At 64.9% G+C, this 111,721-nt stretch carries 113 protein-coding genes and 1 riboswitch (2 of these 114 cut by a window edge); of the genes, 53 read left to right on the forward strand and 60 right to left on the reverse strand.

Going from position 1 to position 111,721, the window contains the following annotated elements; genetic code table 11:
- The 5 genes from ACQR1W_RS14035 to ACQR1W_RS14055 all read right to left on the reverse strand — a co-directional run.
- On the reverse strand, nt 1-525 hold the 5' portion of the coding sequence (locus tag ACQR1W_RS14035; protein ID WP_434851333.1) for a ChbG/HpnK family deacetylase. It extends 315 nt beyond the left edge of the window; only the first 525 of its 840 coding nucleotides appear in the window; its start codon is at nt 523-525; its stop codon lies off the left edge, out of view.
- Complete coding sequence (locus ACQR1W_RS14040; protein WP_434851334.1) at nt 522-1,565, reverse strand: glycosyltransferase family 2 protein; 1,044 nt, start codon at nt 1,563-1,565, stop codon at nt 522-524. Before ACQR1W_RS14040 ends, ACQR1W_RS14035 begins: the two co-directional genes overlap by 4 nt.
- Before the next feature lie 79 nt (nt 1,566-1,644).
- Nucleotides 1,645-2,622: an ATP phosphoribosyltransferase gene (gene hisG / locus ACQR1W_RS14045; RefSeq protein WP_434851335.1), complete on the reverse strand. Its 978-nt coding sequence runs from the start codon at nt 2,620-2,622 to the stop codon at nt 1,645-1,647.
- On the reverse strand, nt 2,619-3,767 hold the full coding sequence (locus ACQR1W_RS14050; RefSeq protein WP_434851336.1) for an ATP phosphoribosyltransferase regulatory subunit: 1,149 nt from the start codon (nt 3,765-3,767) through the stop codon (nt 2,619-2,621). The genes hisG and ACQR1W_RS14050 overlap by 4 nt, the downstream gene beginning before the upstream one ends.
- Before the next feature lie 121 nt (nt 3,768-3,888).
- A complete protein-coding gene (locus ACQR1W_RS14055) occupies nt 3,889-4,635 on the reverse strand; it encodes a 16S rRNA (uracil(1498)-N(3))-methyltransferase (RefSeq protein WP_434851337.1) in 747 nt (248 codons plus the stop codon).
- 106 nt (nt 4,636-4,741) lie between these two features.
- Between ACQR1W_RS14055 and ACQR1W_RS14060 the strand changes: the two genes are divergently transcribed.
- The 4 genes from ACQR1W_RS14060 to ubiA all read left to right on the forward strand — a co-directional run bounded on the left by ACQR1W_RS14060 (nt 4,742) and on the right by ubiA (nt 7,798).
- Nucleotides 4,742-5,302, forward strand: coding sequence for a hypothetical protein (locus ACQR1W_RS14060; protein WP_434851338.1), 561 nt, complete (start codon nt 4,742-4,744; stop codon nt 5,300-5,302).
- Between the two features lie 192 nt (nt 5,303-5,494).
- On the forward strand, nt 5,495-6,010 hold the full coding sequence (locus tag ACQR1W_RS14065; RefSeq protein WP_434851339.1) for a hypothetical protein: 516 nt from the start codon (nt 5,495-5,497) through the stop codon (nt 6,008-6,010).
- A gap of 190 nt (nt 6,011-6,200) precedes the next feature.
- Entirely contained in the window at nt 6,201-6,866 is a 666-nt protein-coding gene (locus tag ACQR1W_RS14070; RefSeq protein WP_434851837.1) for a hypothetical protein, read from the forward strand.
- Nucleotides 6,863-7,798 (forward strand): 4-hydroxybenzoate octaprenyltransferase, encoded by a 936-nt coding sequence (gene ubiA / locus ACQR1W_RS14075; protein ID WP_434851340.1) that lies wholly within the window; start codon nt 6,863-6,865, stop codon nt 7,796-7,798. The genes ACQR1W_RS14070 and ubiA overlap by 4 nt, the downstream gene beginning before the upstream one ends.
- Here ubiA and ACQR1W_RS14080 read toward each other — a convergent pair.
- On the reverse strand, nt 7,795-8,316 hold the full coding sequence (locus ACQR1W_RS14080; RefSeq protein ID WP_008966846.1) for a DUF6101 family protein: 522 nt from the start codon (nt 8,314-8,316) through the stop codon (nt 7,795-7,797). The two genes, ubiA and ACQR1W_RS14080, sit on opposite strands and share 4 nt — an antisense overlap.
- A 283-nt stretch (nt 8,317-8,599) precedes the next feature.
- Between ACQR1W_RS14080 and ACQR1W_RS14085 the strand changes: the two genes are divergently transcribed.
- The 6 genes from ACQR1W_RS14085 to lpxK all read left to right on the forward strand — a co-directional run bounded on the left by ACQR1W_RS14085 (nt 8,600) and on the right by lpxK (nt 14,232).
- Complete coding sequence (locus tag ACQR1W_RS14085) at nt 8,600-9,994, forward strand: TldD/PmbA family protein (RefSeq protein WP_434851341.1); 1,395 nt, start codon at nt 8,600-8,602, stop codon at nt 9,992-9,994.
- A complete protein-coding gene (locus ACQR1W_RS14090; RefSeq protein ID WP_434851342.1) occupies nt 9,981-10,799 on the forward strand; it encodes a 3'(2'),5'-bisphosphate nucleotidase CysQ in 819 nt (272 codons plus the stop codon). The genes ACQR1W_RS14085 and ACQR1W_RS14090 overlap by 14 nt, the downstream gene beginning before the upstream one ends.
- 129 nt (nt 10,800-10,928) lie before the next feature.
- Complete coding sequence (locus ACQR1W_RS14095) at nt 10,929-11,189, forward strand: DUF4170 domain-containing protein (RefSeq protein WP_008966843.1); 261 nt, start codon at nt 10,929-10,931, stop codon at nt 11,187-11,189.
- Nucleotides 11,186-11,914: a lysophospholipid acyltransferase family protein gene (locus ACQR1W_RS14100; protein WP_434851343.1), complete on the forward strand. Its 729-nt coding sequence runs from the start codon at nt 11,186-11,188 to the stop codon at nt 11,912-11,914. Before ACQR1W_RS14095 ends, ACQR1W_RS14100 begins: the two co-directional genes overlap by 4 nt.
- Nucleotides 11,862-13,211 carry a 3-deoxy-D-manno-octulosonic acid transferase gene (locus ACQR1W_RS14105; RefSeq protein WP_434851344.1) on the forward strand — a complete coding sequence of 450 codons (1,350 nt, stop codon included), beginning with the start codon at nt 11,862-11,864 and terminating at the stop codon, nt 13,209-13,211. Before ACQR1W_RS14100 ends, ACQR1W_RS14105 begins: the two co-directional genes overlap by 53 nt.
- The gene (lpxK, locus tag ACQR1W_RS14110; RefSeq protein WP_434851345.1) at nt 13,204-14,232 is read left to right on the forward strand and encodes a tetraacyldisaccharide 4'-kinase; all 1,029 of its coding nucleotides are present in this window, start codon (nt 13,204-13,206) and stop codon (nt 14,230-14,232) included. The genes ACQR1W_RS14105 and lpxK overlap by 8 nt, the downstream gene beginning before the upstream one ends.
- 27 nt (nt 14,233-14,259) lie before the next feature.
- Here the strand turns inward: lpxK and ACQR1W_RS14115 are convergent, their stop codons facing one another.
- Nucleotides 14,260-14,487 carry a DUF2093 domain-containing protein gene (locus tag ACQR1W_RS14115; protein ID WP_008966839.1) on the reverse strand — a complete coding sequence of 76 codons (228 nt, stop codon included), beginning with the start codon at nt 14,485-14,487 and terminating at the stop codon, nt 14,260-14,262.
- A 177-nt stretch (nt 14,488-14,664) separates the two neighbouring features.
- On the opposite strand from ACQR1W_RS14115, the gene ACQR1W_RS14120 reads away from it, so the two are divergent.
- Nucleotides 14,665-15,495, forward strand: coding sequence for a dienelactone hydrolase family protein (locus ACQR1W_RS14120; RefSeq protein ID WP_008966838.1), 831 nt, complete (start codon nt 14,665-14,667; stop codon nt 15,493-15,495).
- A gap of 15 nt (nt 15,496-15,510) precedes the next feature.
- Here the strand turns inward: ACQR1W_RS14120 and xseA are convergent, their stop codons facing one another.
- The gene (gene xseA, locus ACQR1W_RS14125) at nt 15,511-17,127 is read right to left on the reverse strand and encodes an exodeoxyribonuclease VII large subunit (protein WP_434851346.1); all 1,617 of its coding nucleotides are present in this window, start codon (nt 17,125-17,127) and stop codon (nt 15,511-15,513) included.
- Between the two features lie 176 nt (nt 17,128-17,303).
- Here xseA and purD point away from each other — a divergent pair, with 176 nt between their 5' ends.
- The 3 genes from purD to ACQR1W_RS14140 all read left to right on the forward strand — a co-directional run bounded on the left by purD (nt 17,304) and on the right by ACQR1W_RS14140 (nt 20,189).
- Complete coding sequence (purD, locus tag ACQR1W_RS14130; RefSeq protein WP_434851347.1) at nt 17,304-18,587, forward strand: phosphoribosylamine--glycine ligase; 1,284 nt, start codon at nt 17,304-17,306, stop codon at nt 18,585-18,587.
- 49 nt (nt 18,588-18,636) lie between these two features.
- A complete protein-coding gene (locus tag ACQR1W_RS14135; protein WP_434851348.1) occupies nt 18,637-19,542 on the forward strand; it encodes an alpha/beta fold hydrolase in 906 nt (301 codons plus the stop codon).
- 263 nt (nt 19,543-19,805) lie between these two features.
- Nucleotides 19,806-20,189, forward strand: a complete 384-nt coding sequence (locus tag ACQR1W_RS14140; RefSeq protein WP_434851349.1) for a RidA family protein — start codon at nt 19,806-19,808, stop codon at nt 20,187-20,189.
- A 14-nt stretch (nt 20,190-20,203) separates the two neighbouring features.
- On the opposite strand, the gene ACQR1W_RS14145 is transcribed toward ACQR1W_RS14140, so the two are convergent.
- Entirely contained in the window at nt 20,204-20,650 is a 447-nt protein-coding gene (locus tag ACQR1W_RS14145) for a nucleoside deaminase (RefSeq protein ID WP_434851350.1), read from the reverse strand.
- Between the two features lie 131 nt (nt 20,651-20,781).
- Between ACQR1W_RS14145 and ACQR1W_RS14150 the strand changes: the two genes are divergently transcribed.
- Both ACQR1W_RS14150 and rsmD read left to right on the forward strand, forming a co-directional pair.
- Entirely contained in the window at nt 20,782-22,938 is a 2,157-nt protein-coding gene (locus ACQR1W_RS14150) for a pseudouridine synthase (RefSeq protein WP_434851351.1), read from the forward strand.
- Between the two features lie 7 nt (nt 22,939-22,945).
- Entirely contained in the window at nt 22,946-23,500 is a 555-nt protein-coding gene (gene rsmD / locus ACQR1W_RS14155) for a 16S rRNA (guanine(966)-N(2))-methyltransferase RsmD (protein ID WP_434851352.1), read from the forward strand.
- 152 nt (nt 23,501-23,652) lie between these two features.
- Here rsmD and mutL read toward each other — a convergent pair whose 3' ends face one another.
- Complete coding sequence (mutL, locus tag ACQR1W_RS14160) at nt 23,653-25,476, reverse strand: DNA mismatch repair endonuclease MutL (protein ID WP_434851353.1); 1,824 nt, start codon at nt 25,474-25,476, stop codon at nt 23,653-23,655.
- Between the two features lie 227 nt (nt 25,477-25,703).
- Between mutL and ACQR1W_RS14165 the strand changes: the two genes are divergently transcribed.
- Nucleotides 25,704-26,021 (forward strand): ribbon-helix-helix domain-containing protein, encoded by a 318-nt coding sequence (locus ACQR1W_RS14165; protein ID WP_008969347.1) that lies wholly within the window; start codon nt 25,704-25,706, stop codon nt 26,019-26,021.
- A gap of 94 nt (nt 26,022-26,115) precedes the next feature.
- On the opposite strand, the gene ACQR1W_RS14170 is transcribed toward ACQR1W_RS14165, so the two are convergent.
- The 11 genes from ACQR1W_RS14170 to ACQR1W_RS14220 form a co-directional block, all read right to left on the reverse strand.
- On the reverse strand, nt 26,116-27,684 hold the full coding sequence (locus ACQR1W_RS14170) for a GMC family oxidoreductase (protein ID WP_434851354.1): 1,569 nt from the start codon (nt 27,682-27,684) through the stop codon (nt 26,116-26,118).
- 37 nt (nt 27,685-27,721) lie between these two features.
- Nucleotides 27,722-28,270 carry a gluconate 2-dehydrogenase subunit 3 family protein gene (locus tag ACQR1W_RS14175; protein WP_434851355.1) on the reverse strand — a complete coding sequence of 183 codons (549 nt, stop codon included), beginning with the start codon at nt 28,268-28,270 and terminating at the stop codon, nt 27,722-27,724.
- A gap of 39 nt (nt 28,271-28,309) precedes the next feature.
- Nucleotides 28,310-28,705, reverse strand: coding sequence for a VOC family protein (locus ACQR1W_RS14180; protein ID WP_434851356.1), 396 nt, complete (start codon nt 28,703-28,705; stop codon nt 28,310-28,312).
- A gap of 1 nt (nt 28,706) precedes the next feature.
- The gene (locus ACQR1W_RS14185) at nt 28,707-29,027 is read right to left on the reverse strand and encodes a c-type cytochrome (RefSeq protein ID WP_434851838.1); all 321 of its coding nucleotides are present in this window, start codon (nt 29,025-29,027) and stop codon (nt 28,707-28,709) included.
- A 223-nt stretch (nt 29,028-29,250) separates the two neighbouring features.
- Nucleotides 29,251-29,670: an alternative ribosome rescue aminoacyl-tRNA hydrolase ArfB gene (arfB, locus tag ACQR1W_RS14190; protein WP_008969352.1), complete on the reverse strand. Its 420-nt coding sequence runs from the start codon at nt 29,668-29,670 to the stop codon at nt 29,251-29,253.
- Nucleotides 29,671-29,974: 304 nt separating this feature from the next.
- A complete protein-coding gene (locus ACQR1W_RS14195) occupies nt 29,975-31,351 on the reverse strand; it encodes a M16 family metallopeptidase (protein WP_434851357.1) in 1,377 nt (458 codons plus the stop codon).
- On the reverse strand, nt 31,348-32,730 hold the full coding sequence (locus tag ACQR1W_RS14200; protein ID WP_434851839.1) for a M16 family metallopeptidase: 1,383 nt from the start codon (nt 32,728-32,730) through the stop codon (nt 31,348-31,350). The genes ACQR1W_RS14195 and ACQR1W_RS14200 overlap by 4 nt, the downstream gene beginning before the upstream one ends.
- A 256-nt stretch (nt 32,731-32,986) precedes the next feature.
- Complete coding sequence (locus ACQR1W_RS14205) at nt 32,987-33,703, reverse strand: hypothetical protein (protein ID WP_434851358.1); 717 nt, start codon at nt 33,701-33,703, stop codon at nt 32,987-32,989.
- A gap of 129 nt (nt 33,704-33,832) precedes the next feature.
- The gene (gene lspA / locus ACQR1W_RS14210) at nt 33,833-34,330 is read right to left on the reverse strand and encodes a signal peptidase II (protein ID WP_434851359.1); all 498 of its coding nucleotides are present in this window, start codon (nt 34,328-34,330) and stop codon (nt 33,833-33,835) included.
- A 198-nt stretch (nt 34,331-34,528) separates the two neighbouring features.
- Nucleotides 34,529-37,528: an isoleucine--tRNA ligase gene (gene ileS / locus ACQR1W_RS14215; RefSeq protein ID WP_434851360.1), complete on the reverse strand. Its 3,000-nt coding sequence runs from the start codon at nt 37,526-37,528 to the stop codon at nt 34,529-34,531.
- A 189-nt stretch (nt 37,529-37,717) separates the two neighbouring features.
- Nucleotides 37,718-38,698, reverse strand: a complete 981-nt coding sequence (locus ACQR1W_RS14220) for a bifunctional riboflavin kinase/FAD synthetase (RefSeq protein ID WP_434851361.1) — start codon at nt 38,696-38,698, stop codon at nt 37,718-37,720.
- 269 nt (nt 38,699-38,967) lie between these two features.
- Between ACQR1W_RS14220 and ACQR1W_RS14225 the strand changes: the two genes are divergently transcribed.
- Nucleotides 38,968-39,363, forward strand: a complete 396-nt coding sequence (locus tag ACQR1W_RS14225) for a response regulator (RefSeq protein ID WP_008971348.1) — start codon at nt 38,968-38,970, stop codon at nt 39,361-39,363.
- 61 nt (nt 39,364-39,424) lie between these two features.
- On the opposite strand, the gene ACQR1W_RS14230 is transcribed toward ACQR1W_RS14225, so the two are convergent.
- The 4 genes from ACQR1W_RS14230 to ACQR1W_RS14245 form a co-directional block, all read right to left on the reverse strand.
- Nucleotides 39,425-40,279, reverse strand: a complete 855-nt coding sequence (locus ACQR1W_RS14230; RefSeq protein ID WP_434851362.1) for a TIGR01459 family HAD-type hydrolase — start codon at nt 40,277-40,279, stop codon at nt 39,425-39,427.
- Between the two features lie 15 nt (nt 40,280-40,294).
- Complete coding sequence (locus ACQR1W_RS14235) at nt 40,295-41,851, reverse strand: EAL domain-containing protein (protein WP_434851363.1); 1,557 nt, start codon at nt 41,849-41,851, stop codon at nt 40,295-40,297.
- A gap of 180 nt (nt 41,852-42,031) precedes the next feature.
- Nucleotides 42,032-42,574: a phage holin family protein gene (locus ACQR1W_RS14240; protein ID WP_434851364.1), complete on the reverse strand. Its 543-nt coding sequence runs from the start codon at nt 42,572-42,574 to the stop codon at nt 42,032-42,034.
- A 203-nt stretch (nt 42,575-42,777) separates the two neighbouring features.
- Complete coding sequence (locus ACQR1W_RS14245) at nt 42,778-44,121, reverse strand: aspartate aminotransferase family protein (RefSeq protein WP_434851365.1); 1,344 nt, start codon at nt 44,119-44,121, stop codon at nt 42,778-42,780.
- A gap of 918 nt (nt 44,122-45,039) precedes the next feature.
- Here ACQR1W_RS14245 and ACQR1W_RS14250 point away from each other — a divergent pair.
- Both ACQR1W_RS14250 and ACQR1W_RS14255 read left to right on the forward strand, forming a co-directional pair.
- Nucleotides 45,040-46,803 (forward strand): YadA family autotransporter adhesin, encoded by a 1,764-nt coding sequence (locus tag ACQR1W_RS14250; RefSeq protein WP_434851366.1) that lies wholly within the window; start codon nt 45,040-45,042, stop codon nt 46,801-46,803.
- A complete protein-coding gene (locus tag ACQR1W_RS14255) occupies nt 46,797-47,243 on the forward strand; it encodes a hypothetical protein (protein ID WP_434851367.1) in 447 nt (148 codons plus the stop codon). The genes ACQR1W_RS14250 and ACQR1W_RS14255 overlap by 7 nt, the downstream gene beginning before the upstream one ends.
- A 63-nt stretch (nt 47,244-47,306) precedes the next feature.
- Here the strand turns inward: ACQR1W_RS14255 and prmB are convergent, their stop codons facing one another.
- The 5 genes from prmB to ACQR1W_RS14280 form a co-directional block, all read right to left on the reverse strand.
- On the reverse strand, nt 47,307-48,275 hold the full coding sequence (gene prmB / locus ACQR1W_RS14260; RefSeq protein WP_434851368.1) for a 50S ribosomal protein L3 N(5)-glutamine methyltransferase: 969 nt from the start codon (nt 48,273-48,275) through the stop codon (nt 47,307-47,309).
- Nucleotides 48,272-48,736 carry a molybdenum cofactor biosynthesis protein MoaE gene (locus ACQR1W_RS14265; RefSeq protein WP_008971339.1) on the reverse strand — a complete coding sequence of 155 codons (465 nt, stop codon included), beginning with the start codon at nt 48,734-48,736 and terminating at the stop codon, nt 48,272-48,274. Before ACQR1W_RS14265 ends, prmB begins: the two co-directional genes overlap by 4 nt.
- Before the next feature lie 22 nt (nt 48,737-48,758).
- A complete protein-coding gene (gene moaD / locus ACQR1W_RS14270; RefSeq protein ID WP_434851369.1) occupies nt 48,759-49,010 on the reverse strand; it encodes a molybdopterin converting factor subunit 1 in 252 nt (83 codons plus the stop codon).
- On the reverse strand, nt 49,007-49,624 hold the full coding sequence (gene pgsA / locus ACQR1W_RS14275) for a CDP-diacylglycerol--glycerol-3-phosphate 3-phosphatidyltransferase (protein ID WP_008971337.1): 618 nt from the start codon (nt 49,622-49,624) through the stop codon (nt 49,007-49,009). The genes moaD and pgsA overlap by 4 nt, the downstream gene beginning before the upstream one ends.
- A gap of 189 nt (nt 49,625-49,813) precedes the next feature.
- Nucleotides 49,814-50,149: a GIY-YIG nuclease family protein gene (locus ACQR1W_RS14280; protein ID WP_434851370.1), complete on the reverse strand. Its 336-nt coding sequence runs from the start codon at nt 50,147-50,149 to the stop codon at nt 49,814-49,816.
- A gap of 165 nt (nt 50,150-50,314) precedes the next feature.
- On the opposite strand from ACQR1W_RS14280, the gene ACQR1W_RS14285 reads away from it, so the two are divergent.
- From ACQR1W_RS14285 to ACQR1W_RS14300, 4 genes are read left to right on the forward strand one after another with little or no spacing between them, the layout of a single operon-like run.
- Nucleotides 50,315-50,659 (forward strand): ArsR/SmtB family transcription factor, encoded by a 345-nt coding sequence (locus ACQR1W_RS14285; RefSeq protein ID WP_434851371.1) that lies wholly within the window; start codon nt 50,315-50,317, stop codon nt 50,657-50,659.
- A complete protein-coding gene (locus ACQR1W_RS14290) occupies nt 50,652-50,915 on the forward strand; it encodes a hypothetical protein (protein ID WP_434851372.1) in 264 nt (87 codons plus the stop codon). The genes ACQR1W_RS14285 and ACQR1W_RS14290 overlap by 8 nt, the downstream gene beginning before the upstream one ends.
- Nucleotides 50,915-51,244 (forward strand): DUF3817 domain-containing protein, encoded by a 330-nt coding sequence (locus ACQR1W_RS14295; protein ID WP_434851373.1) that lies wholly within the window; start codon nt 50,915-50,917, stop codon nt 51,242-51,244. Before ACQR1W_RS14290 ends, ACQR1W_RS14295 begins: the two co-directional genes overlap by 1 nt.
- Complete coding sequence (locus ACQR1W_RS14300) at nt 51,241-51,669, forward strand: CopD family protein (protein WP_434851374.1); 429 nt, start codon at nt 51,241-51,243, stop codon at nt 51,667-51,669. The genes ACQR1W_RS14295 and ACQR1W_RS14300 overlap by 4 nt, the downstream gene beginning before the upstream one ends.
- 9 nt (nt 51,670-51,678) lie before the next feature.
- On the opposite strand, the gene ACQR1W_RS14305 is transcribed toward ACQR1W_RS14300, so the two are convergent.
- The gene (locus ACQR1W_RS14305) at nt 51,679-52,638 is read right to left on the reverse strand and encodes a quinone oxidoreductase family protein (protein ID WP_434851375.1); all 960 of its coding nucleotides are present in this window, start codon (nt 52,636-52,638) and stop codon (nt 51,679-51,681) included.
- Nucleotides 52,639-52,690: 52 nt separating this feature from the next.
- Between ACQR1W_RS14305 and ACQR1W_RS14310 the strand changes: the two genes are divergently transcribed.
- Complete coding sequence (locus ACQR1W_RS14310; RefSeq protein WP_434851376.1) at nt 52,691-53,179, forward strand: MarR family winged helix-turn-helix transcriptional regulator; 489 nt, start codon at nt 52,691-52,693, stop codon at nt 53,177-53,179.
- A 21-nt stretch (nt 53,180-53,200) separates the two neighbouring features.
- Here ACQR1W_RS14310 and ACQR1W_RS14315 read toward each other — a convergent pair whose 3' ends face one another.
- A complete protein-coding gene (locus tag ACQR1W_RS14315) occupies nt 53,201-54,769 on the reverse strand; it encodes a L,D-transpeptidase (protein ID WP_434851377.1) in 1,569 nt (522 codons plus the stop codon).
- 126 nt (nt 54,770-54,895) lie between these two features.
- Complete coding sequence (gene uvrC, locus ACQR1W_RS14320; RefSeq protein ID WP_434851378.1) at nt 54,896-56,959, reverse strand: excinuclease ABC subunit UvrC; 2,064 nt, start codon at nt 56,957-56,959, stop codon at nt 54,896-54,898.
- 245 nt (nt 56,960-57,204) lie between these two features.
- Between uvrC and ACQR1W_RS14325 the strand changes: the two genes are divergently transcribed.
- On the forward strand, nt 57,205-57,822 hold the full coding sequence (locus ACQR1W_RS14325) for an outer membrane protein (protein ID WP_434851379.1): 618 nt from the start codon (nt 57,205-57,207) through the stop codon (nt 57,820-57,822).
- A gap of 228 nt (nt 57,823-58,050) precedes the next feature.
- Here the strand turns inward: ACQR1W_RS14325 and ACQR1W_RS14330 are convergent, their stop codons facing one another.
- From ACQR1W_RS14330 to ACQR1W_RS14345, 4 genes are all read right to left on the reverse strand, one after another.
- Complete coding sequence (locus tag ACQR1W_RS14330; RefSeq protein WP_006612991.1) at nt 58,051-58,266, reverse strand: cold-shock protein; 216 nt, start codon at nt 58,264-58,266, stop codon at nt 58,051-58,053.
- Nucleotides 58,267-58,505: 239 nt separating this feature from the next.
- Nucleotides 58,506-59,378: a 23S rRNA (adenine(2030)-N(6))-methyltransferase RlmJ gene (locus ACQR1W_RS14335; protein WP_434851380.1), complete on the reverse strand. Its 873-nt coding sequence runs from the start codon at nt 59,376-59,378 to the stop codon at nt 58,506-58,508.
- A gap of 214 nt (nt 59,379-59,592) precedes the next feature.
- A complete protein-coding gene (locus tag ACQR1W_RS14340) occupies nt 59,593-60,321 on the reverse strand; it encodes a ribonuclease T2 family protein (protein WP_434851381.1) in 729 nt (242 codons plus the stop codon).
- A gap of 127 nt (nt 60,322-60,448) precedes the next feature.
- Complete coding sequence (locus ACQR1W_RS14345) at nt 60,449-60,913, reverse strand: hypothetical protein (protein ID WP_434851382.1); 465 nt, start codon at nt 60,911-60,913, stop codon at nt 60,449-60,451.
- Between the two features lie 170 nt (nt 60,914-61,083).
- Between ACQR1W_RS14345 and ACQR1W_RS14350 the strand changes: the two genes are divergently transcribed.
- Nucleotides 61,084-61,401, forward strand: coding sequence for a hypothetical protein (locus ACQR1W_RS14350; RefSeq protein ID WP_434851383.1), 318 nt, complete (start codon nt 61,084-61,086; stop codon nt 61,399-61,401).
- 34 nt (nt 61,402-61,435) lie between these two features.
- On the forward strand, nt 61,436-61,987 hold the full coding sequence (locus ACQR1W_RS14355) for a DUF3617 domain-containing protein (protein ID WP_434851384.1): 552 nt from the start codon (nt 61,436-61,438) through the stop codon (nt 61,985-61,987).
- A gap of 255 nt (nt 61,988-62,242) precedes the next feature.
- On the opposite strand, the gene ACQR1W_RS14360 is transcribed toward ACQR1W_RS14355, so the two are convergent.
- The 3 genes from ACQR1W_RS14360 to ACQR1W_RS14370 form a co-directional block, all read right to left on the reverse strand.
- A complete protein-coding gene (locus tag ACQR1W_RS14360) occupies nt 62,243-63,631 on the reverse strand; it encodes an ATP-binding protein (protein WP_008971322.1) in 1,389 nt (462 codons plus the stop codon).
- A gap of 300 nt (nt 63,632-63,931) precedes the next feature.
- Nucleotides 63,932-64,663: a response regulator gene (locus ACQR1W_RS14365; RefSeq protein ID WP_434851385.1), complete on the reverse strand. Its 732-nt coding sequence runs from the start codon at nt 64,661-64,663 to the stop codon at nt 63,932-63,934.
- Entirely contained in the window at nt 64,660-65,214 is a 555-nt protein-coding gene (locus tag ACQR1W_RS14370; RefSeq protein WP_434851386.1) for a MarR family winged helix-turn-helix transcriptional regulator, read from the reverse strand. The genes ACQR1W_RS14365 and ACQR1W_RS14370 overlap by 4 nt, the downstream gene beginning before the upstream one ends.
- Before the next feature lie 335 nt (nt 65,215-65,549).
- Between ACQR1W_RS14370 and ACQR1W_RS14375 the strand changes: the two genes are divergently transcribed.
- The 4 genes from ACQR1W_RS14375 to ACQR1W_RS14390 all read left to right on the forward strand — a co-directional run bounded on the left by ACQR1W_RS14375 (nt 65,550) and on the right by ACQR1W_RS14390 (nt 69,312).
- Nucleotides 65,550-66,629 (forward strand): branched-chain amino acid aminotransferase, encoded by a 1,080-nt coding sequence (locus ACQR1W_RS14375; RefSeq protein ID WP_008971319.1) that lies wholly within the window; start codon nt 65,550-65,552, stop codon nt 66,627-66,629.
- Between the two features lie 365 nt (nt 66,630-66,994).
- On the forward strand, nt 66,995-68,428 hold the full coding sequence (hisS, locus tag ACQR1W_RS14380; RefSeq protein ID WP_434851840.1) for a histidine--tRNA ligase: 1,434 nt from the start codon (nt 66,995-66,997) through the stop codon (nt 68,426-68,428).
- 118 nt (nt 68,429-68,546) lie between these two features.
- Nucleotides 68,547-68,750, forward strand: coding sequence for a tautomerase family protein (locus ACQR1W_RS14385; RefSeq protein WP_434851387.1), 204 nt, complete (start codon nt 68,547-68,549; stop codon nt 68,748-68,750).
- A 166-nt stretch (nt 68,751-68,916) separates the two neighbouring features.
- Nucleotides 68,917-69,312, forward strand: a complete 396-nt coding sequence (locus ACQR1W_RS14390; RefSeq protein WP_434851388.1) for a thioesterase family protein — start codon at nt 68,917-68,919, stop codon at nt 69,310-69,312.
- Nucleotides 69,313-69,478: 166 nt separating this feature from the next.
- On the opposite strand, the gene proC is transcribed toward ACQR1W_RS14390, so the two are convergent.
- Both proC and ACQR1W_RS14400 read right to left on the reverse strand, forming a co-directional pair.
- On the reverse strand, nt 69,479-70,306 hold the full coding sequence (gene proC, locus ACQR1W_RS14395; protein WP_434851389.1) for a pyrroline-5-carboxylate reductase: 828 nt from the start codon (nt 70,304-70,306) through the stop codon (nt 69,479-69,481).
- A 159-nt stretch (nt 70,307-70,465) separates the two neighbouring features.
- Complete coding sequence (locus ACQR1W_RS14400; RefSeq protein ID WP_008970740.1) at nt 70,466-70,966, reverse strand: YbjN domain-containing protein; 501 nt, start codon at nt 70,964-70,966, stop codon at nt 70,466-70,468.
- Between the two features lie 403 nt (nt 70,967-71,369).
- Nucleotides 71,370-71,536: riboswitch (FMN riboswitch) on the forward strand.
- 77 nt (nt 71,537-71,613) lie between these two features.
- Between ACQR1W_RS14400 and ACQR1W_RS14405 the strand changes: the two genes are divergently transcribed.
- The 10 genes from ACQR1W_RS14405 (at nt 71,614) to ACQR1W_RS14450 (ending at nt 83,563) form a co-directional block, all read left to right on the forward strand.
- Nucleotides 71,614-72,225, forward strand: coding sequence for a 6,7-dimethyl-8-ribityllumazine synthase (locus ACQR1W_RS14405; protein ID WP_434851390.1), 612 nt, complete (start codon nt 71,614-71,616; stop codon nt 72,223-72,225).
- A 272-nt stretch (nt 72,226-72,497) separates the two neighbouring features.
- Nucleotides 72,498-73,715: an MHYT domain-containing protein gene (locus tag ACQR1W_RS14410; protein ID WP_434851841.1), complete on the forward strand. Its 1,218-nt coding sequence runs from the start codon at nt 72,498-72,500 to the stop codon at nt 73,713-73,715.
- A gap of 211 nt (nt 73,716-73,926) precedes the next feature.
- Complete coding sequence (locus tag ACQR1W_RS14415; RefSeq protein ID WP_434851391.1) at nt 73,927-74,790, forward strand: FAD binding domain-containing protein; 864 nt, start codon at nt 73,927-73,929, stop codon at nt 74,788-74,790.
- A gap of 267 nt (nt 74,791-75,057) precedes the next feature.
- Nucleotides 75,058-75,558: a (2Fe-2S)-binding protein gene (locus tag ACQR1W_RS14420; protein ID WP_434851392.1), complete on the forward strand. Its 501-nt coding sequence runs from the start codon at nt 75,058-75,060 to the stop codon at nt 75,556-75,558.
- Nucleotides 75,555-77,975 carry an aerobic carbon-monoxide dehydrogenase large subunit gene (locus ACQR1W_RS14425; RefSeq protein ID WP_434851393.1) on the forward strand — a complete coding sequence of 807 codons (2,421 nt, stop codon included), beginning with the start codon at nt 75,555-75,557 and terminating at the stop codon, nt 77,973-77,975. Before ACQR1W_RS14420 ends, ACQR1W_RS14425 begins: the two co-directional genes overlap by 4 nt.
- Before the next feature lie 182 nt (nt 77,976-78,157).
- A complete protein-coding gene (locus ACQR1W_RS14430) occupies nt 78,158-79,027 on the forward strand; it encodes an AAA family ATPase (protein ID WP_434851394.1) in 870 nt (289 codons plus the stop codon).
- The gene (locus tag ACQR1W_RS14435) at nt 79,024-80,232 is read left to right on the forward strand and encodes a vWA domain-containing protein (RefSeq protein WP_434851395.1); all 1,209 of its coding nucleotides are present in this window, start codon (nt 79,024-79,026) and stop codon (nt 80,230-80,232) included. The genes ACQR1W_RS14430 and ACQR1W_RS14435 overlap by 4 nt, the downstream gene beginning before the upstream one ends.
- Before the next feature lie 208 nt (nt 80,233-80,440).
- A complete protein-coding gene (locus ACQR1W_RS14440) occupies nt 80,441-81,295 on the forward strand; it encodes an XdhC family protein (protein WP_434851396.1) in 855 nt (284 codons plus the stop codon).
- A 200-nt stretch (nt 81,296-81,495) separates the two neighbouring features.
- Entirely contained in the window at nt 81,496-83,094 is a 1,599-nt protein-coding gene (locus ACQR1W_RS14445) for an NAD(P)/FAD-dependent oxidoreductase (protein ID WP_434851397.1), read from the forward strand.
- A gap of 13 nt (nt 83,095-83,107) precedes the next feature.
- Nucleotides 83,108-83,563 (forward strand): c-type cytochrome, encoded by a 456-nt coding sequence (locus tag ACQR1W_RS14450; protein WP_434851398.1) that lies wholly within the window; start codon nt 83,108-83,110, stop codon nt 83,561-83,563.
- A 21-nt stretch (nt 83,564-83,584) separates the two neighbouring features.
- On the opposite strand, the gene ACQR1W_RS14455 is transcribed toward ACQR1W_RS14450, so the two are convergent.
- Nucleotides 83,585-85,183, reverse strand: a complete 1,599-nt coding sequence (locus ACQR1W_RS14455) for an FAD-dependent monooxygenase (RefSeq protein ID WP_434851842.1) — start codon at nt 85,181-85,183, stop codon at nt 83,585-83,587.
- Nucleotides 85,184-85,274: 91 nt separating this feature from the next.
- On the reverse strand, nt 85,275-86,132 hold the full coding sequence (locus ACQR1W_RS14460) for an IclR family transcriptional regulator (RefSeq protein ID WP_434851399.1): 858 nt from the start codon (nt 86,130-86,132) through the stop codon (nt 85,275-85,277).
- Between the two features lie 83 nt (nt 86,133-86,215).
- Between ACQR1W_RS14460 and ACQR1W_RS14465 the strand changes: the two genes are divergently transcribed.
- Nucleotides 86,216-87,559: an MFS transporter gene (locus tag ACQR1W_RS14465; RefSeq protein ID WP_434851400.1), complete on the forward strand. Its 1,344-nt coding sequence runs from the start codon at nt 86,216-86,218 to the stop codon at nt 87,557-87,559.
- A gap of 115 nt (nt 87,560-87,674) precedes the next feature.
- Here the strand turns inward: ACQR1W_RS14465 and ACQR1W_RS14470 are convergent, their stop codons facing one another.
- The 9 genes from ACQR1W_RS14470 to lgt form a co-directional block, all read right to left on the reverse strand.
- Complete coding sequence (locus ACQR1W_RS14470) at nt 87,675-88,769, reverse strand: HWE histidine kinase domain-containing protein (protein WP_434851401.1); 1,095 nt, start codon at nt 88,767-88,769, stop codon at nt 87,675-87,677.
- Between the two features lie 281 nt (nt 88,770-89,050).
- Entirely contained in the window at nt 89,051-89,875 is an 825-nt protein-coding gene (locus ACQR1W_RS14475; protein ID WP_434851402.1) for a carbohydrate ABC transporter permease, read from the reverse strand.
- On the reverse strand, nt 89,872-90,810 hold the full coding sequence (locus tag ACQR1W_RS14480; RefSeq protein ID WP_434851403.1) for a carbohydrate ABC transporter permease: 939 nt from the start codon (nt 90,808-90,810) through the stop codon (nt 89,872-89,874). The genes ACQR1W_RS14475 and ACQR1W_RS14480 overlap by 4 nt, the downstream gene beginning before the upstream one ends.
- On the reverse strand, nt 90,807-92,126 hold the full coding sequence (locus ACQR1W_RS14485) for an ABC transporter substrate-binding protein (RefSeq protein WP_008971294.1): 1,320 nt from the start codon (nt 92,124-92,126) through the stop codon (nt 90,807-90,809). Before ACQR1W_RS14485 ends, ACQR1W_RS14480 begins: the two co-directional genes overlap by 4 nt.
- A gap of 361 nt (nt 92,127-92,487) precedes the next feature.
- Nucleotides 92,488-93,441 carry a ribose-phosphate pyrophosphokinase gene (locus ACQR1W_RS14490; RefSeq protein WP_008971295.1) on the reverse strand — a complete coding sequence of 318 codons (954 nt, stop codon included), beginning with the start codon at nt 93,439-93,441 and terminating at the stop codon, nt 92,488-92,490.
- A 165-nt stretch (nt 93,442-93,606) separates the two neighbouring features.
- Nucleotides 93,607-94,251: a hypothetical protein gene (locus ACQR1W_RS14495; RefSeq protein ID WP_434851404.1), complete on the reverse strand. Its 645-nt coding sequence runs from the start codon at nt 94,249-94,251 to the stop codon at nt 93,607-93,609.
- A gap of 126 nt (nt 94,252-94,377) precedes the next feature.
- Nucleotides 94,378-95,145: a peptidoglycan editing factor PgeF gene (gene pgeF, locus ACQR1W_RS14500; protein ID WP_434851405.1), complete on the reverse strand. Its 768-nt coding sequence runs from the start codon at nt 95,143-95,145 to the stop codon at nt 94,378-94,380.
- Entirely contained in the window at nt 95,145-96,266 is a 1,122-nt protein-coding gene (locus tag ACQR1W_RS14505; protein ID WP_434851406.1) for a class I SAM-dependent methyltransferase, read from the reverse strand. Before ACQR1W_RS14505 ends, pgeF begins: the two co-directional genes overlap by 1 nt.
- Nucleotides 96,263-97,117, reverse strand: a complete 855-nt coding sequence (gene lgt / locus ACQR1W_RS14510) for a prolipoprotein diacylglyceryl transferase (protein WP_434851407.1) — start codon at nt 97,115-97,117, stop codon at nt 96,263-96,265. The genes ACQR1W_RS14505 and lgt overlap by 4 nt, the downstream gene beginning before the upstream one ends.
- A gap of 248 nt (nt 97,118-97,365) precedes the next feature.
- Between lgt and ACQR1W_RS14515 the strand changes: the two genes are divergently transcribed.
- The 4 genes from ACQR1W_RS14515 to ychF all read left to right on the forward strand — a co-directional run bounded on the left by ACQR1W_RS14515 (nt 97,366) and on the right by ychF (nt 100,361).
- Complete coding sequence (locus tag ACQR1W_RS14515; protein WP_434851408.1) at nt 97,366-97,629, forward strand: accessory factor UbiK family protein; 264 nt, start codon at nt 97,366-97,368, stop codon at nt 97,627-97,629.
- A 220-nt stretch (nt 97,630-97,849) separates the two neighbouring features.
- On the forward strand, nt 97,850-98,551 hold the full coding sequence (locus tag ACQR1W_RS14520) for a 50S ribosomal protein L25/general stress protein Ctc (RefSeq protein ID WP_434851409.1): 702 nt from the start codon (nt 97,850-97,852) through the stop codon (nt 98,549-98,551).
- 73 nt (nt 98,552-98,624) lie between these two features.
- Nucleotides 98,625-99,230: an aminoacyl-tRNA hydrolase gene (gene pth / locus ACQR1W_RS14525; RefSeq protein WP_434851410.1), complete on the forward strand. Its 606-nt coding sequence runs from the start codon at nt 98,625-98,627 to the stop codon at nt 99,228-99,230.
- Between the two features lie 33 nt (nt 99,231-99,263).
- Entirely contained in the window at nt 99,264-100,361 is a 1,098-nt protein-coding gene (ychF, locus tag ACQR1W_RS14530) for a redox-regulated ATPase YchF (protein ID WP_434851411.1), read from the forward strand.
- Nucleotides 100,362-100,367: 6 nt separating this feature from the next.
- On the opposite strand, the gene ACQR1W_RS14535 is transcribed toward ychF, so the two are convergent.
- Nucleotides 100,368-100,661, reverse strand: a complete 294-nt coding sequence (locus tag ACQR1W_RS14535) for a DUF4282 domain-containing protein (protein ID WP_035982450.1) — start codon at nt 100,659-100,661, stop codon at nt 100,368-100,370.
- A gap of 222 nt (nt 100,662-100,883) precedes the next feature.
- Between ACQR1W_RS14535 and ACQR1W_RS14540 the strand changes: the two genes are divergently transcribed.
- The 3 genes from ACQR1W_RS14540 (at nt 100,884) to ACQR1W_RS14550 (ending at nt 102,077) form a co-directional block, all read left to right on the forward strand.
- A complete protein-coding gene (locus ACQR1W_RS14540) occupies nt 100,884-101,339 on the forward strand; it encodes a MaoC family dehydratase (RefSeq protein ID WP_434851412.1) in 456 nt (151 codons plus the stop codon).
- A complete protein-coding gene (locus ACQR1W_RS14545) occupies nt 101,339-101,818 on the forward strand; it encodes a MaoC family dehydratase (RefSeq protein WP_434851413.1) in 480 nt (159 codons plus the stop codon). The genes ACQR1W_RS14540 and ACQR1W_RS14545 overlap by 1 nt, the downstream gene beginning before the upstream one ends.
- A 115-nt stretch (nt 101,819-101,933) precedes the next feature.
- Nucleotides 101,934-102,077: a hypothetical protein gene (locus ACQR1W_RS14550; RefSeq protein WP_008971307.1), complete on the forward strand. Its 144-nt coding sequence runs from the start codon at nt 101,934-101,936 to the stop codon at nt 102,075-102,077.
- 60 nt (nt 102,078-102,137) lie between these two features.
- Here ACQR1W_RS14550 and ACQR1W_RS14555 read toward each other — a convergent pair whose 3' ends face one another.
- The 5 genes from ACQR1W_RS14555 to ACQR1W_RS14575 form a co-directional block, all read right to left on the reverse strand.
- The gene (locus tag ACQR1W_RS14555; RefSeq protein ID WP_434851414.1) at nt 102,138-102,275 is read right to left on the reverse strand and encodes a hypothetical protein; all 138 of its coding nucleotides are present in this window, start codon (nt 102,273-102,275) and stop codon (nt 102,138-102,140) included.
- A 159-nt stretch (nt 102,276-102,434) separates the two neighbouring features.
- A complete protein-coding gene (locus ACQR1W_RS14560) occupies nt 102,435-102,857 on the reverse strand; it encodes a hypothetical protein (protein WP_008971308.1) in 423 nt (140 codons plus the stop codon).
- 152 nt (nt 102,858-103,009) lie between these two features.
- Nucleotides 103,010-103,954, reverse strand: coding sequence for a hypothetical protein (locus ACQR1W_RS14565; protein ID WP_434851415.1), 945 nt, complete (start codon nt 103,952-103,954; stop codon nt 103,010-103,012).
- Nucleotides 103,955-104,118: 164 nt separating this feature from the next.
- Nucleotides 104,119-104,559 (reverse strand): nuclear transport factor 2 family protein, encoded by a 441-nt coding sequence (locus ACQR1W_RS14570; protein ID WP_035982453.1) that lies wholly within the window; start codon nt 104,557-104,559, stop codon nt 104,119-104,121.
- A gap of 260 nt (nt 104,560-104,819) precedes the next feature.
- The gene (locus ACQR1W_RS14575) at nt 104,820-105,269 is read right to left on the reverse strand and encodes a nuclear transport factor 2 family protein (RefSeq protein WP_008971312.1); all 450 of its coding nucleotides are present in this window, start codon (nt 105,267-105,269) and stop codon (nt 104,820-104,822) included.
- A 289-nt stretch (nt 105,270-105,558) separates the two neighbouring features.
- Here ACQR1W_RS14575 and ACQR1W_RS14580 point away from each other — a divergent pair, with 289 nt between their 5' ends.
- The 3 genes from ACQR1W_RS14580 (at nt 105,559) to ACQR1W_RS14590 (ending at nt 108,441) form a co-directional block, all read left to right on the forward strand.
- Nucleotides 105,559-105,792, forward strand: coding sequence for a hypothetical protein (locus ACQR1W_RS14580; RefSeq protein ID WP_434851843.1), 234 nt, complete (start codon nt 105,559-105,561; stop codon nt 105,790-105,792).
- A 972-nt stretch (nt 105,793-106,764) separates the two neighbouring features.
- Nucleotides 106,765-107,982: an alpha/beta fold hydrolase gene (locus ACQR1W_RS14585; RefSeq protein WP_434851416.1), complete on the forward strand. Its 1,218-nt coding sequence runs from the start codon at nt 106,765-106,767 to the stop codon at nt 107,980-107,982.
- Between the two features lie 21 nt (nt 107,983-108,003).
- Nucleotides 108,004-108,441 (forward strand): GFA family protein, encoded by a 438-nt coding sequence (locus ACQR1W_RS14590; protein WP_434851417.1) that lies wholly within the window; start codon nt 108,004-108,006, stop codon nt 108,439-108,441.
- Nucleotides 108,442-108,977: 536 nt separating this feature from the next.
- Here ACQR1W_RS14590 and uvrB read toward each other — a convergent pair.
- Nucleotides 108,978-111,721: the 3' portion of an excinuclease ABC subunit UvrB gene (gene uvrB, locus ACQR1W_RS14595; RefSeq protein ID WP_434851418.1), read on the reverse strand. The gene runs 628 nt beyond the window's last position; 2,744 of the gene's 3,372 nt are visible here — the last part of the coding sequence; the start codon falls outside the window, past its right edge; the stop codon is at nt 108,978-108,980.

Consider the following 111,721-nt stretch of genomic DNA (forward strand, 5'->3'; position numbering starts at 1 on the left):
CAGCCTTTGTGCCAACGGCGCATTGCGCCCGCCCTGGCGGACCCAGGCCGACGGCGCTGACTGCTTCACCGCAGCCAGGAAGCCGTCAGAAACCTGCGGGTAGAGCTGTGCATGTTGGTGGCCGTCGACGAAATCAGGTACCTGGCCGAACAGCTCGCCAAAGGCAGCCAGCTGCACCGTCACTTCGGCGTGGATGATCTCGGGATCGAGCCGCCGCAGCAGCGCGGCGCGGAGCAGCTTCGGGAACGGCGGAAACATGCCGCCGTTGTTGGGGCGGAAATGCATTGTCAGCGGACGAAACGGCGCCGTCAGCGTCACGTGCAATCCGATCGCGCAACGCGGGCTGTCGGCTGCGACCTTGCGCAGCTCGGCGGCCTCGTCGCGGCTGATCGCAGGACCGACCGTCATGACCGAGGTCGCATTCAGCCGTCCGCGCCCGATCAGGTCACGGATGGCACGGTTCACCCCGGGACTGATGCCGTAGTCATCGGCGCACAGCCAGATGCGCCGGTGCGCCTCGTTCATTCGGCGGCGGTCCTTTCGGCATGACCGGAGGCGGCATCCGCAAGGCGCTTTTCGCTGTGCTCGGCGACGAAATAGATCGGCCGGGCTTTCAGCTCGGAGAGGATCTTGCCGATATACTCACCCAGCACGCCGATCATGATCAGCTGGACGCCGCCGATCGTCATCAAGCCGACCACGATCGACGGATAGCCCGGCACGGATTTGCCGGTCGTGAACGTCTCCCACAGGATCGACAGACCGAACAGGAACGCGGCCGAGGCCAGCAACAGGCCGAGCAGGCTGGCGAAGCGCAGCGGCGCCACCGAAAACGACGTCAGGCCTTCGATCGACAGGCCGAGCAGCCGCATCAGGTTGAACGTCGTCGCGCCGTGTGCGCGCGGCGCCGGCTCATAGTCGACGCGGATCTGGCGGAAACCGATCCAGCTCGCCAGCCCCTTGAAGAAGCGGTTGCGTTCAGGAAGCTGGCGCAGGGCGGCCACTGCGCGCGGCGAGAGCAGGCGGAAGTCGCCGGCGTCTTCCGGAATCTTCTGTCGTGCGCCCCAATTGATCAGCGCGTAGAAGCCGTGCACCGCGATGCGCCGCAGCAACGGCTCGTTATCGCGATGGGCCTTGGCGGTGTAGACGACGTCGTAGCCGTCGTTGATCCAATGCGCGACGAGCTGCTCGACCAGCACCGGCGGATGCTGCCCGTCGCCGTCCATGAACATCACGGCGCCGCGCCGGGCATGATCGAGCCCCGCCATCAGCGCGGCTTCCTTGCCGAAATTGCGCGAGAGCGAGATGACCTGGATGTCGAGCGCGTCGGCGGAAAGATTGCGAGCCACCGCAAGCGTATTGTCGGTGCTGCCATCGTCGACATAGACCACTTCGCAGGCGAGCCCGAAGCGCTGCCGTAGCGTGCGCGACAGGCCGTTCAGGCGCTCATGCAGCGCGATCAGTCCGGCCGCCTCGTTGTAGACGGGGATCACGATCGACAGCCCCTGCGCAGCGGCATCGGCCTTGGTCGTGGACAGGTCCGAAACGTCAGTCCCTAGCATCATCGGTCAGGTTCCCAGGCCCCCGGGCAATACCCGCAACATATGGTAGTCGCGACAACCTGTCGCTACGATGAACGGCGACTTATGACCGCAGGAAGGCGTCCAGCTTCGCAAATAGCGGGTTTTCGCGGTCCAGCACATAGTCCAGCGAGGCGACCGACACCGTATCGGCGCCATGGCTGCGCAGGAAGCTGCCGAGGGCGTAGATCTGCGCCGGCGGGCAGTGCAAGGTCACCATGCCCGAGGAGGTCGGCTCGCCGAACGGGGCGACCACGCCGAACCGGTTATGCGCTTCGGTCAGCATGGCGGCGTCACAGCCTTTGAAGCGGGTGCGCACCTCGCGGTATTTGCTGGCACGGGCGCGCGCGTGGATGTGGTCGAGAATGACCCGGGCGCTCTCGCGCGCGCCGTCCGACCAGTCGGCGTCGCGCGATGCGACCAGATTGGCCTGGCTGCGCAGGATCACGCCGTCGTCGAGCACCTTCAATCCGTTCGCGGCCAGCGTCGTTCCGGTGCTGGTGATGTCGACGATCAGTTCGGCGGCGCCCGCGGCGGGCGCGCCTTCGGTGGCCCCGGCACTCTCGACGATACGGTAATCCACCACCCCATGCGCAGCGAAGTAGTTGCGGGTGAGGTTGATGTATTTGGTCGCCACCCGCATGCGCCGGTTGTGCTGGGCGCGAAAGCCGGTGGTGACGTCATCGAGATCAGCCATGGTGCGGACGTCGATCCAGGCCTGCGGCACGGCGATGACGACATTGGCGTGGCCGAAGCCAAGCGTGTCGATCAGGAGCACCCGCTTGTCGGCATCCGTGATGTTCTCACGCACGAGATCCTCGCCCGTGACACCGAGATGCACCGCGCCGCGCGCGAGCTGCGAGGCGATGTCGCTGGCCGAGAGATAGGCGATCTCGACATTGTCGAGACCGGCGATGGTGCCGCGATAATCACGCGCGCCGCCGAGCTTGGACAGCGTAAGGCCGGCGCGGGCGAAAAACGCTTCCGCGTTTTCCTGCAGCCGCCCCTTGGAGGGGACGGCGACGACGAGGGGCGCGCTCATGACACTCTCCCGCGCGCGGCGATACTCGAACCATTCGCTTGCGCCAGCGCTTCGATCCAGATCGAGAAGCCGACCGCCGGGATCGGCGATGGGGCACCGAGCTGGCTCAACAGGCCGTCATACCGACCTCCAGCCACCAGCGGCTCGGCACCGTTACCCTTGCGGTGCAGTTCGAACTCGAAGCCCGTGTAATAGTCCAGGCCGCGGCCGAATGCGGTGGCGAAGCGGACCTTCTTGATGTCGATGCCGCGCTCGACCATGAAGCCGACCCGGGCCTCCAACTGATCGATCGCGGCGCCGATGTCGAGCTTGGCGTCGCTGCTCAAGCTCCGCAGCTGCGTGATCGCCTCGTTCGGAGCGCCGCTGATGGCAAGAAACCGCTTGAGCACGTTGAGTGCGTCACGGGGCAGGGCGCCGCCCTTCAAGGTCGATTGTTCGAGGAAGCGGTCGGCGATCTCGGCCACCGTGCGGCCGCCGACGGCGGTGGCGCCCGCAATCGACATCATGTCGGTGACCAGTGCCAGCGCAGCCTTCCGGTCACTGCCGGCGAGGGCCGCCAGCACGCCCTCATATTCGTTGCGGGTCGCCAAAGAGGCCTGCGCGAGCCGCTCCAGGTCCTGCTCCAGGGTGATCTTGCGATTGAAATCCTTGATCAGCCGGCGCCGCCAGACCGGGTAGAGACCGAGCGCGTCGATCAAGGCGATGAACAGCGCCACGTCGCCGGTCCGAATCTCAACATCGGCGATGCCGACAGCCGCGATCGCCTCCAGCGCCAGCGCCAGCATCTCCGCATCAGCGGCCGCACGGTCCTGCCGTCCGAAGGATTCGACGCCGGCCTGAAGGAATTCGCTGGGCTTGCCGCTGCGGTAACGGAAAACCGCTCCCAGATAGCTGAAGCCGGCCGACTGGCCGGCCTCGGGCGAACGCAGATAGTCGCGAGCGACCGGGATGGTCAGGTCGGGCCGCAGGCACAGTTCCTCGCCATTGGCGTCGGTCGTGAGGTACAGGCTCTTCCGAATATCCTCGCCCGAGAGGTCCAAAAACGGCTCCGCCGGCTGCAGGATGGGCGGCTCAGCCCTGACGTAGCCGGCCTGGGCGAAGGATTGCAGCAGTCTGTCCGCCCAGGCGGCGGTTCCGGTCATCATCGTCGGGTTCCAATCGGGCTCGCGCTACGTGGGCGCGCGGCCCCCTTAGCATGCCAGAACCGCGGTTTCGACAGGGAACGGGCGCGGGTTAGCCCTGTAACGGAGACGGTCTTAACAGGGATTACCCCTGCCAGTCGCCAAGGACAGCCTGGATCAGCGCCAGCGCAGCAACACCGGCAGTATCCGCCCGCAGGATGCGCGGCCCAAGGGCGAGCCGGGCCAGTCGCGGCTGCCGGAGCAGCAGCGTCCGTTCCTCCTCCGCAAAGCCGCCTTCGGGACCGATCAGCACGTCGATGCCAGTGGCCGGTCCTCCAACGAGCCGAAGCGCCTCGAGCGGGCTCCCCACCTCCGCGGCCTCGTCGCAGAACACGAGTAGGCGCTCAGCCGCGCGCTGGCTGAGGAAGCGCTCGAGCGGCACCGGATCCGTCACCTCGGCGAGGCTGAGAATGCCGCACTGCTCGGCCGCCTCGATCACATTGGCGCGCATGCGCTCGCCATTGACCCGCGCAACCTGGGTGAAACGGGTGATGACCGGCTGCAGGCGGCAGGCGCCCATCTCGACGGCCTTCTGCACCATGTAATCAAGGCGCGCGTGCTTCAGCGGCGCGAACACATACGCGACATCGGGCAGGCGATCCTGCGGTCGGGTCTGCTCCTGCACGGTGAGCTGTTCGGCGCGCTTGCGGCCGGCGATTGCCGCTTGCCATTCGCCGTCGCGGCCGTTGAACACAAGCACGCGATCGCCCGTCGACAGCCGCAGCACGTTGCCGAGATAGTTGCGCTGGTCGCGCTCGAGCGCGACCGTCTGGCCCGTGCTCAAGGCCGCATCGACGAACAGGCGCGGAGCGGAGAAGTCGTAAGCGGGCATGCGATTTGTTCGGGATGGTGGGAGTGAGATTGCGCGGAACCCGCGCTTCTAGGTAGAAGGTGGCGGAAGTCTCGACTCCTGTGAGGAGGTTGTCTTGATCGTCCGCGTGCTGATCCTGGCGCTTGTCGTTGCAGGGATATTTCGGGCACAAGCGGCTCTGGCGCAAGGCACTTTTCCAGCGCCGCTGCCTGGCCAGACAGGTGATTCGGCGCTCCCATCGGGGAATGGCCCCGGGGCAGCGCCTATCGATCATCTCACCAGCCCGTTTTCCGGCGCGACCGGCCCAGTTGGTTCGAGCGAAAGCTGCAGGACGGAGTTCTTTCCGCTGCGCGAGGAGGCAGAGCGGCGTGGCAAGCTGATCAAGGCCGCGAGCGACCGGCATGCGCCGCCTGACGAAGTCTGCCGGCTGATCGGTGCGTTCGAAGACGCCGAGGCCAAGATGATCAAATACCTCGAGGCTCACGCGCAGGCTTGCAGCATTTCCGTGCGGGTGGTCGACCAGCTCAAGGGTGGACACGAGACGACGCAGCATCTGCTTCAGAAGGTCTGCGACGCTGCGAAGCGCATGCGCTCCGCCGGGCCGGACGTGCTGGGTCCGGCACCGACTGCCCCGACTCGCGTTTGGCCTCCCAAAGAGCCGATGGGGGATTTCGAAATTATAAAATAGGACCTCAACGACGCGGCGACGCGATTTGCGCGCAGTTACATACAACTAAGGGGCCGCAATGCGGAACCGAGCTCGCGCCCCGCTCCTGACAGATTTCTCGCGTCTATTTCCGAACCAAAGTCGCGTGCTCCCGGCCGGCGTTCTTGCGAGGACGTCCGGGAGTGACTGATGCGCGGGCGGAGGACCGAGTTGATGATCAAACGTTCGTTGAGACCGCTCGTGGCCCTCGCCGCGATGGTGCTGGCTGGCCAGGCTTTGGCGCAGGGATCATCGCCTGGAGCTGCCCAGCCCGGCTTCAAGCCGCCCGAAAGCTGCCTTAAAGAGTTCACGCCCTTGCGCGACGAAACGCTGCTCCGCGGCAGGCTGATCAAGGCGGCGGGCGAGCGCCATGCCCCAAATGCGGAAGCTTGCCGGCTGGTGCATGATTACGAGCTAGCCCAGAGCAAAATGATCGATTTTGCGATGGCGCATGCTGAGACCTGCGGGATTCCAGCCAAGATCACCGACCAACTCAAGGCGGGCCATGAGAGCACCGTGGCGCTGATGAAGAAGGTCTGCACCTTGACGGAGCGGGCGCCCGCGGGGTCCGGCGACCGCGCTGCGTTGATCGAGCCCGTCGGTTTCAGAACGGCAATCCAGTCCACGGCTATCACGGACAATTCTGGAGCGTCGAACCTAGCTGCGGCGCTTCGGTTGCCCGAACTCTGATCGCGCCTCGCACGGGCCGGTTTTGGTCCGGAACGGCCCTTTTGGGTGGTGGACTGCGTCCCTGCGCCGCGCTGCTCACGAATTCGGCGGTTGTTTACAACTGAGAGGAATCGTAAAAGCCCCTGAATCCGATCGCGCTTTGATCCGGAAGCTTGAAGGACAGCTTGGTCTTGCCGGAGAACCAGCCTTGATCATCCGCAGCTTGATTGTGCCGCTCGCGGTTGCTGCCGTGCCCCTGTTCGCGGGGCAGGCGGCCGCGCAGGGCGGGTTCCCTGCGCCGTTGCCGGGTCAGACACAGACCAGCAGTTCGCCCTTTCCACCGGTCAACGGCAATGGCGGTGCGAGCGTCGCTGCGCCGGTGGCGCCGTTCCCAAGCGGAGGCACGACGCCTTTCGGAGGAGGGGGCGGCTTCGGGGCGGCGCCTCCCATGAGCCGCCCGCAGGGGGGAGCAGCCGACAACTGCATGAAGGAGTTCGTGCCGCTGCGCGAGGAAGCCGAGCGGCGCGGCAAGCTGATCAAGGCGGCGAGCGACCGCCATGCGTCGCCCGATGAAGCCTGTAAGCTGATCGGCAATTTCGGCGCGGCCGAAACCAAGATGATCAAATATGTCGAGCAGCATTCGGCGAGTTGCGGCATTCCGTCCCAGATCGCCGATCAGCTGAAGGCCGGTCATAAGAACACCGAGGCGCTGCAGAAGAAGGTCTGCAATGTTGCCGAGCAGATGAAGCAGCGCGGACCGGCCGCTCCGACCTTGAGCGATGTGCTGGGGTCCTCGGCCTCGCTGCCTGAAGCCAACACTGAGAAGAAGGGCGGATCGGCGTTCGATACGCTGACCGGCAACGTTCTCACGCGATGAGCGACACGGCCGCACGCGTTGCTGACGCGACCGGCAACTGGGTCGATACGACAGCACCGCAACGGGCTCGGCCCTATCTGAGGGTGGCGCGCTACGATCGGCCGATCGGATCATGGCTGCTGCTGATGCCGTGCTGGTGGTCGGCCGCGCTCGCGTCAGGCATCGCGCACGATCTTTCCCGGCTGCCGCTCTGGATCGTCCTGTTTTTCATCGGCGCGTTCGTGATGCGCGGCGCCGGCTGTACCTGGAACGACATCACCGATCGCGATCTCGATGCCATGGTCGAGCGCACGCGCTCCCGGCCGATTCCGGCGGGGCAGATCACCGTCAAGCAGGCGCTGGCCTTTCTGGTCGCCCAGGCCCTGATCGGCCTGGTCGTGCTGCTGCAGTTCAACTGGTTTGCAGTCGCAACTGGTATCGCCTCGCTGCTGATCGTCGCCGTGTACCCGTTCATGAAGCGCATCACCTGGTGGCCGCAGGTCGTGCTGGGCCTCGCCTTTTCCTGGGGCGCGCTCATGGGCTTTGCCGTGGCGTTTGCGCGGATCGACCTGACGGCGCTTCTGCTCTACGCCGGTTCGATCTCGTGGGTGATCGGCTACGACACGATCTACGCGCATCAGGATGCCGAGGACGACGCGCTGATCGGAATCAAGTCGACGGCGCGCCTGTTCGGCGCACGCACGCATCGCGCGCTGGTCGTGTTCTATGGGCTGGCGGTGGCGCTGATCGCGGCTGCGCTGATCTCAGCGGGCGTACATCTGGCGGCCTGGATTGGGCTGGCGGCCTTCGCGGTGCATCTGGCCTGGCAGATCGGCCGGCTCAGAATCGCTGACACGGCGCTATGCCTGCGGGTGTTCAAGTCCAATCGCGACGCTGGCCTCTTGCTGTTTGCCGGCCTCGTTGCTGACGCCGTCCTGCGTTCGCTGAATTAGTTCCGGGCGATGATCTCGCGCTCGCCGTGATGAACGGTCGCGCCATCGAGCAGCTCACCGGTGCGGCGGCGCATCAGGAAGCGCGGGCGGCGCGCGCGAATCGCGTTGCGGCGCCGGCGCCGTGGCGTGGCCTCTTTCGTCTTGTCGTGAAGCTGCGGTAGCGCGAAGGTCTCGCTCCACATCGCCCAAGCGGCCTCGATTTCGTTGTCGTCGATGCTCACGCCGAGCGGGATGCTCAGCGAGGGGTCGCGGTGCACCAGCACCAGCATGTGCGCATCGTCGATCTGGCGCAGCGCGATGCCGCGGAAATCGCTGACGCGAACGTTCACCGCCATCCGCATGCCGCTGACGGCGCGGCGCAGCACCACCCGTTCGCGATGAAGTTCGACCTGCCTGATACCGCCATCGGCACGGATATCGTGCGTCGAAAACGAGACGGGCAGGGAAAGAGGGTCGAGCCGCAGGTTGCGGCCCGACCCAGCGGAATTGCTTCCGCCTGTTGCTGTTTGACGCCTCACGGCTTGGTCTCCCCGCCGGGATTATGTTCCCGGTCGATGCGTGTGACCTTGCCACGGCACCCGCCCGTTTCTGCTTAAAAAGCCTGGTTAATCAGGCGTGACGCGGCCTGCTCTTGTCGGCATGATTGACAAGAGCTTGGCTCGCATGATTGACGAGACCTTGCTGATTTGCCGACAATCTGACGCATGGTCCGCGGCTTACGGCTTGAAGTCCGCAACCCTCGGGCACATCTGGTCCGGATTGGCCACCTTCCACGCCATCGCACCGCTTAGGATCTTGTTCGTGACCGCTTCATCATCAGCTGCTTCGTCGACGAAAACCGTGCAAACCGACCTGTTCGATCAGTCTGCGCTCAGCGCGCTGGCCGAGCGCCTGGTGGAGGCGGCGCGCAAGGCAGGCGCGGATGCCGCCGACGCAATCGCGGTGCGCGGCATTTCGCAGGGCGTCGAGGTGCGGGATGGCCGCGTCGAGGAGTCGGAACGCTCCGAAGGCGACGATGTGGGTCTCCGGGTGATCGTGGGCCAGCGCCAGGCGGTGGTCTCGACCAACGATGTCAGCGGCGACGGCGTGGCGCGCCTTGCCGAGCGCGCGGTGGCGATGGCGCGCGTTGCGCCCGACGACAAATATGTTGGCCTCGCCGATCCGGCGCTGCTGGCGCGCGACATCCCCGACCTCGATCTGCTCGATCCGGCGATTCCGTCGACGGCAGAACTGGAACGGCGGGCTCAGGAGGCCGAGGCGGCGGCGCTGGGCGTCAAGGGCGTGACCAGGTCCGGTGGTGCCTCGGCGTCTGCAGGCATCGGTGGCATGGTGCTGGTGACCAGCGGCGGGTTCCACGGCGCCTATCTGCGCTCGAGCCAGAGCATTTCGTCGACCGCGATCTCCGGCGAAGGCACCGGCATGGAGCGCGACTATGATTACACGGCCGCGCCGCATGGCGCTGACCTGCTGCCGCCGGCGACCGTCGGGCGCAGCGCCGGAGACCGCGCGGTTGCCCGCGCCAATCCGCGCAAGGTGGAGACCTGCCAGGTGCCGGTGGTGTTCGATCCGCGGGTGTCCGGCTCGCTGGTCGGCCATGTCGTCGGCGCCATCAACGGCGCCTCGATCGCGCGCAAGACCAGTTTCCTCAAGGACAAGCTCGGCGCGCAATTGTTCGCCAAGGGCATTCGCATCATCGATGATCCCTTGCGCAAGCGCGGGCTGCGGTCGCAGCCCTTCGATGCCGAGGGCGTCAAGGTCAAGACGACCGCCCTCGTTGACGAAGGCGTGCTGACGACGTGGCTGCTCGATTCCGGCACCGCGCGTGAGCTTGGTCTTGTCACCACCGGCCACGCCCATCGCGGCGTATCGTCGTCACCCTCGCCGGGGCCCTACAATCTGCATCTCGAAGCGGGCAGCGTGAGCCCGGCCGAACTGATTTCGGATATCAAGCAGGGCTTCTATGTCACCGATCTCATCGGCTCTGGCGTCAATGGCGTGACCGGCGACTACAGCCGTGGCGCTTCCGGGTTCTGGATCGAGAACGGCGAGATCACCTATGCCGTGAGCGAGGTGACGATTGCAGGCCATTTGTTCGAGATCTTCAAGTCGATGGTTCCCGCCAACGATCTGGAATTCCGCTATGGGGTCAATGCGCCGACCGTGCGCATCGAAGGATTGACGCTTGGCGGCCGCTGATCTCGAACCTTCCGACACGACCAGCCTGGCCCACGATGCCGAGCTCCTGACCCGAAGCGTACGCGAGGCCGGCCAGCTCGCGCTGTCCTTGTTCGGCACCGACCTGCGGAGATGGACCAAGGGCGTATCGTCGCCGGTCTCGGAGGCCGACATCGCGGTCAACGACCTGTTGGAAAGCCAGCTGCGCGCGGCCACGCCGGAGTACGGCTGGCTCTCGGAGGAGAGTGTCGACGACGAGGCGCGGCTCGGCAAACGTCGGGTCTGGATTGTCGACCCGATCGACGGTACGCGCAACTATCTCGGCGGGAAAGAAGATTGGTGCGTCAGCGTGGCCCTGGTCGAGGACGCCGCGCCAATCCTAGCTGCGGTGTTCGTCCCCGTCACCGACGAGTTCTTCTTCGCCGCGCGCGGGCAGGGCACCACGCGCAATGGCGAGATCGTCAGCGCCTCCGCGGGCACCGCGCTTGACCTGTCGCGCGTGGCCGGACCGAAACCGCTGGTTGAGAAGCTCGTGTCCGGATCGACCCGGATTGAACTTCATCCGCGAATCGGCTCGTTGGCGCTGCGGTTGTGTCGTGTCGCGCATGGTGCACTCGATGCCGCTTTTGCAGGCGGACAAAGTCGCGATTGGGATCTTGCGGCGGCTCATTTGATCGTGCAGGAAGCGAATGGTAAAATGACCGCATTGTCCGGCGATACGATCCTCTATAATCGTCGGGATGTGGCGCACGGGGTGCTGGTGGCAGCAGGACTCGATCGACATGCTGAAATCGTCACGCATTTTCGAGACGCGTCCAAGCTCTGAGCCTGCGATCCGCGCCGATCAAATCGCCGCCGGCTAGTGTTCCGGCGCCAGCATTCGCTCCCCTCTGGGGCCACCTGAGCGAGTGTTGGGGTCAAAGGACCACTAGGTGCGGAATTAGGAACTGTTCTTATGCCAGATAGCGCCTCTCAGCAGCTGCTTCACCTCGTTCTTGGTGGCGAGCTCGTCAACCTCGAAAAGAACGAGTTCAAGGATCTCGATAAGGTTGACGTCGTCGGGGTGTTCCCGAATTACGCGACCGCCTATGCAGCCTGGAGGGCCAAGGCCCAGCAGACCGTCGACAACGCCCATATGCGCTATTTCATCGTGCATCTGCATCGACTGCTCGATCCGGGCCAAGACGCCAAGAACGACGCAAAGCCCGCGACTTGAAACAACTCATCCGTAATACGCTGCGCAGCAACTGGTTTCAGCGTGCTGTGGGCTTCCTCGCGGCCGAATACCTCCGTCTGGTGTGGCTGACCAACCGCTTCACCTACGAGCCGCCGGATGTCTACAGTATCGTCGAACCGCAGATGCCGGCGATTTTCGCGTTCTGGCACGGCCAGCACTTCATGACGCCGTTCATCAAGACCAAGGAGAGCTATCGCGCCAAGGTCCTGATCTCGCGGCATCGCGATGGCGAGTTCAATGCCATCGCCGCCGAGCGGCTCGGCATCGGTACGATCAGAGGCTCCGGCGATCATGGCGCGGCCTTCCACCGCAAAGGCGGGGTCGGCGCCTTCAAGGAGATGGTGCGCGCGCTCGAGGACAATTATAACGTGGCACTGACCGCCGACGTGCCGAAACGCGCGCGTGTGGCGGGCCTCGGCATCATCATGCTGGCGCGGGAGTCGGGACGACCGATCATGCCGTTTGCGATGGTCACCAGCCGTTTCATCCGGCTGAAGAATTGGGACCGCACGACCATCAATTTGCCATTTGGTCGCGGCGCATTGGTGGGAATCAAGGAAATCAGCGTGCCGCCCGACGCAGATGCCGCCACCATGGAACAGCTTCGCCTGGACCTCGAGGCGACGCTGAACGAATGCACGCGCCGCGCCTATGAGATCATCGGCCGTCCCGAGGACTGCCCTCATGGAGCACCCAGTGTCTAATACGCTGCCGATGGCATTGCGCGTCTACCGCGGATTGTCCTCGGCTGCGGCTCCGTTTGCGCCGGCGGTGATTCGGCAACGGCTGAAGCGCGGCAAGGAGGATCCGGCCAGGATCGATGAGCGGCGTGGGCTGAGCCACGATCTTCGACCGCAGGGGCCGCTGATCTGGATCCACGGCGCGAGCGTCGGCGAAGTGCTGGCGGCGGCGGCCTTGATCGAGCGGTTGCGCGCGCGGAATCTGCGCATCCTCATCACGTCGGGCACGGTGACCTCGGCTGCGATCGTGGCGAAGCGCTTTCCGGCCGATGTCATCCACCAATACGTGCCCTATGATTCGCCCCGGTTCGTCGAGCGGTTCCTCGATCACTGGCGGCCCTCGCTCGCGCTGTTTATCGAATCGGATCTATGGCCGAACCTGATTCTGGCAGGTGCCGCACGGCGATTGCCGATGGTGGTGATCAACGGCCGCATGTCGCCGCGGTCCTTTCCGCGCTGGCGGCGGATGTCCGGCACCATCTCGGCGCTGCTGGGCCGCTTCGATATCTGCCTGGCGCAGTCGAAAGCCGACGCGGAGCGTTTCGCAGCGCTCGGCAGCCGCAACGTGGTGACCACGGGCAATCTCAAGCTCGACGTGCCGGCGCCGCCGGCAGATCCGGCCAAGCTCGAGCGGCTGCGTTCGGTCACGCGAGGCCGCCCGATGATCGTCGCCGCCTCGACCCATCCGGGCGAGGACGAGATCCTGATCGCGACGCATCAGACGCTGTCCGGGTTCTTTCCCTCACTGCTCACCGTCATCGTGCCGCGGCATCCGAACCGCGGTCCCGGGATCGCAAACCTCGTCGTTGCGTCGGGGTTGCATGTCGGATTGCGCTCGCGCGATGAATTGCCGATGGCGGCCACGGATATCTACGTCGCGGACACCATGGGCGAGCTCGGTCTGTTCTATCGGCTGGCGCCGATCGTGTTCATGGGCGGTTCGCTGGTGGCGCACGGCGGCCAGAACCCAATCGAAGCCGTGAAGCTGGGTGCGGCGATCGTGCACGGACCGCATGTGTTCAACTTCGGCGACGTCTATGAGGCGCTGGACAGCGCCGGCGGCGCATGGGTCGCCGATGGACGGGAAACCCTGGTCCGGCAGTTCGGTCAGCTTTTGGCCGAGCCGGATGCCCGTCATGCAGTGGCGACGTCGGGCGGTCAGGTTGTCGCGCAACTCGGCGGTGCGCTGGGGCGCACGCTCGCTGCGCTTGAGCCCTATCTCCTGCAGGTGCAGCTCGAGATGGGAGCTTCCATTGCGTGAGCCGGCCTTCTGGCATCGGCCGTCGTCCTGGCAATCGCTTCTGCTTCGTCCGCTCTCCGCGCTCTATGGCGCTGTGGCTGCACATCGTCTGGAGCGCAAGGGCGTCGATGCCGGTATCCCGGTGATTTGCGTCGGCAACTATCATGTGGGGGGCGCCGGCAAGACACCGACCGTCCTGGCGCTGACCGGCATCCTGCGCGATCTCGGTGAGCGCCCGGTGGTGCTCAGCCGCGGCTATGGCGGTCGGCTGCGCGGCCCGGTGATGGTCGATCGCGGCAGGCACAAAGCGGCCGATGTCGGTGACGAGCCGCTGATGATGGCGGCGCATGTCCCGGTGGCGGTGGCGCGAGATCGCGTCGAGGGCGTCGTGCTGGCGAAATCTCAGGGTGCGACCCTGATCCTGATGGATGATGGTTTTCAGAATCCCGCCGTGTCAAAGGATGTTGCGCTGATCGTGATCGACAGCGAGCGCGGCCTCGGCAACGCCAAGGTGTTTCCCGCAGGTCCCTTGCGCGCGCCACTGCCGCCGCAGCTCGTGCGCACCGATGCGCTCGTGTTGATCGGACAAGGGCGCGCGGCCGATCCGGTGTCCACCGCGATTGCCGCGGCCGGCAAGCCCGTGCTGCCGGCCAGCCTGCAGCCCGACGCCGGGATCGTGGCTGGGTTGCTGAGTAAGCCGGTGCTCGCCTTTGCCGGGATCGGCGACCCCGCTCGCTTTTTCCGGACGCTGCGTGCTGCGGGCATCGACGTGCAGCGGGAGCGGGCTTTTGCCGATCATCACCCGTTCACCGCAGAGGAGATCCAGGCGCTGATCGCTGAGGCGGGGAGGCAGGGGCTGGGCCTGGTCACGACGGAGAAGGACCTGACGCGGCTGCGCGGAAGGGACGAGCTGGCGTCCATAGTTCGCGAGATCGCAGCCTTCCCGGTCACGCTGGAGTTCGCGGACGTCGCGATGTTGCGCAGCTTCCTCAGCGGTCGTCTGTTCAAAGCGCGCCAGAAACAATTTCACGCCGCAGGCTGAGCCGCGGATGCCTCGGCTCGCAGCCGTTCAGCTCTGCGCCTTCAACGCGCCGGGAAAATGCCGCTGCAGAACGGCACTTGGCACCGCATAGGCTTCCTGGAGGTCGACGCTCCAATATTTCAGCTCGTCCAGCGGAATCCGTGCGTCGGTCACGGCGCAGCGCACATAGCTTCCCGGCGAGATCACGCGGAAATCGCCATCGAGATATTGCACCTGGGCCTCGCCCTGACCCGAAGGACCGAATTTGTTGAGCACGTCCCTGTCTCCAATCCCTGCGCCCTTGGTACGCAAAAACCATTGTCAATCAATATGTAGCATAGATAAGTCGCGCTGTCCCTTCCGCAAACCCACCGATTTGTGATGCTTATCGCCGAAGCCCCGTGCTAGCTAGGCTGCGGATGGTCCGCCGCTGATCCCGCGTCTCACCGATTGATGCGTTCCTTTGCAATATCAGCCGTTCTGCTGCTCTGCGCTGCCTTGTCGGTGGCGCAGGCGGAGCCGTCAGCCTCGCCCAACGAAGTCGAGATTCCCTCCGGCAGCACGGTCCTGCATGCGCAGCTGTTCAAGCCCGACGGTGCCGGGCCGTTTCCGACCGTGATCGCGCTGCATGGCTGCGGCGGCCTCTCGGGCCGGTCCGAGCCGGTACTGCCGCGCTATCGCGACTGGGCCGAGGAACTGGTCAAGAAGGGCAAGGCCGTGCTGTTGCCCGACAGCTACGGCTCGCGAGGGCTGGGCCCGCAATGCCGGGTCAAGGAGCGCCGCATCAGCGGTCGCCGTGACCGTGTGGCCGACATCATCGCTGCGCGAAAATGGCTCGCAGAGCAGGATTGGGCGATGCCCGATCGCATCAGCCTGCTGGGATGGGCGAGCGGCGCCAGCGCGCTGTTGTGGGCAGTGCGCCCGCAGCTTCCAGAGCATGTCGAACCGGACTTCCGCTCGGCAATTGCCTTCTATCCGGATTGCCGCGCATCGTCCGGTCTCGGCTGGAGCGCGCGCGTTCCGACCTTGATCCTGATCGGAGGCAAGGACGACGTCTCCTCGCCGCCGGCCTGCCGGCAGATGATCGATGGCGCGCGGGGCCGCAGCGCGCTGACGCGCATCGTGGTCTATCCCGGCGCCTATCACGATTTCGACCGCGCCAATCTGCCGGTCCATGCGCTGGCCGGCACCGACGCGGCAGCCCCTGAGCGCGGGCATGTCGGCTCCGATCCGGACGCGCGGGCCGATGCACAGAAGCTCGTGTCCGATTGGCTGGCGCGCTGAGGAAGCGTGCCGGAGCTAGAAAAGGCTTCCTTGGTCGGCGGGTTTCGACACGCGCTTGGCCGTTGCCGTCCGGGCTTCGCGTGTAGCCCTGGGGTGGTTTTCAGGTCTCGCCACTGCCGGCCGATCGCCATCCGCCGTGGCTGCGACACGGCCGTCGGCAAATTCCAGCGACAGCGCAGCGCCAGGGCTGACATCCGCCGCGTGATGCAGCGGATGTCCCGCCTCGTCGCGCACCAGGGCAAAGCCGCGCGCCAGCACGCTGCGATAAGACAGCGCCATCAGCAGCTTCTCGTTGCGCTCGACGCGCGCCGAAAGGCGCTGCAGCGAGGTCGAAAGCGCCCGGCGCGCTCGCTCTGCCAGGCGCAGGGTGCGCTCACGGTCGCGGCCGATGGCTTGGCGCTGCGCCTTGGCGTTGGCCGATTTCGAGGCCTTCAGGCGCGCCGACAGGCTTTCACAGCGGTCGCGCCGGCTGCGCAGCAGCGCGCGCGCCGACAGCGACAGCCGCTCGGCAGCAACCACGAGGCGGTGGTCGGCGTGGCCAATCTGGGCGTGCAGCACCCGTAAGGTCAGGCGGGCGCTCGCCGCGGCAAATTGGCGGAAATGCACGTGGGTGTTGGTCTTGAGCGCGCGGGGCAGCCGGCCTCCGGCGGTATCGAGCCGTTGATGTGGAATCGCCAACAGGGTGCTTGCATCAGGCAGCGCGCGCGCTGCGGCACGCAGTTCGTTGCGCCGGTTCTCCTGGCCGCGCTGCCAGCACATCCGCGTCCGCCGCGCCAGGCTTTCGATCTCCTGGATCAGGTCGCTGCGCACCGGCACGGCCATCTCGGCGGCTGCGGTCGGCGTCGGTGCGCGCTTGTCGGATGCGAAGTCGATCAAGGTCACGTCGGTCTCATGGCCCACGGCCGAGATCAGCGGGATTGCGCTCTCGGCCGCGGCGCGGACCACGATCTCCTCGTTGAACGACCAGAGATCTTCCAGCGAGCCGCCGCCGCGCGCGACGATCACGACATCCGGGCGGGGAATGCGGCCGTGTTCGGGCAGCGCATTGAAGCCGCGGATCGCGGCCGCGACCTGCTCGGCCGAGCCGTCACCTTGCACTTTCACGGGCCAGACCAGCACGCGGCGCGGAAAGCGATCTTCCAGCCGGTGCAGGATATCGCGGATGACGGCGCCGGTCGGCGAGGTGACGACGCCGATCACCTCCGGCAGCCAGGGCAGGGGCCGTTTGCGCGCGGGGTCGAACAGGCCTTCGGCGGCGAGCTTCCTCTTGCGCTCCTCCATCAGCGCCATCAGCGCGCCGATGCCGGCGGGCTCCAGCGCCTCGATCACGATCTGGTATTTCGACGAGTTCGGATAGGTCGTGAGCTTGCCGGTGGCGATGACCTCCAGCCCTTCCTGGGGCTTGAAGCGCATGCGGTAATGCGTGCCCTTCCAGATCACCGCCTCGATCTTGGCGTTCTCGTCCTTGAGCGAGAAGTAGCAGTGGCCCGAGGAGTGAGGCCCGCGAAAGCCGGTGATCTCGCCGCGTACCCGGACATGCCCGAACTGGTCCTCGACCGTGCGCTTCAGCGCTGAGGACAGCTCGGAGACGGTAAATTCGGGCGCGTTGGGCAAGGCTTCTGCTGGTGGCATCGACACTGATTCGGAAGTGAGTGGGAGCAGCCCCGAAGGTAGGGATTTTGTGCCGGCACCGCCAATCATATTCTGCCGCGAACCGCCGACGGGCCCTGTGGAAAGGGAGGGCCCTTGCGAGATCGTGCCGTTTCGTGCTTCGCACTGAGGCCTGAACTTCAGTAACGGCGCGACATATGCACATTCTCCTGATCGGTTCCGGCGGCCGTGAACATGCCCTCGCCTGGAAGATTGCGGCGTCCCCCCTGGTCACCAAATTGTGGTGCGCGCCGGGCAATGCGGGAATCGCCAAGGAGGCCGAATGTGTCGCGCTGGACGTGGCAGACCATGCGGCCGTGATCGATTTCTGCCGGGCCAACGCGGTCGAGCTCGTCGTGGTCGGACCCGAGACGCCGCTTGCGGCCGGCATCGTCGATGATCTCGAGCGCGCCGGGATCAAGGCGTTCGGGCCCCGCCGGTCGGCTGCGCAGCTCGAGGGGTCGAAGGGCTTTACCAAGGACCTCTGCCGCGAGTTCAACATTCCAACCGGCGCCTATCGCCGCTTCGACAACGCCGCCGACGCGCTCGCCTATGTGCGCGCGGAGGGCGCGCCGATCGTGGTCAAGGCCGACGGCCTTGCCGCAGGCAAAGGCGTGGTGGTGGCGAAAACATTGGCCGAGGCGGAGGCTGCCATCGAGATGATGTTCGGCGGCGGCTTCGGCAGCGCCGGCGCGGAGGTCGTCATCGAGGAGTTTCTCGAGGGGCGGGAGGTTTCCTTCTTTGCCCTCTGCGACGGCGAGACCGCGATTCCGCTGGCCTCGGCGCAGGACCACAAGCGCGTGTTCGACCATGACGAAGGCCCGAACACCGGCGGCATGGGCGCCTATTCGCCGGCGCCGTTCGTGACGGCTGAGATCCACGACCAGATCATGGATCGGATCATTCTGCCCACCATCGCCGGCATGAAGACGCGCGGCGCGCCGTTCAAGGGCATTCTCTACGCCGGGCTGATGCTGACGGAGCAGGGGCCAAAGCTGTTCGAATACAACGTTCGCTTCGGCGATCCCGAATGTCAGGTGCTGATGCTCAGGATGATGTCGGACCTTGTCCCGGCCATGCTTGCGGCCTGCGATGGACAGCTGAAGAATTTCGACCTGCGCTGGTTCCCCGAACCTGCGGTGACGGTGGTGATGGCGGCGAAGGGCTATCCAGGCGACTACAAGAAAGGCGGCATGATCGAGGGGCTCGATGATGCGGCCAAGGTCGATGGCGTCGAGATCTTTCACGCCGGAACCATCGCCAAGGACGGCGCAATCCTCGCCAATGGCGGGCGCGTGCTCAACGTCTGCGCCTCCGGCAACACGGTCACCGAGGCGCAGGCGCGCGCCTATCAGGCGGTCGACCGGATCAAATGGACGGACGGCTTCTGCCGCCGCGATATCGCCTGGCAGGCGGTCGAGTTGGAGAAAGGCAAGACCTAACTGCCGACGGACACCAGCCAATACGACCTGTGACAGGAGAGAAAATCAAATGTCCGATCTCGCCGACCTGTTTCCAGGCTATGCCTCCGAGTGGATCAACACCTCGTCCGGCCGAATCTTCGCCCGCATCGGCGGCAGCGGACCACCGCTGCTCCTGCTGCACGGCTTTTCCGAAACGCACGTCATGTGGCATCGGGTGGCGCCGGCGCTGGCCGACCAATTCACGCTGATCATCGCCGACCTGCCCGGCTATGGCTGGTCGGACATGCCCGATAGCGATCAGGATCATACGCCCTACACCAAGCGTGCCATGGCCAGAACCATGGTGGAAGCAATGGAGCAGCTCGGCCACGTTCATTTCGCGCTGGCCGGCCACGACCGAGGCGGCCGTGTCGCTTATCGCCTGGCGCTCGACCATCCAGGACGGCTGTCCAAGCTCGCCACGCTCGATATCCTGCCGACCTACGATTATTGGGAGCGCGTCAACCGCACCTATGCGCTGAAGATCTATCATTGGACCTTCCTGGCGCAGCCTTATCCGTTGCCGGAGACCCTGATCTCCGGCGCCGGCGAGTTCTTCCTGAAGCAGAAGATGGCGAGCCAGACCAAGTCGAAGACGCTCGATGCGATCGATCCGCGCGCGCTGAACCACTATCTCGCGCCGTTTCGTGATCCCGCGCGCATTCATGCGATGTGTGAAGACTATCGCGCCGGCGCTTATGCCGACTACGAGATCGACAAGGCCGACGTCGCTGCGGGCAAGAAGATCACCGTCCCGATGCTTGCGCTCTGGGGCGACGTCGGGATCGCCAGCGCCGCCGCGACCCCGCTCGACACCTGGAAGACATGGGCGACGAATGTCCGCGGCGCCCCGGTCGATTCCGGGCATTTCCTGACCGAGGAGAATCCGGACGCGACGGCGAAGTTGCTGCGGGAGTTTTTTTCGGAGCCGTAGTCACGAGTGGACATCATGCCCGCGAAGGCGGGTATCCAGTACGCCACGGCCTCTCTATCAATCACTGCCGTCTCGGAGTACTGGATCATCCGCTTTCGCGGATGATGACAGTTGTGGTTCCGGAAATATCTTCGCGCCTGACGTTGCCTCGGAGATCATCGGCAATTCATCCGATACGTTAATGTCACCTCATTGACGCTGCGTCTTAGCTTCGCCTAACATCAAGTTGTATCACTAGTCCTTGCCCACTCAGGATGGTCGCCATGCGTGCACTGAATCCCTCGTCGATTCGACCGCCCTTGGCACGGTATAGTCACGGGATCGCGGTTCCGGCAGACCACCGGCTGGTGATCACTGCCGGACAATTGGGCATCGGCCCTGATGAGATCATCCCGGCAGGCAGCGAAGCGCAGGCGGATATCTGCTTCGCAAACATTACGGCGATCCTGGCCGAAGACGGAATGAAGCTGGAGAACATCGTCCGCCTCAGCGTCTATGTTACGGCACGCGAGCACATGGAGGGCTACAGGCGATCGCGCGACCGGCAATTTCCGGGAACGCCGCCGGCGACGACGCTGATCGTGGTGGCTGGCTTGGCACGGCCGGAATTCGTGATCGAGATCGAAGCCATTGCGGCCGCTCCATAGCGTCCCGGCTCGACCTAGCGCCGCGCCTTAAAGAACTCCTTCAACAGCGTCGCCGCCTGCTGCTCGCCGACTGCGGAATAGACCTCCGGCACGTGATGGCAGGTCGGCGACGCAAAGAAGCGCACGCCCGATTCCACCGCGCCGCCTTTGGGATCGGCTGCGCCGTAATAGAGCCGGCGGATGCGCGCGAACGAGATCGCGCTGGCGCACATCGTGCAGGGCTCGAGGGTGACGTAGAGGTCGCAATCGATCAGCCGCTCGCTGCCGATCGCCTGCGCGGCCTGCCGCAGCGCCAGGATTTCTGCATGCGCGGTCGGATCGCGGTCAGTCAGGGTCCGGTTGGCGGCGGTCGCGATGACTGTGTTGTTCTGCACCACGACGCAGCCGATCGGCACCTCGCCGGAAATTGAGGCCGATTCGGCCGCTTTCAGAGCCAAATCCATGAAAGAAGGAGCGTTCATGGCTCGTAATGCCCGGACAAGTCTGCTACTGGATCGCTCTTCAGCAAATCTGGACCCCGATTTCCCGCGTGACATGCGCTGCTCAGAGCGCGCGTATCACCCCGCGTCCTGCACCTCAAAGTGAGACCTTCATGCCCCGCGACACCGACAAAGACAACGATTCCCGTGGCCGCCGTGACCGCGCCCCGCGGGCGCGGTCCGAAGGCGGCAAGGGACGCTCGGGCGCCGCGCGCGGACCGGACAAGAAGTTCGCCAAGCGCGGCTTCGGTGCCAAGGATTTTGGCGCCAAGGAAGCTGCCGGCAGGGGCAAGCGCTCCTTCGACGAGGGCCGTGCGCCGCGCCGGCGCGACGATGGCGATGCGCCGCGCAAGTCCTATGGCGATAAACCGAGGTTCAACCGCGATGAGCGTCCGCGCGGGGATCGGCCGTTTGCCGCTCGCCCGGCGCGGGCTGGTGACGGCGACAAGCGTGCCTTCAAGCCGCGCGGAGACCGGCCGAAGTTCGACCGCGATGAGCGTGGCGGGGAGAAGCGCCCGTATAAGGCGCGCGCCGGTCGCGATGAGGCCCGTCCGGCGGGACGATCGTCCGACCGCAAGTTCGGCGAGCGCAAGCCATACGCCGCGAGAGACCGTGACGGCGACAAGCGCCCCTATGCGCCGCGCGGTGAAGGCTCCCGCGATCGCAGCGACCGTCCCCGCGCGGAGCGCAGCTATGGTGACCGTCCGCCGCGTACCGGCGATCGGCCTGAGCGCAAATTCGGGGGCGACAGGAAATTCTCGCGTAGCGCCGAGGGCGATCGTGGAGAGCGCAAGTTCGGTGCCGGAGCGCGTGGCCCGCGCAAGGAATTTGGCGATCGTCCACCGCGTGGCGAGACCAAGCCGTGGCAGAAGCGCGGCGCGGACGAGGATCGTCCTGAACGCGGCGCGCGTCCTCCGCGCGAGGGCGGACGCAGTTTCGACCGGCCGCGCTCCGAGCGTGGGCGCGAGGACCGTCCCAAATTCGACAGGCCCAAATTCGACAGGCCCAAGTTTGATAAGCCAAAGTTCGATCGTCCGCGCGATCGCGATGATGAGCGCAGTTTCGATCGTCCGCGCCGCCGTCCCGAGGGGCGGACCGACTGGCAGGAGCATCCGCGCAGCGAGCGGCGTGATGGTGATCGCTTCTCCGAGCGTCCGCGCCGCGACAACGAGGACGACAGCAAGGTTTTCGCCAAGCGTCCGGCCTTCGGCGGCCGGGGTCCCTATCGCGAACGTAAACCCGACACCGACAAGCGCACCGCTCGCGCCGCGGCCGAGCCGGCCAAGCCGAAGAAGGCCGGTGAGCGGATTGCCAAGGTCCTGGCCCGTGCGGGCTTGGCCTCGCGCCGCGATGCCGAGGAGATGGTGACGCAGGGCCGCGTCACCGTGAACGGCCGCGTCATCAACTCGCCGGCGCTCGACGTCACCGAAAACGACGTGATCCAGGTCGACGGCCAGCCGTTGCCCGAGCGCGAGCGGACCCGGCTGTTCCTCTATCACAAGCCGCGCGGCCTGATGACGACCCACAGCGATCCCGAGGGTCGGCCGACCGTGTTCGACAATCTGCCCGAGGACCTGCCGCGGCTGATCTCGATTGGCCGTCTCGATTTCAACACCGAGGGGCTGCTGCTGCTCACCAACGACGGCGGGTTGGCGCGGGTGCTCGAATTGCCGGAAACCGGCTGGCTGCGCCGCTACCGCGTCCGCGCCCATGGCGAGGTGACGCAGGCGCAGCTCGACCAGCTCGCCGCAGGCGTCGAGGTCGATGGCGTCAAATATGGGCCGATCGAAGCCACGCTCGAACGTGACCAGGGCGCCAATGTCTGGCTGGTGGTGGCAATCCGCGAGGGCAAGAACCGCGAGGTGCGCAACGTGCTCGGCCATCTCGGGCTCGAGGTCAACCGGCTGATCCGCGTCTCCTACGGGCCGTTCCAGCTCGGCGAGATCGCCGAGGGCGAGGTGCAGGAGATCAAGTCGCGGGTCTTGCGTGAGCAGCTCGGCGAGAAGGTCATCGCGCAGGCAGGCGCTGATTTCGGTCCGGCGGCCGAGAGCAAGCCGGGGCGCGGCGAGCGCGAGCCGCTGCCGGCCCCCAAGCCGAAACCAAAGCGCGAGGTGGTCGCCGATCGCAAAGGCCGCCGCGTGGTGGTGCAGCGGACCGGCAGCGAGGAGGCGCGCGCCCGTCACGAGGCGGAAGCACGCTTTCCGGGTCCGCCGCGGCGGCCGAAGCGTGGCTATCACGGCAAGCGCGATCTGGCGCCGCAGGACGAGTAGGGTGTAAATGCGCGTCGTCGGAGGGCGGCTGAAGGGCCGCAACATTGCCTCGCCCACCTCGCGCGACATTCGCCCAACCCAGGATCGCCTGCGCGAGTCGCTCTTCAATATCCTCGTGCATGCCTACGACGATCCCATCGAAGGCGCGCGAGTGCTCGATCTCTTTGCCGGCACCGGTGCGCTCGGCATCGAGGCGATCTCGCGCGGTGCGGCCTTTGCGCTGTTCGTCGACAACGGCGCCGAGGCGCGGGCGCTGTTGCGCAACAATGTCGAGGCGCTCGCGCTCGGTGGCGTCAGCAAGGTCTATCGCCGTGATGCCACCAATCTTGGCCCCGCGCACCCGGTCGAGCCGTTTTCGCTGATCTTTCTCGACCCGCCCTACGGGAAGGGGCTCGCCGAGAAGGCGCTTGCCTCGCTGCGCGATGGCGGCTGGCTTTCGCCAAATGCGCTGCTCGTTGTCGAGGAAGCCACGGCGGCGGCCTTCAAGGTGCCGGACGGCTTCGAAGAGCTCGAGCGCCGCGCCTATGACGACACCGAATTCGTGTTCCTGCGCTGCCCTTGATCTTCGCTCGCTGTCGTCCCTGCGAAAGCAGGGACCCATAATCACCGGATCGAGTTGTGACGCGGCCTCATCGTTACTCATCCGTCGTACCATGAGGGCCGCGGCGTATGGGTCCCGGCTCAAGGCCGGGACGACACCATTTTTCTCTAGCGCTACCTCCGGCCAAACAGCTTCTCGATGTCGGACAGCTTCAATTCGACATAGGTCGGTCGGCCGTGATTGCACTGGCCGGAGTTCGGCGTGTCCTCCATCTCGCGGAGCAGCGCGTTCATCTCCTCCGGCTTGAGCCGGCGCCCGGCGCGCACCGAGCCGTGGCAGGCCATGGTGGCGGCGACATGCATCAGGCGTCGCTCCAGCGGCAGCGCCTCGCCCCATTCCTCCATATGCTCGGCGAGATCGCGCAGCAGGGCTGCGGCATCGATTTTGCCGAGCAGGGAGGGCGTCTCGCGCACTGCGACCGCGCCCGGGCCGAAAGATTCGATCGCTAGCCCAAACGAGGCCAGTTCTTCGGCGCGGCTGAGCAGCTGCTCGACCGTCGCTTCGTCCAGTTCGACGATATCGGGGATCAAAAGGATCTGCCGCTGCACGCCGTGCTCGGCCAGCGAGGCCTTCAGCCGCTCGTAGACGATGCGCTCATGCGCGGCATGCTGGTCGACGATCACGAGCCCGTCGCGGGTCTGGGCAACGACATAGGTGTCATGGATCTGCGTGCGTGCCGCGCCCAGCGGCCGGTCGAGCAGATCGCTCGGGGCCGGCTGCTCGTGCAGCCGCGCGTCGGCGGTCGGCGCACCGACATCGAACGCGGCCTGACCCGCTTCGGCAAAGGCATTTGCCGCGGCACCGGCCAGCGCGGCCATCGGGCCCACCGGGAAGGACGGTGAATTGCGCCAGTCCCAATTGCTCGGGCGCGGTGCCGGCGGCACGACGGCCGGGCGGAATGCGGTGATGGTGGCGCCGCCATCATTAGCCGCGGTGCGCCGCCCCTCGCGGGCAAGCCCCTCCTTCAGCGCATGCACGATCAGCGCGCGCACCAGGCCGGCATTGCGGAAGCGCACCTCGGTCTTGGCGGGGTGCACATTGGCGTCGACCTCGCGGGAATCGAGCGTCACGAACAGCGCCACCACCGGATGGCGGTCGCGCGGCAGATAGTCCGCATAGGCCGCGCGCACCGCGCCCAGGATCAGCTTGTCGCGCACGGGACGGCCGTTGACGAACAGATATTGGCCGAGCGCGTTGGCACGGGTCAACGCGGGGGCCGCGGCAAAGCCCTCGACCACGACGCCGTCGCGTTCGCTCCGCACCTCAATCGCATGGCTGCGGAAGTCCGCGCCGAGGATGTCGCCGAGCCGCGTCAGCCGGCCCGGCGCCCCCGGCAGCGCGGCTGCCCAGGTCACCGGCGCGCGCTCCTCGCCCGCGAGCGTGAACGCGATGTCGGGCCGTGCCATCGCCAGCCGCCGCACCACCTCGCGGATCGCCTCCGCCTCGGTGCGGTCGGTTTTCAGGAATTTCAGCCGCGCCGGCGTGGCGTGGAAGAGGTCGCTGACCTCGACTCTCGTGCCCCGGTTCAAGGCAGCCGGCACGACGTCGGACTTCACCCCGCCGTCGACCGACAGCGCCCAGGCATGGGGCTCGTTCTTGTGGCGCGTTGTGATCGAGAGCCGCGCCACCGAGCCGATCGACGGCAGCGCCTCGCCGCGGAAGCCGAGCGTCCTGATCTGCAGCAGGTCCTCATCGTCGAGCTTGGAGGTGGCGTGGCGCTCGACCGCGAGCGCGAGATCGGCCGCGGTCATGCCGCCCCCGTCGTCGGTGATGCCGATGCGCCGGCGGCCGCCGCCGTCGGTGAAGACGTCGATCCGGCTCGCGCCGGCATCGATGGCATTCTCGACCAGTTCCTTGACGACGCTCGCGGGACGTTCGACCACCTCGCCGGCGGCGATGCGGTTGATGACCTGTTCGGGGAGCTGGCGGACGGGCATGGACAAATGCTGCACTGCGATTCGAAAGAGCGCCCATTGTAGCCATGATGGCCGCCCGCGGATGCAGCCAAATGTGCCTTCTCCACCGCGCGGCATGCCGCAATTATGGCGCCGAGCGCCCGCTTCCATGCGGTTCCAGAGACCGATAGCGCGCCGTCCGACGGGATTGTGAGGGGCTGGGCGCGGGTATATCGTTTCGAAAAACAGCAATCCGCCGGGAGGGAACCATGTGCCATCTGTTCGCCCACCAGCCGCAACGCGACTATGAATCGCAGACCCGGTCTTTGCGGATCGGCGGTCACTGCACCTCGATCCGGCTCGAATTGGCGTTCTGGGACACGCTGGAGGAGATCGCGGCGAAGGAGGGCATGAGCCTCGGCAAATTCCTCACCACGCTCTACAGCGAAGTGCTCGACCATCATGGCGAGGTCAAGAACTTCGCCTCGCTGCTGCGCTGCTCGTGCCTGATCTATCGCGCCAAGACCACAGCCGCGATGCCCGACTTCCATAACGCCGAGGCTGCGATCTTGGACGCGGCGGAGTAGCCTCGAACTCACTGTCTGCCTCCCCCCCCCCCGCAAGCGGGGGGAGGCGCTGACCGGTGATGCGGCGAGAAGGCTTAACGCCGCGATTAGCTTGTCAAATCTCCTTCTTCTGCATCATGCCGGCGATGGTGTCCGCCTGACGGATCGCGAGCGCCACGATCGTCAGCGTCGGGTTGCACGCCGCGCCTGATGTGAACTGGCTGCCGTCGGAGACGAACAGGTTCTTGATGTCGTGGGTCTGGCCGAACTTGTTGACGACGCCGTCCTTGGCCTTCTCGCTCATCCGGTTGGTGCCGAGATTATGCGTCGACGGGTAGGGCGTGGTCGGGTAGGTCACGGTGGCGCCGACCGCCTCATAGACCGCGGCACCTTGCTTGTAGGCATGTGCGCGCATCGCGAGGTCATTCGGATGGTCGTCGAAATGCACGGACGCAACCGGCATGCCGAACTTGTCCTTGGCGGTCGGATCGAGCGTGATGCGGTTGGTCTCCTGCGGCATGTCCTCGCCGACCAGCCACATGCCGGCCATCCGCGGATAGGTCTCCATCGCCGCGGTGAAGCTGCGGCCCCAGGCACCCGGATTGAGGAACGCGGCCATGAAGGGCAGCCCGAGCGACAGCGTCTCCATCTCGTAGCCGCCGACAAAACCGCGTTTCGGATTGTGCGCGGCCTCGTCGCGGATGATGCCAGCCATCGTGGTGCCGCGATACATGTGCACCGGCTGCTCGAAGCTCGCATAGACGCTGCCGGTCATGTGCCGCATGTAGTTGCGGCCGACCTGGCCCGATGAGTTGGCAAGCCCGTCGGGGAACAGGTTCGAAGCGCTGTTGAGCAGCAGCCGCGGGCTCTCGATCGAATTGCCGGCCACCGCGACCACGCGCGCCTTCTGCAACTGCATCTGCCCCTGGCCATCTGCATAGACCACGCCGGTGACCTTGCCCGATGCGTCATGCTCGATCTTGATCGCCATGCTGTTGGGCCTGACCTCGAGATTGCCGGTGGCCTCGCCCTTCGGAATCTCGGTGTAGAGCGTCGACCATTTGGCGCCGGACTTGCAGCCCTGGAAGCAGAAGCCGATCTGCTGGCAGCTGCCGCGGCCATCACGCGGCTCGGAATTGATCGCCATGTTGCCGGTGTGCACGGTCTTGTAGCCGAGCCGCTTGGCGCCGGCCTCCAGCACCTTGAAATTGTTGTTGCCGGGCAGGCCGGGAATGCCGTTGGTGCGGGTGACGCCCATCTTGAACTCGGCCTTGGCGTACCATGGCTCCATCTCGGCGAGCGTGACCGGCCAGTCCATCAGATTGGCGCCGGGCACTGCGCCATAGGTGGTCCTGGCCTTGAACTCATGCTCATCGAAGCGCAGTGAGGCACCGGCCCAATGCACGGTCGAGCCTCCGACCGCCTTGACGATCCAGGCCGGCAGGTTCGGGAAGTCCTGATGGACCCGCCATGTCCCTGATGTCGTGCGCATGTCCTTCCAGGCGAGCTGGGTGAAGCTGTCCCATTCATCGTTGATGAAGTCGGGAATCTCGTAGCGGTCTCCCGCTTCGAGGAGGACGACCTTGATGCCCTTCTGCGCGAGCTCGTTGCCGAGCGTGCCGCCGCCGGCGCCGGAGCCGATGATGACGACGACGCTTGAATCGTTCTGATCGAATTTCGCCATTGTGGTTTCCTCCGCGTTTGATTGTTCTTTGCCGGCGTCAGGCTTTTGGCAGCCAGTCGATGTCGGAAAAGCCGCGGTTGATGTAGCCGCCATGCTCGGCGGAGGAGCCCTCGTAGCCGAATTTCGGCCAGACCTCTTTCTGATTGTAGAGCGAGACGACGAGGTCGCTGCGGATCGCCGTGAAGAAGGCCGTCCGCTCGATGCCTTGCAGCAGTGCGACGCGATCTGCCTCCCAGGGCACGTCGATATAAGCGACCTTGTGGCGGTCGCGCGCATCCTGATCGAGCCGCGCGACACCGTCATTGATCATGCTCTTGACCGCGGCGTCTTCCGCCGCCTTGCCGTCCCAGGGCTTGACTGCGACGATGTAGTAGCGGTCGGCGAGGATGTCGTGCGGATAGATGTCACGCGCGACCTTCACCAGCGTCTTCAATGTCGCCGGCGACAGCGCCTTGGCGTCCTCGGCCCAGGCGTCGGTGACGCCGAGACCGGTGCTGGTGGCGACCGCAACGGAAGGGACGGTTGCTGCCGCACCTTTGAGAAAGACGCGGCGGTCATATTTGCTGCGGGGATCGACTTCTCTCATGGGTTTCCTCCGTTTGATTTTGTTGTGCGATTGTTGTTCTCAGCCGAAGCGCCCGCCGCGCTGGATCACCTCGATCTTGTAGCCGTCGGGATCGGTGACGAAGAAGAAGCGCGCCAGCGTCGCACCCTTGTGCTTGAAGTCGCGCAACGGGCCGGGCGCGAGCTGCTCGCGCTCGAAGCGGGCGTGCTCGGCCTCGAGATCGTCGACCACGACCGCGAGATGGCCGTAGCCGTCGCCGAGCGCATAGGGCTCCTTGCGATCGTAGTTGACCGTCAGCTCGACTTCGAACGGCGAGGACGGGTGGCGCAGATAGATCAGCGCGAAATCGTCGAATCTCAGATGATCTGCGATCTCGAGGCCAAAGGCGCGCTTGTAGAAGTCGAGCGATTTCGCCTCATCGAACACACGGATCATCGAATGAACCGGTTTGGCCATGTTATTTCTGCTCCTTCAGATAGGTGATAATGGCGGCGCGAACCTCCGGCTTGGCTTGGCGGTAAGCCATCACGGCGCCTGGGATCATCTCTTGCGGGTTGGTGAGCCAGCTATCGAGCTTCGCGTCGTCCCAGGCGAAATCAGCCTTGGCGAACCCCGCCGAGTAGTGGAAGCCTTCGAAGCTGCCGGCGCGGCGTCCGATCACGCCGACGAGCGGTGGTCCCTGCCGCATCGGTTGGGAGATATCAGTGGTATGGCAGACACCACATTGCTGCTTGAATAGCGTCGCGCCACCGACGGGCTTGGGCGACGGCAGGGGCATTTGGGCAGATGCGATACCCGCGAGCAGCATTGCGCCGCAACATCCAAGGCCGAATGCAAACCCGCTTCGTCGCGTTGCGCACCGTACCGACATCGACCCTCCCATCGTTTAGGATGAGACTAGGTCGCAGCAAATCCGCCGTGGTAGTAGCGGGCTGTTTCAGGGGAGAACAAAGGGTGGGAGCGTACGGCGCTCTGCGCTCGACCTCCAAATGCGTTCACCTCTAATCATCAAACCTTCGCGCCCCGCGTCCGGCCTTGATGTCGCCACGACGCTTCTTGCCTTCCAGCCGGCGCTGCTTGGAGCCGAGCGTCGGCCGGGTCGGGCGGCGCACCTTCGGCCGCACCATGGCTTCCCGCAGCAGCGTGACCAGTCGCTCGATCGCATCCGCACGGTTGCGCTCCTGGGTGCGGAAGCGATCCGCCTGGATCACGATGACGCCGTTCTTGGTCATGCGCTGGCCGGCGAGCCGTTCCAGCCTCGCTGCGGCGTCTTCGGGCAAGGGCAGCCGGCTCGCATCGAAGCGCAGCTGCGCCGCGGTCGACAGCTTGTTGACGTTCTGCCCGCCCGGACCGGAGGCGCGAACGAAAGAGATCTCGATGTCGTTCTCGTCGATGACGAGGTCGCGGGCAATCCGCAGCATGGGGCACCAGGAAACAGGGATTCGGTGCGCACCATACCGGGTTTAGGTCCGGCACGCGCGGGTCTGGATCGTTGGGGCGAGTTGGCCCCGGGGCAGAATCAAAAACTTCGCTGGCCTCCCGGCCTTGAGCCGGGGCCCATACTCTCAGGGAGCAGTTCGGAGCACGGCACGATCCCACACCCTCATGGTGGTGAGGAGCGCCGCTTGCGGCGCGTCTCGAACCATGGCCCATTGGGCCATAAGCAATAGCCCTGCCGATGACGGCAGGGCTAAGCTCAATTCACAGCGTGTGAGATTGGGCGGCTTAATTCGCCTTCACCGCCGGCGCCGTTGCCGCTGCGGGCTGCGCCGCGGCCTGCGGCGTGCGGCCGACCACCACGGTCAGGAGGCCCTGGCTCCACAGCCGCTTGGCGACGGCCTTGGCGTCCTCCAGCGTCACCGCGTTGACGATCTCGCTGCGCTTCTCGATGTAGTCGATCGGCATCTTGTCGAGCTGATACTGCAGCAGCGCCTGCGCAAGTTTCGACGAGGTGTCGAGCGCCAGCATCTGGGAGCCGTTGATGTAGGACTTGGCCTCGTCGAGCTCGTTCTGGGTCGGGCCTTCCTCGGCGATGCGGCGGATCTCGCGGTCCACGGCATCGATGGTCTCGCCGGCGCGGTCGGAGCGGGTGCCGGTATTGCCGATGAAGAGCGCCGAATGGTCCATCCAGACCAACGCGTCGTAAACCGAATAGGCGAGCCCGCGCTTCTCGCGCACCTCGTGATAGAGTCGCGACGACAGGCCGCCGCCGCCGAGAATATGGTTCACGACATAGGCGGCCATGAACTGCGGATCGTGGCGGGAGATGCCGGGGCCGCCGAAGGTGATCACGGTCTGCGGCACGTCGAGGGTGACCTGCACGCGCTGCGGCGGCTTGGTCGCGACAACGTCAGGCACGGGGGTCAGGCTTGCCTTGGCGGGCAGCGCGCCAAAGGTCTGATCGAGCAGCTTGCCGAGCGTCGCCGGATCGACATCGCCGACCACGGCGATCTTCAGCGTGTCCTTGGCGAGCACGTGGCGGGTATAATCCTTGAGGTCGTCAATGGTGATGGTCGGAACGCTTTCGATCGTGCCGCTGGCCGGACGGCCGTAGGGATGGCCGGGGAAGGCAAGCTCGAGAAACTTGCGTCCCGCCAGCGCCGACGGATTGCTGCTTTCGCGCCGCAGGTTCGAGATCACCTGTGAGCGGATACGTTCGACGTCGACGCTGTCGAAATGCGCCGAGGTCAGCGCCATCCGCAGCAGATCGAACGCCTCGTCCCTGTTGTCGCGGAGCATCCGCAGCGAGCCGCGGAGCTGATCGCGCGAGGTCGAAAAGCTCAATTCGATCGCGCGGCGATCGAGCCGTTCGTGATACGTCTTCGAATCGAGGTCGCCGGAGCCCTCGTCGAGCAGGCTGGCCACCAGGTTGCTGACGCCGGGCTTGTCGGCCGGGTCCTGCGAGGCGCCGCCGCCGAAGGCATATTCCATTGCGATAAGCGGGACCGTGGAGTCCTGCACGAACCAGGCCTCGATCCCGCCGGGCGAGATCAGATGCTGGATTTTGGTTGCCGCTTGCGCGGCCGGCGATACGGTCAGCGCCGCAGCGGCGACAATGAGCGCGCAGGCGAAGCGGCGGGCGAAAGTGGTGGTCTGGCTCACGAACGCTTCTCCTCGCGCTTGGCCGAATTGTCCTTGATGAGATAGCCGGTGACGGAGCGCGTCTTCTGCAGCCATTTCTGCGCGGCCGCGCGCACCTGCTCGGCGGTGACCGCCTTGATGCGGTCCGGCCAGCTTCGGATGTCCTCGATGCTCAGCCCCGTGGTGAGGCCGCCGCCATACCAGCGGGCCATCGTCGCCTGGTTGTCCTGGGCGTAGATCGCCTCCGCCACCAGCTGGGTCTTGACGCGTTCGAGATCCTCGGCGCGCGCCGGGTTTTGGGCCAACTCGGCGATCACGCGGTCGACCACGGATTCGACCTGCGCGAAATCGACGCCGGACCGGGGCGAGACCGCAATCGAGAACTGGGTCGGGTCGAGCGAGGTGCCCTGATAGGAGGCGCTGGCGTTCACTGCGAGCGGCTTGTCGACCACCAGCGCGCGGTAAAGATAGGAGTTACTGCCGCTTCCCATCAGCTGCGCCAGCACATCGAGCGCAGCCGCCTCGCCCGGTGCCGCGGTCGTCGCCGACGGCACCAGATAGAAGCGCTGCATCGAGGGCTGCTCGACATGCGGATCGGCGAGCGTGACGGTGCGCGGCGCCACCGGCTCGGGCTCCTGCGGGCGAATGCGCCGCGCCGGGATATCGGGTTGCGCCGGGATCTTGGCGAAGGTCGCTTCGACCATCGGGCGCACTTCGTTGACGTCGGTGTCGCCGGCAATCACCAGGGTCGCATTGTTGGGCGCGTAGAAGCGGCGATAGAAGGCCAGCGCGTCCTCGCGGCCGAGCTTCTCGATCTCAGGCTTCCAGCCGATCACCGGCCGGCCGTACGGATGGTTGAGATAGAGCGCGGCCATGATCTGCTCGTTGAGCCGGGCCTCCGGATTGTTGGCAACGCGCATGTTGTACTCTTCGAGCACGACGTCGCGCTCGGGCAGCACGTTCTCGTCCTTCAGCACCAGCCCGGTCATCCGGTCGGCCTCGAACTCCATCATCTTGGCGAGCTGGTCGCGCGGCACCCGCTGGAAATAGCCGGTGTAGTCGACGGAGGTGAAGGCGTTCTCATTGCCGCCGATGCGCAGCACGGTCTGCGAGAACTCGCCCGCTGGATGTTTTTGCGTGCCCTTGAACATCAGATGTTCGAGGAAATGCGCCAGCCCGGACTTGCCGGGCGTCTCGTCGGCTGAGCCGACCCGGTACCAGATCATCTGCGTGACCACCGGGGTGCGGTGGTCCTGAATCACCACGACCTGCAGGCCATTCGGCAGCGTGAAGCTGGCGGGAGGTTCCGAGGCAAAGGTGGCCTGCGCCGATGCGCTGACCGAGGCCGCGAACAGGCAGAGCAGGGCGGCGGCAATGGACATGAAGTGATGGGAGGACATTCTGAGGGAGGACATTACGTTCCTTCTGAAAGCCGGACACTCATGTCCGGACCGGGCGGCGGCATGCTATACCGCACGAAAAATGCGCTGCTGTCACAAAGCAGCGATGGAAATGCTGGTGTTCTTGGTCTCCGAATTGCCGCTCGGACGCGCATCAATTCGAAGACGGGACATAAGCGCCGCCCAATTCCTGAATTTTTCGTAATCGGCAATAACGCAGGCGACCCCGGTCGATGCGGAGATCGCCGACGCCGCGTCACCTCTCCTTGCCGGACTGGATGTCGAAGTGCTTGGCATCGAGCGGTTCCATCGGCCCGGTGCCATAGGCATAGTTCGACGACGGCGTCTGATAGCCGGGCGGCGGCTGGGTCAGGCTTTCGCGCGTCGGCTCGTTGGTAAACGGCTTGCTCTCGGTATCGTTGCCCTTGAACATGCCGAACAGGCCGCCCTTGAAGCCCAGCTGCGACGGGCTCAGCATCGGGTTGTTGGTCACGCCGGGCTGGATCGGATCGTTGCTTTTCTTTTCCGGCGCGGTCGTCCCGACCTTCATTTCAGCCGGCGTCAGCGGACGGGCCGATGCGACCGGGTCCTTGTTGTCCTTCTTGCGGGCGGCTGCGGCCGCCTTGCGGCGCTGCACGTCCGGATCCTTCGGCCAGTTTGGGGCGACGGCCGCCTCGGTGGCCGCGGCCGGCGGCGGCAGGTCAAGCTTGGGCGGCACCACCAGCGGCGAGCGCTCGCGGTAATCGATGGTGGGCGTCTCCATATTGGTGGCGCCCATGCCGCGCATGATGTTGTCGATGATCTTCTCTTCGAAGGTCTTGTCGTCCTCCCCCTGCTCGTCGTCCTGGGCGCGGGCAACGCCGGAGGCAAGCAGCAGGCCGATGCCGAAGGTTGCGGCGGACAGCTTCAGGGCGCGCGTCAGCGCGCGGTGAGCGCTCGTCGCGCGGGTCTCGGTGCTATCGGTCTTGCGCATGGCTTTCCCTCGTCTCGGCTGTCCTATCCCGAACAGTCTAAAGTATCCGCCGATCGCGAAAAAGTGAGGAGACACAATCCGTTGCGGCCCCTTCGGCGACGATCCGCCAACGCGTCGTATCGGCCGGGATCAGGGCGCTTTTGCGGCGGGGATTCCGATGAAGGAATCATACAATAGGCCGGCGACGCCAGCAACAATGGCCACATCCGCGAGGTTGAACACGTACCAATTGTAGACCTGTCCGGCGATCTCGACGTGGAGGAGGGCGAAGTCGACCACCGCCCCATAAGCGAGCCGGTCGATCGCGTTGCCGATGGCGCCGCCGATGATCAGGCCGAGCGCGATGGTTGCGAGCTTGGTCTGCGAGCGCACCATCCAGATCGCGAGCGCAACCACCGCGACGGCCTTCACCGCCATCAGCGCCAGCTGGGCCACGGGGCTGTCATTCTGCAGCCAGCCGAAGCTGATGCCGATATTCCAGGCCAGGACCAGGTCGAAGAACGGCGTGACGCGCACCGGGGCGCGATTGGCGATGTCGAAAACGTACAGCAGCCACAGCTTGGAGGCCTGGTCGACGACCAGGGTGGCAAGGGCGGCGAGGAGGCCGGAGCGGAGAGGAGATGTCATGCCGGGGTACTGGCCGCTGAGGACGAGCCTGCTGCTGCAGCAAAAGCTGTCGTCGCCGCGAAAGCGGGGACCCATACGCCGCGGCGGCTTTTGTTTGAAAGACTCTGGATCATCTTTCTTTGCTTACAAGCGAGGACGGTGGTTATGGGTCCCGGCGTTCGCCGGGACGACAGTTGAGTTTGCGGCGGCGATGACGGCCTAAACGCTCACCCCCAGCGCCTTCCATTCGCGCAAGGCCTGCGCGTCGCGCGGCGAGACGTCGGGGTAGTCGGGGTCCTCGCCGACGTCAGGCAGGATCTTCCAGGAGCGCGCGCATTTCTGCCCTTGCGCCTTTTCGACCACGACGGCCACATCAGGCACGGAGTCGAGCCGGAAGGCATCCGCCGGCGCCTCGCCTTCGCGCACCTCGTAGTTCGAGGTGATGCAGACCTCGGCGAGATCGACATCGAACAGCGTGGCGAGCAGAGCGCGGTCGTTGACATAGATGATCGGCGAGGCTTCGAGCGAGGAGCCGATGGTCTTGGCGGCGCGCGCGAGCTCGAGTGCGCCGGTGACGACGCGCCTGACGGCGCGGATGGTGTCCCACTTCGCAGCGAGCGCATCGTCGCGATACTGTTCAAGCCCGCTGGGAAACAGCGTCAGATGCACCGACGGCTCTGCGTCGGGTCGATACATCCGCCAGGCCTCGTCGCAGGTGAAGGACAGCACCGGCGCCAGCCATTTCAGGATCGCGTCGCAGATCGTGTCGATCGCGGTCAGCGCCGCCTTGCGCGCCACCGACGAGGGCGGATCGCAATAGAGCGTGTCCTTGCGGATATCGAAATAGAACGCCGACAGCTCCGAGTTCATGAAGGTCGCAAGCGTCGCGATCACGGTCTTGTAGTCGAACTCGGCATAGGCGCGGCTGACGATTTCGGCCTGCTGCGACAGCTGATGCAGCATCAACCGTTCCAGCTCCGGCATCTCGGCCGGCGCGACCGCCTCGGCGCGGTGGAAATGATGCAGGGTGCCGAGCATCCAGCGGATGGTGTTGCGCAGCTTGCGATAGGTCTCGATGGTGTTCTTGAGGATCTCAGGACCGATGCGCTGATCGTCGGCGTAGTCGGTGGCGCAGACCCAGAGCCTGAGGATATCGGCGCCGGAATCCTTGATGACCTTCTGCGGCTCGACCGTGTTGCCGAGCGACTTCGACATTTTGCGCCCGTTCTCGTCGAGTGTGAAGCCATGGGTCAGCACCACGTCGTAAGGCGCGCGGCCGCGGGTGCCGCAGCTCTCCAGCAGCGAGGAGTGAAACCAGCCGCGATGCTGATCCGAGCCTTCCAGATACATCACGGTATCCTGGCCGCCGTCGACCTTCCGCTTGATGCCGGCGAGGCCGGGGAAGTGCACGGGATCGTCCAGCACGAAGGCATGGGTCGAGCCGGAATCGAACCAGACGTCGAGAATGTCGTCGACCTTCTTCCAGTCCTCGTTGGCGAGCTTCCCTAAGAAGCGCTCGCGCGCGCCGTCGGCATACCAGGCGTCGGCGCCATCCTTCTCGAAAGCGTCGGTGATGCGCTTGTTGACCGCCTCGTCCTGCAGGATCTCGGCCGAGCCGTCGCCGGTCTCGCGCACGAACACGGCGATCGGCACGCCCCAGGCGCGCTGGCGCGAGATCACCCAGTCCGGCCGGTTGGCGATCATGCCGGTGATGCGGTTCTGCCCCGCCGCCGGCACCCATTGCGTCACCGAGATGGCCTGGAGCGCGCGGGCGCGCAGGGTGTCTCCGGATCTTGCCGTGTCGTGATCCGCGATGTCCTTATCCATCGCGATGAACCATTGCGGCGTGTTGCGGAAGATCACCGGCTTCTTCGAGCGCCAGGAATGCGGATATTGGTGCTTCAGCCGGCCGCGCGCGAGCAGCTGGCCTGCCTCGATCAGCGCCTTGACAACGGCGTCGTTAGCGTCGCCCTTCTCGCCCTTGTCATTGAGCACGCGCTTTCCGGTGAAGCCCGGCGCGTGATCGGTCAGCGCGCCGTTCTCGTCGACGGTGTAGGGGATGGTGGTCGAGATGCCGCGCGCGTCCAACTCGCGCGCATGCGCCGTCCAGACATCAAAGTCCTCGCGGCCGTGGCCGGGCGCGGTGTGCACGAAGCCGGTGCCGGTGTCGTCGGTGACGTGCTCGCCCGGCAGCAGCGGCACGGTGAAGCTGTAGCCGCCGGCCAAGCCTTTCAACGGATGGGCGCACTCCACCGCATCGAGCGTGTCGCCGGGGATGTCGCGCACCTTCTCATAAGCCGTGACGCGGGCCTGCTTGAAGATACCGTCAGCCAGCGCGTCGGCGAGGATCAGGAGATCGCCAGCCTTCGCCCAGTTGTCGGCGGGTGCATCCGTGACTTTGTAGAGGCCGTAAGCGATTTTCGGCGAGAAAGAGATGGCGCGGTTGCCGGGCAGGGTCCAGGGCGTGGTGGTCCAGATCACCACCGAGGCATTGGCGAGCGCGCCATGCGCCGGCGAGGTGACCGGAAATTTCACCCACACCGTGTCCGAGGTGTAGTCCTCATACTCCACCTCGGCCTCGGCCAGCGCCGTTTTCTCGACCACGCTCCACATCACCGGCTTGGAGCCGCGATAGAGCGTGCCGTTGGCGGCGAACTTCATCAGTTCGCGGGCGATCTGCGCTTCCGCCGGATAGCTCATGGTGGTGTAGGGATGATCCCAGTCGCCGATCACGCCCAACCGCTTGAACTCCTCCCGCTGCACGTTGAGCCAGTGGTCGGCATAGGCGCGGCATTCCCGGCGGAAGGCGACCATCGCGGCGGAATCGCGGAAGTCCGGCTTGCTCTTGCCCTTCTTGCGGTAGTTCTCCTCCTCGATCTTCCATTCGATCGGGAGCCCATGGCAATCCCAGCCGGGGACGTAGTTGGAATCGTGGCCCAGCATCTGCTGGCTCTTGGTCACGACGTCCTTGAGGATCTTGTTCAGCGCGTGCCCGATATGGATGTTGCCGTTGGCATAGGGCGGGCCGTCATGCAGGACGAATTTGGTGCGGCCCTTCGCGCTCTCGCGCAGCTTGCCGTACAGGTCGATCTCGTTCCAGTAGTTGAGGATTTCCGGCTCGCGCTGGGGCAGGCCGGCGCGCATCGGGAAATCCGTCTGCGGCAGGAACAGGGTTTTGGAATAGTCAGGGGCGTCGGACTTTTGCGGCTTCTCGGACATCGTGATCTGGCTGGCTAGATGAGGCGCGGAAACGCGAATGATCGCGGGCGGCGAAACAGAGACATCCCGGTCTTGCGCCGAGCGAAACGCTCAGGCGGAAGCCGGGCCGCTAATGCCGATGGTGCGCCGTATCAACATGAGGCGCCTTCCATAGCAGGCAGGCGCGAAAATCGCAAAGTCTCGCTGCCGCTATTCGATCTCGCCGAGCGCCGGGAATGCGCCGGGCTGGGCTGCGAGCTGCGCGCGGGCCTTGGCGCTGTCGTCGTCCATCTGCCGGATCAGCGCCTCTACGGACGAAAATTTGGCCTCCTCCCGGATGAAGCCGATGAAGGCGACATCGAGTTGCTCGCCATAGAGGCTGTCCTTGAAGTCGAACAGGTACACTTCGAGCAGGGCTGCGCCGTTGTCGAACGTCGGCCGGCGGCCGAAATTGGCGACGCCGTCGATCAGGACCCGGTTGGCGCCCCGGCCGCGGGCCACACGCACGGCATAGATGCCGTGCCTGAGCCCGCAATCGCGGTCGAGCCGCATATTGGCAGTGGGATAGCCGAGATCGCGGCCGCGCTTGTCGCCATGGATCACCTCCGAGGTGACGAACCAGGGACCGCCCAGCATGGTGGTGGCCTCGTCGATATGACCCTCGGCCAGCGCGTCCCGGATCGCAGTCGAGGATACCGGCCGCTCCTCGATGTCGACATGGGCCTGGACATCGACCTCGATGCCAAGCCGCGGCGCCTCGTTGACCAACAGGCTCGGCGAGCCGACCCGGCCCTTGCCGAAATGGAAGTCGTAGCCGACCGCGATCCCGGACACGCCGAGCCGTTCGATCAGATCATGGTGAATGAAATCTTGCGCGGAGGTCTGGGCGCGGGCCTTGTCGAAGCTCATCACCACTGCGCCGGCAAGCCCGGTCGCGGCCAGCAGCCGCAGCTTGGCGGTCTCGTCGGTCAGGCGGAACTGGGGGGTGTTGGGGCTGAAGAAGCGCCTCGGATGTGGCTCGAAGGTGAGCGCCAGAGCGGGGCGGCCATGGGCCCGGCCCATCTCCAGCGCGGCATTGATGACGGCGCGATGGCCGAGATGAACGCCGTCGAAATTCCCCATGGCGACCACCGCTCCCCTCGGGATCGCCGATGACGGAGTGGTATCGCGGATCACGGTGAAAGCGGACATGTCGCGGGACGACCTCAAGACATTGGCATGTGCCCGAAAGGGCCGATGGTTGCGGCGGACCGTGGGCGGCAGGGCTTTGGAAGTCAAGCCACCCGGTTCTCGGCGCGTTCACGGTTGAGGGACGGATATGCGAACGGGCCGCAGTTAACGGGCTGTTTAAGGCCTGATGCTAGTGCTGGAGCTGAATGGCGGAAGGGCCATTGCCGGCCTTATCCGCAGTTGCGTTTCAAGTACAGTCTGCGCGTTTGTTCGCGTGTGGGGGAGTCAAGATGGCGGTTGATTTGACGATGCCGGTGCTCGTCGTCGACGATTACAGCACCATGATCCGTATCATCCGGAATCTTTTGAAACAGATTGGATTCGACAATATCGACGATGCCAGCGACGGCTCGATGGCGTTGAACAAAATGCGCGCCAAGAAGTATGGCCTGGTGATCTCGGATTGGAACATGGAGCCGATGACGGGCTACGATCTGCTGCGCGAGGTGCGCGCCGATCCGAACCTCGCCACCACGCCGTTCATCATGATCACCGCGGAATCCAAGACCGAGAACGTGATCGCGGCGAAGAAGGCCGGCGTGAACAACTATATCGTCAAGCCGTTCAATGCCGCGACGCTGAAGACCAAGATCGAGGCGGTGTTTCCGGATATGGCGACGGCCTAACGCACGCGCTCGATCCGACAAAGACGAAAAACGCCCAGCCTCGAGCTGGGCGTTTTTCATTTTACCATTTCAACTCGCGCATCAGCGCCCGCGGCGGGTGGCCGAACAGCTCCCGCACCGAGGCGGGGTCGAGCTGATCGATGCCCTCGAATTCCTCCGAGTGGATGCCGCGGGTGACGAACAGGCAGTCGATGCCGAACCCGTGCGCGCCGGCGAGATCAGTGCGCACGGAATCGCCGATCGCCAGCACCTGGTCGCGCGTGATCGCGTGGCCGGCATGGTTGGCGGCCAGCTCCATGGCCCGCTCATAGATCGGGCGGTGCGGCTTGCCGTAGAAGGTCACCTCGCCGCCGAGCTCGCGATAGAGCTCGGCAATGGCGCCGGCGCAATAGATCAGCCGGTCGCCGCGCTCGACCACGATGTCGGGATTGGCGCAGATCAGCGGCAGCTTCCGCTCGCGCGCCCGCAGCATCATCGGCCGGTAGTCCTCGGCCGTCTCGGTTTCGTCGTCGAGAAGCCCGGTGCAGATGATGTAGTCGGCCTCTTCCAGCGACGACAGCACCGGATCGAGGCCGCGATGGATCGAGCCGTCGCGCTCGGGGCCGAGCCAGAACAGCTTGCGGCCGGGATGCGCGGCCACATAGAGCCGCGTCAGATCTCCGGACGAGACGATGGCGTTGTAGATCTTGTCGGAGACACGCAGCTTGCGCAGTTGCCGCTGCACCGAATCGGCCGGGCGTGGCGCATTGGTGATCAGAATGACGGTGCCGCCGTTCTTCCTGAACCGATGCAGCGCGTCGCAGGCCTCGGGGAAGGCTTCGAGCCCGTTATGGACCACGCCCCAGATATCGCTCAGCACGACCTTCTTGCCGTCGAGCAGGTCGCGCAGCCGCTCGACGAGACGGAGCTCGGTCATGAGGTCCGACGCAAATTAGGCCGTCCCGGCAATACGACGGGCCAGCGCAGCGTTGCCGACCGCGCGTGGCGGCGGGTTCGCGGTTGCTGCATCGGATGCGGTATCGCCGGGGGCATGAGGCTCCTGAATCTTGATCTCCTGCCCGGTTCCTGGGCTCGAAGCGGCCCCGCCGGTAGCAGATGCGCCTTCGGGTCGCAACGGGCGGGGCGGGGCGAATAGGAAACCTTGGCCGAAACGGATGTCGTAATCCAGAAGATCGACGACCGAGCGCTCGCCTTCGATGCGCTCTGCGATGAGGTCGATGCCGAACCGGCCGAGCAGATCGGACAAATCGGAGGGGTGGATGTCGGAGGCCGAGCTCTGCTTCGGATCAAGCAGCAGCGCTGCCGGTACCTTGATAAAGCGGACACCGCGATCGGCGAGATCGCGCGGCTCGAAGCGCAGGTCGGTGACGTGGTCGATCGAGAAACGGTAGCCGCGCTGCGCCAGGGCGGCGAGGTGCTCGGTCTCGCTCGGCCCGAGATGACGCAAGGTCGCCTGCTTGAACTCGAGAACGAAGGACGGCGCCAGCGCCCGGTTGGCTTCGAGGAAATCCAGGCACTGGGCAAAGATCGACGGGTTGCTCAGCGTCGCAGCGGAGACATTGCAGAACACGCCGACGTCCTTGTTCCGCACCATCAGCCGGCGCAGCACCTGCACGCAGCGGAGCATCACCATGTGGTCGATCCGCCCGACCAGGCCCGCGGCTTCCGCAATGCCGATGAAATCTTCAGCGGCCAACATCTGGTCGCGCTCGTCGCGCAGCCGGGTCACCGCCTCGTAGAAGCGCACCTTGCGCTGGGGCAGGGTGACGAGCGGCTGCAGGTAGACGTCGAGACGATTCTCGTCGATGGCGCTTCTGACCGCCGCCAGGATCTGCGCCTGGCTGCGCGGGCCCGCCGCTGCACCGGCAGCCGGTGCTTGCGGCCGAGGCGGCGCTGCCGGTGCCGGGTTGGCCGTCGCCTCCGGCAAAGCTTTCGCTTCGGGCGCTTTGGGCGGCGTGTGCTTGATGCTGGAGGCTTGGGCGTGGACGGCATCCGGCTGGATCTTGTCTGGCTGAGTCTTGGGGACCGGGGCCTCATCTTCCGCTTCGAACCCTAAAGGGGCCTGGGGAGGCTCCGCGGTCACCGCGGCCAAGACGTCCTCGTGCTGCGCCACCGTGGTCGCGAGCTGTTTGACCAGGCCGCCGAGCTCGTTGATCTCGCTGACGACACCTTGCAGCCGGTCGGCACCGGCCGAATTGGACGATACGAGGCGGCCTTCGACGGCCGAGAGCCGGCGGCCGAATTCCGCCACCTGGCGGGCAAGGTCCGCGGTGCCGCGCGACAGATCGGCGATCTGGCTGCCGACATCGCTGCGGTCGCGTAGCCGCATCGACACGGCATTGTAGAGGATCAGGAAGGTCAGCGCCGTCAGCGCCACGATCGCGGATTCCGGCCCGCTGAGACCGGCCACGGAGTAGAGAATGAGGCCCAGCGACGCTGCGAGCAGGACCATGCAGATGGCGACGAAGATCGTAGAAATACGGATCATATTGCGAAACGCTCCCAACCGAGAGCGACCTTAGCACTTCAACTGATTCGCGAGGATAGCAGCCCGGATTCAAAACCGCGCGCGTGCAGACGATTTCCGCACCTGCGTTGCTTTCGCGCACGTTCCAATGAAGCTCGTTATCCGCCGCGCAGGAGCGCGTCGACTCTGGAGAGGTGCGAATCAGTGCTGGCGTCGGCGCAGCGCTACGAGGCCCAGCAGCAGGGCCGCAACCGCGATGCCGACCGGGACGTTGACCGAATTGGCGCGGCCCGAACGTGCATCGGCCGCAGCAGCCGACGGCGCGAGCGGGATGGTGTCGGGATCAATATCGTCCGCGGCGGGATCCCGGACCGGCGCGGCGACGGCGACCCGGAGCCGGCTGGCGAGGGAGGGATATTCGGGGGCGGGCCGTTTCATCCTGACAGCCCCGATGACCGCGCAGACCAGCGCCAGCAGCAGCAATAAGCCACCGACGGCACCGAAAGCCGCATAGATCCCGGCGACAGTCTCGATCCAGTAGAACAATGTGCCGAGGCCGACCAGGAAAGCCAGCAGCACGAACAGCCCGGCGGCCGCGAACATCGCGCCGGCCACGGCATAGGATTTCGCCGTTCCGGTGGCCTGACGAGTGCGATCGCGCAAATAGGCGTTGGTTGCGCGCTTCACGCGCGTCAGTCGCTGCTCGATGCCCAGTCGCAACAGATCTCCTGGCGGCGCGAGCATGCACGTCTCCCTTCGGAAAGGCCAACGATCGAGCAGCCGGGGATGTCCACGGCGTGCTCGCCGGGATGAACGTGGAGAGATTTGTAATGTTCCGTTTGGATTGGGCGATCACAAGGGGGCTCGTGCCTTGCCGAAAAAAATCCCCTCCACCGCCGGGCGGTGGAGGGGATCAGATTACGAACAGGACCGATGAGGACGGTGGGTCAGGCCACGGCCTTGATCACCTTGCCGACCTTTTCGACGATCTCGCCGACCTGGTCCTCGCTGACGATAAGGGGCGGCGTCAGCGCCAGGGTGTCGCCGGCGATGCGCAGCATCAGGTCGTTGCTGTGGAAGGCGGTCTCCATCGCCGAGTAGCCGCGCTTGCCGGCGGCGTCCGGCAGCGAGGCGAGGTCGATGCCGGCGGTGAGGCCGACGGTGCGAATGTCGAGCACGTTGGGAAGGCCCTTCAGCGACATCACGGCTTCAGCGAATTTCGGCTCCAGCGCGCGGGCGTGCTCGAACAGCTTTTCGTCACGATAGATGTCGAGCGTGGCAAGACCCGCAGCGCAGGCGATCGGATGCGCCGAATAGGTATAGCCATGGGCGAACTCCACCATGTGCTCCGGCCCACTCATGAAGGCATCGTGGATGGTGTCGCGCACCACCACGCCGCCCATCGGCGCCGCACCGTTGGTGACGCCCTTGGCGAAGGTGATCAGGTCCGGCGTCACCCCATAGCGCTCGGCGGCGAAGGCATAGCCGAGGCGGCCAAAGCCGGTGATGACCTCGTCGAAGATCAAGAGGATGCCGTGCTTCTGGGTGATCTCGCGCAGCCGCTGCAGATAGCCCTTCGGCGCCGGGATCACGCCGGTCGAGCCGGCCATCGGCTCGACGATGACGGCGGCGATGGTGTTGGCGCCGTGCAGGTTGACCAGGTTCTCGAGCTCCTCGGCGAAATGCGCACCGTATTCCGGCTCGCCCTTGGTGAAGGCCTGCTTCTCGCGATCATAGGTCGCAGGGATGTGGTCGACGCCGGTGAGTAGCGTGCCGAACAGTTTGCGGTTGTTGACGATGCCGCCGACCGAGGTGCCGCCGAAGCCCACGCCATGATAGCCGCGGACGCGGCCGATCAGGCGGGTGCGGCTGCCCTGGCCGTTGATCTGATGATAGGCGAGCGCCATTTTCAGCGCGGTGTCAGCGGCTTCCGAGCCGGAGTTGCAGAAGAACACGTGGTCGAGCCCGGCCGGCGCGAGGTCGGCGATGCGGCTCGCCAGCTCGAAGGCCTGCGGAATGCCGAACTGGAAGGGCGGCGCATAGTCCAGCGCCTCGGCCTGCTTGCCGATGGCGGTCGCGATCTGGCTGCGGCCGTGGCCGGCATTGCAGCACCACATGCCGGCGGCGGCGTCGATGATCTTGCGGCCGTCGACGGTGATGTAGTGCATGTCCTTGGCGCCGGCGAGCAGGCGCGGATTCTTCTTGAACGACCGGTTGGCGGTAAACGGCATCCAATGCGCGGCAAGATCGTTCGGAACGGTAACAGGGGAATGTGGGCTCTTGTCCAGCATGGGGACCTCTTCGGGCGTTCTAGGCGGATGTTCAGACGGACAACATCATCCAGAAAAATGGAGGAGCCGTTTTCCTGAACGATGGTGATTTAAGGGTCGGGCGCGCGACGATCGCCGCGTATCCTGGCCAGACGCAAGCTATCAGCTTCGCAGGCCGACGGGAATGTCAAAGGACCGGCGTTCCTGCCGACCTGATGGGCGGTTTCTGCACGGCGTTTCCGGGGCTGTACCGCGGATCGGAACCGCCCTGCACCTTTTTGCGGCAATGCGGAAAGAGAGTTGTTTGCGGCCGCGCAGGGCCCGAAGTCGAGCGGCCGAACCGACGTCTTTCGGCTAAGCGCGAGGCGCGCGCCGGCACCGCGCTCGCGCTTGCAGCAGGTGCGCTGCAATTCGATCAGCGGCGGGGCAAGGTGTCGGTCGCGGCCGGGGTCGCCACCTTGCAAGGGCCAGTCGGGGCTTGCGTCCGGGATCGGCCATGCCGTCAATAACTGGCTGCGCGTGCACGCCTCCTTCACGGTCTCGCCGCAGGTCAACGACTATGGCGTAGCAGCCGGTGCCTTGCGGACGTTGAACGAGGTCGAATGGACCATTTCATGCTCGCAACCATTGAGAGCAAAGATACGACGCTCGCCTCGGTTGCCAGCAATGGGAACTTTCGTTGCATTTCGGTTACTCCGGATTGTTACGGGCGCGTGCTACATATTTCCCGATATTTCGAAGTTTTGCTGCCGCTGAGCGTGGCACGCCCTGCGGCGTTGCCGTCCGCTTGTGGCATTTGGGGGCGGCCTCATGTTGAAGAGTTTTGCTGCCACCTTGCGGCAGATCAGGATCAATCCAGTCCGAGCCCTCGGAGTGATCATCGCCCTCTCGTTCGCATCGTGTGCGTGCGGGCTGCGGCCGGCACAGGCGCAGGGGTTTGTGTGTGCGCAGGTGGGCGGCGGCGATGGCGGTAGCACAGCGGCGGTCGCCAAGGATGTTGCTTGTGGCAACCAGGCGACTGCAACGGGTAACGCTTATTCCCCGCCGCCGATATTCGTTGGAAGTTCGGCCTTCGGCGACCAGGCCAAGGCGGCTGGCGATGGCAGCACGGCACTCGGCAACGAGAGTCAAGCAAGCTTCGGTGGAAGCACGGCGGTCGGCGCGCTCAGCCAGGCGGGTTTGACCGGCACTGCCATCGGCTTGCAGGCCCACGCCAACGCAACCAACGGAAACAGCACGGCGGTCGGCGCGCTTGCCTCTGCATCCGGAGACAGCAGTGTTGCACTCGGAAGCACCAGTCAGGCTAACGGCGCGTTCAGCACAGCGGTCGGCACGAACGCGCAGGCGAATGCGTCGAACTCAATCGCAATCGGCGGCAATGGGGCAAACGGCAGCGGCAATGCAGCCTTCGTGGACGCGACATCCACCAACAGCATCGCCATCGGCAACCAGGCCGTGATCGGCGCCAACAGTGGCAACGCCACCGCGCTCGGCTTCAATGCCCACGTCCTGGGCCAGAGCGGCGTTGCGATCGGTGACGCCAGCGTGGTCAGTGGCAACCAGAGCGTGGCGATCGGCTCATCGAACAAAGTGCTCGGTAACAACAGCGCCGTGATCGGGGTCGGTGAGTATGTGAGCGGCACCGGCAGCTTTGCGATCGGCAATCCCAATACCGTGTTCGGGAACGGGACGTTTGTGCTGGGCAACAACAATCAGGTAAACACCAACACCGGCACCGCCAATTGGGGCGACCACGTCAACGTGGTGGGCTCCAACAACAATGTCGCGTTCACCGCCAGTGCGGCCGGCGCCGCGGTGCTCGGCAATGGCAGCACGATCAATGCCACCAATGCGGTGGCTATCGGTAACGGTACGACGGTGAGCGGGACGTCCGCCATCGCGGTCGGTCTGAATAGTACCGCAAGCGGTACCGACAGTACGGCGATCGGCGTCAGCGGCGCCGCGAACGGCAACTACAGCCTCGCACTCGGCACGGCGGCGCAAGCCAATGGCGACAATGCGATCGCGATCGGCACAAATGCGGTGTCGGCGCCGAACTCGGTGGTGATCGGTCCGAACGCGACCGACAACAATTTCGCCAATGCCGCGGTCTATGGTGCCTCGGCCCAGGTCGGCGCGGCCGGCAATGTCGCGATCGGCAATGGTGCCAATGCTTCGGCCGCAAATTCGGTCGCGCTTGGCGAAGCCAGCGTCGCTACCGGCGCCGGCTCGACCGCAATCGGCCGCGGCGCGACGGTCGTGGCAAGTGCCACCAACTCGGTCGCGATCGGCCAGGGCTCGGTGGCGAGCGCGCCCAACACGGTGTCGTTTGGATCCGCCGGCAACGAGCGGCGCCTCACCAACGTGGCCGCGGGCATCTCGCCGACCGATGCGGTCAATGTCTCGCAGCTGAACAGCATCGCGAGCGGAGTCCAGTCGCAGATCAGCGGCTTGCAAACCCAGATCACCCACGCCAATTCCGGGATCGCGATGGCCATGGCGATGGGCGGCGGCTTCCTCCCCGACAGCAAGCGGTTTGCGGTCGCCACCAATTACGGCACGTTCGCCGGCCAGAGCGCGGTGGCCATGACGGCGCTGGCGCGGCTGACCGACAACATCGTCGTATCGGGATCTGCGAGCTATGGCATGCGCTCTGACGCGAGCCAGTTCGGCGGCCGCGTGGGAATGCAGATCGCATGGTAGGTCAAATTCCGACACGCATCCTTCTGACGGCCTTGCTGATCCCGTTCGTCGGAACGGGAATGCGCGCCGCCGTGGCACAGCAGGTCTCGCAACCACAACAGCCGCAGCAAATCCAACCGCCGCAGCAACCGCAATTTCAAACTCAGGTTCAACCGCAGCAGCAGTCGGCGCAATGGGCCACCATGCCGCGGATGCTGCTCGAGCGGCAATTCGCCGGTCCGCTGCAGGACACCATCGTGCAGCGCTGGCGTGATCCGGCCGACGGCACGGTGTGCTACATCTACCTGCCGATCACGGCGCCGCATTCGCCGCCGACCGCCTCCGGCTTCGTCCAATATGGTGGCAACATGATCGGATCGATCAGCTGCATGCCGTCGCCGCCCGCATCCCACGCCGCGGCCAGCCCGCGGCACCCGGCAACAGCGGCACAGGGCCAGTAATATCAGGGGGCAGCGCGCCAAAAGGAGCGCGCTCGCCGTCGCCCGCACGCGCTCTTTGCCTGGCTAGCCTAAATCCGCGGCGGTGATCCAGAACACCTCGCCCTCGGAGTCTTCGGTGTCGAGCCACAGCAGCGGCAGATCGGGATAGGCGGCTTCGATCTGCGGGCGGTCGCGGCCGACCTCGCAGAGCAGGCCGCCTTCCGCCGTCAAATGGCCGCGCGCCTGCGCGAGGATGCGGCGGATGATGTCGATGCCGTCAGCGCCGCCGTCGAAGGCGAGCTTTGGTTCGGCATGGCATTCCGCCGGCAGCGCCGCCATGCCCTCGGCATCGACGTAAGGCGGGTTCGTGATGATCAGGTCGTAGCGGCGGCCCTTGATCGGGGCGAACAGGTCGCCCTGATGCAGCGAGATGCGATCCTCAAGACCGTAGTCTGAAACGTTGCGCGCGGCGACGCCAAGCGCATCCTTGGAAATGTCGACGGCATCGATCGCGGCGTCCGGGAAATGCCGGCTGGCGAGGATCGCAAGGCAGCCGGATCCGGTGCAGAGATCGAGCACGTTCTCCACCGCAAAGGGATCGTCGATCAGCGAGGTACCTTCGCTCTCGCTGCCGCCGAAATGCGAGGCCAGGAGCTCGCCGATGAAGGAGCGCGGCACGATGACGCGCTCGTCGACATAGAACGGCAGGCCGCGCATGTAGATCTTGTTGACGAGATAGGCAGCCGGCTTGCGCGTCGTCACCCGTGCCTCGATCAGGTCGAGGATGGTCTTGCCTTCGGCCGCGGTCACGCGCGCGGTCGCGAAGCTTTCGAACTGCTCGGGGCGCAGATGCAGCGCTTCGCCGACCAGGAATGCGGCCTCGGCCACCGGATCGGTGGTGCCATGCGCGAACACGAGTTCGGCGGCCTGGAAGCAGCTCACCGCGTAGCGCACGTAGTCGAGCAGGGTCTGCAATTCGCCGGCACCGACGTTCGGGAGCCTGGCAGTACCAGCCTTGGGCGATGGCGGCGTCTTGACCGATTTTGCCATCATGCCTTCCAGCGGGCCGCAGCGTCATCGTCGTGGCGCTTGGCCTCGACCCAGCTGGTGCCGTCTTCGGTTTCCTCGCGCTTCCAGAACGGCGCGTTGGTCTTCAGGTAGTCCATCAGGAACTCGGCGGCCTCGAACGCAGCCTGGCGATGGGACGATGCCGTCACCACCAGCACGATGTTCTCGCCCGGCGTGATGCGGCCGTAGCGGTGAATGACGGTGAGGCCTTGCAGGGGCCAGCGCGCCATCGCTTCCTCCGCATGCCGCATGATCTCGGCTTCCGCCATGCCGGGATAATGCTCGAGCGTCAGCGCGGTCAGGGGCCTGCCATGGTCGTTGCCGCGGCAAATGCCGGAGAAGCTCACGACCGCGCCGATATCGGTGCGGCCATGGTGAAGCGCGGCGATCTCGCGCGCCGTGTCGAAATCGTCCTGTTGCACGCGGACGGTGAGGATGGCGGTCATGGGCGCCTCTGGTCCGGCCGCGTCAGCCGCCGGTCATCGGCGGAAAGAACGCGATCTCGCGCGCACCTGAAATCGCTGCGTCCGGCTGCACATGGGCCTGGTCGATCGCGGCGCGAATCACCTTCGGCTTCTCGAAGGCGTAGGCGTAGCCTTCGCCACGATCGGTCAGCCAGGCGATCAGCTCGGACACCGTGCGCACGCTCTCCGGCGGCTCGATCGTCTCCTCGGCCTTGCCGATGCGCTCGCGCACCCAGGCGAAATATTTCACCTTCATCGGGCGTCTTCCTCGATGAGATGATGAATGCCGGCGCGGAAATAATCATAGCCGGTGTAGATGGTGATGATCGCGGAGGCCCAGAGCAGCAGCAGCCCGATCTGGGTCACGACCGGAACCACCATGTCGCCGGCCTCACCGGCGAGCAGGAAGCCAATCGCGACCAGCTGCATCGTCGTCTTCCATTTCGCAAGCTTGGTGACGGGGACGCTGACGCGCAGTGCTGCGAGATATTCGCGCAAGCCCGAGACCAGGATCTCGCGGCAGAGGATCACGATCGCGGCCCACAGGGTCCAGCCGTGGATGATGCCGTCGGCCGCCAGCATCAACAGGCACGAGGCGACCAGGAGCTTGTCGGCGATCGGATCGAGCATGCGGCCGAACGCCGATTGCTGGTTCCAGATCCGCGCGTAATAGCCGTCGAGGTAGTCGGTGATGCCGGCCGCGATGAACACGGCCACCGCGACCCAGCGCAGCCATAACGGATAATCGAGAATCGATTGCGCATAGATGCAGCCGACCACGACCGGTATGGCGGCGATTCGCCCGTAGGTCAGGATGTTCGGCAGGGACATCGAGGTCTTGCTGGTCCCGCGGGTCGTGGCGATGTTCATCCGATGTACCAATACTGCTGTCGCGCGAACGTCAACCATAGAGCAGGATAGCCCCCTGGAAGATGACGAACATATTACGCGAATCGCAATGAAGCCTTTGCGGAGATAGGAACTGATACGCGAGCGGCAACGTGATTTCAGACGTCATTGAGCAGACCAGAATAGAGGGCGCCAGCCTGGCGGGATAGGTCAGATCGCTTCCGCGCCGTGCACCTGGCACCAATGGGCCAGGCGTTCCGTCAGAAGCCGATCCCGGACATAGGGTAGCGCTTCATCCTCGATAGGCTCGATGACCTCCAGCATGAACGCCTCCGGTCCATGCTTGCTCAAAGCGGCCTGCAGACTGGAAAGACGACAGCCACCCTGGCGCAGGGTGAACCACAGCCGGTTCTGGATCTTCTCCAGGTCCGCCGCCCGGCCAATCCAGCGCTGGCCGGTGGTGGTGCAGAGGACGGCATAGATGCCGACGGCGGTCTTGCGTTCCTTATAGGCGGCAATAGCCGCCTTGCGCGTCTCCCGATCCATATTTGCCGATCCGACCAATTAATAACTGCTGCCTCGAAGATACATATTTTATACCCGGGTAAATATAAGTTGAAGCGTAATAAATTTCTGACGCATGTATCCGAGCATTGACACTCTCGACTCCTCACCTGTAAGAATTGTTTGACAGGTGGGGAGAGCAGGCGCGTGCCGACGGAAGGCGATCAACTGCTGGAGAAGCTCGCGGCGCTGGCCAACCCGCACCGCTTGCGGGTGCTGGCCGCGCTGCGCAACAGGGGGCGCACCTATGTCAGCCAGCTCGCCCGCGAGCTCGGCATCAGCCGGCCGCTGCTGCATCTTCATCTGCGCAAGCTCGAGGAGGCTGGCCTCGTTACCAGCCAGCTGGAGCTCTCAGCCGACGGCAAGGCGCTGAACTATTTCGATGTCGCGCCTTTCGACATCAGCCTCACGCCATCATCCATCGCGGCGGCGGTCCTAAGCCTGTCCACTGCCGACCCCTCTATGACACCCGAAGGAGATAAACATGGCTGACAAGGCCGCGATCTTCCTGCTCGTGACGATCCTCATGCTGGTCACGATCATCCTGGTCTTTGGAATGAAATATTTTGCCGCCGTTCGGCAGGCCGGACTGCGACTGGCCAACGAAGACGGCTACCGCCTGCTGGCAGAAAGGACCGCACGGGCCCAGGAGACGAGCGTGGAGCTGCTTGCGGCGCTCAAGAGCAGTCTCGGCGAGATCGAGACGCGGCTCGCCCATGTCGAAAAGGTGCTGAAGCAGGTCGAATGATGACCCCTGAACAACGCACTGAAGAGCTGGCGCAGCTGCAGCGGATGCGGGCGATCTCGCTGATCGAAGCCAGCACCTTGCTCTTGCTGGTTCTGGTGGCCGTGCCGCTGAAACACTTGGCTGGCCTTGCCATCGCGACACGGATCATGGGACCGGTCCACGGGCTCGCCTTCCTGACCTATGTCTGGATGCTGATCCAGCTGGTCTCCGCAGGCGGCTGGTCGCGATCGGAGATCACCCGGCTCGTGCTTGCCGCGTTCATCCCCTTTGGCGGTTTCGTCAACGCGCAGGTGCTGGCGCGGCGCCAGGCGCGGTTGGCTGCGCCGTGATCTATCTGTGGCTGAAGGCGCTGCATGTCGCCGCGGTGCTGTGCTGGACCGGCGGACTGCTGGCAGCGGCCGTCGCCATTGCTGCGCGCCGGGCCTTGCCGGAGGCGGTTGGGCCGGGCCACCGTACTGCGATCGAACTCATCAGCCGCTGGGATCGGCGGGTGACGTCGCCGGCCATGCTGGTGGTGTGGGGTGCGGGGCTTGCGCTTGCCACGCAGGGCCAGTGGTTCGGCTCGCTCTGGCTGACCCTCAAGCTCGGAATCGTGCTCGCTCTCTCCGCGCTCTACGGCGTGCTCTCGGGAACGCTGCGGCGGCTTGCTTCGTCCCAGTCGTCCGAGGTGCCGTCCTGGCTCCGCCATGCGCCGCTCCCGATCGTCGGCGGCGTCACGGCGATCGCCGTGCTCGTCATCGTCAAGCCGTTCTGACGGCGGAGGTCATTGCGGGATGGTGAGCACGGTGCGCCTTCTGCCGTCATCGCCGGCCCAGGCCTGCCTCACCTCCGCAAGCGGAACGGGATCGACCGATATCTTGAAGCCGCCCGGAACGGTGGCATGCAGCAGTTCGCCGGTGGCCGCGATGAGGCGGTCGAACGGGATGCTGCCGATGCCGCTTCCCATCAGCTCGATGGCGGAGGCGCGCAGCACGGCACTCGGCAGCGTGATCTCGGCACCGCTGGCGGAGCCGATCTGGACGAAGCGGATCGGCACCGCATCCGCCGCCGCCTTGGCCGCCGCGATCAGCAGCCGTTCCGCAGTCGGGCCCCAGAGATAGTCGAGCACGACATCGATGCGCTCGGCGAAATGCGGCCTGAAGGCCCGTTCCAGCGCCTCACCATCGCCGGAGAGCGGGATGGTGACGTCAGCTCCGAGGGCGGAGAGCGCAGCCAGGGCCTCCGCGTTGCGGCCGGTGGCGATGACCTTCCTCGCACCGAGATGTTTTGCGATCTGCACCGCGAGCCGGCCCGACGTTCCGGTCGCGCCATTGATCAGCACGGTCTCGCCGGGGCGGAGCCGGGCGCGCTCCTTGAACGCTGCCCAGGACGACATGCCGGGATTGGCAATCGCCGCCGCGGTGACGTCGTCGAGATCGTTGGGGAGGCGCACGCAGTGCGCCTGCGCAACCACGCTCCAGTCGGCCATGCTGCCGTAGGGCGCGCGCGGAAGCGCGAAATAGACCCGCGCACCATCGTCGCTGCGGCCGACGCCGTCGACTCCCGGTACGAACGGAAGGGCGGCGGATCCGCTGTAGTGCATGCCAGCGGCGCGGCCTTTGGTGATCTGGGTGATCGCCGCCGCCGTCACCGCGATGCGGAGCTCGCCGGCTGTGGGATGCGGATCGGGGAAATCTCCATAGGCCGGTGGTTGTCCGAGCGTCTCGACGATGGCGGCTTTCATGATGGTGCTCCGGAAGGATGTGTGTATAATGCACGCATATCGGAGGGCATGGATGTTCGCAAGAAATAATGTGCATAATGCACATATAAGTGAACGGCTGCGCGAGCTTCACGCGGCGCTGCTCGACATCGTGGCCATGATGAATCGGCCGCAGCGCGACGAGTTGCTGATCAAGGAGGCCGGCATCGCGCTCGATCGCGCGCTGTTTCCGCTGCTGGTTGGGATCGAGCGCTTCGGGCCGATCGGGGTGGTGGAGATGGCCGACCGGGTCGGGCGCGACTACACCACCGTGAGCCGGCAGGTCGCGAAGCTCGAGAGCCTCGGCCTGGTGGCGCGGCAGGCCAGCGCCTCCGACCGGCGCGTGCGCGAAGCCGTGATCACCGCAAAGGGCAAGGCGATGACCAATCTGGTCGATGCCGCGCGTGAGCGCATCGGCCGAGCCATCTTCGCCACCTGGGATACAGGTGATGTCGATCAGCTGGTGCGGCTGATGCGGAAATTCGCCGATGCGCTCAATGAAGGGCCGCCGGCCCTATCGTAAGCACGGCGCAAGCGCTGCGCCCTACCAGGGCGACCAGCCCTGCTGCATCGGGCGATAATATTGACCGCCGCGCCAATATTGGGTGCTGCTCCGCCGACGCGGCGCGACGCGCTGCGGGTCCCAATCGTTCTGGTAGAGCGTGCCGTAGCTGCCGTACTCCGCGTCACTGTCGCTGGCGACGTACACATCGGCCGAAGGCTGGCGCGTCTCGAAGCCGCCCTGCGGCTGGTTGCTCAGGACAGCTACGAACTCGGTCCGGTAGTTGGTCTCGCTCGAGAGCGGCTCGTCCGAGACGATGATCGAGGACCGCGGCAATGCGGTTGGCGCGATCCGATCGAGCACCTCCTGCGGGAAGGTGATGCGGTCGAGCGCGTCCTTGGCGTTGTCGCCCTCGTCGATTGTGACCACGGTCCAGCGCAGGCCCGCTCCGCTCTGCGCCATCGCCGTGAACACATGGGTGCCGATCGGCTTGTCGGGATCGCGGATCGTGACCGGAACCTCGATGGAGGCATCGAACTCTTCACCGCCGCCGTCGCGCGCCCGCTTATGCGTGTTGCGGCGTACGTAAAGCTTCCGCGTGGCGCGGCTGATGTAAATTGAGACCGGCTCGAGCGCGAGCCTGGCCTCGGTCGCGGCTTTGGCCGCATCGCTCCGCTTGGCCTCGGCCGCCTTGGCGGAGTCCTTGGCCGTGGCGGCGGCATCGAGCTTGGGTTTTGAATCGGCCCTGGCCGTGTCGAGCTGGGTCGCCACGTCGGTCGCCTTGAGCGTGGCCTTCTGCTTCAGGTCCTCGGCCCGCGCCTTGGCCTGGTCGGTTTTGGCGGCAGCGAGCAGCTTGTCGGTGTAGGCGAGCTCGGCATCGGCGTGGCTCTTGGCCTTTTCCAGCTTGCGCAGCGTCGCGGTGAGCGTGGACGCTTCGCGGGTGGCCTCCGCTATAGTGCGCTTTGCCTCGTCGGCCGCCATCGTGGCTTCTGCCGCCGCCCGGGCGAGCGTCTCGGAACGTCCCGAAGCAGCCGCCAGCGCCTCCGCGTTGGGTTGAAGCAGCGCCGGGTGGGAGAACTCGACCGGAGCTGGGTCATCGGGGGCAATGATCACCCGCATCCCGATCCGGGTCTTGTCGAACAGCCGCTCCGCGAAGCCGTAGGGCATCCGCACGCAGCCATGCGAGGCCGGATAGCCCGGTAGCGGGCCGCCGTGGAGCGCGATCCCGTTCCAGGTGAGGCGCTGCATGTTCGGCATCCAGGCGTCGTCATAGAGGGTCGAATGGTGGTCCTTGTCTTTCTCGAGCAGGGCGAAGACGCCTGCCGGCGTCTCGCGTTCGGTGATCCCGGTCGACACCGGGGCGCGATAGATCCAGCCGTCGGCGTCGTAGAACGTGACTTTCTGCGTCTTGATCGACACGATCGCCATGATCGGCTCACCAGCTGGTCGCGGAGCCGTTGCCTCGGCGGTGGGCGCAGGGCGCGCCTGCCTCGCCGCCGCACCGGCGGTCACCGCCAGCAGCGTGGCCGTCGCCGCCAGCATCGCCATCGCGGGATGTCCCCAGCGCCGCGTGGTTCCGGTGGATGGCGGCGCCGTGACTTGATCGACCATGTCATTCCCCGATTGAATTGCCTATCCACGCATCTCGCGGCAGATCGCGTTTACATGCTCGATCTTGCATTTGGGTGAAGTAAGGCGACCCGGCCTTGGTTCCGGCCATATTTGCGGACCAGTGACCTAATTCGGCTGGCTGTGGAAATACTCGAAAATCTTCCGCGCGCTTTCGGCCGAGACGCCCGGAACCTTGCCGAGATCGGCGATGGAGGCGCGCTCGATCTCCTTCAGCGTGCCGAAATGCAACAGCAGCGCGCGCTTGCGCGCCGGCCCGATGCCCGGGATCTCCTGCAGGCCGGCCTCGCGGATGTCCTTCTTGCGCAGCTTGCGATGCGAGCCGATCACGAACCGATGCGCCTCGTCGCGCAGGCGCTGGATGAAATACAGCACGGGATCACGCGGCTCGAGCTTGATCGCCTCGCGCTCGGGGATGAACAGGGTCTCGCGGCCGGCGTCGCGGTCCGGCCCCTTGGCGACCGACATCAGCGCGACATCGGTCACGCCGAGCTCGGTGAAGATTTCTCGGACAGCGTTGAGCTGGCCGCGGCCGCCGTCGATGATGACGAGGTCGGGCCGCTGCTGAACCTCGTCCTCCTTGGCGCGCGCAGTATCCTTTTCGGACGGCGCAAGCAGCCGCTTGAACCGGCGTTGCAGCACCTCCTTCATCATCGCGTAGTCGTCGCCGGGCGTCAGCCCCTCGGAGCGAATGTTGAACTTGCGGTACTGGTTCTTGATGAAGCCGTCGGGGCCGGCGACGATCATTGCGCCGACCGCGTTGGTGCCCTGGATGTGGCTGTTGTCGTAGACCTCGATCCGCTTCGGCATCTTGGGCAGGCTGAGAGTCGCGGCCATCGCCTCCAACAGCCGGCTCTGCGTCGCGGTGTCCGCGAGCTTGCGCCCCAGGGCCTCGCGCGCATTGGTCAGCGCATGCGCGACCAGCTCCTTCTTCTCGCCGCGCTTGGGCGTCGACACCTCGACCTTGTGCCCGGCCTTGGCGCAGAGCGCCTCGGCGAGGAGTTCGGTCTCCTCGATCTCATGCGACAGCAGGATCAGTCTTGGCGGCGGCTTGTCGTCGTAGAACTGGGTGAGGAAGGCGGCCAGGACCTCCTCGGGCGTGAAGGTCTTTTCCGCGCGCGGGAAGTAGGCACGGTTGCCCCAGTTCTGGCCGGTGCGGAAGAAGAACACCTCGACGCAGGAATAGCCGCCCTCCTGATGGATGGCGAACACGTCGGCCTCTTCGACCGTGCGCGGATTGATGCCCTGCTGCGACTGGATCGCCGACAGCGACGCCAGGCGGTCGCGATAGACCGCCGCGGTTTCGAATTCGAGCTCGCCTGACGCCTTCTCCATTTCAGCCGCCAGCAATTGCTTCACCGCATGGCTGCGCCCGGACAGGAAGTCGGTCGCCTCGCGCACCAGCTCGGTATAGCCGGGGAAATCGATCTCACCGGTGCAGGGCCCGGCGCAGCGGCGGATCTGATAGAGCAGGCAGGGGCGGGTGCGGCTCTCGAAGAATGAATCGGTGCAGGAGCGGATCAGGAAGGCGCGCTGCAGCGCCGTGATGGTGCGGTTGACGGCGCCGGCCGAGGCGAAGGGGCCGAAATAGCGCCCCGGCCGCGACTGCGCGCCGCGGTGCTTGAGGATCTGCGGCGCCCAATGATCGCCGGTGATCAGGATGTAGGGGAACGATTTGTCATCGCGCAGCTGCACATTGAAGCGCGGCTTTAGCTGCTTGATCAGGTTGGCCTCGAGCAGCAGCGCCTCGGTCTCGGTCGTGGTCGAGACGATCTCGACGTTCACCGTCGCTGCGATCATGCGCAGGATGCGCGCCGGCAGCGGCGCGTTGGGCCTTGCATAGGACGACAGGCGCTTTTTGACGTTCTTGGCCTTGCCGACATAGAGCACGTCATTGTTCGCATTGAGCATGCGATAGACGCCAGGCGAGGTCGGTGCGAGCCGCACCGCCTTCTCGATCGCCTCATGGCCGATCGCCAGCGGGCCTTCGGCAACCGCTTCGGTGCTCTCCTCCGTCAGCTCGGGCAGGCGTCCTTCATCGTCCTCGTCGGTGGACGAGGCGGCAGGATCGATGTCGGGCGCTTCCAGGGTCTGAGGCGGCAGGTCCGCCGCAGCGGCGCGCCTGGTCTCGGGCGCGGGCGCCTTGGGCGGATCGGAGCTGTGGGTGGTCATGATCTACGAATTTAAGCCTTGGCGGCGGCTCACGCCAGCATCGGTGCGACCGCCATTCACAGGCGCGGCGGTAACGGTCCGTTAAGGACGTTAAGCGGCCGGTAACCGGGCTTAATGAGGCTTTAACCTCAAACTCTCGATAAATCTTCACGAAAAAAGCTGGAGTTCCGTAACCATGCCGGTCGAACGCCGCGCCATACAGGCACGCGCGGAGCGGCAGGTGACGGTGTCGCGTGGAGTTGACGATGAACAGGTTGGTTACGGGTGCGGTCGCCCTTGGCGCGCTCGGAGCGGTGTCGGCGCAGGCCGCTGATCTCAATTATGCGCCGCGCGGCTACACCCTGAATCAGCCTCTCAACGCCTATAGCTGGGCCGGCCCGTATCTTGGCGGCACGCTCGGCTACGCCTGGGGCGAGGTCGGCAACAATCCGACCAAGCCGTCGGGGATCACCGGTGGGATCGAGGCGGGATATAATTGGCAGACCGGGCCCTGGGTGTTCGGCGTCGAAGGCGATATCAACCTGACCGGCGCCAACGATACCTTCGCGCCGTGGAAGTTCTCCAATCCGTGGTTCGGCACGTTGCGCGGCCGCGCCGGCTATGCCTTCAGCAACATCCTGTTCTATGGCACTGGCGGTCTCGCCTTCGGCGAGCTGCGCGGCGAAACCTTCGGACTGTCGGAATCGCATTCGACGGTCGGCTGGACCTTGGGCGCAGGCACCGAGTTCGGGCTGGCGCAGAACTGGACCGCCAAGATCGAATATCTCTATGTCGATCTCGACAGCAGCAATTTCGTGGTCACGGGGGCGAAGAACGACTATCGGTTCGGAGTGGTGCGCGCAGGCATCAACTTCCATTTCTGATAGGAAGAAGAAACGGCAACAACATGGACTTCCGGCCGCCGTCAGCGGCCGGAAATTTTTTTGGCACGACGACGCCTGTGCGAATTCGGCAACCGTGTTGCCTCGCATAAGAGCCGGCTCTGCCGCCTGCGGCTCCCAGGTTCAATCGACTAATAAAAGGACGTTCGTATTCTTCGCCTGTCGCCTTCGCCGGCCGCATCCACGGCGGACGAATGGCGATCCGGGACGCTACGACGACAGCACCAGGTTGACCGCTTTCGGGCCCTTGCCCTTCTTGTCCGGTTCAACCTCGAAGCTGATCCGCTGTCCTTCGGTCAAATCCTTCAACCCGGCACGCTCCACTGCCGTGATGTGCACGAACACGTCGCGCCCGCCATCGTCCGGCTTGATGAAACCGTATCCACGCTCACCATTGAAAAATTTGACCGTACCAGTCATGGCCATCGGGAACTCCTCCCCCGCAATGCTTCCTCCACTGCGCGACCTGCGCAGGGTCCGACCGGACATCACTTGAACGGAAAGCGTGGCCACCTTAACGAGCCGGCATCACACATACCGGGTCATTTGGATCTTGTTCGGCCTTGATCACCCCGCCGCAACCATTCGCGGAAGCGGAACGTAAAGCCAGTCTTACAATCGGCTAGTTTAATACGGTTCCGCGCCGATTGACTACGGATTTTCCACTAATTGCCGGGCGAAGCTTTCGGGAACTCAAGCCGGAAACGCGCCGTGCCGCCCTGGCCAAGCGGTTTCTCCAACTCATGCAAAATAGTCCTGAGCTCGTCGTACAAGGTCCAGGGCGGGTTAACGACCAGAAGCCCGGTCGAGGCCAGCCCCTCGCCGGCGATCTGCGGCGCGACACTGAACTCGATGCGTAGCAATTTACCGGGCGGCTTCGCCGCCGCAGTAAGATCCGCCAAACGCTGAGCCAACTCATCAGTCGCGCGCCGGCTCTTCGCCGGATACCAGATCAAATACACACCGGTCGGCCATTTTGCGAACGCGGCCGCGAACCGCTCACCGAGGCGCTCGAACTCATCCTTTGCTTCGAAGGGCGGATCGATCAGCACCAGTCCGCGCCGCTCGTTCGGCGGCACGAAGGCCGGCAGCGCCACCCAGCCATCGAGATCGACGATGCGAGCCTGGGTATCGCGCCGGAGCGCATCGATCAGATGCTTGCGCGGGATCGGCGCGAGCTCGCAGGCGGTCATGCGATCCTGCGGCCGAAGCATGGCGCGCGCGATCAGCGGAGAGCCGGGATAAGCGACCAGCTCGGCTCTGGGATTGAAGGCCCTGACGATGTCGAGATAGGGCGCAACCAGCGGAAGCGCAGAATCGGAAAAGCGCGCTTGCATGATGCGGGCGATACCCGTCCGCCATTCGCCGCTGCGGCTGGCCTCCTCGCTGGTGAGATCATAGAGGCCCGCGCCGGCATGGGTGTCGATCACGCGGAAGGCGGCCTCCTTCTCCTGCAGATAGATCAGGATGCGCGTGAGCACGATGTGCTTGATGACGTCGGCGAAGCCGCCGGCATGAAAGGCGTGACGATAATTCATCGACGTGAGTTACGATGTCCTGGGACGAAAGCAACCCCGCATCGTCCCGTCGGAAAGGCCGGCCATCACATCGGGAAGAAGCTCGGCCGCGATCTCTCCGCGGCCCGTCCGTCGCAACGCTCGTCCTCGGTGGGCTACTCAAGGACGAGGTCCTGTCCCTTGAGCCTGCCGTCCCCGGAGCCTGCCAAGCCAGGCATCAGGGCCCTCGCGCCAACTAGCCACCCCGGAGCGGCGGCATCGTCACGTCGTCGCGGCGGCAGGCCTGGCGATCGATCTCGTCGCAAGAACGGAATTGCAGCTCTTTGGTGAGACAGATCCGGACTTCGCTGAGCCGGGTGCGGTTGCAGGTCACCGCGATGGCGGAATTGGTGAGATTCGGGTTCGCCTTGATGAAGGCCTCCTCGACCGCGGCCGGTGTCACCGTCTTGGGCTCGGATAATTCGAGAAACTCCGGTGGAATCTTGATCACCGCACGGGCTTTGCGAACCGTCTCGAAATAGGCCTTGGCCGGCATCCCGGAGCAGGTGCCATGCTTGTCCCACTCGTTGTAGATCAGCCCGGGCGCCGGCATCAGGTCGAGCATCGATGTCATGATATTGCGCGGCAGCCGCGGCGCCGGCTGTTCGCAATATTCCGGATAGCCGCTCTCATATTGCGGCCACAGCCCGTGCACGACGAAGGAGTAGGGGCGGCCGCTGCATTGCTGTGACCGGCCGCCATTGCCGCGCTCCTCGGCCTCGGCGCAGAACGATGGCGACCACGACAGCGACAGCACGTAGAAATCGAACGCGCCTGGCGCGTTCTGGCGGCGATCTTGCGCCTGTGCTGTCGAGACTTGGGTCGAACACAGCGCAAGCCCGCTCAGAGCGAGAGCGGCGAGGACGCGAAGCTTGCGCAGGCTGTGGCCGGAAAAGCCTGGCAGATCATCAGGGCAATCAAACATGGGTGAGCTCCCCCAGGAACATGGCGAGAACTCTACCAGGAGAGGGGAACAATTCAAGAACAAAATTCAAGATGATGCGCGCCCGCATCTGCCTGCGATGCCGGACCCTCGGCCGGCGGCCGAACGATCAGGGCTTCGCGGAGCGGCAGCCCGGGCCATAGGCCCAGTTGCGGTCGAGACCGACGACGCAGAACTCGACGCCCTGGTCGTAGCCGGCGAAGCCGCCATCCTCGATGATCGAGAAATTGACGGTGCGCACCTTGCCGTCGCTCACCATCGCGGTGCCGGTGCAGTACCGCCGCGGAATATTGTCGGACTGCCAGGGCCGGAACGCGATCTCGTGCACATTGCTCATGCCCGTGATGGTCAGCGACGAATTCCAGAAGGTCCTTTCCTTCTCCTCGAAGTCGTGAACGACCGTCGACACCGCCGCCTCGCAGGGCGCAACGCGGCCGTCATATTTCGGGCCTGACAGCCAGAAGTTCAACTCGAGCGGGTTGGCGGCCCGGGCCGGTGCGGTGGCAACGACGACGCCGAGCAGTGCGCCGCAAGCGGCACCGAGGGTCTTGAACGAGAGGCTGAGGTCGCGCATAGGCCATCCGCAAAAGCTAGTCTGGGAAGGGGGGAACGTGCAACGCTGGCCGCAACGGGTCAAGTGCAGGGCAGCAACACTTCACGACAAGTCGGGGGACACCGCACGCGGTGTTCTTTTCTTGCGCGGGCAGGCCCTTTAGGATGCGGCCCAACGGATGGGAGATTGCAATGCGGATGACCAAGCCCTGGATTTTTGACGCCATTTTGAAGGCCGCGGGGCTCATGGCCGTTGGCGCGATGCTGACGGCAGGTCCGGCGCGGGCCGATTGGGTGCCGGCCTTCAAGGGCAACGACACCGGCGGCATCATCGCCTATTCGCTCGCCCAGACCGCGGATGCGCGTCAACTGGCGGTCGACCACTGCGCGTCCTATGGCAAGGTCGTGAAATTCCTGGCCGTCGACGCCCAATATGGTGGCTATCTGTCGTTCTCCTGCCGCTGGGTGCCGTATGGCTCGGCGCAGCATCCGCTGCGTACGCTTTACTGAGCCGAAGGGGCGGCACGAGCGCCGGGACGAGATCATGATCCGCGTACGCGTTGGTTTGGGACTGCTGGGGTGCGGCGCGCTGCTGGTTGCGCCGTTCGCTGGCGCATCCGCTGTCGAACTGCCGACCCGTAAGCCGGGCCTGTGGGAAATGAAGATGATCCGGACCGGCTCGCAGATGCCGGAGATGACCATGCAGCACTGCACCGACGAGACCACCGACAAGGACCTGAACAACATGGTCTCGCCGATGGCCAAGCAGATCTGCTCCAAGCAGGACATCCAGAAGACGGCGACCGGCTATGTCAGCGATTCCGTCTGCAACGTCGGCGGCATGACCACGACGTCGCATGCCGAGATCGTCGGCGACTTCAATTCTGCCTACACGGTCAAGACCACGTCGCACATCCAGGGCGGCGCCGCCGGTGCCGCGGGACGCGATGGGACCATGGCCATCGAGGCGAAATGGCTCGGCGCCTGCAAGCCAGATCAGAAGCCCGGTGACATCGTGATGCCGGGCGGCGGCTTCAAGCTCAACGTCAAGGACGCCGACAAGCTCAAGGGCCTGATCCCCGGCGTGAAGCAGTAGGATGCATATCCACGACTGATCGGCTTCATGTCGTCAGTATCAATCGCCAGCGCTTCAACAGATGCGGTGTCGTCCCTGCGGAAAGCAGGGACCCATAACCACAGCCGCCTGTTGTGTTTGCAGAACCTTGCCCACCTGCGCTCGACCGCAAGGCCGCGGCGTAGGGATCCCGGCTCGCGTTCGCCTCCGGACAACGCTACGCGTTGCCGGGAGTTCACTTGGCTGGAATGACAGATGTATCCGGGGCGGCGGCGTTCACACCGGAATCCGAACCGTCGCGCGCAGGCCGCCCATCGGGCTGTCGCCCAGCATGATGTCGCCGCCATGAGAGCGGGCGATGTCGCGCGCGATCGCAAGGCCGAGGCCCGTGCCGCCCTCGTCCTGGTTGCGCGCATTGTCGAGCCGCAGGAACGGCTTGAAGACCTCCTCGCGCATCGCCAGCGGAATGCCCGGGCCGTCATCGTCGACCGTGATCGTGAGATAGCGATGATCGCGATGGCCGGAGATTGAAATCGTGTTGGCGTAGCGCGCCGCATTGGAGACGAGATTGCCGACGCAGCGCCTCAGCGCCTGCGGCTTCACGGTGACGACCGGCAAGCCGCGGAACGAGACTGAGGCGGTGTGGCCGTCACGCTCGGCGTTGCTGCGCAGCTCCTCCAGCGCGTTCGAGATGTCGGTCGGCTGCGCCACCTCGCCGCCGTCGCCGCGCGCGAAGGCGAGATAGTCCTCCAACATGCCCGACATCTCGTCGATGTCCTTACGCATCGCGTCGATCTCGGGCCCGTCGCCGAACAAGGCGAGCTCGAGTTTGAAGCGGGTGAGGATGGTGCGCAGATCGTGGGACACGCCGGCGAGCATCGCAGTGCGCTGCTCCATCGTGCGCTCGATGCGCGATTTCATCTCGATGAAGGCATGTGCTGCGCGCCGCACCTCGCGTGCGCCGCGTGGCCGGAAGTTCGGCGCCTCGCGGCCCTTGCCGAAGCTTTCTGCCGCGTCCGCCAGCCGCAGGATCGGCTTGATCTGGTTGCGCAGGAACAGCACCGAGACGATCAGCAGGATCGACGAAGTGCCGACCATCCAGAACAGGAAGATGTCGGTGTTGGACGCATAGGCCGCGCTGCGCTGCGCGAACACCCGCATCACCGCGTCGTCGAGCGCAATCCGGATCTCGACCAGATTGGAGCGGCCGACAGTGTCGATCCAATAGGCGCGGCTGATCTGGCGGCCGATCTGTCCCGACAGCGACTGGTCGAGCAGGTTGAAGAACGGCTTCGGCCCCGGCGGCGGCATGTCGCCGGCAGGCAGGAAGTCGACCACCAAATTGAGCCGCTGCTGCGCGATGCGGCGGAGCATGGTGTGGTCCTTGTCCTGTGGATAGGCCTTGTAGATGTCGATCAGCGCGGCGACGTCCTGCACGACGGCGGCCGACAGCCGCCGTGTCACCGTGTTCCAATGCCGCTCCATGAACACGCCGGCCACCACGGTCTGCAGGATCACCATCGGCACGATCATGATCAGGAGCGCGCGGGCATAGAGCCCGGTCGGCATCCAGCTCTTGAACGCATGGCCCATCCAGCCATTCGCGGCGGACACGCGGCGCGAGGCGGTGCGGATCAGAGTGAGACCGGTGTCGAGCGTGGTCATTTGCGGCAACGTTGCGGACGTGTCGAAACTGCTGGCGTGGCGCTCGCGATGCGCAAGACTGCGCCCTCTCTCCTTGTGGGAGAGGGCATCGCTGCAGCTTGCGACATATGTGCTCGGGTGAGGGGTTCGCGCGGCAATCGCCGATTTGCAATGAGAAGAGAACCCCTCATCCGGCAGCCTTCGGCTGCCACCCTCTCCCACAAGGGGCGAGGGTGGTTAACGTCACCGCTGCGCGAGAGCGGCTCGAACAGATCCAGCGCGAACATGTTGTTTGCCTGCTTCGCTCTTACCGCAATCCCTTCAAGCCGACGTCATCAGCCGATAGCCGATGCCGCGCACGGCCTGCAGGAACAGCGGATTCGCCGGGTCGGTCTCGAGCTTGCGTCTGAGACGGTTGATCTGCACGTCGACCGCGCGCTCGTTGACGGTGCCGTTGCCGGTGAGCGCCCCGCGGGGCACGGTCTCGCCGCGGGCATTGGCGAGGATACGCAGCATCTCGCGCTCGCGGTCGGTGAGGTGGATGACCTCCTCGCCCTGTTTCAGCTCGCCGCGTGACAGATGATAGACGAAGGGGCCGAAGCTGACCTGCTCGATCACCTCTTCCGCCGGCGGCGGCGCAGCGCGCTTCAGGATATTGCCGATGCGCAGCGCCAGCTCGCGCGGCTCGAACGGTTTGGCCACGTAGTCGTCGGCGCCGAGCTGCAGCCCCTCGATGCGGCTGTCCGGTTCGGAGCGCGCCGTCAGCATCACGATCGGTACCGAGGACTGGGTGCGGATGAAGCGGGCAAGGTCGAAGCCGCTCTCGCCGGGCATCATCACGTCCAGGATCAACAGATCGAAGTGCAGGCCGGTGAGCTTGGCGCGGGCGTCGCTCGCGCTCATCGCGGTCGTGACGCGGTAGCCTTCGCCGCGCAGGAAGCGCGACAACAGATCGCGGATGCGGCGGTCGTCATCGACGAGCAGGAGGTGCGGCGCGTCGTCGGCGGGGGTCTGCGGAGCACGAGTGGCGATGGCGGCGAGCGGCACGATCACTCCTTTGCGGTGGCGACGGGTGTCTTGAAGATCGCTTCCAGCACCTTGTCCGGATCGTCGCGATCGATCATCGCGCGCAGGAACTGGCGAACCTTATCCGCGCCAGCTGGCCCGACCTGCTCCAGCGCGCGATCGATGCGCCGGGTCTGCAGGCCCGCCAGCTTTGCCACCAGGGCCTCGCCCTTGGCGGTGGCAAAAAGAAGGCGCTGCCGGCGGTCGTTGTTGCCGGTCTTCTGCACGATGTAGCCCTCGTCGAGCAGCTGCTTGAGCACGCGCCCCAAGGACTGCTTGGTGATGCGCAGCACCTCCAGGAGATCGGCGACCTTCAGCCCGGGATAGCGGGTGACGAAATGCATGACGCGGTGATGCGCGCGCCCGAAGCCGAAGGCTTCCAGCTCGTGGTCGGCATCGCCGACGAAATCGCGATAGGCGAAGAACAGGAGCTCGATGATGTCCCAGCGCAACGGCCGCTCGTCCGCCGCCGCAGCCTGCGGCTCGGGAGCCCGCGAATCGGGGCTGTCGGGACGAGTCGAGAAATTTATGTCAGCCATGTTGACGTTTCTGAGGTTCAATGTTACAAAACATTCGCTCACGGCGAAATTTTAGATCGTTTAGCCGGCGAGCGACGTGTCTCAAGACGTGACTGAACAGGCCTGAGTCCGCCCGGAGGGACGGCAAGGGCCGCGCATTGATCTACCGTGTTGTCGAGCGGCATATCGGCAAACATACTGGACTTCCGCCTGGCACAAAAGCGCGTCCTCATCGACCTGCTGGCAGGCAACCGGCCCCAAGCTGGTGGCGAAGTCCAGACCGACGAAGCCAGCAGTGCCGACCGGACCGGTCGGTGCCAGAACTCGCGATGGCCAGCCCAGCGGGGAGCAAGAACATGAGCTTGAATTTCGAAATCCAGCCGACACCCAATCCGACCTCCGCAGAGGAGCGCGCAGCCAAGCTCGCAAACCCCGGCTTTGGCCGGGTCTTCACCGATCACATGGCCGTGGTCCGCTACAATCAGGCGAAGGGCTGGCATGATGCACGCATCGTGGCGCGGGCGAACTTCCCGCTCGATCCGGCCACGGCCGTTCTGCACTATGCGCAGGAGATTTTCGAAGGCCTCAAGGCGTACAAGCGCGACGACGGCGGGGTGAACCTGTTCCGCCCCGATGCCAATGCCAAACGCTTCCACAATTCGGCCGAGCGCATGGCGATGGCGCCGCTGCCCGAGCCCGTCTTCATCGACGCCGTCGAGCAACTCGTGCGCATCGACCGCGCCTGGATCCCGGGCGGGGAGGGCAGCCTGTACCTGCGGCCCTTCATGATCGCGAGCGAGGTCTTCCTCGGCGTGAAGCCGTCGGCGGAATACATCTTCGCCGTCATCGCCTCGCCGGTCGGCTCCTATTTCAAGGGCGGGCCTGCGCCGGTGTCGATCTGGGCATCGGAGAATTACACGCGGGCCGCGATCGGCGGCACCGGCGCCGTCAAATGCGGCGGCAATTACGCGGCGAGCCTGCGCGCCCAGGCCGAGGCGATCGAGCATGGCTGCGACCAGGTCGTCTTCCTCGACGCGCTCGAGCGCCGCTATGTCGAGGAGCTCGGCGGCATGAACGTGTTCTTCGTGTTCGACGACGGCTCGCTTGCGACACCACCGCTCGGCACCATCCTGCCCGGCATCACCCGCGATTCCATCATCGCGCTCGCGAAGGATGCCGGCACCGAGGTGCGCGAGGAGGCCTATTCGATCGACCAGTGGCGCGCGGATGCCAAGAGCGGCCGGCTGAAGGAGGCCTTCGCCTGCGGCACGGCAGCCGTGATCTCGCCGATCGGCAAGGTGCGTTCGACGAGCGGCGATTTCGTCATCAATGGCGGCGAAGCCGGCCCGGTCGCAATGGGACTGCGCAAGAAGCTGGTCGACATCCAGTATGGCCGCACCGCCGATCCCCACAGCTGGATCCGCGAGGTGAAGTGACTGACGCTCCCTTCCGCCTGCCGGTGAAAGGGTGAACTGTGTCCGCGATAGCGGTGCGCTCCCCTCCCCCTTGCGGGGAGGGGTTGGGGGTGGGGGTCTCCGCGAAGACTGCCCGTATGGACCCCCCAACCCCAACCCTCCCCCGCAGGGGGGAAGGAGCGCACCGCATGCGCGGCGAAAGGGTGCGCTCGCCACATCTGAGCAACTCGCAGGACTGAAGCACGTCAGCGGCGGTTGCCGCCATGTGCCACGGCTGCTACCAAGCCGCCATGTCCGACAAACCCAAAAAACCACAGAAATTGAAGGCGCGGCTGCCGCGCGGGCTGGAGGATCGCGGTCCCGCCGCGATCGCGGCCACGCGTGAGATGGTGGAGAAGATCCGCGCCGTCTACGAGCGTTACGGTTTCGAGCCGGTGGAGACGCCCGCGTTCGAATACACCGATGCGCTCGGCAAGTTCCTGCCCGACCAGGACCGCCCGAACGAGGGCGTGTTCTCGTTCCAGGACGATGACGAGCAGTGGATCTCGCTGCGCTACGATCTCACCGCGCCGCTCGCCCGCTACGTGGCGGAGAATTTCGATACGCTGCCGAAGCCCTATCGCTCCTATCGTGCGGGCTATGTGTTCCGCAACGAGAAGCCAGGCCCCGGCCGCTTCCGCCAGTTCATGCAGTTCGATGCCGATACGGTGGGCGCGCCGACCGTCGCGGCTGACGCCGAAAATTGCATGATGGCCGCGGATACGATGGAGGCGCTTGGCATTGCGCGCGGCGACTACGTCGTGCGCGTCAACAACCGCAAGGTCCTCGACGGTGTCATGGAGGGCATCGGTATCGGCGGCGATGACAATATCGGCCGTCGTCTCACCGTGCTGCGCGCGATCGACAAGGCCGACAAGTTTCCGATCGAGGAGATCAGGAAGCTGCTCGGCGAAGGCCGCAAGGACGAGAGTGGTGACTACACCAAGGGCGCGGGCTTGAGCGATCAGCAAGCCGAAGCCGTTCTCTCTTATGTCGGCAGCAAATATGCCGATCCCAGCGGTGACAATGGCAGCGGTTGGGATGTCAGCTTTGCGCAATGGCGCGAAGTCGTCGGCTCGTCCAAGACCGGCCAGGAGGGCATCGATGAGCTCGCCCAGATGGCCAAGCTGTTCTGGAGTGCGGGCTACCGCTACGACCGCATCAGCTTCGACTCGTCGGTCGTGCGTGGCCTCGAATACTACACCGGCCCAGTATACGAGACCGAACTGACGCTGGAAACCAAAGACGAGAAGGGGCGTCCGGTGCGGTTCGGCTCGGTCGGCAGTGGCGGGCGCTATGATGGCCTCGTCTCGCGTTTCCGTGGCGAACTGGTGCCGGCAACCGGTTTCTCCATCGGCGTGTCGCGGCTGCAGGCCGCGCTGACGATGCTCGGCAAGCTCGATACGCGCCCGGCGTTCGGTCCCGTGGTCGTGACCGTGTTCGATCGCGATCGCGTTGCCGACTATCAGGCGATGGTGTCCAAGCTGCGCAATCACGGCATCCGCGCCGAGCTCTATCTCGGCAATCCCAAGAACATGGGCAATCAGCTCAAATATGCCGACCGCCGCAACGCGCCCTGCGTCATCATCCAGGGCTCGGACGAAAAGGCGCGCAGCGAGGTGCAGATCAAGGATCTGATCGAAGGCGCCAAGGCGGCCGCCGCGATCGCCTCCAACCAGGAATGGCGCGAGAGCCGTCCGGCGCAATTCTCCTGCAAGGAGGACGAGCTGATCGCCGGAGTGCGCGAGGTGCTCGCTCGCCATGATGTGAGCTGGGGATAATCGAACGCGTCATACGCGGGCTTGACCCGCGTATCCATCTTCCAAATGATGGTCCTCGATTAAGCGATGGATTGCCGGATCGAGCCCGGCAATGACGAGTGGACAGGGAGCGATAGGAATGCCTGAGATCACCGTGAACATGGCCGCCGGCCGCACCGACGAGCAGAAGGCCAACATGATGCGCGACATCACCAAGGCGTTGGTGACGCATCTCGGCGTCGATGCGGACGCCGTGGTGATTCAGATCAACGAGGCGCCGCTGTCGCACAAGATGAAGGGCGGCAAGACCTTCGTCGAGCGCGCCGCAGAACAGAAGAAATAAGCCCGACTGTCGTCCCTGCGAAAGTAGGGACCCATAGCCACCGCCGCGTGTTGTGACGGCAGCTGTCCCCACGGCGTGCCGACCGCAAGGCCGGTGGCTATGGATCCCGGATCGGCCCACGCGCGCCGCGCGCTTGTCCGGGACGAGAGCGGAATTCGGAGCAGTCATGGACGCACGTGACATCATCAAGATCGGTCTGCGTGCCGAACGCATCCTGGTGGTGCCGCCGGAGCGCACGGTCGGGCATTTCCTGGCGCATATGCCGATGGTCTATGCGACGCCGATGATGATCCTGGAAATGGAGATGACATCGGGCGATGCGATCAGCGCCGCGCTGCCGGAGGGCTGGGTGACGGTCGGCACCGAGGTCGAGGTCAAGCACCTGGCGGCTGCGCCCGTCGGCGCCACCATCCGCACCACGGCCGAAGTCATCGAGGTCGAGCGCCGCGTGATCCGCTTTGCGGTCGCAGCGTTTCACGGCGATCTCAAGATCGGCGAGGGCCGGCACGGCCGCGGGCTCGTCAACGTCGCGCAATTCAAGAAGCGGTTCGGGGTGGTGTAGCGGCGAAAAAGATTCGTCATGCGCGGGCTTGACCCGCGCATCCATCGAATGAATGAACTCAAATAGTTCTTACGAAGATGATGGATTGCCGGGCCTTCGCCTCGCCGAAGCGGCTTCGGCCGCGCAGGCGGGTCAAGCCCGGCAATGACGATGAGGGGCGCGGTTTCTATTTCGCCAATTCCTTCGACCGCGCCGTCGCGGCTGCAACCGCACGTTCGAGCAGCGGAGCGAAGCCATCCGCGCCCATCAGCACCGAGAGTGCCGCCGCGGTGGTGCCGCCGGGGGAGGTGACATTCTGGCGCAAGGTCGCGGCCGAAAGATCCGACCGGTGCAGCAGCTCGCCCGCGCCTGAGACCGTGTCGCGCGCGAGCTTCGTCGCCAGCGCTTCCGGCAGGCCGGCGGCGACGCCGGCGCGGGCGAGTTCTTCGGCGAGCAGGAACAGGTAGGCCGGGCCCGAGCCCGATACGGCGGTGACCGCGTCCATCAGGCTCTCCTCGCCGACCCATTCGACCGCGCCGGTGGCGCGCAACAGCGCGTCCGCGGTGGCGCGCTGGGTGGCGCTGACATCGCTTGCGGGCACCGCCACGGTGATGCCGCGGCCGATCGCAGCCGGCGTGTTCGGCATCGCCCGCACGACAGCGCCGCCGCAGAGTTCCTGCAGGGCGCCGATGGTGGTGCCGGCCATGATCGAGACCACCAGCGTTGCCGGCGACACCCAGCGCTTCAGCGCAGGCGCGACGTCCCGGAACATCTGCGGCTTGACCGCAACGACCAGCGTGTCGGCGTCCGCTGCATCAGTTGGATTGAGCCGCACACCCTTGGCGCCAAGCGCGCGGATCTCGTCCGACGGCGCAGGATCGATCACCACCACGCGCGACGGATCGAGTCCCTGCGAAAGCCAGCCGGTCAGCATCGCGCCGCCCATCTTGCCCGCGCCGGCGAGCACGATAGTGCCGCTGATGGTCTGGAGTGTGTTGTTGTTCACTGCTGTCACCGCACACAAGCTGTCGTCCCGGCCTTGAGCCGGGACCCATAACCACCAGCGGTTCTAGTGGAGCGATGGCAGAGCGACAAGCAGCTTGCTCGCACAGAGAAATCACGCGGTATGGGTCCCGGCGTTCGCCGGGACGACACTGAACGAGAGGCGGGAGGCCTATGCCTCGCCCTCGGTGTCGAACAGCGCCGCGGCCATCGCCTCCTGAGTCGATTTCCCGGCCCAGACCACGAACTGGAAGGCCGGGAAATAGCGCTCGCAGGCGTGGATGGCGCCGTCGAGCATGCTGGCGCACTGGCGCTCCGAGGCGGTGATGCCGCCGGGCAGCACCAGCGCCTGGCGGTGCATCACCATGCCGGTATGGGTCCAGATGTCGAAATGCCCGAGCCAGAGCTGCTCATTGATCGCGGCGATCAGCCGCTGCACCTCCGCGCGCCGCATTTCCGGAATCTTCATGTCGAAGGCGCAGGCGAGATGCAGTGCCTCGATCTCGGCCATCCAGGTGAAGGAGAGCTGATAGTCCGTCCATTGCCCCCTTGAGGCGATCGTTATTTCGTCGATACCGGAGCGTTCGAACGCCCAGTTGTTGTCGGCAGCAATGGTCTCGACCACGGTCAGCGGATCGTTCCCGGAATCGATGATGCCTTCGAGCAAGGACATGCCGTCTCGACCTCTTGTCTTTTGTTCTCGGTGGTACATACGCGGCGACCCGGCCCGCGCCCTTCAGGCGCCAATCGCAACCGGCTTGCAGTCCCGGGCGAACCCCGGGCGTTGCGCGAACAAACTGATGTGATTTGCGGAATCGGCGCAACTGCACGCTGAATCCGTCCACAACGAAACCCCATTTCGTCCACAGCTCATCCGGCCTGTGGATTTCGGCCCGCCGAGAACAAAACGGAATCGGATTCGCCGAACTTTGCTCGATGTGACCGATTTGACTCGCCCGTCCAGGAACCGGGACGGCCGCAGATGCATGGCCGGTGGTCGGCTTTCGCCAGGCCAAGGAACTTGCCCGGCCCGACGGCGCCCGGCATATTTGGGACGGGTCGTCCAGCCGGACGGCCCATGTTCTCAGGGCGGGGTGGAATTCCCCACCGGCGGTAAGGGCGCTCCCCGATCGGGGTGCCCAAGCCCGCGAGCGCCTTGCCTGATCTTGCGATCCGGCAAGGGTCAGCAGATTCGGTGCGACTCCGAGGCCGACGGTTACAGTCCGGATGAAAGAGAACGGGTCCCGGCACCTCGCGCGTTCATGCGCGGGGGCGTCGTCGTTCCGTATGCCCTGATTCTGGTCTCAAACGAGGACAACCATGAATCAGATGTTGCAAGACCCCCAAGCTGAAATCGAACAAGCCGAAACCGAAGCCATTGGAGCCGTTCCGCAGGCGGCGGTTCCCGCTGAGCCAAGTCCGCCGGACGAGGCGCCGCCGACGCTGTCGCATCCGCGTTTCACCAAGCCGCAGCGCGTCGCCTTCGTGCAGTCGGCCTGGCATCGCGATGTCGTGGCCGAGTGCCGCATCGCCTTCCTCGCCGAAATCGAGGCGCGCCATATCGCACGCGAGCGCGTCGACGTCTTCGAGGTGCCGGGGTCGTTCGAGATCCCGCTGCATGCACAGCTCCTGGCCAAGACCCGCCGCTACACGGCGATCGTGGCCGCCGGGCTCGTCGTCGATGGCGGCATCTACCGGCACGAATTCGTCGCCGACACCGTGATCAAGGCGCTGATGGATGTGCAGTTGCGAACGGAAGTGCCGGTGTTCTCGGCGGTGCTGACGCCGCAGCAATTCCACGAGACGCAGGCGCATTTCGAGTTCTTCCGCAAGCATTTCGCGGTTAAGGGCATCGAGGTCGCCGAGGCCTGCGCCAACACGCTGCTGAGCCTCGAGCGTCTGCGCGGCCAGGTGGCGGCGGGGATCATGTAGTCCGGCGAAAGCAAGGGAAAGCAAGGCCTGGGGCGGTTACAGCTATCGCGACAAATGAGCTGTCGTCCCGGCGAACGCCGGGACGACACCGACGTTTGGGTCGTTACCGAGCCAAATCAAAGAAGCACCTGGACGATCCTTCCCCGCCATCCGGAAGCGCGATCTTCCCGCCGCGATCATGCCCGGTCCATTTGGTTGTCATCTTCACCGCCGCACCTATAAAGTCGGCGATGGGAGGACGCTGGTCCGTGGCGACGGGCTGGCCAAGCATCATGTTCGACGGACACGATCCCTTTCTTGTCGCGTTGTCGGTGGCGATCGCGATCCTGGGCGGCTACACCGGCTTCAGCCTGACCGCGCGCATTCGGGACGCGGCGGGCGTGAACCGCCGCGTGTTGCTGTCCGGAGCCGCCGTATTTTTGGCGGTCGGCATCTGGACCATGCATTTCGTCGGCGTGATGGCCGCGCCGATTCCGGCTGACGCCGTGTATCTGGTGCTGCCGACCATCGTCTCGTTCCTGATCTGCGCGCTGGTGGTCGGCGTCTCCTTGTTCTTCGTCAGCATCGGCGAACCGTCACCGCGACGGATCATTCCCTCCGCTGTGCTGCTCGGCACCGGCATTGCCAGCATGCACTATGTCGGCATCCACGGCCTCGCGGGGCAGTTCGGCATCACGCATGATCCGCTGATGGTGCTCTTGTCCGTGGCGATCGCGATGCTGGCCGCCTATGGGGGCTTGCGCATCTTTCTGGCGCGACAGGACGGCCTGCGCCTCGCCGCCAGCGCGATCGCGTTCGGTGTTGCCGTCTCCGGCATGCACTATACTGCAATGCTCGGCATGCATTTCGTGCCGCTCACGGCAGAAGCGCATCACCATGTCGCCGCAGGCCTTGCTGCTTCGCAGCAAGTGCTGTCGATCGTGGTCGCCGTGCTGTGCTTTGTGGTCGCGGCCGGCTTCCTGCTCTCCCTCGTGCCCGATCCGCGCCGGCAGGCCGAGGCAGTGGCCGACCCAGCAGCGAACATGGAACCGGCGATTGCCGAGGTCGCGCCATCTGCGGCGCCCGAGGGGCCGGCGGTGCTCCCAAACAGTGTTCGCCTGATGCCGGCGCCGCTGGGCGGCATCGGCCAGCCGCCGCGGCTTGCAGCGTCACGGCTCCCGGTCGAAGGCGCCAACGGCACCCATTTCATCGATGCCGGCGAGGTCCGCAGTCTCCGCGCCGACGCTCATTATACAAGAATACATGACGGCACCCGCGAGCGCATGTGCCCGTGGTCGATCTCGGAAGCCGAGGCGCAGCTCGATCCCAGCCTGTTCATCCGGGTGCACCGCAGCCACATCGTGGCGATCTCCCATGTCTGCTTTGTCGGCAAGGAGGGTGATGGCGCCATCATCGAGCTCGATGGTCCCGCGCCGCATCGCGTTCCTGTCAGCCGTGCCAAGATTGCCGAGGTGAAGGCGCGCCTCGGGCTGGTGCGGCGGCACGCTTAGCGTCCCCGTCGCCCGGCAATAGGTCGCTCGCGCTGACGCAATTCGTGCGCGGCGAGCGGCAACTCATGTGATTTGAGCTGCATTCGTGCCGCGCGCATTGCGCCGGCCCCGATCCCGGACAAGCCTCCGCTCAACGACGCGCCTCTCGCTGCGGTCTTCGCAACTGCAGCAACCGCGGCGCGAACGAAAAACCAGAGAAGGGAGGACAAGGATGATTCCTGGCCCATTCAGCTATCACCGGCCTGACAGCGTGGCCGACGCGGTCAAGCTGCTCGCGAGCCTGGGCGACGAAGCCCGGCCGCTCGCCGGCGGCCATAGCCTCGTGCCGATGATGAAGCTCAGGCTTGCCACCCCCGGACACCTGATCGATCTGCATGGCGTGGGCGAGCTGAAGTTCATCCGCCGCGACGGCAGCCATATCCGCATCGGCGCGATGACGACCCAGCATGAACTGCTCGCCTCCGACGAGATCGGGGCCAGCCTGCCAATCCTGCAGGAAGCAGCAAGCCTGATCGCCGATCCGCAGGTGCGTTATCGCGGCACGCTCGGCGGCAACGTCGCCAATGGCGATCCTGGCAACGACATGCCGGCGCTGATGATGATGCTGGGCGCGAGCTACAAGCTCGAAGGCCCCAGCGGCGCACGCGAGGTCGCGGCCTCTGACTTCTATCAGGGCGCCTATTTCACCGCGCTCGAGCCGGGAGAGCTGCTGACCGAAATCTCTATTCCGGTGCCGCCAGCCGGCCATGGCTATGCCTATGAGAAGCTGAAACGGAAAGTGGGCGATTACGCGACGGCCGCGGCCGCCGTGGTGCTGACGATGGCCAACGGCAAGGTGGCCACCTGCGCGATCGGGCTGACCAATCTGCATGAGACGCCGCTGCTGGCGGCCGACGCCGCCAAGGCGGTGGTCGGCACGGCGCTGGATGCGGCGGCGCTGAAGGCGGCAGCCGACGCGGCGCGCGCCATCATGGCGCCTGCAGCGGACGCACGCGGCCCGGTCGAATACCGCAAACATGTCGGCGGCGTCATGGTGATCCGCGCGCTTCAGCGCGCGGCCAGCCGGGCGAAGTGAGACATATGCGCGCGCTGTCGCGGCATGCTCACTGCAACCTCGCCCCGCTTGCGGGGAGAGGTCGGATTGCATCGTCAGATGCAATCCGGGTGAGGGGGTACAGGTCTAACAATTGGCACCGCTTGTGCGTCTGCCACCCCAACCCTCTCAGCGCGAGCGAAGCTCGTCGCGACGCCGTAAGAACGGGGAGAGGGAGCGCACCGACATCGTCGCTCCGACCGGGATCAATCCTGCCGCCCAACTAATAATCCCCTGAGGGACCAACCAATGCCCAAAACCCACGTCACCATGAAAGTGAACGGCAGCGAGGTTGAAGGCCTCGTCGAGCCGCGCACGCTGCTGGTGCATTTCCTGCGCGAGCAGGCCCAGCTCACCGGCACCCATATCGGCTGCGAAACCACCCATTGCGGCGCCTGCACCGTCGACATCGATGGCATGAGCGTGAAGAGCTGCACGATGTTCGCAGTCCAGGCGCAGGGCGCCGACATCACCACGATCGAAGGCATGGCCAATGCGGACGGCACGCTGTCGCCGCTGCAGGAGGGCTTTCGCATGATGCACGGGCTGCAATGCGGCTTCTGCACGCCGGGCATGATCATGCGCGCGCATCGCCTTCTGAAGGAGAATCCACAGCCGACGGAAGAGGAGATCCGCGCCGGCATCTCCGGCAACATCTGCCGCTGCACCGGCTATCAGAACATCGTCAAGGCGATCCAATACGCCGCCGCCAAGATCAATGGCGTGGAATTCAAGGAGGCCGCGGAATGAACGACATGACTCCCACGCGGGAACAACGCGAAGCCGCGCTCGAAGGCATGGGCTGCAAGCGCAAGCGCGTCGAGGACATTCGCTTCACCCAAGGCAAGGGCAACTATGTCGACGACGTCAAGCTGCCGGGCATGCTGCACGGCGATTTCGTCCGCTCGCCGCATGCCCATGCGCGGGTGAAATCGATCAATACCGACGAAGCGCTCAAAGTGCCGGGCGTGCTCGCTGTCATCACCGCCGAGACCCTCAAGACCGTCAATCTCGCCTGGATGCCGACGCTCGCCGGCGACGTGCAGATGGTGCTCGCCGACGGCAAGGTGCTGTTCCAGAACCAGGAGGTCGCGTTCGTGGTTGCGACCGACCGCTATGCTGCTGACGATGGTGTCAGCAAGGTCGTGGTTGAGTACGAGCCGCTGCCGGTGCTGATCGATCCGTTCAAGGCCATGGACTCTGACGCGCCCGTTTTGCGCGAGGACCTCGCCGGCAAGACATCAGGCGCGCACGGCCCGCGCAAGCATCACAACCATATCTTCGAGTGGGCGATCGGCGACAAGGATCTGACGGACGCCGCCTTCAACAAGGCCGAGGTGACGATCAAGGAGATGATCTCCTATCACCGCACCCATCCGTCGCCGCTCGAGACCTGCCAGTGCGTCTGTTCCTTTGATAAGATCAAGGGCGAGCTGACGATCTGGGGTACCTTCCAGGCGCCGCATGTGATCCGCACGGTGGTGTCGCTGATCGCGAAACTGCCGGAGCAGAAGATCCACGTCATCGCGCCCGATATCGGCGGCGGCTTCGGCAACAAGGTCGGCGCTTATCCCGGCTACATCTGCGCGGCGGTCGCATCGATCGTCACCGGCAAACCAGTGAAATGGGTCGAGGACCGGATAGAGAACCTGACCGCGACGTCGTTCGCGCGGGACTACCACATGACCACAGAGATCGCCGCGACGAAAGAGGGCAAGGTCACCGGGCTACGCGTCCACGTGCTCGCCGATCACGGCGCGTTCGACGCCTGCGCCGATCCTTCGAAATGGCCGGCCGGCTTTTTCAACATCGTCACCGGCTCCTATGATTTCCCGGTCGCGCATTGCGTGGTCGACGGCATCTACACCAACAAGGCACCAGGCGGCGTCGCCTATCGCTGCTCGTTCCGCGTCACCGAGGCCGCCTATTGCATCGAGCGCGCGATGGACATCCTGGCGCAGAAGCTCAACATGGATCCAGCCAAGCTGCGCTTGAAGAATTTCGTCAAGCCCGAGCAGTTTCCCTATCACTCCGCGCTTGGTTGGGAATACGACTCCGGGAACTATCACACCGCGATGCGCAAGATGATGGAGACGACCGACTACGCCAGCTTGCGCAAGGAACAGGCGGAGAAGCGCGCGGCGTTCAAGCGCGGCGAGACCCGCGAGATCATGGGCCTCGGTGTCTCGTTCTTTACCGAGATCGTCGGTGCTGGACCATCGAAGAACTGCGATATCCTTGGCATCGCGATGTTCGATTCTTGCGAGATCCGGCTGCATCCGACCGGAGCCGGCATCGCGCGGATGGGCACCAAGAGCCAGGGCCAGGGTCACGAGACCACCTGGGCTCAGATCATCGCCACCGAGATCGGCATCCCCGCCGACAATATCATGGTGGAGGAGGGCAATACCGACACCGCGCCCTATGGTCTCGGCACCTATGGCTCACGCTCGACGCCGGTCGCGGGCGCGGCAATCGCGATGGCCGCGCGCAAGATCAAGGCCAAGGCGCAGATGATCGCAGCCTATAAGCTCGAGGTCCACGAGGACGATCTCGAATGGGACATCGACGGCTTCCGCGTCAAGGGGCTGCCGGAAAAGGTGATGTCGATGAAGGACATCTGCTGGGCGGCCTATAACTCGGTGCCGCCGGGCATGGAGCCGGGGCTGGAGGCCGTGAGCTACTACGATCCGCCCAACATGACCTATCCGTTCGGCGCTTATCTCTGCGTGATGGACATCGATGTCGACACCGGCGTCTACAAGGTCCGGCGCTTCTATGCGCTGGATGATTGCGGCACCCGCATCAACCCAATGATCATCGAGGGCCAGGTGCATGGCGGGCTGACGGAAGCGTTCGCGATCGCGATGGGGCAGGAGATCCGCTACGATGAGGGCGGCAACGTCGTCACCGGCTCGTTCATGGATTTCTTCATGCCGACTGCGGTGGAGACGCCGCATTGGGAGACCGACTTCACCGTGACACCGTCGCCGCATCATCCGATCGGCGCCAAGGGCGTCGGCGAAAGCCCGAATGTCGGCGGCGTGCCGGCGTTCTCCAACGCGGTGAATGACGCGTTCTCGTTCCTGGGCTCGACGCACATTCAGATGCCCCACGATTTCTGGCGCAACTGGAAGGCGGCGAAGGAATTGGGTGTGGTGGGGTAGTCAATCGGTGCTTGCTGCGATGAAGGTGCGTTCCCTCCACCCTTGCGGGGGGAGGGTTAGGGAGGAGGGTACCCCACGGGCAGTCTCGCTCGGAGACCCCCACCCCCGACCCCTCCCCGCAAGGGGGAGGGGAGTTCACTTCCGATGCCGCTCTGCTGACATACATCTAGCGTGCTACGAATATGAAAACCCGCGACCAGATCGCAGAACGACTCGCCGCCTGCGGCTACATCGCCGACGGCGAGCTTGCGACTGCAATTGCGCTGATGCAGATGCTCAGGCGTCCGCTGCTGCTCGAGGGCGAGGCCGGCGTCGGCAAGACCGAGGTCGCCAAGGCGCTGGCCTGCGTCCACGCGACCGAGCTGATCCGGCTGCAATGCTATGAAGGGCTGGACCAGTCGCAGGCGCTGTACGAGTGGAACTACCAGCGCCAGCTGCTGGCGATCGAGGCGCATCGCGGCCATGCCGAGCAGATCGAGGATCAGATCTTTTCGGAAAAATACCTGCTGGAACGGCCGCTGCTATCAGCCATCCGCCGCGCCACCCCGCCGGTGCTGCTCATCGATGAAATCGATCGCGCCGATGACGAATTCGAGGCGTTTCTGCTCGAACTGCTCTCCGATTTCCAGATCTCGATTCCTGAGCTTGGCACCATCAAGGCGGCCTCGATTCCGCATGTGGTGCTGACGTCGAACGGCACGCGCGAGCTCTCCGATGCGCTGCGGCGGCGCTGCCTCTACCACTATGTCGACTATCCCGATGTCGATCGCGAGGCGCGCATCATCCTGGCGCGGATCGACGGCGCCTCGGCGCAGCTGTCGCTGCAGATCGCGCAGATGGTGAACTCGGTCCGCAAGGAGGAGCTGCGCAAGGTGCCGGGCGTTGCCGAGACGCTCGACTGGGCGGCCGCGCTGGTCGGGCTCGACGTGCGTGATCTCAAAGACCAGCCGGAGATCGTGCACGACACCCTGATGTGCCTGCTCAAGACCCATGAGGATCGCGCCCGGATCACGCGCGAGGTTTCCGCGCGCCTGCTGGGGAGGGTCGCATGAGCTGCTGCGGCACCACGCCCGAGCCAGGCGATCTGGACGCGGTCTCGCGCCTGGTTGCAGGCCGGCTGAGTGCTTTTCTGAAGACGCTGCGCGACAATGGCTTTGCCGTGGGCCTGGCCGAGGGGCGGGATGCGGCGGCGGTGATGGCGTCCGGTTTGGCGCAAAGGCCGGGTCTGCTGCGCTCCGCCTTCAAGCACCTGTTGTCGGCGGGGAAGAGCGAGTGGGATCGCTTCGATGGCCTGTTCGATGCATTCTGGCTGAACCGGCGCGTGCGATCGCGCTCACACGTTTCAGGGTCGAGCAAGACGGCGAACAGTCCGTCGTTGAAGACGCTGCAGGACACCGGCAGCATGCAGCCGGCCGCGTCGTCCGCGACTGATCAAGTGCCGTCGCTGGATGACGCGGCGCAAGCCGCTGGAAGCGAAGGCCGGGCAGAGGGCGCCTCTGTTGTCGAGAATCTCGCCGAGACCGATTTCCGCAAGCTCGCTGATCCGGACCAGGTGCGAGAAGCGCATGAGGCCGCCGCGCGCTTGGCGAAAGCGATGCGCACGCGGCTGACAAGGCGGGATCGGCTGCGCCGTCGCGGCGCACGGCTCGATCTGCGTCGCACCATCCATCGCAATATCAGCCATGGCGGCGTGCCGATCACGCTGGTCAAGAGAAAGCGAAAAGACAAGCCGCTGCGGCTGGTCGTGCTGCTCGATGCCTCCGGCTCGATGAGCCTGTACACCTCGGTGTTCCTGCGCTTCGTCCATGGCGTGCTGGATGAGTTTCGCGAGGCCGAGGCGTTCCTGTTTCACACGCGGCTCGTCCACGTCTCCGACGCGATGAAGGAGAAGGATGCCGCGCGTGCGCTCGACCGGCTCTCGATGATGGCGCAGGGCGCGGGCGGCGGCACCAGGATCGGCGAGAGCCTCTCGAGCTTCAATCGCTGGCACGCCGCGCGCGTGATCCATTCGCGCACCTGCGTGATGATCGTCTCCGACGGCTACGAGACCGGCGACGCTGCCTTGTTAGGACGGGAAATGGCGCAGCTGGCGCGACGCTGCCGCCGCATCGTCTGGCTCAACCCGATGGCCGGCTGGCAGGGCTATGCGCCCGAAGCGAAAGGCATCAAGGCCGCGCTGCCGCATGTCGACCTCTACGCGCCCGCGCATACGCTGGCAACGCTCGGGGCGCTGGAGCCGTATTTGGCGAGGTTGTGATGGGAGTGCAGCGCAGAGAGATGACACGAGAACGAGCGGCATCGGCAGTATGCTCCCTCCCCCCTTTTGGGGGAGGGCTGGGGAGGGAGGCCTCCAAGCATACCGCCCGTGGCTTACCCCTCTCCCTAACCCTCCCCCACAAGGGGGGAGGGAACGCACCGCTGCCGCTGCAACAGTGCGACCTCCACGTGCTGCATGGGAGGCTCGTATGACCACTGCCCCTGAAGTGCTCGATCTTGCTGCGCAGCTAAAGGCTGCCGAGGAAAGCTTCGTGCTGGCGACCGTCGTGCGCACGGTGTCGGTGACCGCGGCGAAAGCCGGCGCGAAGGCGATTATCCGGCCCGACGGCTCGATCGTCGCGGGCTGGATCGGCGGTGGTTGTGCGAGAGGCGCGGTCTTGAAGGCGGCGCGCGAGGCCCTCGCCGACGGCATCCCGCGCATGGTGTCGGTGCAGCCGGAAAATCTGCTGGCCGAGCTCGGCGTCAAGGCGGGCGAAATTCGCGAAGGCGTGAAGTTCGCCAGCAACATGTGCCCGAGCAAGGGAACGATGGATATCTTCGTCGAGCCGGTACTGCCGCATCCGTCGCTGGTGATATTCGGTGCAAGCCCGGTGGCGCTGTCGCTGGCGGCGCAGGCCAAGCCGCTTGGCTATCACGTGACACTGGCTGCGCCCGCGTCTGATCTCGTCGCCACCTCCGAGGCCGATATGTTGATCGACGGCTTCGCGCTCGGTCCGCTCGGCGATGCCAAGCGCTTCGTGGTGGTGTCGACGCAGGGCAAGGGCGACGAGGCCGCGCTGCGGGCGGCCGTCGACACCGAGGCGATCTATCACGCGTTCGTCGGCAGCCGGCGCAAGATGGCCTCATTGCGCGAGAAGCTGATCGCCGATGGCGTCGATCCCAACCGGCTCGACCGCGTCAAGGCGCCGGCCGGCCTCGATCTCGGTGCCATCACGCCGGAGGAAATCGCGATGTCGATCCTGGCGGAGATGACGATCGAGCGGAGGCGGGGGCAGCGCGCTCCTAATTTCGGCCTCGCCGGCGTCGGAGAGCGGCGTGCATAGGGATGACGCCAGCGTCGATCCGTTCAAGAACAATTGACGTCAAACATTGCGTCTGCAATCGCATTCGTCGTCGGCTAAGGTCGGTGGCGGGGTAGCATAACGGCCGTCACGCTAGCCCCAAGCCGAGATGACGTTCGATGTCTCAATCAAGGCCGCTCTTTGCTGCGCCGCCGGCATCCGCAAGATCCTGAGGCGCCGAGATGGATGGCAAGCATCATACGCCGATGAGCCGGCGCGATCTGCTGGCGCTGATCGGCACGGTGGCCGGCAGCGCGGCGATGTATCATGCGATGACAAGCCTCGGCTTCGCCGCTGAATCCACCTACAACGGCCCGATCAAGCTCCACGGCGATCCGAACGGCGCCTCCGTGCTGGTCCTGGGTGCCGGTCTTGCCGGCATGACCGCGGCGTTGGAGCTGCGCAACGCCGGCTACAGAGTCAAGGTGCTCGAATTCAACAGCCGGCCCGGTGGCCGCAACTGGACCCTGCGCGGCGGCGACACCTTCACCGAACTCGGTGGCAACAGCCAGACCTGCGAATTCGCGCCGGGCCTCTACATCAATCCGGGGCCGTGGCGAATTCCATATCACCATCGTGGCGTGCTCGACTATTGCCGGCGTCTCAATGTTGCGCTCGAGCCGTTCATCCAGCTCAACCACAATGCGCTGCTGCACGCCGCGAATGGATTCGGCGGCAGGCCGCAGCGGATCCGCGAGATCCAGGCGGATTTCCAGGGCCACGTCTCGGAGCTGCTTGCCAAGGTGACGCAGCAGGGCGCGCTCGATGTCGCCGTCTCCAAGCAGGACAAGGAGGTCCTGCTGGTGGCCCTGAGGAGCTGGGGAGCGCTCGACTCCAGCTACACCTACAAGAGCAGCCTGATCGCGGCAGGGCACCGCGGCTTTGAGAAGGCGCCGGGCGGAGGCATCGGCGCGGCACCCGTCGCGGGGACGCCGATCGAGATGTCGGAGATCCTGCAGTCGCGCCTGTGGCGTTACTTGCAGAATTTCGCGCAGTTCGATTTCCAGACGACGTTGTTTCAACCGGTCGGCGGCATGGACGCGATCGGAAAGGCTTTCGCGCGCGAACTCGGCGACCTCATTCACTATAACGCCAGGGTGACACGGATTCAGCAGGGCGGTGATGGCGTCACGGTGACCTACGCCGACACCGACGCGCAGGCCGCGGTCCACCAGGAGAGAGCGGACTGGTGCATCTGCACGATTCCCTTGTCGATCCTCAGCCAGATCGAGATCGATGTCGGCGCGCCGATGCAGGCTGCGATCGAGGCCGTTCCGTACATCGCCTCGGTCAAGATCGGCTTGCAGTTCAAGCGGCGCTTCTGGGAGGAGGATGACGCGATCTATGGCGGCATCAGCTACACCGATCTGCCGATCGGCCAGATCGGCTATCCCAGCGCGGACTTCAATCGAAGCGGCCGCGGCGTGCTGTTAGGCGCTTATCTGTTCGGCTTGCCGAACGCCTATGAATTCACGGCCTTGACGCCGCAGGAGCGAATCGCGCGAGCGGTGGAGTTCGGTTCGCAGATCCATCCGCAGTACCGCACGGAGTTCGAGACCGGCGTTGCGGTCGCCTGGAGCCGGATGCCGTTCACGCTCGGCTGCGCCGGCTACTGGACCGAGGCGGCACGCGCGCAGCACTACGACAACCTCTGTCAGATCGACGGCCGGATTGCGCTCGCCGGCGAGCACGTGTCCTACATTCCGGCTTGGCAGGAAGGCGCGATCCTGTCGGCGCTCGATGCAGTCACGCGGCTGCATCAGCGTGTGATGAAGAGCTAGCCGGGTGGCTTCGATGAAGGATCATCCGCAGCTCATGGCCACGATCCGGCCGCTCGTCGGTGCTGCGGCCATGCTGGCCGCCTGCGGCGCGCAACTGCTCACTTTGCCGGCGTCGAACGCGCAGTCGAATTCAGCGGCGCAAACGGACATCGTGTTCAGCCCGGGCTACAGGTTCGTCGAGCGGGACGGCGACAGTCTTTACCGCAACGTCTGCAGCGGCTGCCACATGATGGATGGAACGGGCGCGCGTGGCGCCGGCACCTTCCCCTCGCTTGCCGGAAACGCCAAGCTGCAGGCCGGAGCCTATCCGCTGCATGTCGTCACTCACGGCCAGCACGGCATGCCGCCGCTCGGTGCCTTCATGAGCGACGAGCAGGTCGCCGCCGTCGTCAACTACGTGCGAACGCATTTCGGCAACGACTATCAGGACGCCGTCACCGCCGAGGATGCCAAAGCCGCACGGCCCTGAGAGCGGCGTTGGCTTGTGCCTTTACGCGCTTCTGCCGATCGCGCGCCGCAACAGCCGCGTGGCCTCGTCGCCGGACACATCATCGCCTGCCCACGCCACGAACTGGTCGGGCCGCACCAGAATCAGCCGCGCCTCATATTGTTCGCGGCCGTCTGCCGCGGTGTCGTTGATGACCTTGAGCGGCATGCGCAATTCCGCGGCGGCCTGCGCGAAGTGGAATGTTGCATCATCCGCGCCGAGCGCGACCAGCGCAAAGCCTTGACCCAATTCCTCGAAGACATTCCTGCCTGATGACAGCGGCTGCGGCGCCAGATGATGGCCGGCACGCGCCGCATAGGCATGGTTGCCGATCGCGCTGCTCACCGCACCCGGCGTTCCCCACACGATCGGCGAGCCTTCATAATGGGGCTCGAACGCGTTCACCTCGGCGCGCGCGCCGGACTGCCGCGCGCGCCAGGCCGCTTCGAAATCGAAGCGGTCGCGGGCCGGATCGTGACGGCGGAGGAAGTCGCGGTCGGTCAGGATCGACTGTTCGATGAAGTCGCGCGCGGTGGAGGCGAACACCGGCTGCCGCTCGGCGCTATAGCTGTCGAGCAGGCCAGCGCCGGCCCAGCCCTGCAGCTGCGCGGCCAGCTTCCAGGACAGGTTGACGGCATCCTCGAGCCCGCTGTTGACGCCATAGCCGCCATAGGGCGGATGGCTGTGGGCGGCGTCGCCGGCGATGAAGATGCGCCCAGCACGATAGCTGTCGGCAATCGCAAAGCGCAGATCCCAGAAGCCGATGTGCTCGAACTCGATGTCGAATTCGGTGCCGGCAGCCTCGTGCAGGATGCGCTTGAAATCGAAATTGTCGCGCGTGGTGTCGGCCGGCACCGGCGCGTGGAAGAACCAGGTCGAGCCGAGATCGACTCGGCCGAAGAACTTCCAGTAGCCGTCAAGCTCCGGATGCAGCACGTTGTAGAATGATTTGCCGGGGTAACGCGCCAGCAGTTCATGCAGGCCGGTGGAGCGGAACACGAGCAGCACCATCAGCCGGTCATGGTCGGATCGCGTCTGGGTGATGCCCGCCTGCTCGCGGACCAGCGAACGGCTGCCGTCGCAGCCGACCACGTAGTCTGCGCGCAGCGTCCGCTTGCCGCCGTTGCGATCGGCGATCTCGACCTCCGCACCATCGGCGTCCTGGCGGACGGCCGTGCAAGTCCAGCCGTAGAGCAATTCGATGCTCTCGATCTCGGCGGCGCGCCGCCGCAGCACCGCCTCGGTGGCGTACTGCGGCAGCCGCTCATTGTCGGTGAAGTAGAACGGCCGGACCAGCTCGCGCTGCAGCCAGTCATGACTGTAGCCGCTGAGCAGCGAGCCATAGGCGGTGAGCCCGCCGATGCCGTAGTCGCGCGGAATGGTGCGCGCGGCGCGCAGCGCGTCTTCCGCACCCCAGACCTGGAAATGCTCCATGGTGCGCTGGGTGAGGTTCTGTCCCTTCGGAATCCGCTGCGGCTCCGGATAACGCTCGACGACGATCGACTTGATGCCCCGCAGGCCGAGGTCGATCGCGAGCCCGATCCCGACCGGGCCACCGCCGACGATCACCACGGGCGTTGTTGCGTGCGTCATCATCCGCATGCGTTTCCTTGTTGCGGCCTCGGTCATTCCGGTCTGCCGGGCGCTTCAGTCTTTCACATGCCCTCTGTCGAGCAGTGCGTCAATTCAAATCTCATATATTGAGATTTGAATTGGATTCGTCGAAGACCTCGGTTGCGATCAGCCGTGCGGCCTCGCGCACCTCCGCGCTGATCCGGTCGATCAATTCGCCGCTCGTCTGCTGACCGCCGACGGTGACGCAGAGGCTGGCCACCGGATAGCCGGCGTCGAGAATCGGGGCGGCAATGCCGACCGCGCCCGGCGTCACCTCGCCGAACGCGACCGCGACGCCGGCGCGGCGGATGCGCTTGAACGCCGCCAGGATGTCCTCCGGTGTCGCGCCCACCCCGACCTGGCGGAGATCGTGCGCATAGCGGCTGATCAACGGCATCAGCTGCGGCTTCGGCAGGAATGCCATGATCGAGCGCGCGATCGCGCCGCGCCCCATCGGCATCGGACGTCCGCGCGGGTAGCTGCTGATGGGATTAGGGGCGGAGGATTGCGAGGCCACACACAGCATCTTGTCGCCATACCAGCGCACGATCAGCGCGGTGCAGGGATGGGTGGCGGTCAGGCGCGCCAGATGCGGCGCGGCGGTTGCGACCAGGGGATCGGCGCGGCGGCTCAAATAATCCATCTCAACCACGCGCGGACCGAGCGTGAAGCGGCCGCCCCGCGTCGACATCAGCAGCCCGATGTCCTTCAGGCTCTTGAGATAGCGGTAGAGCGTCGGCCGGGTATAGCCGAGCTCGCGCATCAGCTCCTCAGGCGTCCAGAGCGGGCGACTCTCGCTGAACAGGTCGAGCACCGCCAGCACCCGATCCTGACTGTTGGTCTTCTTCAACGCCCGCCTCACCGCATCCCAAGCTGCCGTCCTGATAGCCGCGTTGCTGGTTCGCGAGAACACCCGCGGTGGATGACTTGTATTCAATGAAATCTCATAATAAGAGATTTGAAACAATAATTGAATGCAGGCCCAAGGGACGCCGAAGGCCACGGGGAAGGACGACGCGGATGAATCTTGACGCCAGGGCGAGGGCGACAGCGGCCATTGACGTGCCCGAGACCATCGACCGTTTGCCGGTCGGCCCCTTCCAGATCCAGATGCTCTTGATCTGCGCGGCGGTCTTGTTCGTCGACGGTTTCGACACCCAGGCCATTGGCTATGTCGCGCCGGCGCTGGCGCAGGAATGGAAGCTGGCGCGTGGCGCGCTCGGGCCGGTGTTCAGCGCCGGCCTGTTTGGTCTCATGATCGGGGCGATCCTGTTCGGCACCATCGCCGATCGGATCGGGCGCAAGCGGATCATCGTGCTCAGCACCGCCGCATTCGGTCTCGGCAGCTTGCTGACGATGCTGGCGCAGGATGCGAGCTGGTTGATCGCGTTGCGCTTCCTCACCGGGCTTGGCCTCGGCGGCGCGATGCCGAACGCGGTGGCGCTGACCTCGGAGCTCAGCCCGCACCGGCGCCGCGCCACTATGGTGATGATGATGTTTGCGGGATTCTCGATCGGCGCCGCGCTCGGCGGTCTTGTCGCGGCGGCGCTGATCCCGGCCTTCGGCTGGCGCTCGGTGTTCCTGGTCGGCGGGCTGGTGCCGCTGGTGCTGGCGCCGATCCTCGGCATCGTGCTGCCGGAATCGATTCGCTATCTGGCGCTGGTCGGCGGCCGCGACCACGAGGTGGCCGCACTGCTGCGGCGCGTCGCGCCGACGGTCGAGGTCGCGGCTGACGCCCACTTCGTCGTGCAAGAGCCGAAACTGCCGGGCTTGCCGGTGGCCCATCTGTTCGCCGAGCAGCGCGGCGGGGTCACGCTGCTGCTCTGGGTCGTGTTCTTCATGAGCCTGCTCGACCTCTATCTGTTGTCGAACTGGCTGCCGACCGTGCTCAACGATCTCGGTACCTCGGTATCAGTTGCGGCTGTCATCGGCGCCATGCTCCAGGTCGGCGGCGTGGTCGGCACCTTCACGCTTGGCCGCGTCATCGACCGCTTCTCCTTCCAGGCGCTGGCGATCGTCTATGTCTGCGCGGCGCTGGCGATCGCGGCGATCGGCTTCACCAGCCATTCGATCGGCTTCGTCACGGTGACGATCTTCGCCGCCGGCTTTTGCATCGTCGGTGGTCAGATCGCCGCCAATGCGCTGACGGCGACTTATTACCCGACCGCGATCCGCTCGACCGGCATGGGCTGGGCGCTCGGCATCGGCCGGATCGGCTCGATCGTCGGACCGCTGGTCGGCGGCGCGATGCTGGCCGCCAGGGTCGGCGTCGACCTGCTGTTCACGGCCGCGGCGCTTCCCGCGCTGATCGCCGCGGCCGCAGCCTTCGCGCTGGTTCGCGCCACGCGGTCTGGTGGAGGGTGAGCGCAGACAGCGCAGTTGAAATCGTAGTTGCTGAATGGATGGTGGCCAAGGGCGCCTCGGCACTGCGCCTGCTATCGCGATGACAGGCGGCACGGTCTTGCGGCGTTTTCGCCTGTCAGCTCGTGAGTGGCATGTCGAACTTCACCTTCAGCCCGTCGGCAGCGAAGTTGCGCGTGACCGCCCCGCCGAGCGCTGGGCCGAGGATGCGCTCGAACAGCAGCGAGCCGAAACCGTTGCGGGCCGGCGGCGTGACCAGGGGTCCGCCGCTCTCTTGCCATGACAGCTTGAGACGGCCGTCGTCGAGCCTCCAGCCCAGCGTCACGCCGCCGGCATCGTTGGAGAGCGCGCCATACTTCACGGCGTTGGTGACGAGCTCATGCAGTCCCATCGAGAGATAAAGCGCAATACCCGGAGCAAGCTGCACCAAAGGGCCGTCGACTGCGACGCGCTCACATTGCAGCGGCGCCAGCTCGGCCTGCACAAGCTCGTCGAGCGTGATCGCTTCACGGCCGCGATCGAGCGCCAGCGCATGGCTGCGCGCCAGCGCCGCGATGCGGCCGCGCAGCGCCTCGCCGAAATTCACGAACGTCGCGTCGGCGCGGACGCTGAGCGCGATGATGCTGTCGACCAGCGCCAGCGTGTTCTTGACGCGGTGATTGAGCTCATGGACCAGCACGCGATGGTGTTGCTCGACGGTCCGTCGCCGCGCATTCTCGGCGCGCAACGCGATCTCGTCCATCACGATCTCGCTGAGCTCGACGAGCTGGGCGATGTCGTCCTCGCTCCAGGCACGCGGGACGTGGTCGATCACATAGAGCGCGCCGATCACCTCGCCTCCCGACAGCTTCAAGGGAACGCCGAGATAGGCGATCACCCCGGGGACAGGCACGGCGAGATGGTTCTTCACCAGAGGATGTTGGCTCGCATCGGAGACGGCCAGCGGCGCTGCCGTGCTCACGACATGCTGACAGAAGGAGTGATTCAGCGGCGTTTCCCGCAAGGAATTCCACGGCTCACACAGGCCGATGGAGCTCTTGAAGAATTGCCTGTCGCGATCGACGAGAGCGATGATCGCGGCCGGCGCCTGCAAGAGCCGCGTTGCGAGGCGGGTGACACGATCGAAGCCCGGCTCGGGCGGGGTGTCGAGCAGGTCAGTCTGCGACAGGGCAGTCAATCGGTCCGGCGCGGGAGCGTCACGATCGGGAGGCATGCTGGTCTTTGTTGGGCGGTTCAGCCGATGCGGACATGCAGCACGATGACCGAGCCGGATACCCCAGCCGGCATTGGACGGTCGTGCGGCGCGGTTTACTTCGGCTCGAACGAAGCCGGCACGGAAACAGCATGAAACCTTCGAGGCGAGTGTCCCTCGCGTCAAGCACGCGGGTCGAATCTCGGTTCCATGAGAGACACCCAAAAGGCAGAGTATGGCCCGACAAAGGCAGCTCCGCCCTTCATTCGCGTGCTGATGCTGGCATGCCGTATACGCGGCTTTTAGCCGCCTTTGACGGCACCCGCCGTGAGTCCCGCGACGATCTGCCGCTGCGCGAACACGGTCAGCAGCAGCACGGGGAAGGTCACGATCAGCGCGGCGGCGGCCAACGGTCCCCAGCTCAGCTGATCGAATGAGATCATGTTGTAGACGGCGACAGGCAGCGTGCGCGTCTCACGCCCGGCCAGCACGATGCCGAATACGAAGTTGTTCCAGGAGAAGATCACCGAAAGGATGAAGGCCACGGCAAGTCCGGGCTTGGCCACCGGCAGCGCGACGTGGCGGAACACCTGCCATCGCGTGGCGCCGTCGATCCGCGCGGCCTCTTCCAGCTCGAGCGGCGTGGTCTCGAAATAGCCGATCATGATCCAAATCACGATCGGCACGGTGACGACGAGATGGATGATGATCTGCGGCCACAGCGTGCCAAGCAGGCCGAGCCACTGGAACAACAGGAACAGCGGGATCAGATAAGACAGACCGGGCGTGATGCGCGCAACCAGGATCACGATCGCCGATTTGTGCGCGGCCATACGCGCGATGCCATAGCCCGCCGGCACGCCGACCAGCATCGCGAGCAAGGTCGCACCGCCCGTCACCAGCATGCTGTTCGTGAAGTAGGTAAAGAAGCGGTTCGACGACAGCACGTCGGTGTAATTCTTCCAGGCGAAATGCTCCGGCCAGAACACCGGCGGATACGCGGCATTGTCGATCTCAAATTTCACTGATAGCGACAGCATCCAGAGAAAGAACAGGATCGCGGGCGAGACGATGATGAACACCGCCAAAGCCAGCGCGAGGCGCCCGAGGATGGCGCGTCCGCTCATGGCTCGTCCCCCAGCGCATTCCACTGCACCCGGCGGCGCAGCACTAGGAGCAGGGCGGTGAGCGCGATGATCAGCACGAAGAAGACGACCGCGATCGCCGAGGCATAGCCGAGGTCGTAATAAACGAAAGCGACGCTGTAGAGATAGAGATTGATGGTCTCCGAGGCCGAGCCCGGGCCGCCTTGAGTGATCGCGAAAATGATGTCGAAACTCTTCACCGCATCGATGCCGCGGATCATAGCGGCGATGAACAGGAACGGCATGATCAGCGGCAGCGTGATGTAGCGGAACATCTGCCAGGGGCTGGCGCCATCGATCTGCGCGCTCTCATAAGGCTCGGTGGGCAGCGCGGCGATACCGCCGAGCACGATCAGCATCACCAGCGGTGTCCATTGCCAGGTCTCGACCAGCACCAGCGAGGGGATCACGGTGGCCGGGTGAAACACCCAGAGCTGCGGCGGCAGACCGACGAGTGACAACAGATAGTTCAGGACCCCGAGCTGCGGGTGGAACATCATGGTCCAGACCAGCGCGATCGCCACCGGCGTTGCCATCATCGGCATGATGAACAGCGCGCGTAGCAGTCCGCGGCCGGGAAACCTGGTGTGGAAGACGACTGCTGCGAAGGTACCCAAGATCAGCGGCAGCAGCACCGAGAGCGCGGTATAGGACAGCGTGTGGCCGACCGACTCGACGAAGCGGGGATCGGCCGGCAGCCGCAGATAGTTGGCGAGCCCGACGAAAACGGTGGGCGCACCGACCTTCCATTCCTGGAAGCTCATCCAGATCGTGAACAGCCAGGGAAAGATGATCACGCCCAGCACGACGACGAGCGCCGGCAGCACGAACGGCCAGTAGGACGGCGGCCGCCATGGCCGCTCTGGTACGGCGGCCTGTGCCGCCGTGCCCGAGGCTTGTTCGGCAATCGTGCTCACGCTTTCTCGCTGCGCTCCAGGATCGGGCGATACTGCTCGTGCGCTTTCTTCAGCTCGGTTGCGGGATCGGCGCCGGAGAGCGTGGCCGTCAGCGCGGCGCCGACGATGTCGCGATATTCGGCGACGGGGATCACCACGGGCAGGCCAAGCTTGGAGATCTTGGCGGAGTCGATCGCCGACTGCAGCCATTCCTTCGGCATCTTCACGCCGCTCTGGACCTCGGCGTCGTTCAGGATGGAGCTGCGGAACGGCACGCCGCCGCCGGCCTGCAGCAGGCGCGCGCCTTGGGTCTTGGACACGATCCACTGGCAGAGCAGATAGGCCGCCTCCTTGTTCTTGCTGGCGGCCGCGATGCCGATGCCGTCGCCATAGGTGGCGGAATACTGCCCCTTCGGCCCGGCCGGCACCACGGTATACCCGACCTTGCCGACCACGCGCGAGGCATTCGGGTCCTCCAGCGGGGGCGCCCAGCCGACGCCGTCGATCCACATCGCCGAGCGACCTTGCGTGAAAGAGGCCATCGACTCCATCCAGTTGAAGCCGGCCACGCCAGGCGGCGCCGAGGTCGTGAGCAGCTTCTGATAGAGCTTTGTCGCGGCGACCGCCTCGGGTCCGTCGCTCAGGATATTGCCTTTGTCGTCAAGGAATTCGCCGCCATAGTTCAGGTAGAAATTGGTCCACAGGGTCATGTTGGCGTTGCGCAGACCGCGGCCGACGAAGCCGAAGGTGCCGTCCTTGGGATCAGTCAGTTTTTGTGCAGCCTCGGCCATTTCGTCGAGCGTCTTCGGTACCGCGACGCCCTTCTTCGCGAACAGCTCCTTGTTGTAGTAGAGGATGAAGTAGTCGACCGACCACGGCAGCGACAGCATCCGGCCCTTGTCGTTCCTGGCGTAAGTCAGCCCAGCGGCTGAGAAATCGCTTTCAACGAGATCCGGCGCGGTGAGGTTCGGGTCCTTGATGTAGTCCGTGATGTCGGCAAGCCATCCGGCCTTCTCGAACTGCCGCTTCTGCACGTGATAGCTTAGGTGAACGACGTCGAAGCTCGGCTTGCCGGAGGAGAGCTCGATCACCACCTTCTGCCGCTGCTGCTGCTCGGGGATCTGCTCGGACTCGACTTCGATGCCGGTCAGCGCGGTGAATTCCTTGAGGTACTTCTGCACATTGTCGCCGCGCGGTCCCTTGATCAGCATCGCCTCGAGCTTGGTGCCGGCATATTTCTTCCACTGCGGCTCGGCCCAGGCAGACCGTCCGGCCAGCGCAAGCGCGCTTGCTGCCGCCGTGCCCGCAAGCATGTTGCGGCGCGTGATCGCTCTCATCGTATCCTCCCCAGGATGCTTTTTCTTACGGGGAAGTCTAACGCGATCCGCCGCCGCCGCAACAGGAGGATCGGAGGTGCATCATTGGTGCATTGCGACGAAACTCTCAGCGTCACGGCCGCAGCAGAAAAGGCTGGCCGCGTTTCCTGCCGCGCTCACTGCGCTGCGAGGCGCTTCGCAATGGCGGGTGAGGGAGCGAGCTGTGCACCACAATCTCAACCGTCATCGCCCCGCTCTGGGCGATCCAGTACGGGGAGATGGTCGTGATAGATCGAGAAGCTGCGGGGTACTGGATACCCCGCCTGCGCGGGGTATGACAAATCAATCTGTCACGGCGCTGATGGCCGCTTCGAAAGACGGCTTAGTCGAACAGGCTTGAGACCGACTCTTCCGCCGCGGTGCGGCCGATCGCCTCGGCGATCAGCGGCGCGATCGGCAGCGTGCGGATGTTGGGCGCATTACGAACGGCTTCGGTCGGCATGATGGAGTCGGTGATGACGAGCTCCTTCAGCCGCGACGAGGTGATGCGGCTCGCAGCTCCGCCGGACAGCACGCCATGGGTGATATAGGCGTAGACTTCCTTGGCGCCGTGCTTGAGCAGCGCGTCGGCGGCGTTCACCAGGGTGCCTCCGGAATCGACGATGTCGTCGATCAGGATGCAGGTGCGGCCGGACACGTCGCCGATCACGTTCATCACCTCGGACTCGCCGGGGCGCTCACGGCGCTTGTCGACAATGGCGAGCGGAGTGTTGATCCGCTTGGCAAGCCCGCGGGCCCGCGCCACGCCGCCGACATCGGGCGAGACCACCATCAGGGAGGAGAGGTCGAACCGATCCTTGATGTCGCGCACCATCAGCGGCGCGGCGTAAAGGTTGTCGGTCGGAATATCGAAGAAGCCCTGGATCTGGCCGGCATGCAGGTCGAGCGTCATGACGCGGTCGACGCCGGCATGGGCGATCAAATTGGCGACGAGCTTGGCCGAGATCGGCGTGCGCGAGCCCGATTTGCGATCCTGCCGCGCATAGCCGAAATAGGGCACCACCGCGGTGATGCGGCGCGCCGAAGCACGGCGCAGCGCATCGGTGATGATCAGCAGCTCCATCAGCAGGTCGTTGGCCGGGTACGACGTCGACTGCAGGATGAAGACGTCGGAGCCGCGGACGTTCTCCTGAATCTCGACGAAGATCTCCATGTCGGCGAAGCGCCGGACAACGGCCTTGGTGAGCGGCAGCCCGAGCTCGGTGGCGATTGCGCTCGCCAGTGCTGGGTTGGAGTTGCCGGCAACCAGTTTGATGGAGCCGTTCTTGGCCGACATCGAGATTTCTCCCCGCGCTTCGCTGGAGACAATATTCAGCATATCGGGCTACCCGTGGAACCGGCAATCTTGCACGGGCGAGGTGATATCAAGGAGATAGCGCGGCTGGCAACCCGCGGAAGACGTTTTCCCGGTCAAAAATGGCTGCGAATTGCGCCGCTTTGGCTAATGGTCGGTGTAGCCGAGGGCCGCGACGTTGGTGGTATCGGTCGTGTCGGCCGGAGCGGCCGCCACCGCCGGACCACGTGCCGCCGGTGCGGGCTGGGTCGGACTGTCCGCGGGCGCTGTTCCATTGAGCATGCTGGTGAGCCCGCTGAAGCCGGCCTGCGCAATCTTGCGAAGCACGAGGTCGTCGGCCGCGCCCCAGGGATCGCGCACCGCATCCCGTCCCGCGCGTCCGGTCGACTCCTGGCCCGACAGCCGCAGCGCGCGCTGCTGATTGCGGTCATAGACATCCCAGACCCACGCGATCACGCTCTTGCCGCTGACCACCTGCGCGGAGAGATAGCTGCGCACGCGGTAGGCGGCCGGCGCCTCGCGCGACACGACAGCCAGGCTGCGCAATTTCGATTCGCTGTCGAGTACGTTCACCATGCGGTCGAACACTTGCGGCGGCGGGCCATCGATCTGATCGAAGGCGATCGTTGCGGCATCGCTCGGCGCAGTTGTGGTGGCCATCGCGTAGGAATTGCTCGCGCCGTTGCTGGCGCAGCCGCCGAGCGCGCAGGCCGACATCATAAGCGTCGCGGCAACGCAAGCGTGCAACGCAGTCCCGCCGAGCCGGTGAAGTAGTAGCGACGCTTCCCTCATCGGTGGGAGCGATATCGTTAAAATCGATTAACGTCTAGGTCGCCGCTGACACAAAGCGGGACAGAACGCAGCTGCTTGTTCAGAAATAGTTAAGCAAACCAGATGATGTCACAGTTTGGTCCAGCTTCAGCCTTCGAGGACGATCGCGTGCACATGGCGGCCATAATCCGGCTCCTTGCGGTGCACCGAGCGACGGTAGCTGAAGAAGCGTTCGTCGGCATAGGTATCATGGCCGAGATCGTCGATCATGAGCACGCCGGCCTTTTCCAGCCGCATGCGGATGAATCCGGCGAGATCAAATAGCGCGTGTCCCTGGCGTGCCGACGGCAGGAAGAAGATCGTGTTGTCGGCATCGGCGTCGAGAAAGCGCTCCACGAATTCGGCGCCGACCTCATAGCTCGGCTGCCGGATCATCGGACCGATGGCGGCGACGATCTGTTCGCGCTCAGCGCCGAGCGTTTCCATGGCATCGAGGGTTGCTTCGAGAACGCCGGTGAGCGCGCCCTTCCAACCGGCATGCGCGGCACCGATCACACGCCGCGTCGGGTCGACGAACAGGACCGGACCGCAATCGGCGGTGGTGACGCCGATAGCCAGATTTTCGGTACGGGTCACGATGGCGTCGACCTTCGGCCGCGCAGGACTGTCCCAAGGACCAGTGGCGACCACCACGTCGGGCGAGTGGACCTGGTGGACGCTCAGGAAATTCTCCGGCGCTACGCCGAGCTGGGTGGCCATACGGCGGCGATTCTCGCGGACATTCTCCGGCACGTCGCTGGAGCCCAGCCCGCCGTTCAGTCCGGCATAGATGCCGTCGGACACGCCGCCTTCACGGGTGAAGAAGGCATGCCGCAGTCCGGGAACGGCCGAGATCAGATCCGATGATAGTACCATCACGACGCTCCCGCTTCGGTCCTGTCGTCACTGAGCGCCGGCAATACGGGAATCCCGGGATCAGAAACGGCCAGCACCTTGAACAACGACCCCATGCCGCCGCGGCCGCCGCTGATCAGGCGCTTCAGCCCGTTGGCGATGTCCTCGGCGACTTCGAGTGACGCCTTCTGCATTAAGGTCAGCGCACGCGTTTCGATGCCGAGCCGCTGCAGGAATTCGCCCTGGATCACCGGCCCATGCACGCGTGCGCCGACCGCTTCGGCGGCGCGGCCCAAGGCGTCGAAGTCGACATGAGCGGTGATGTCGGCAAGGCCCGGCGTCTTCAACGGGTCGGCGAAGGTGTGGCGCGCAATGGCCTGGAACGTGTCGCCGACACTGCTGCGGATGTGGCCGTAGTCGATGATGAGCGCGGCGCCGCGCTGATCGCGCACGCGCTTGGCCAGCGCCATGATCTCCGAGTCGGGCCGCCATTCGAAGATGGCGCCGAGGGGCGCCGCACGGACCAACGGCGGCAGCAGGGTCTCGAAGCCCGGGGTCGGCTCGGCGGCCGCGCCATAGGTGAAGTTGTCGTTGTCGTCGAGCTCGATCACGCGCTCGTGCCAGCCGGTCTCGCGGCGGACCATCTGATGGATCGGCAGCACGTCGAAATATTCATTGGCGAAGATCACGCAAGGACCCTCCGGCACTTCGTCGAACCGCTCATGCCAGTTGATGTTGCGCATACCCGTCAGCATCGCCTTCTGCTTTTCGCGCAGCACGGGATTGATCTCGATCATGTGCACAGAAAGCGTCTGGTACAGCGGCGGCGCCACCCGCAGCGCGCGGAGCGCGTCCGACATCATGGTGCCGCGTCCGGGTCCGAGCTCGATCAGATGGAATTGCTGTGGCGAGCCGATTGCCTTCCACACCGAAGCGGCCCACAGGCCCAACAGCTCGCCGAACATCTGGCTGACTTCCGGCGCCGTGGTGAAGTCGCCCTCGCGGCCCAACGGATCGCGCGAGATGTAGTAGCCGTGCTGCGGATGCGAGAGACACAGCTCCATGTAGCGCCACACCGGCATCGGGCCTGACGCCTTGATCAGCCGCTTGATCTCGGTATGCAGCGGGGACAGTTCGATCACGGCTGGGCCTGCAGGGATGGCGCGGCCTGATCTTGCGGCTTGCGCAATGCTCTTATGATCAGGATGGCACCGACGATCAGCATCGGCACCGACAGCAGCATGCCCATGGTCAGCCCGCCCCAGAGAAAGCCGAGCTGTGGGTCCGGTTCGCGGAAATGCTCGCTGGTGATGCGCGCCAGGCCGTAGAGCAGAACGAAGCTGCCGAGAGTAAGGCCTGGTCGCTTCAGGGCACCGAACCGGATCAGGATGGCGAGGACGACGAACACCACGATGCCTTCGAGACCGGCCTCGTAGAGCTGGCTCGGATGACGGGGCAGCTGGGTGCGATCATTGGGGAAGATCATGGCCCAAGGCAGGCTGGGATCGGCCGTACGGCCCCACAATTCGCCGTTGATGAAATTGGCGATGCGGCCAAGAAACAGGCCGATCGGCCCGACCGCGGTGGTGATGTCGCCGAGCGACAGGATCGGCAGGCCGTTGTGGCGGCAGAACAAGATCACCGCGATGACGCAGCCCATGAAGCCGCCGTGGAACGACATACCGCCTTTCCACAATTCGAAGATCTCGAGCGGGTGATCGATGAAAAAAGGCAGGTTGTAGAACAGCACATAGCCGGTGCGGCCGCCGAGGATGATGCCGAGCGTGACCCACAGGATGAAATCGTCGAGCTGGACCAGCGAGATCGGCGCCGGCCCACCCCACAGCCGGTCCTTTTTCAGCAGCGAGCGGGCATAGAGCCAGCCGACCACGATGCCGCCGATATAGGCGAGCGCGTACCAGCGGATCGCAAACGGCCCGATGGCGATCGCGACCGGCTCGAAGGCGGGAAGCTTGATGAGGAGAGGTGTCATTCGGAGGCTTTCGTGTACACGGCGCCTGGGGTCGGCTGGTCACCACGGGCTTTCCCTAAGCCCTGCCAGATGTACATGCTTCAGCGCACCCTGCCTGATGGACGTTTGGATCGCGCGATAGCCGGGATCTGCCGTGCAATCAATACGATGACAAGGAAACCGCGGCATGACAAGACGAGCCGCACCTTGATCGAACGCATTTGGATCGCCATTGTGTGATCGGGCCCGGAGCGGAAGCGGAGTTTCTTATGACCCAGACCACCAATCGGTTTTTCGACGAACTTGGTCGCCTGATGAACGACGCCGCGGGCGCAGCCCAGGGCATGAAGCGCGAGGTCGATGCGGTGATCCGCAACCAGGCCGAGAAGATCCTGAACGATCTCGATATCGTCAAGCGCGAGGAGTTCGAGGCGGTCAAGGAGATGGCGCGCCTGGCGCGCGAGGAGAATGAGGCGCTGAAGGCGCGGATCGCCGTACTGGAAGGCAAGCTCGGCAGCGGGCAGCCCGGCTGAGGGCGAGGGATTTCGCCGGGGCCCGGCAAGGACCTGCCGTGAAGGGCCCCGAGGGGGAAACGGCACGCAAGAAAATCCTTTCATTTCCTTGTCATTTTGCCGCTTTGCGGCTAGAACGCCGCCACGTCCGCGGCCCCCGCACCCCTGGAGGCTTGCCGCTGGACTTGCGAGAACGGGCCGCGTTGCGGCCTTTAACTTTTTAAAACAAGGACTTAGCAAGATGGCGACCGTCAGAGAACTGAAGGCGACCGCCCGTCCGTCAGTCGGCAAGGGGGCCGCACGGGCAGAGCGTCGCGCCGGGAGAGTGCCCGGAGTGATTTATGGAGATAGCCAGCCCCCGCTGCCGATCTCGGTCGAGGACCGCGAACTGCGCCAGCGCATCGGCGCCGGGCGGTTTCTGACGACCATTTTCGACATCAGCCTGGACGGCAAGAAGCATCGCGTGATTCCGCGCGACTTCCACCTCGATCCGGTGAAGGATTTCCCGATCCATGTCGATTTCATGCGGCTCGGGCAGGGCGCGACCATTCGCGTCAGCGTGCCGCTGCACGTCGTCAATGCGGAGACCTCGCCGGGCGTGAAGCGTGGCGGCACGGTCAACATCGTCACCCACACGCTTGAGCTCGAATGTCTGGCGGAAAACATTCCGCAGTACATCGAGGCCGATGTTGGCGGGCTCGAGATCAACAATTCGCTGCACATGTCGGACGTCAAGCTGCCGACTGGCGTCAAGCCGCTGCGCGGGGACGCCACGCTGGTGACCATCGTGCCACCGTCCGGTTACGCCGACGAGCAGAAGGCTGCTGGCGCTGCCGCGGCTGCGGGTGCCGCAGCGCCGGCTGCTGCTGCGGCTCCGGCTGCGGCTGCCAAGGCCCCGGCTGCTGCCGCCAAGGCGCCCGCTGGCGGCGACAAGAAGAAGTAGCCTGTATGTTTTCAGAAGCTCGCGATGCCCTCGCGAGCTTCTGAGCATTGGCCTAAAGCGCGGATGCCGCGTCATGCTGCTGTTTGTCGGACTCGGCAATCCCGGCGCGAAATATGCGCGCAACCGGCACAATATCGGCTTCATGGTCGCCGACGCGATCGCGCGGCGTCATGGCTTTTCGCCCTGGCGCCGGCGCTTTCAGGGCGAGACCTCGGAGGGCACGCTCGACTCCGAGCGGGTGATCCTGTTGAAGCCCACGACCTACATGAACGAGTCCGGCCGCGCCGTGCAGGAAGCCGTGAGCTTTTTCAAGATTGGTGTCGGTGATGTCACCGTGTTTCAGGACGAGCTTGAGCTCGCGCCTGGCAAGCTGCGCGTCAAGGTGGGCGGCGGGATCGCCGGCCACAATGGCCTACGCTCGATCTCGGCGCATATCGGCAACGACTATCGCCGGGTGCGGCTTGGCATCGGTCATCCCGGCGTCAAGGAATTGGTGCACGGCCATGTGCTGTCGGACTTTGCCAAAGCCGATATGCCGTGGGTCGAGGCGCTGTGTGAGGCGGTCGCCGACAATGCAGGGCTGTTGACCGGCGGACGCGACTCCACCTTCGCCAACAAGGTGCACCTGGCGCTGCAGTCCAAAGGTTTTTTGGAGAAGGGTGATGCCGGCGCTGCATGATGCGCGCCCGGCCAAAGCAATTCGGGACGGATTATGGGATTTAAATGCGGAATCGTCGGGCTGCCCAATGTCGGCAAATCGACGCTGTTCAACGCGCTGACGGAGACGGCGGCGGCGCAGGCGGCCAACTACCCGTTCTGCACCATCGAGCCGAATGTCGGCGAGGTCGCCGTGCCCGATCCGCGACTCGAGAAGCTCGCAGCGATTGCCAAATCCGGGCAGATCATTCCGACTCGGCTGACCTTCGTTGACATTGCGGGTCTGGTGCGCGGCGCTTCGAAAGGTGAGGGCCTGGGCAACCAGTTCCTTGCCAACATCCGCGAAGTCGATGCGATTGCGCATGTCGTGCGCTGTTTCGAGGATTCCGACATCACCCATGTCGAGGGTAAGATCGCGCCGCTTGCTGATATCGAGACCATCGAGACCGAGCTGATGCTTGCCGATCTCGACAGCCTCGAAAAGCGCGTCGACAATCTCGCTAAGAAGGCCAAGGGCAACGACAAGGATGCCAAGGAGCAGTACGAGCTCGTCACGCGGGCGCTCGAGCTGCTACGTGACGGCAAGCCAGCTCGGCTCCTGGAACGTAAGGCGGAGGAGGAGCGTGCCTTCGGCATGCTGGGCCTGCTGACTTCCAAGCCGGTGCTCTACGTCTGCAATGTCGAGGAGAGTTCGGCCAAGGACGGCAACAGCTTCTCGCGGCAGGTGTTCGAGAACGCCGAAAAGGAAGGTGCGGTCGCCGTCGTGATCTCGGCCAAGATCGAATCTGAGATTGCGACCTTGTCGCGCGAGGAGCGGACCGAGTTTCTCGATACGCTAGGACTTGAGGAGGCCGGCCTCGATCGGCTGATCCGCGCCGGTTATCAGCTGCTCGATCTCATTACTTATTTTACGGTCGGTCCGAAGGAAGCCCGCGCCTGGACCATTCACCGCGGCACCAAGGCGCCGGCGGCGGCCGGCGTGATCCATACCGACTTCGAAAAGGGCTTCATCCGCGCCGAGACCATCGCCTATGCCGATTATGTCGCGTTCAACGGCGAGTCCGGCGCGCGCGAGGCGGGCAAGCTCCGGCTCGAGGGCAAGGATTACGTCGTCGCTGACGGCGATGTGATGCATTTCCGTTTCAATACGTAAACACCGTCAGTGCATCCGGCCCTGGTCGCGGATCGCGCCGAGATGCTCATTGATGCGGAAGACGATCAGGACAAACTCGGCGATGATGCGCGAGAACACGATGCCGACGATCACGCCGGCAATCGATGACAGGAGCATCAGGAAGCCGCCGAACGGGCTGATCGCCATTGCGGCGAGCCCGGAGAAGATTCCGGACACGCCGAACAGGATTACGAGCGCAATCACGAGCCAGTAGAACGTCTTGATGATCGCCGGCGTGATGAAGCGGTCCCACTGAAACAAATCGCGAAATTCGAACATCGTTAACTCCCCCAGCCCGAGTCGAATGTGGACCAGGATTTGGTCCGAATGCCCACCCTGCGCATCTGTCCCAACCCCGCGTCCAGGTCTTGCCGGAATGTGACTGCTAAGAGCCGCAGCCGTCGCTTTCGGCAGTATGGAGTGCGAGCCATGCGGGTGAGCAGGTTGTGATTGCCGCAAAGTGCGGCCACAATCGGGCTTCTTTCAGCCATTGACCAGTCCATGACACTCACCTTCGAAGATTTTCCGCAAGGACATTTCGGCAGTTTTGGTCCGAAACACGTGACGCGCGAGGAGATCATCGGCTTCGCCGCCGAATTCGACCCGCAGCCGATGCATCTTGATGAGGAGGCGGCCCGCGCTTCCATGCTCAACGGTCTCTCCGGATCGGGCTGGCACCTTTGTTCGCTGATGATGCGGATGCTGTTCGACGGCTTCATCGGCCGCACGGCCTCGCTCGGGTCGCCCGGCGTCAACGAGGTGCGCTGGATCTCTCCGTTGCGCCCAGGCGACGACCTGATGCTCGACGTCGAGGTCGTAGAAGCACGGGTTTCGCGCAGCCGTCCGGCGACCGGCATCGTCACCTTCAAATGCGTGGTTCGGAACGCCGCGGGAGAGACGCTGTGCGAGATGATTTCGCCGATCATCGTCGAGCGGCGGGAAGGGCGGGGTGGCTGATGCGGTTTTTCGACGATATCGAGCTTGGCCAACGGCGCGAACTCGGCGCGTTCACGTTCACTGCCGAGAACATCAAACGTTTTGCTGCGCAATTTGATCCGCAGCGCTTTCATCTCGACGAAGAGGAAGGGCGCAACTCGTTGTTTGGAGGGCTCGCCGCGTCCGGCTGGCATGTCGGCTGCGTCTGCATGAAGCTTCTCGTCGCCGACAATCAACGCCTTGCGGAGCTCGCGCGCGGCCGCGGTGAGCCGGTTGTCGTCGGCGGACCCTCGCCGGGATTTCGCGATCTGCGCTGGCTCAAGCCGGTGCTTGCTGGTGACACCATCAGTTTTGCGAGCGAGATCGAATCCTTGCGTCCGTCCGCCTCGCGCCCGCAATGGGGGATCGTGCAAGCGCGAAACGCCGGCACGAATCAACGCGGCGAGCTGGTGTTCTCCTTGCTCGCTTCCGCCTTCATCCCGCGACGGAACAGAGGTTGAGGCGAAAAGGTCACGGCACGCAGGATTGTGCTACCGGAACAAACTTCGCGCTAACGCATTTTGAACCGCGACTCTATAAGACAGCCACCCAGGATATAGTTGGTAGGGGATGAGTATGGCGGATCGCGGCGGCCTGAAACTTCTTGGCTTCATTTTTGCCAGCGTGACGCTTGCGGTGATGCTCGCCACCGGCATGGTCGTGAAGGGCTACGCGGACGGTTCCTATACGCTCGAAGCAACCGCAATCGACGGCCAGTAACGCTTCGTTAACCATGCTTGGCGGTCGCGATCGCTCGGCAGGCAATGACTGACCTGCTCCTCAACGGCTCCAGATCAGCGCCAGCACGGCGACGGCGATCGACAGCAATCCGACAAAGCGGATGATGATGCTGCCCATCCGCGGCAGTGGTTGCCGCAAAGGAATGGGAGCGGCGTTTTCCGGTCGGATCGTTTCCATGAAAATGTCAGCCCCTCGACGCATGCAAGACCGCCGGCATGGCGGTGTTGGGTCTTGGTCGCGGGCGACTGATCCGACGTTCAAGCCATCTGCAGCGAAAAACCAAAACCGCCGCGCGAGGGTGCCCGCGCGGCGGTCGATCGGGATTCAGCGGTCGCTTTAGCCGTTGCGCAGGCCGTCGGCGGCGCGCTTCCACTGCGTCACGCTTTCGGCGATCATGCGGGTCGACTTCATCGCGGCCTGGCTGAGCTGAGCATAGCTGGCGATCTCGCGCTGGACGCGCTGGCCTTCGGCATGCAGCACGTCGCGCAGGCTCTCCAGCTCCGAGATCAGGTGCTCGATCTCCGACAGCGAGGTGCCGGCGACGCGCTGGATCAACGAATTGACGTTGTTGACCGCAGCGTCCGTCGAGACGTCGACCAGCGCAGGATCGGCCCCATTGGTCGGGCCCGGGCGGCGCAGATAGGCGATGTCGTTGCGCACGAAATCCCGGATTCCGGCTTCGACCTCGGAGACCGCCGCGAGATCGGCACTCAGCTCGGTTTCCGTTCCTTCGGCCTTGTCCGGACGAATAGCATTCATCGGCTATATCCCTGTTGCGCGTTACGTGAGAGCGGTGTCCCCGCACGACGAAAGTGACGTGGAGCTATCAGTTGCGGCGAAATGGGGCTACATCGCGGCCAAGATGCGGCAATGCTTCGACCATTAGCTACGGATTGCCCTATGTGTGGCGTTCACCAGCTGCGCTTGAATCCCGCCGAGATGCTCTTGCTCGTGGTGCCCTGCGCAGTCTCGCCGACTGAGCCCGAGATGGTGACGCCATCATAGAGCTTCTGCTCGGCGCCGACCTTGCGCAGCCATTTGTCGTCGCTCGACGACAGCGATTGGCCGGCGGTCACGCTGGTGCCGGTGTCGCCGATCGAGAGCTTGGCCGACTGCTCGGTGTCGAAGCTGCGGTTGGTGCGCGGCGCGGCGCCGGGCAGCGGCACCATGCCCTGCTGGTTCAAATTGTAGCCGTTCTGCAGGGAGAGATTGTAGCCGTCGAGCGGCACGGCCTTGGTGACGGTGGTGCCGATCTTGCTCTGGTCCGCGTTCGGATCGACGCGCGCTTCGATCGCCGTCTTGTCCCAGATCGCGCCGGCGCCCGGCGCGGTGACTGCGGCCCAGGCGCTGCCGCCGGACTGCGGCACGCTGCCGCCATTATCGGCTTTCTCCGCCAGAAGCTCCGACATCGTGGTCGGCTGCTTGGTCACGGTCATGTCGGCGCCGATCCGCGCATCCCAGAACGGCGACACGCTCTGCTTGACCGATACGGCGGAAGCGCCGTTCGCCTTGTTGTTGTTCGACCAGTTCAGATCGCTGCTGCCACCAGCTGCGGCAGCTTTGCCAGACTTGGTCTTCGCTTCCGGGCGGTCGAAAAAGGAGGATGCATCGATATTGAGCTGGCTCCAGTCGAGCTTGGTAATGTCGACATCCTTCATCGGATCGGCATCGGCGGTCTTCGGCGCATCGTCTGCATAGTCGGTCGCCTCATCGGCGGGCGGCGCGATCTGCTGCCAGGGTACCAGCTGCAGCGGCTGCTGCTTCGGCGGTTGTGTGAGGCTTTGCGCCACAACCGGCGACGCCGCAAAGCCCGCGCCCGCCGCCAAAAAAGCCAGCGTCAACCTGCCGATCATCATGAGAACCAACCCCCGCGCGTCGCGGAAAATCACGCCGCATTATGGTGGAATCTGGGCGCAGACGTATGACTGCGCAAGTCACGTGTTGGTTGGACAAGCGTGATCCAAAACACCGGTCCACAAGATCGGCGGCCCCCGGATTCCATCACTGCGCGCTGTCTCTTTCAGGCAAAGGAGCCGATTCGCGGCAGGTGAATCGGCCGGCCGAGCGTCTGCTCGACCAGGTCAAACGTGTCGACCAGCACGCGCAGGCGAATCAGCTTGCCGGCTCGAAATTGCGCGAAATGCGCAAAGCGCGTGGTGATTGGCTTCTCCGAATCACGCGCCGTCAACAAACAGCGCACCATCGAGGCCGCCCCATCGCGATCGAGCATCACGGTTTCGCGCTCGAACCGTCGAATGCGCAGGCTATGCGCAAGCTGCCTGACCGCCTCCACGACAGCGGCTTTACCCTGGCGTGCGCCGAGGAAGGGAAACATGTCGATTGGGCCGTAGATCGCCCAGTCGACGTCCTCGTCGAGCAGATCAGCGAGATCTTCGAAATGACGGTCGTTGACCGCGCACTGCAATGCGCGCGACAGACGCCAGAGACTGTGCTCTGCCATGTTAAAATAGGTCCTGAACTGGCTTGCAAAGCGCGCGCCGGCCATCGGGCAACGTCATTCACGACGTCGCGGCCAAGGGCGCCATTGGTAAATTCCGAGGCTTGGAGATAAGCAGATTCTGCCGTGGTGCAAATCACATTTTTGCAATGCACAATTGCGCTGTCTCCATCCGTTCAGCGGCGCTCTCATGGAGTGGACGCGCGTCCGATAGCGATTGTCACGGCGCGCTCCGCAATTTGGGCAGCCGCAGCGGGACCCGCTCACGACTCGCGCGGCAGATGCTCCATCACCAGCGCGGCGAGATCGCATTCCACCACCTGCTGCACCAGGTCGAATGTGTCCATGATCTCGCGGATGCGCGTGATGCGGCCGTCCTTCAGGGTGTAGAACACGGCGACGTCGTAGCGGACGATGCGGTCGTTGGAGCGCTTGCGCAGGTAGACGCGGATATCGGCCGCGACCTGGTCGCCGTCGGCGAGCAGGGCCTGAATCTCGTGCCGCCGCTCGACATAGCGGCTGCGCACGGTCTCCCACATCTGCCGTACCGCGCTCTGGCCGCGGCGCGGCCCGAGATGCGGGAGGATGTCGATCGGCGCCGAGGCGATATGCTCGACATCCTCGCTGCACAGCGACAGCACCTTGTCGAAATCGCCGGCGGCATAGGCATCGATCAGCTGCAGCACCCGTTCGCGATTGGTCTGCTCGATCATGCTGTCTCCGTGACGGGAAACCCGGCCGTTGTTCGCAGGTTGCGCGCAGGGGCTTGCGACCGTCAACCACCTCCGCGATTGCAAGCGTGCGGAATCGCTGAGAGGGTGAACAGTGCGTAACGACAGGACCGCGACAGTCGCTCTGTACCCTGGTCGCGGCGATGGGGCGGGTGATTCGCGCGCGATGCTGATGCGGATGTCGCTGCAAACGTGTCGGCCGCTGATCGATCGGGAACTGCGGCCTGTGCTGGTGGTTAATGACGCGACAATTTCCTTCCGGAGCATCGATATGAAGACGCTGATCGCCTTGTCCGTCGCGGCCGCCGCGCTTGTGTCCGCCCAGGCCGCCGAGGCCAAGGGGTGCATCAAGGGCGCGATCGTGGGCGGCGTTGCCGGCCACTATGCCGGCCATCACGGCATGCTGGGCGCCGCCGCCGGCTGCCTCTATGGTCGCCACCGCGCCAAGCAGCAGGAGCGCGATCAGGATCGCCAGCAGCAGAGCCAGGATAACGGTCGGACCTGAGCCGTTCGGCGTAGGGTGGGCAAAGCGCGAAGCGCGTGCCCACCCACTGCAACTACTAGCACCGCGCCTGCAGGGTGGGCACGCTTCGCTTTGCCCACCCTACGGTCTACGATCTGGATAGCGAGGCCGGAAGCTCGCGGTGAAGAGCGTGCCGGCACGCTTCGTTCGCTTCTGATTCACTTGTCAAACAACCGATGAGCTAACGATTGTCATCGCCCGCGAAAGCGGGCGATCCAGTATTCCAGGGACAGTTGTTGTTGAGCTGAGACTCCGCCCCGTAATGGATCCCCCGCTGGAGCCTGTCCTCGGGCTCGAGACTGGGGCATGACAGCAGATCGGACGCACCACCTCATCCTCGCGGCGCATCGCGCCCGAGCTTTGCATCTGGTCTCGCCCTCGAAGATAGAGGGCGCAGGGAAGGCCAGGTGCCGACCGCACCCATGGTCCGCGTGCAGCAAAAAAGCACGCGGCAGAACCACAGGTACGAGCCGGAGCAACCGGCCTTCCCTGCGCGATGGTTTACGGCTTATACGCGATCTCCCCGGTGCGCCGGGCTTTCTGGCCACCGTGTCGCGACAACGCGCTTGGCGCGTTGCGCTGGATACTAGCGTCGGAGTATCAGGACCACGCGACTTCACCGTCCGCGCTCAGTGCTGCTCGTCGTGCAGCCCGCGCGCGTCCACCGCATCCCGCTTCCCACGTATCGTGACGACGCGTACGCCCCTCATGTGGAAGCAGGACAAGCGAGATGATGGCGGTGATTTGCCCGACACGGCAAGGGAATCTGCCTGCGGCATGGTAACGCGACGGGCAGTCACACAACAGATCACAGATCGTTTTCTGCCGCGGGTCTCTTAAAGGTGATCTTCCGAACACGCCAGACGCAGTGGGAGCGCGCGCCGCGAAACCGCAGCTGGCCGACTTTATTCCTCTCGCACCAGAAGCAATTTCTGATGCGGAGATCTTGTCGCGATGCGCGCAGCTCCTATGCTCGCGGGCGGCCAGAACGAGCTGAAGCGTCTCGACGACATCGGGAGGACTGACGTGATGATCAGGGGATCCAATGCCGCACTCGCGGTGGCGCTGCTCGTGTCGTGGCCAGCCATGGCTCACACGCCGGAGCAGCCGCCGCACCAGCTCTATAATGAGGGCGACCTCAAGCTCGAAAGTGGCGAGGCGATCAAGGATTTCTCGATCTCCTACGTTACCCACGGCACGCTGAATGCGCAGAAATCGAATGCCATCCTGATGGTGACGGCGATCTCGGGCAATCATCACCGGCTCGACTTCATGATCGGGCCGGGCAGGGCGCTCGACACCAGCAAGTATTTCATCGTATGCACCGATGCGATCGCCAACGGGCTGACGACATCGCCGAGCAATTCGAAGCAGCAGCCGCGCATGTCGTTTCCGAAATTCTTGATCCGCGACATGGTGGAGTCGCAGTACCGCCTGCTCACGGAGAAGCTTGGCATCGACCATGTCGTCGCCGTGGTCGGCCCATCCATGGGCGGCATGCAGACCCTGCAATGGGGCGTCAGCCATCCGGAGTTCATGGACTCGCTGGTCGCCATCGTGCCGCTGGCAAAGACGCCGGCGTGGTCAGTCGCGGTAATGCAGGCGTCGCGCAAGGCCATCATGAACGATGCCGCGTGGAAGGACGGCAACTACGACACGCCGCCGGAGCAGGGCGTCCGGCTCTGGCGCGATATCGTCGCGTTGCTGGCCGCTCGCACACCCGACATGTATGCGGCGCAGTTCAAGAACGGGCTGGACGTGGTGCCCTGGATGGAGCAGCAGGAAACGGCGGCGCTGAAGGCGTTCGATGCCGACGACTGGATCTATCAGACCTGGGCCTATGACAGGCACGATGTCGGCACCACGCCCGGCTTCAACGGCGACACCGCCAAAGCCTTGGAGTCGATCAAGGCCAAGACGCTGATCCTGACCGGCACCAAGGACCTGCTCAATCCCGAGTTCGAGCCGATCGAGATGGGGAAGAACATTCCTGACGTGACGATCAAGACGATCTCGCCCGGCAGCGTCACCGGCCACGCCGCGGCCGGCGGCTTCCTGCCGGCGGATGTGGAGTTTTTGAATCGGGAGGTTAGCGCATTTCTCGACGAGGTGGCGAAGGGCGGGGCGACCTTTCACTATGACGCCCGGGCGCCGAAGGGCCGGCCGTATTGAGGTGATGCAGAGGAGGGGAGCATGATCCGTGGCAGTTGCCTGTGCGGTCGCGTCAAATACAGGATCAATGGTGCGCTGTCCGGTGCGCTCAATTGCCACTGCTCGATGTGCCGCAAGGCGCAGGGGGCGGCGTTCCGAAGCCGCGCCAGCGTAAAGGCATCGGAATTCGAATGGCTGCAGGGCGAAGACGTCGTGACGTTCTATGAGTCGTCCCCCGGCACCCATCGCGGGTTTTGCAGCGTCTGCGGTTCGCCGATCCTCTCGAAGTTCGCGGAACTTCCCTACTATGGTGTCCCGCTCGGGCCTCTTGATGACGACCCCGGCGTCCGTCCCGAGCTCCACGTCCATGTCGACAGCAAGGCGCCGTGGTTCGTCATCACGGATGACCTTCCGCAGTTTCCGCAAGGGCTGAATGACGGTCGGTCGAAACCTGAAAAGTCACGAGAGCCGCCGGCGTGAAGCCGGCGCCAACCGAAACGACTACTTGTAGAGAGTAGGTTCGGGGCATCGCGGTTCGTCATAGGATGCAATTTGTCCGATCGTCATTCCGGAAGCCGCGCAGCGGCTGTCCGGAATCCATTAACCTCGCTGCCGGTGTCAAATGGATTCCGGGCTCGTGCTGCGCGCACCCCGGAATGACGTTGGAATAAGTGGACGGCCGGTGAGGACATCGACGTAGTTGCAATTGATGCGAGCAAGTTTGAGAGCGGACCATGACTGCTAATCAAGCCATTCAAGGCCCCTATCTCCCTCCTGGGACGCACGTTCGGTACGATGGCCTTGAGGAGGGCGGCCCGGAGTATGGCGTTGTCATCCACTGCTGGCTCAATGAGGAGATTGATGGCGGTTACGACTGCTATGTCGCATTCTTCGGCAATGAACAACCGACCGGGAAGCCCGCCGGAAAGCCTTATGTCCTGCGCTACGCGTCGACATCACTCACGGTGATTGACCCTGACAGGCCACTCGAGTCTCGACGCTAGCTACCTTTTCTTTCAACCGCCTCTCTTCCCCGGGGCGCCGCCGGTCGAACGCGGGGCGGGGCCGAATTCGGGGCCGGAGTCGCGGGAGTTGGTTGGTTGGATGATGCGGCTCGATGAGCCGAACGGTTTTTCCGGGAGCTTGGGGTTGGGGCGGTAGGGCAGGGACTCCGGGCCGTGCATCTCGTCGAGATGGGGCTTGTGGACTTTGGAGCCAGTGCTTGCGTCACCATGACGGTCCCGACTCGTGGACCCCCCACCCCGACCTCGAGAGCGAGCTTCGCTCGCCTCGGACCCCGCAAGGGGGGAGGGAGAGGAGGGACCGCCGGTGCGGTTAGAAGAACCGGTGATTTCGTCGAAGGAGGGCAAAAGCGGGTCGTGGGGCTTCACCCCACCCCGCGCGGCTGCGCCGCGCGACCCTTCCCCTCCAGGGGAGGGTGAAGAAGAGCCGCCGCGTGCACTTCCGCGGCCCTTCAGGGCTGTGGTCGGCAAATTGGCGGCGTCGCCGTATTTCTTCGAGCCGGTGTAGGCGCCGGCGCGGTTCTGCACCGTTTTCTGTTTCGCGGTGGGGTCGTCGACCACGGCGAGCTCGGTGGCGCGGAGGCGCTTGACTTCGTCGCGCAGGCGGGCGGCTTCCTCGAAGTTCAGGTCGGCGGCGGCCTCGCGCATCCGAGTTTCGAGATCGGCGAGCACCGCCTCGAAATTATGCCCGATCGCGATGACGTCATCCGTGGTGGTGCCGCCGCCGGTCTCGATCAGCACGTGGTCGCGCTCATAGACCGAGTTCAAGATGTCGCCGATCGACTTCTTCACGCTTTCCGGCGTGATGCCATTGGCCTGATTGTACTCCACCTGCTTCTCGCGGCGGCGGTTGGTCTCGGCGATCGCGCGCTCCATCGAGCCCGTCACCTGGTCGGCGTAGAGGATCACCTTGCCGTCGACATTGCGCGCGGCGCGGCCGATGGTCTGGATCAGCGAGGTCTCGCTGCGCAGGAAACCTTCCTTGTCGGCGTCGAGGATCGCGACCAGCGCGCATTCGGGAATGTCGAGGCCCTCGCGCAACAGGTTGATGCCGACCAGCGCGTCGAACGCGCCGAGCCTGAGATCGCGGATGATCTCGATGCGCTCGATGGTGTCGATGTCCGAGTGCATGTAGCGGACGCGGATGCCCTGCTCGTGCAGATATTCTGTGAGGTCCTCGGCCATGCGCTTGGTCAGCACCGTGATCAGCGAACGATAGCCGGCCGCCGCGGTGGCGCGGACCTCGCCGAGGAGATCGTCGACCTGGGTGCGCGCGGGGCGGATGTCGACTGGCGGATCGATCAGCCCGGTGGGGCGGATGACCTGTTCGACGAACACGCCGCCGCTTTCGTTCAGCTCCCAGCCGCCTGGCGTGGCCGATACTGCGACGGTCTGAGGCCGCATCATGTCCCATTCCTCGAAGCGGAGCGGGCGGTTGTCCATGCAGGAGGGCAGGCGGAAGCCGTATTCGGCCAAGGTCGCCTTGCGACGGAAGTCGCCGCGGAACATGCCGCCGATCTGCGGCACGGTGACATGGCTTTCGTCGGCGAACACCAGCGCGTTGTCCGGGACATATTCGAACAAGGTCGGTGGCGGCTCGCCGGGGCGGCGACCGGTGAGATAGCGCGAGTAGTTCTCGATGCCGGCGCAACTGCCGGTCGCCTCCATCATCTCGATGTCGAACGTCGTGCGCTGCTCCAGCCGCTGTGCTTCCAGCAGGCGCCCCTGCGCATGCAGCTGGTCGAGCCGCATCTTCAGCTCCGATTTGATCGACTTCATCGCCTGCACCAGGGTCGGGCGCGGCGTCACATAGTGCGAATTGGCGTAGACCTTGATGAATTCGAGCTCGTCCTGCTTGTGGCCGGTGAGCGGATCGAACTCCTCGATATTCTCGACGGTGTCGCCGAACAAGTTCACGCGCCAGGCGCGGTCCTCATAGTGCGCCGGGAAGATGTCGATGACGTCGCCACGGACGCGGAAGGTGCCGCGGGTGAAATCGTGCTGGGTGCGCTTGTATTGCAGGGCGACGAGATCGGCGATCAGCTGGCGCTGGTCGATGCGCTCGCCCTTCTTCAGCGCGAAGGTCATCGCGGTGTAGGTCTCGACCGAGCCGATACCGTAGATGCAGGACACTGAGGCGACGATGATGACGTCGTCGCGCTCCAACAGCGCGCGCGTCGCCGAATGGCGCATGCGGTCGATCTGCTCGTTGATCGAGGAATCCTTCTCGATATAGGTGTCGGTGCGGGGGACGTAGGCCTCAGGCTGGTAGTAGTCGTAATAGGAGACGAAATACTCGACGGCGTTGTCGGGGAAGAAGCTCTTGAACTCGCCATAGAGCTGCGCCGCCAGCGTCTTGTTCGGCGCCAGGATCAGGGCAGGGCGCTGCGTCGCCTCGATCACCTTGGCCATCGTGTAGGTCTTGCCGGAACCGGTGACGCCGAGCAGCACTTGCGTGCGATCGTTGCGATTGATCCCCTCGACCAGCTCGGCGATCGCCTGCGGCTGGTCGCCCTTCGGCTCGTAGGACGACTTGATCTCGAAGCTAACGCCACCTTCGCTCTTCTCCGGGCGCGGCGGCCGGTGCGGCGTCCACACCTTCAGCGAGCCATCGTCCTTGCGGAACTCCGGACGGCCCTCGCGGATCAGCGCCTCCAGCGCTTCCGCGGTGGCTCTGACGCCGAGCGCCTCCATCTTGTTGCGCGGGGGACGGGCGAGCGCCTCGTCATCGTCCTCCG

The sequence above is a fragment of the Bradyrhizobium sp. HKCCYLS1011 genome (assembly GCF_051167795.1).
Classification (GTDB): Bacteria; Pseudomonadota; Alphaproteobacteria; order Rhizobiales; family Xanthobacteraceae; genus Bradyrhizobium.

Coding starts and splice junctions, on each gene's coding strand:
- ACQR1W_RS14040 (WP_434851334.1), bottom strand. CDS start 1,565: ATGATGCTAGGGACTGACGTTTCGGACCTGTCCACGACCAAGGCCGAT.
- hisG (WP_434851335.1), bottom strand. CDS start 2,622: ATGAGCGCGCCCCTCGTCGTCGCCGTCCCCTCCAAGGGGCGGCTGCAG.
- ACQR1W_RS14050 (WP_434851336.1), bottom strand. CDS start 3,767: ATGATGACCGGAACCGCCGCCTGGGCGGACAGACTGCTGCAATCCTTC.
- ACQR1W_RS14055 (WP_434851337.1), bottom strand. CDS start 4,635: ATGCCCGCTTACGACTTCTCCGCTCCGCGCCTGTTCGTCGATGCGGCC.
- ACQR1W_RS14065 (WP_434851339.1), top strand. CDS start 5,495: ATGATCAAACGTTCGTTGAGACCGCTCGTGGCCCTCGCCGCGATGGTG.
- ubiA (WP_434851340.1), top strand. CDS start 6,863: ATGAGCGACACGGCCGCACGCGTTGCTGACGCGACCGGCAACTGGGTC.
- ACQR1W_RS14095 (WP_008966843.1), top strand. CDS start 10,929: ATGCCAGATAGCGCCTCTCAGCAGCTGCTTCACCTCGTTCTTGGTGGC.
- ACQR1W_RS14105 (WP_434851344.1), top strand. CDS start 11,862: ATGAGATCATCGGCCGTCCCGAGGACTGCCCTCATGGAGCACCCAGTG.
- ACQR1W_RS14120 (WP_008966838.1), top strand. CDS start 14,665: ATGCGTTCCTTTGCAATATCAGCCGTTCTGCTGCTCTGCGCTGCCTTG.
- xseA (WP_434851346.1), bottom strand. CDS start 17,127: ATGCCACCAGCAGAAGCCTTGCCCAACGCGCCCGAATTTACCGTCTCC.
- purD (WP_434851347.1), top strand. CDS start 17,304: ATGCACATTCTCCTGATCGGTTCCGGCGGCCGTGAACATGCCCTCGCC.
- ACQR1W_RS14135 (WP_434851348.1), top strand. CDS start 18,637: ATGTCCGATCTCGCCGACCTGTTTCCAGGCTATGCCTCCGAGTGGATC.
- ACQR1W_RS14140 (WP_434851349.1), top strand. CDS start 19,806: ATGCGTGCACTGAATCCCTCGTCGATTCGACCGCCCTTGGCACGGTAT.
- ACQR1W_RS14145 (WP_434851350.1), bottom strand. CDS start 20,650: ATGAACGCTCCTTCTTTCATGGATTTGGCTCTGAAAGCGGCCGAATCG.
- ACQR1W_RS14150 (WP_434851351.1), top strand. CDS start 20,782: ATGCCCCGCGACACCGACAAAGACAACGATTCCCGTGGCCGCCGTGAC.
- rsmD (WP_434851352.1), top strand. CDS start 22,946: ATGCGCGTCGTCGGAGGGCGGCTGAAGGGCCGCAACATTGCCTCGCCC.
- mutL (WP_434851353.1), bottom strand. CDS start 25,476: ATGCCCGTCCGCCAGCTCCCCGAACAGGTCATCAACCGCATCGCCGCC.
- ACQR1W_RS14165 (WP_008969347.1), top strand. CDS start 25,704: ATGTGCCATCTGTTCGCCCACCAGCCGCAACGCGACTATGAATCGCAG.
- ACQR1W_RS14170 (WP_434851354.1), bottom strand. CDS start 27,684: ATGGCGAAATTCGATCAGAACGATTCAAGCGTCGTCGTCATCATCGGC.
- ACQR1W_RS14175 (WP_434851355.1), bottom strand. CDS start 28,270: ATGAGAGAAGTCGATCCCCGCAGCAAATATGACCGCCGCGTCTTTCTC.
- ACQR1W_RS14180 (WP_434851356.1), bottom strand. CDS start 28,705: ATGGCCAAACCGGTTCATTCGATGATCCGTGTGTTCGATGAGGCGAAA.
- ACQR1W_RS14185 (WP_434851838.1), bottom strand. CDS start 29,027: ATGCCCCTGCCGTCGCCCAAGCCCGTCGGTGGCGCGACGCTATTCAAG.
- arfB (WP_008969352.1), bottom strand. CDS start 29,670: ATGCTGCGGATTGCCCGCGACCTCGTCATCGACGAGAACGACATCGAG.
- ACQR1W_RS14200 (WP_434851839.1), bottom strand. CDS start 32,730: ATGTCCTCCCATCACTTCATGTCCATTGCCGCCGCCCTGCTCTGCCTG.
- ACQR1W_RS14205 (WP_434851358.1), bottom strand. CDS start 33,703: ATGCGCAAGACCGATAGCACCGAGACCCGCGCGACGAGCGCTCACCGC.
- lspA (WP_434851359.1), bottom strand. CDS start 34,330: ATGACATCTCCTCTCCGCTCCGGCCTCCTCGCCGCCCTTGCCACCCTG.
- ileS (WP_434851360.1), bottom strand. CDS start 37,528: ATGTCCGAGAAGCCGCAAAAGTCCGACGCCCCTGACTATTCCAAAACC.
- ACQR1W_RS14220 (WP_434851361.1), bottom strand. CDS start 38,698: ATGTCCGCTTTCACCGTGATCCGCGATACCACTCCGTCATCGGCGATC.
- ACQR1W_RS14225 (WP_008971348.1), top strand. CDS start 38,968: ATGGCGGTTGATTTGACGATGCCGGTGCTCGTCGTCGACGATTACAGC.
- ACQR1W_RS14230 (WP_434851362.1), bottom strand. CDS start 40,279: ATGACCGAGCTCCGTCTCGTCGAGCGGCTGCGCGACCTGCTCGACGGC.
- ACQR1W_RS14235 (WP_434851363.1), bottom strand. CDS start 41,851: ATGATCCGTATTTCTACGATCTTCGTCGCCATCTGCATGGTCCTGCTC.
- ACQR1W_RS14240 (WP_434851364.1), bottom strand. CDS start 42,574: ATGCTCGCGCCGCCAGGAGATCTGTTGCGACTGGGCATCGAGCAGCGA.
- ACQR1W_RS14245 (WP_434851365.1), bottom strand. CDS start 44,121: ATGCTGGACAAGAGCCCACATTCCCCTGTTACCGTTCCGAACGATCTT.
- ACQR1W_RS14255 (WP_434851367.1), top strand. CDS start 46,797: ATGGTAGGTCAAATTCCGACACGCATCCTTCTGACGGCCTTGCTGATC.
- prmB (WP_434851368.1), bottom strand. CDS start 48,275: ATGATGGCAAAATCGGTCAAGACGCCGCCATCGCCCAAGGCTGGTACT.
- ACQR1W_RS14265 (WP_008971339.1), bottom strand. CDS start 48,736: ATGACCGCCATCCTCACCGTCCGCGTGCAACAGGACGATTTCGACACG.
- moaD (WP_434851369.1), bottom strand. CDS start 49,010: ATGAAGGTGAAATATTTCGCCTGGGTGCGCGAGCGCATCGGCAAGGCC.
- pgsA (WP_008971337.1), bottom strand. CDS start 49,624: ATGAACATCGCCACGACCCGCGGGACCAGCAAGACCTCGATGTCCCTG.
- ACQR1W_RS14280 (WP_434851370.1), bottom strand. CDS start 50,149: ATGGATCGGGAGACGCGCAAGGCGGCTATTGCCGCCTATAAGGAACGC.
- ACQR1W_RS14290 (WP_434851372.1), top strand. CDS start 50,652: ATGGCTGACAAGGCCGCGATCTTCCTGCTCGTGACGATCCTCATGCTG.
- ACQR1W_RS14295 (WP_434851373.1), top strand. CDS start 50,915: ATGACCCCTGAACAACGCACTGAAGAGCTGGCGCAGCTGCAGCGGATG.
- ACQR1W_RS14305 (WP_434851375.1), bottom strand. CDS start 52,638: ATGAAAGCCGCCATCGTCGAGACGCTCGGACAACCACCGGCCTATGGA.
- ACQR1W_RS14310 (WP_434851376.1), top strand. CDS start 52,691: ATGTTCGCAAGAAATAATGTGCATAATGCACATATAAGTGAACGGCTG.
- ACQR1W_RS14315 (WP_434851377.1), bottom strand. CDS start 54,769: ATGGTCGATCAAGTCACGGCGCCGCCATCCACCGGAACCACGCGGCGC.
- uvrC (WP_434851378.1), bottom strand. CDS start 56,959: ATGACCACCCACAGCTCCGATCCGCCCAAGGCGCCCGCGCCCGAGACC.
- ACQR1W_RS14325 (WP_434851379.1), top strand. CDS start 57,205: ATGAACAGGTTGGTTACGGGTGCGGTCGCCCTTGGCGCGCTCGGAGCG.
- ACQR1W_RS14330 (WP_006612991.1), bottom strand. CDS start 58,266: ATGGCCATGACTGGTACGGTCAAATTTTTCAATGGTGAGCGTGGATAC.
- ACQR1W_RS14335 (WP_434851380.1), bottom strand. CDS start 59,378: ATGAATTATCGTCACGCCTTTCATGCCGGCGGCTTCGCCGACGTCATC.
- ACQR1W_RS14340 (WP_434851381.1), bottom strand. CDS start 60,321: ATGTTTGATTGCCCTGATGATCTGCCAGGCTTTTCCGGCCACAGCCTG.
- ACQR1W_RS14345 (WP_434851382.1), bottom strand. CDS start 60,913: ATGCGCGACCTCAGCCTCTCGTTCAAGACCCTCGGTGCCGCTTGCGGC.
- ACQR1W_RS14350 (WP_434851383.1), top strand. CDS start 61,084: ATGCGGATGACCAAGCCCTGGATTTTTGACGCCATTTTGAAGGCCGCG.
- ACQR1W_RS14355 (WP_434851384.1), top strand. CDS start 61,436: ATGATCCGCGTACGCGTTGGTTTGGGACTGCTGGGGTGCGGCGCGCTG.
- ACQR1W_RS14360 (WP_008971322.1), bottom strand. CDS start 63,631: ATGACCACGCTCGACACCGGTCTCACTCTGATCCGCACCGCCTCGCGC.
- ACQR1W_RS14370 (WP_434851386.1), bottom strand. CDS start 65,214: ATGGCTGACATAAATTTCTCGACTCGTCCCGACAGCCCCGATTCGCGG.
- ACQR1W_RS14375 (WP_008971319.1), top strand. CDS start 65,550: ATGAGCTTGAATTTCGAAATCCAGCCGACACCCAATCCGACCTCCGCA.
- hisS (WP_434851840.1), top strand. CDS start 66,995: ATGGTGGAGAAGATCCGCGCCGTCTACGAGCGTTACGGTTTCGAGCCG.
- ACQR1W_RS14385 (WP_434851387.1), top strand. CDS start 68,547: ATGCCTGAGATCACCGTGAACATGGCCGCCGGCCGCACCGACGAGCAG.
- ACQR1W_RS14390 (WP_434851388.1), top strand. CDS start 68,917: ATGGACGCACGTGACATCATCAAGATCGGTCTGCGTGCCGAACGCATC.
- ACQR1W_RS14400 (WP_008970740.1), bottom strand. CDS start 70,966: ATGTCCTTGCTCGAAGGCATCATCGATTCCGGGAACGATCCGCTGACC.
- ACQR1W_RS14405 (WP_434851390.1), top strand. CDS start 71,614: ATGAATCAGATGTTGCAAGACCCCCAAGCTGAAATCGAACAAGCCGAA.
- ACQR1W_RS14410 (WP_434851841.1), top strand. CDS start 72,498: ATGTTCGACGGACACGATCCCTTTCTTGTCGCGTTGTCGGTGGCGATC.
- ACQR1W_RS14415 (WP_434851391.1), top strand. CDS start 73,927: ATGATTCCTGGCCCATTCAGCTATCACCGGCCTGACAGCGTGGCCGAC.
- ACQR1W_RS14420 (WP_434851392.1), top strand. CDS start 75,058: ATGCCCAAAACCCACGTCACCATGAAAGTGAACGGCAGCGAGGTTGAA.
- ACQR1W_RS14425 (WP_434851393.1), top strand. CDS start 75,555: ATGAACGACATGACTCCCACGCGGGAACAACGCGAAGCCGCGCTCGAA.
- ACQR1W_RS14430 (WP_434851394.1), top strand. CDS start 78,158: ATGAAAACCCGCGACCAGATCGCAGAACGACTCGCCGCCTGCGGCTAC.
- ACQR1W_RS14435 (WP_434851395.1), top strand. CDS start 79,024: ATGAGCTGCTGCGGCACCACGCCCGAGCCAGGCGATCTGGACGCGGTC.
- ACQR1W_RS14440 (WP_434851396.1), top strand. CDS start 80,441: ATGACCACTGCCCCTGAAGTGCTCGATCTTGCTGCGCAGCTAAAGGCT.
- ACQR1W_RS14445 (WP_434851397.1), top strand. CDS start 81,496: ATGGATGGCAAGCATCATACGCCGATGAGCCGGCGCGATCTGCTGGCG.
- ACQR1W_RS14450 (WP_434851398.1), top strand. CDS start 83,108: ATGAAGGATCATCCGCAGCTCATGGCCACGATCCGGCCGCTCGTCGGT.
- ACQR1W_RS14455 (WP_434851842.1), bottom strand. CDS start 85,183: ATGCGGATGATGACGCACGCAACAACGCCCGTGGTGATCGTCGGCGGT.
- ACQR1W_RS14465 (WP_434851400.1), top strand. CDS start 86,216: ATGAATCTTGACGCCAGGGCGAGGGCGACAGCGGCCATTGACGTGCCC.
- ACQR1W_RS14470 (WP_434851401.1), bottom strand. CDS start 88,769: ATGCCTCCCGATCGTGACGCTCCCGCGCCGGACCGATTGACTGCCCTG.
- ACQR1W_RS14475 (WP_434851402.1), bottom strand. CDS start 89,875: ATGAGCGGACGCGCCATCCTCGGGCGCCTCGCGCTGGCTTTGGCGGTG.
- ACQR1W_RS14485 (WP_008971294.1), bottom strand. CDS start 92,126: ATGAGAGCGATCACGCGCCGCAACATGCTTGCGGGCACGGCGGCAGCA.
- ACQR1W_RS14490 (WP_008971295.1), bottom strand. CDS start 93,441: ATGTCGGCCAAGAACGGCTCCATCAAACTGGTTGCCGGCAACTCCAAC.
- ACQR1W_RS14495 (WP_434851404.1), bottom strand. CDS start 94,251: ATGAGGGAAGCGTCGCTACTACTTCACCGGCTCGGCGGGACTGCGTTG.
- pgeF (WP_434851405.1), bottom strand. CDS start 95,145: ATGGTACTATCATCGGATCTGATCTCGGCCGTTCCCGGACTGCGGCAT.
- lgt (WP_434851407.1), bottom strand. CDS start 97,117: ATGACACCTCTCCTCATCAAGCTTCCCGCCTTCGAGCCGGTCGCGATC.
- ACQR1W_RS14515 (WP_434851408.1), top strand. CDS start 97,366: ATGACCCAGACCACCAATCGGTTTTTCGACGAACTTGGTCGCCTGATG.
- ACQR1W_RS14520 (WP_434851409.1), top strand. CDS start 97,850: ATGGCGACCGTCAGAGAACTGAAGGCGACCGCCCGTCCGTCAGTCGGC.
- pth (WP_434851410.1), top strand. CDS start 98,625: ATGCTGCTGTTTGTCGGACTCGGCAATCCCGGCGCGAAATATGCGCGC.
- ychF (WP_434851411.1), top strand. CDS start 99,264: ATGGGATTTAAATGCGGAATCGTCGGGCTGCCCAATGTCGGCAAATCG.
- ACQR1W_RS14535 (WP_035982450.1), bottom strand. CDS start 100,661: ATGTTCGAATTTCGCGATTTGTTTCAGTGGGACCGCTTCATCACGCCG.
- ACQR1W_RS14540 (WP_434851412.1), top strand. CDS start 100,884: ATGACACTCACCTTCGAAGATTTTCCGCAAGGACATTTCGGCAGTTTT.
- ACQR1W_RS14545 (WP_434851413.1), top strand. CDS start 101,339: ATGCGGTTTTTCGACGATATCGAGCTTGGCCAACGGCGCGAACTCGGC.
- ACQR1W_RS14550 (WP_008971307.1), top strand. CDS start 101,934: ATGGCGGATCGCGGCGGCCTGAAACTTCTTGGCTTCATTTTTGCCAGC.
- ACQR1W_RS14555 (WP_434851414.1), bottom strand. CDS start 102,275: ATGGAAACGATCCGACCGGAAAACGCCGCTCCCATTCCTTTGCGGCAA.
- ACQR1W_RS14560 (WP_008971308.1), bottom strand. CDS start 102,857: ATGAATGCTATTCGTCCGGACAAGGCCGAAGGAACGGAAACCGAGCTG.
- ACQR1W_RS14565 (WP_434851415.1), bottom strand. CDS start 103,954: ATGATGATCGGCAGGTTGACGCTGGCTTTTTTGGCGGCGGGCGCGGGC.
- ACQR1W_RS14570 (WP_035982453.1), bottom strand. CDS start 104,559: ATGGCAGAGCACAGTCTCTGGCGTCTGTCGCGCGCATTGCAGTGCGCG.
- ACQR1W_RS14575 (WP_008971312.1), bottom strand. CDS start 105,269: ATGATCGAGCAGACCAATCGCGAACGGGTGCTGCAGCTGATCGATGCC.
- ACQR1W_RS14580 (WP_434851843.1), top strand. CDS start 105,559: ATGAAGACGCTGATCGCCTTGTCCGTCGCGGCCGCCGCGCTTGTGTCC.
- ACQR1W_RS14585 (WP_434851416.1), top strand. CDS start 106,765: ATGCGCGCAGCTCCTATGCTCGCGGGCGGCCAGAACGAGCTGAAGCGT.
- ACQR1W_RS14590 (WP_434851417.1), top strand. CDS start 108,004: ATGATCCGTGGCAGTTGCCTGTGCGGTCGCGTCAAATACAGGATCAAT.